Source organism: Actinokineospora auranticolor, assembly GCF_002934265.1.
Lineage (GTDB): Bacteria > Actinomycetota > Actinomycetes > Mycobacteriales > Pseudonocardiaceae > Actinokineospora > Actinokineospora auranticolor.
The window spans coordinates 1-115,343 of sequence record NZ_PTIX01000007.1 but is presented as its reverse complement, the minus strand read 5'-3'; the positions used below and the strand labels follow the sequence as shown (position 1 = coordinate 115,343).

Genomic DNA, 115,343 nt, shown 5'->3' with positions numbered 1-115,343 from the left:
CACCCTCACCGCCGCCGCGCTGTTCATGGGCCTGGGCCAGCTGCTGTTCGCCGTGGCGTCGAACTACCCGCTCGCCCTGGTCGCGCGCGGGGTGCTGGGGGTCGGCGACGCGATGACGTTCGTCAGCGTGCTCCGGCTCGTCGCCGCGTACTACCCGCCGCGCCGCTACGTCACCCTGACCTCGGCCACGGCCGCCCTCGGCGCCGTCGGCAACCTCGCCGCGACCGTCCCCCTGACGCTCCTGCTCGACCACGCGGGCTGGACCGCCACCTTCGCCATCGCGGGCGCGGCCACCGTCGCGTACGCCCTGGTCGTGACGCTGCGCGTGCGGGACACCCCGGACGAGCAGGCGCGCCCCGCCCGGCCGCGCACGTCCCCGCGCGAGGTCCTCGACCAGGTGCGGCAGGCCTGGCGCGTGCCCGGCACCCGGCTCGGCTTCTGGGCGCACTTCTCGACCGTGTTCGCCCCCGGCGTGCTGGGCCTGCTGTGGGGCTACCCGTACCTGGTGCAGGCCCAGGGCTTCTCCCCCGCCGAGGCCGGATCGGTGCTGAGCCTGCTGGTGCTGGTCGCGATGGTGGCCAACCCGGTGATCGGCGAGGTGACCGGGCGGTGGCCCGCGACCCGCGTGCCGATCGTGGCCGGGTACCTGCTGGTGGAACTCGTGCTGCTGGGGCTGCTGCTGGGCTGGCCGGGTGGGGTCGTGCCGGGGCCGCTCGTGGTCGTGGCGTTCGGGCTGCTGGCGGTCGGCGGACCGGCGTCGGGCGTCGCGTTCGCGGTGGCCCGCGACTACAACCCGCTGCACCGCGTGGGCACGGCCACCGGGGTGGTCAACGTCGGCGGGTTCAGCGCGGTCACCATCAGCGCCCTGGGCATCGGCCTGCTGCTGGGCGGCGACACGGCGGCGGCCGACGCGGCGGCGTTCCGCACCGCGTTCCTCGCGCTCGTGGTGATCCTGCTGCTCGGCGGCTGGCGGACCCTCGTCTGGTGGCGCCGGGTGCGGGCCGGTCTGCTGGCCGCGCACGCCCGCGGCGACGAGGTCCCGGTGCGCGTCCGCCGCACCCGCTGGGACCTCCCCGAAAGAGCGGCGTCCTAACACCAACAGGTGATGTGGACTGCGAAGTGGACCGGGAGTGGCTAGCGTCTCCGCCACCCCAAGCGCTATACCCATTTCGCACGAAACGCGAGGATCCACGCTGTGGCACGGTGGTCGAAAGCGGTTCCCCTGACCGCTTTGCTGCTCACGACCGCCTGCGCCGCGAGCGGGTCCGATTCACCGTCGACCGAGGACGGCGCGGCCCAGGTGGCGGCCTGCCCGGTCGCGGCACCCGCCGCGCCCACCTCGCCCGTCGAGGCCGCCGCGGCGGTGCTCACGGCCACCCGCGCGTTCCTGGCCATGCTCGACGACCAGCAGGAAGCCGCCGTGCTGGCCGATCGGACGCGGGCCAACCTGGCGCACTGGTCCGGCCTGCCCGACGAGTCCTTCACCCGCGCGGGCCTCCGGCTGGACGAACTGGACGACGCGCGCCAATCGGCGGTTTTCGCCATCCTGAAATCGGCCCTCTCCCCCGAGGGATACGAGCAGGTCAAGGAAATCACGACCGCGGACGGGATATTGGCCGCCGAGGCGAAAACGAGCCTCGACTTCGGCGCCGACCACTATTGGATTCGCGTTCTCGGCACGCCGAGTTCGACCGAGAAGTGGACGGTGCAGTTCGGCGGTCACCATTTGGCGGTGAACCTCACTTTGTCGGGCACCGATATGACGCTGGCGCCGACGCTGTGGGGGGCGCAGCCCGCGTCGTACGCGTCGGAGGGCGCGGCGATCGAGCCGCTGTGCGGTGAGGTGGCCAAGGCCGCCGCGGTGGTGGACTCGCTCACCGAGGAGCAGCGGGTGGCGGCGACCCTGCCGGAGCCGGTCCGGGAGATCGTGCTAGGCGCCGGTCAGGACGGGAAGGCGCTGCCCGCGGGCGGGATCCGCGCGTCGACGTTGTCCGCCGCGCAGAAGAAGCTGCTGCTGTCGCTCGTGCGCGAGTGGATCACGCCGCTGAACAGCGCCGCGGCGGCGGCCAAGCTGGCCGAGGCCGAGCGCGCGATCGACGCGGCCACCTTCGCGTGGGCGGGCGACACGGCGGCCGGGCAGCCCGTCTACTACCGGGTGCAGGGCCCCACCTACACGATCGAGCTGGCGCACCGGCAGGACCAGGACGGGATCGCGCGCGTCGACTCGATCTACCGCGAGCCGGAGAACGACTACGGCGCGCAGCTCGGCCCGTGAGCGGCCCGCTGCTTTGATCTCGACGACGGCGGGGCGCCCGGCCCCGTCGAGGTCGACGCGCACGTCACGGCGGTGGTGGGAACCGTGGCGGCTCCGGTCGACGACGGGACTGTCGACCTGTCGCCTGCCGAGCAGCGCCGACCCCACCGCGCACTGTCCGGGATGGACCGCGGCCACCGGTGACCGGGGTCAGCGGTCTCCCCGGGCAGGCCGCGCTTAGGATTCTCGCTCGTGTCCAGCCCCGAGAAGCGCGCCCCGAAGCGCCCACCCGTCCCGCCCGGCCTCGTCGTGGTCGACAAGGCGCCCGGCATGACCTCGCACGACGTGGTCGCCCGGGCGCGGCGGATCATCGGCACCCGCAAGGTCGGCCACGCGGGCACGCTGGACCCGATGGCCACCGGCGTGCTGGTGCTGGGCATCGAGCGGGCCACGAAGCTGCTGGGGCACCTCGCGCTCGACCGCAAGACGTACCTGGCCAACATCCACCTCGGCGCGTCGACCACCACCGACGACGCGGAGGGCGAGGTGCTCTCGACCGCCGACGCGTCCGGGGTCGCCGACGAGGCCATCGCGGCCGGGATCGCGGCGCTGACCGGCGCCATCCAGCAGGTGCCCAGTTCGGTGAGCGCGGTCAAGGTCGACGGCAAGCGCGCGTACGCCCGGGTCCGCGCGGGCGAGGACGTCCAGCTGCCCGCCCGGCCGGTCTCGGTGTTCCGGTTCGACCTGCTCAACACCACGCGCGAGGGCGGTGTGGTGGCACTGGACGTGATGGTCGACTGCTCGTCCGGCACCTACGTCCGCGCGCTGGCCCGCGACCTGGGCGCGGCCCTGGGCGTCGGCGGGCACCTGGCGGCGCTGCGGCGCACCACGGTCGGCCCGTTCGACCTGCGGATGGCGCGCACGCTGGAGGCGCTGGAGCAGGAGCCGGGGCTGTCGCTGGACATGGAGGCCGCGGTGGGCGCCGCGTTCCCGCGCCGCGACCTGGACAAGGTGGAGGCGATCGCGCTCTCGCACGGCAAGCGCATCCCGGCGGCCGGGATCAACGGCACGTACGGCATCTTCGACCCGGCGGGCAAAGCGGTGGCGCTGGGCGTGGACGAGGGCGCGACGGCGCGGGCGCTGGTGGCGCTGAACGTGCCCTGACCGTCTACTGTGGAGCGCCGACCACCGCCCAGCGGCCCGAGCGCATCCGGGCCAGGACGGTGGCCAGGCGGATCAGCATGAAGAGGGTGAGGCCGGTCCACACACCGGCCAACCCCCAGCCCATGGCGAGCGAGAGCCAGATCAGCGGCAGGAAGCCGAGCAGCGCGGACGCGAGGGTGGCGGTGCGCAGGAACCGCGCGTCGCCCGCGCCGAGCAGCACACCGTCCAGGGCGAACACGACGCCCGCGACCGGTTGCAGCGCGACGAAGAACCACCAGGCGTGCGGGATCTCGGCCAGCACGGCGGCGTCACCGGTGAAGGCGCGCGGGATGACCGCGACGAGGCAGGCGAAGACGACCCCGAGGGCGATGCCGAACACGAGGCCGTAGCGGGTGAGTTTGGTCCCCAGTTCGCGGGCCTCGCGGTCGTCCCCGCGCCCGAGCGCCGCGCCGACGAGCGACTGCGCCGCGATGGCCAGGGAATCCAGTACCAGTGCGAGGAACGTCCACAGTTGCAGGACGACCTGGTGCGCCCCAACGGCTCCGACGGACGTGCGCGCGGCGACCGTTGTCGCGGAGACGAAGCAGGCCTGGAAGGCGAGGCTGCGCAGGACGAGGTCGCGGCCGAGGACCAGTTGCGCGCGCATGACGTCCGGGCGCGGCCGGAGCGGCACCTTGCGCAGGGCGCCGAGGAAGAGGGCGGCGCCGACGGTTTGGCCGATGATGTTGGCGTAGGCGGAGCCTTGGAGCCCGAAGCCCGCGGTGTGGACGAGGAGCGGGCAGAGGACCGCGGAGACGCCGTTGCCCGTCAGGACGTAGTAGAGGGGCCGTCTCGTGTCCTGGACACCGCGCAGCCAGCCGTTGCCCGCGAGGGTGATGAGGATCATCGGGACACCGCAGAGCGCGACGCGCAGCCAGGTCGTGGCGGCGTCGGCCAGTGCCCCGTCGCCCGCCAGCACCCGCGCGACGGGGGCGGCGAAGAGCTGGCCCAGTCCCATGAGGAGGAAGCCCGCCGCGATGGCCAGCCAGGTGGCCTGGACGCCCTCGGTGACGGCCTGGTCCCGGTGCCCGGCGCCGTGCAGGCGGGCGGCGCGGGCGGTGGTGCCGTAGGAGAGGAAGGTGAGCTGGGTGGAGAGCTGGGCGAGGACGATCGCCCCGACCCCCAGCGCCCCCAACTCGGTACCCCCGAGATGCCCGACGACGGCGGTGTCCACCAACAGGTACAACGGCTCGGCGGCGAGCACGGGAAGGGCCGGAACGGCCAACCGCAAGATCCGCCGCAACGGCGAGCCGTCCACGTTGCCTCCCCAGGTTCGGTACCCGTCCCATCATCCTCCCGGATGTGGACTCGGCCACCGGGGCCAGGTGCGGACGTCCCCGGGAACGACCAGGAGAGGACCGGACCTCGTCGTCGCCGAGCGCGGATACCGACCACCACAAGCCTTTGCCGACGCGGTACTCGAGACTGTCGGCCGGATGTCCGCCTTTCTCCGCCCGTTTGGCACCTGTCGTTCGGCTTCCGCGCGTGTCAGGATCGGCGGATGTCGACAGGGGGCAATCGTTGGCTGCGGCTCGGCGGGGTGGCCGTGGGGGTGGTCGCGGCGCTGGTCATCGCGGTGACGGTGTGGTACCAAGCGGTGCCCACACTGGACGACCTCAAGGCGGAGGCGGGGCTCAAGGGCAAGGCCGAGCTGGTCATCGGGGTGAAGGTGGACATGCCCGGCATCGGCCTCTACGACCCGGAAACCAAGACCTACTCCGGCTTCGACGTCGACATCGCCTACCTCATCGCCGCCGACCTGGGCTTCCAGAGCGACGAGGTGCGGTTCCTGGAGATCCAGAACGAGGACCGCAGCCGGATGCGCGGCGTCACCGGCGAACGCGTCGACCTGGTCATCGCCACCTACAGCGCGACGCCGGAGCGGGAGGCGGGGCGGCAGGTCAGCTTCTCCGACCCGTACCTGGAGACCGAGCAGTCCGTCGTGACCCGCAAGGACCACGGACCGGTGCTGGCGCTGTCCGGGCTCGCGGGCGAACGGGTGTGCACGCTGAGCACGTCGACCTCCGAGGGCCCGCTGCCCAAGGCGGGCGCGAAGGTCGTCTACGAGGACACCATCGCCGCGTGCATCGCGAAGCTGCGCTCGGGTGAACTCGACGCCGTCACCACCGACGCGGTCATCCTCGGCGGGTTCGTCGAGAAGTACCCCGACGAGTTGCGGCACCACGACATCGGCCTCGAAACCCCCGAGCTGTGGGCGGTCAACACCGGCGGCAACGAGGCGCTGCGCAAGCTGGTCAACATCTCGCTTTACAACTCGCGCAACGACCCGGCCGACAAGCGGTGGGAGAACGCGTTCGACAAGCACCTGCGGCCGATGCAGAAGGCCAGCCCCAACCAGCCGAACCCGATCGACGAGCAACCCGAGGTGGCCGAGGTCGAGGTCCGGCGGTGGCCGTGGGAGCGGCTGAGCGGGCTCGTCCTGCCGGTCCGGTGAGCCGGGTGAGCGGCCCCGACGAGCCCCGCAACCGGCAGTGGGCGTTCACCTTGCTGCCCGCGTTCCCGATCCTGCTGCTGGTGCTGCGGCTGTGGGAACTCAGCGGCCAGGACCTGAACACGATGTTGCTGCTCGTGCAGCACGTGAACGCGTTGGAACTGGCCAGTTCGCTGGTCATCAGCCTCCTGGAGACACCACCCGCGCTGCTGCTCACGGGCTACGTGCTCGGCTCCCTGTCGCTGGTCAGCACCGAGGGGTCACCGCCGACCCGGCTGGAGACGGCGGTGGAGCGCACACCGGACTGGGCCATCACGCTGATGGTGATGTGGTCGGCGGTGGTGTGGCAGCTGCGGTTCCTGCCCGCCCTGGTGATGCTGGTGTGCGCCGCCGTCGGCCTGGGCGTCCGCCGCCGGGGGCGCCAAGACCTGGTGACGCCGGTGTGCGTGGTCCTGCCGATCGCGGTCGGCGTGGGGGAACTGTTGTGGTTCGGCCCGGCGATCGTGGAGGCGCTGGGCTTGGGTGACGTCCCCTTGGCGCTGTTGCTGGGCCTGCCCCCTCTGTTGGGCCCTTTGCTGACGGGCCCACTCCCCCACCTGGTGGCCCGCCCGGTGACCCACGGCCTGGTGACCATCGGCGCCTTGGTGACGCCTTTCCTGCTGATGGCGATGTTCCTGCGCGTCCCGGTACTCCCGTCGGTCGCGGTGGAACTCAAACCGGCGAGCGGCCAACCGGGAACCATCGTGCTGGGCAACGTGGTCACCGTCGACGACACCATGACAACCATGCTCGACGACGACCGCACCGTGCGGTTCGTGGCCAACGACCTGATCGTGGCGAAGTCCCTGTGCCAGGGCGAGCAGCGGATCCCGTACAGCCCGGTCCGCGCCCGCGGCTGGCTGGTGGAAACCGCCGCCCTGGAGTGGCTCCTCACCCGGAAGCTCCCCCAGGGCGACACCGACCCCCGCTGCGAGGGCCGCCTCCCCTGACGCCCGCGCCCTGCCCCGGCCGTGGCACACCATTCGACCTAGAGAACAGGCGGAGTCGACGGGCCAGCCGGACAATAGCCCCATTTCCCGACACGCAACAATAACTCTTTGTCACGCGATTCACCGCACAACAAGCATTTACTGGTCAGAATCGATTAGACCGATCGGCGCAACCCGGCGGAATTACGCCATTCGGCGCTCACCAGCGCACTTCACCCCTGGCTAAGGTCCCCGTTGGCTACACCGGATGGGTTGCGCGCACTGGGGGCGAGAATGATTCATCGGCCGTCGCTTTTTGCCGTCCTGTTATCCGCACACCGAAAATTGGCCTCTCGACGCGCGTTGGTCGCGTCGATCATTGTCGTACTGACCACGACGCTGATGTCCGTTCCGGTCACGCGCGCGGTCGCCGCGGGACCCCGGCCGCCGAAGGTGAACGCGGCCAGGGTGGTGCCCACCACCGAGCTGAAGACCACTCCCCTCAAGCCGCCTGCGGCCCCGCCGCCCGCGCGCTCGGCGGCCACGGCCTGGCCTGCCGCCGCCGAGGCCGTCGTGGTGCCCAGCGACCCGAGGTCGCGCGTGGCCGCGCGCGCCGACCGGACGCCGGTCACCATCACGACCGCGGGCTCGGCGAAGAGCCTGTCCACCAAGGGTTCGGTCCGGGTCAAGGTCGCCGACCGGGCGTCGACCGAACGCGCGGGCGTGGTGGGGGTGCTGCTGTCGGTCTCCCCGGCGAGCGCCGCCGACCCCGGGCCGGTTTCGGTCGGATTGGACTACTCGGGCTTCCGTGACGCGATCGGCGGTGATTTCGCCGGGCGGCTCCGCATGGTCCAACTCCCCGCCTGCGCGCTGACCACCCCCGAAGCGCCCGCGTGCCGCACGCACTCCCCCATCCCCTCCCGCAACGACAGCAACGCGAAGACGCTGTCCGCGGACGTCGCGCTCCCCACCGCGGGCGCGGCGGCCAAGGCACCCGAACCCGTCGTGCTGGCCGCGGTGGCCGGTGCCGAGGGGCCGAGCGGGTCGTTCGCCGCGACTCCCCTGTCCCCGGCGGGCAGCTGGTCGGTCGACGGCAACTCCGGCGCCTTCACCTGGAGCTACCCGGTGCCGGTGCAGACACCCGCGGCGGGCGGCGCGCCCGCTGTCGCGCTGTCGTACAACTCGTCCTCAGTGGACGGCCGGACGTCGACCACCAACGGCCAGTCATCGTGGGTCGGCCAGGGCTGGGACTACGACCCGGGCTTCGTCGAGCGCACCTACCGCACCTGCGCGGACGACAAGACCCTGCCCGCCGCGCAGCAGACCGGGGACCTGTGCTGGTCGGGCCACCTGATGACCATGAGCCTCAACGGCCGCACGGTGTCGCTGGTGCGCGACGACACCACGGGCGCCTGGCACCCGCAGAGCGACGACGGCTCGCGCGTCGAACTCGTCGAGGACACCGCGCCGGGCAACAACGGCACCTACCGCGGTCAGTTCTGGAAGATCACCACGACCGACGGCACGCAGTACTTCTTCGGCCGCACGCGGGGTCCGGGACACACCAACCAGGAGAGGACCAACTCGGCCTACCCGGTGCGGGTGTACAGCCCGCGCAACGGCGACCCCTGCTACAACAGCGCCGGTTTCGCCCAGTCCTGGTGTGACATGGGGTGGCGGTGGAACCTCGACTACGTCGTGGATCCGCGCGGCAACGCCATGGCGTACTACTACGACCCCGAGACCAACTACTACGGCGCGAACAACCAGAACACCGGCGTGGTCTACACCCGCGGCGGCACGCTCAAGCGCATCGACTACGGCCTGCGGCTCATCGGCGGTTCGATCTACACGCAGACCACCCCGAACCAGGTCGTGTTCACCACCGCTGAGCGTTGCGTCCCGGCGGGCGGGTTCACCTGCGACCCGGCGCAGTTCACCGTGGCCAACGCGCTGAAGTGGCCGGACACGCCGGTCGACCAGAACTGCGGCGCGAGCGGCTCCTGCGCCAACCACGCGCCGACCTTCTGGTCCCGCAAGCGTTTGACGACCATCACGACGTACTACAACACCGGCCAGGGCCCGGTCCCGGTCGACAGCGTCCAACTGGGACAGGACCTGCCCGCGGTCGCCGACTCGGAGCTGCGGCTGGACTCGTTGACCCACACCGGGCACGTCGGCGGCACGATCACCCAGCCCGCGGTGCGGTTCACCAGCCAGGTGTACGACAACCGCGTGCAGGGCTACGGCAACATGTCCGGGTTGGCGCACTGGCGGTTGACCAACATCCAGGGCGACACCGGCCTGATCATCACGGTCAAGTACAGCGACAAGGACTGCACCGCCACCACGGTTCCCACGAACCTGTCCGCCAACACCAGCCGGTGCTTCCCGGTCTACCGGACGCTGCCCGGCAACCAGAACCCGACCCTGGACTTCTTCCACAAGTACGTGGTGACCCAGGTCCTGGCGCAGGACCGCAACCAGTACTCGCCGGACCAACAGACCGACTACACCTACCTCGGCGGCGCGGCCTGGCACTACGACGACAACGAGCTGGTCAAGCCGGAATACCGCACATACGGCCAGTTCCGCGGCTACCGCACGGTCGAGGTGCGCAGCGGCGACAACACGCACGTCGTCGAGGCCAACGCCCCACCGGACAAGCGAACGCTGACCCGCACCACCTACTACACCGGCATGGACCAGGACATCCTGCCGAACAACGCCCGGCGGTCGACGAGCTTCACCAACTCCCTCAACGAGTCGGTCGTCGACACGGACCAGCTCGCGGGCAGCGCGCACGAGATCCAGACCTTCGACGGCGACGGCGGCAGCCGCGTCAGCACGGCGCTGAGCAACGGCGTCGTCATCGGCACCACCGCGACCCGCGGCCGCGCGGGTCTCGACCCCGCCAAGGCGACCCTGGTCGGCACCCAGCGCAGCCGCTCGATCACCGACCTCGCCGCGGGTGGCACCCGGAGCAGCGGCACCCTCAACCGCTACGACACCCTGGGCCGCGTGGTCTCCACCACCGAGACCGCCGACGGGCTGCCGTCGATGTGCACCACGAACACCTACGCCGACAACACGACCTCCTGGATCCGGTCGCTGGTCAGCGAGGTCCTGGTGTCGCAGCAGGAGTGCCCGACCAACGGCGCGGCTCCCGCTCCCGTGGTCAGCGGCGCCCGAACCCTCTTCGACGGCAGCGCCGCGCTCGGCCAGGTCCCGGGCGCGGGCAACCCCACCACGACGATCACCGCCACAGCCAACAACAGCGGCACGCTGACCTGGACCAGCACCGGCTCCGCGACGTTCGACGGGTCCGGTCGCACGCTCACCAAGACCGACCAGCGCGGCAAGGTCACGAGCATCGCGTACACCCCGGCCGAAGGCGGGGTGCTGTCCAAAACGGTCACCACCAACCCGAAGTCCCAGACCTCGACGATCGAGGTGGAACCCGCGCGCGGCAAGGCGGTCCTGACCACCGACGTCGGCGGCAGGCGCACCGAGATGGCCTACGACGCGCTGGGCCGCCTGGTGTCGGGGTGGCTGCCGGGCAGGCCGAGGTCGGGTCTGCCGTCGATGGAGTACACCTACCTGCAACGCACCGACGGCCCGTCCGCGATCACCAGCCGCAAACTCGTCGACTCCGGCGCGGCGCTGAACCAGATCGTCGCCGTCGAACTCTACGACGCCTTCGGCAAGGTGCGGCAGACGCAGACCGAGACCGCGTCGAACAAGCGCCAGGTCATCGACGCCTTCTACGACTCGCACGGCTGGGAGGTGCGGGCGAACAAGCGGTACCTGACCGCCGGAGCGCCGAGCACCACGTTCGTGGCCGTCGACGCGTCCACAGTGGACGACCGGACGGCGACCGCGTACGACGGGTTCGGCCGGGAAACGCTGAAGACCTCGTACCAGGGCACGACGAAGGTCGCCGAGACCCGCACGGTCTACGGCGGCGACCGCACGACGGTGGTGCCCCCGCCCGGTGGCACCACCGAGACGGCGGTGACCGACACCCGCGGCCGCAAGGTCCAGCAACTGCGCTACAGCGCGCCGCCGACGATCAACGGCAACGTCGTCAGCGGCGGGACCGCGCAGTCCACGACCTACCGGTACACCGCCACCGGCCTCATGGACCGGATCACCGACAACGCGGGCAACACCTGGTCCTACGACTTCGACTTCCTCGGCCGCAAGACGAGCCAGACCGACCCCGACAGCGGCACGTCGACCGTGGCCTACGACCTCGCGGGCCTGGTCACCACGACCACCGACGCGCGCGGCCGCAGCCTGGCGCACGAGTACGACGACCTGGGCCGCAAGACCGCCACGTACTCGGGCACCGTGCCCAACCCCAACAACAAGCTCGCCACCTTCACCTACGACGGCGCCACGAACGGCGCGGGCAAGCCGTACACCGCGACCCGCTACACCGCGGACGGCACCTTCATCACCGCCGTCACCATGTACGACACGGCGGGCAACCCGAACCGGCAGGTCACGCAGGTACCGGCGGCCGTCACGGGGCTCAACGGGACCTATACGACCAACTACGCCTACACCACCACCGGTCAGGTCAGCTCGATCACGCCCGCCAACGGCGGTGGCCTGCCCGGGGAGACGATCTCCATCGGGTACGACCGGTTCGGCAAGCCGACCAGCGCGGCCGGGTACAACACCTACGTCCTGGACTCGACGTACACCGACTACGGCGAGGCGCTGCAGTACACACTCGGCCCGTCGAACAACAAGGCCTGGCTCAGCTACGACTACGACGCGCACACCCGCCGTCCGATCGGGATCAACCTGTCGGTGCAAGCGGCGGCGGCGCAGTCGGTCGACGACACCCGCTACACCTACGACGCGGTCGGCAACATCACCAAGTCGATCAACACGCGCGGCGACGGGGTGGGGGCGACGACCCGCACCCAGTGCTACGGCTACGACGCCCTGAACCGGCTGGAGAAGGCGTGGACCGCGACCGACGCGTGCGCCGCGGCCCCGTCGTCGAGCACGGTCGGCGGGCCGGACGCGTACTGGCTGTCGTGGTCGTTCGACTCGATCGGTCTGCGCGCGCAGCAGGTCAAGCACGGTGTGGGTGGCAACGGTGACACCACCACGAACTACGCCTACCAGGCGGGCAAGGTCCACGCGCTGTCCGGCACGACCACCACGGGTCCGTCGGGCACGACGACCCAGTCGTTCGGCTACGACACCGCGGGCAACACCACCACCCGCGGCGACCAGACCCTGACCTGGGACGACGAGGCGCGGCTCAGCAAGGTCACCACCCCGACGGGGTCGACCTCGTACACCTACGACGCGGACGGCTCACAACTCCTGCGCCGCACGGCGACGGAGACGACGCTGTTCCTGCCGGGCCAGGAGTTGGCCCGCGACAACACGACCGGCGTGGTCACGGGCACGAGGTACTACACCCACAACGGCACGCGGGTCGCGCAACGGGTGGGTGGGGGCAACCCGGTCTACCTGGTGGGCGACCTCCAGGGCACCAGCTCGGTGGCGGTCAACTCGGTCGGCTTCGCCGTCACCCGCCGCACCATGGACCCGTACGGCAACCCCATCGGCGGTGTGACGAACGGCCCCTGGCCCAACCAACGCGGGTTCCTGGACCAACCGGTGGACCAGACCACCGGCCTGACCGACATGGGCGCCCGCAAGTACGACCCGGTGACGGGCCGCTTCCTCAGCGTGGACCCGGTGCTGGACGAGAACGACCCGGACCAGTTGTGCGGGTACTCGTACGCGAGCAACAACCCGGTCTCCAAGTCCGACGCCACCGGCCTGATGGCCATCGTCATCGGAATCGGCGCGAAGGGCGTCGACGAGGCCCAGCGCATCGTGGGCGACCTGCAGGCGCACGGGTTCCAGAACTACCGCACGGCCCAGATCTCCAAGCTCAGCGGCGTCTTCCTCAACCGCTGGTCGGCACAGGGTCCGTACAACGCCTCGTCCCTGGTCCCGTTCGTCATCTACTTCGTCACCTTCGTCCGCTGGGCGGACTGCAGCCCGGCGAAGCCCGCGAGCAAGCCCGCGTTCCGCCCCAACCCGTTGGACCGCAAGCAGCAGGCCGCGTGGAACGCGAAGCACCCCGAGCCGCCACCCACGCCCGCCGACCGCAGTGTCCGCGAACAGCTCCGCGACATGCTGGTCGCCTTCACCGGCGTGGACGACCTGGTCAGCTGCTTCAAGGACGGGGACTGGGCGAGCTGCGCGGGCTTCTTCGGCCCCATGGCGGTAGGCGGCGCCGCGGGCTGGGCGGGCAAGAAGATCATGCAGGGCGCCTCGAAGGGCGTCCGCGGCGTGCGCAGCTCCGCCGGACACTCACAAGCCGACAACGTCATCCCAGGAGGGCGTTCCGACGGCGAGACGGTGTTCTCCGGACACGGCTACTTCGACGAAGAGAACGGCGAAGCCGTGGTACCGGAGGGGACCACGCTGCACATGTACACCAAGCACGGGGGCTTCGTCGATGACGACGACATCATCCCGGTGGAGATGGGCGCACGCGTCAAGCCCACCGAGACCTTCCGTCCAGGCGACCGTCTCCCGAACTACACCTTGGACAGCCCTGACGAACTCTGGGTCGTGTCCGGCTCGTACACCGTCGACGGCCCGACGCTGCTCAGTGAACTCCTACGACCCAATATGGGAATATGCCACTGGGCAGCGTGCCGTGAGATCTGAACAGGAGACCATGTCGCCGTGACGAGGTATGAGGATCTCACCCCCTACGAGTACTCCAAGCTGAGGCCACCCTGGCGGGCGGCGGTCAACATCGGTTGGCTCGAACCAGACGCGCCGTACGCCGTGGGTCCCGTCGAGGACGGTGTGGTCGACATGCTCGTCAGGCTGTCACACACCCACATCGCCAACGTGACCCGAGGGATCTACCGATGCCGGTTCTGCGGCGCGTTCAAGCTCTCCCTGAACGTGCCCGAGATTTCCGGGGCCTCAACCCTGTTGGGACACGCGGAGATTCACTTCAAGGGGCATGACGGCACCGTGTACGCCGCGCCGTCGCTCATAGCGCACTACGTGGCCGAGCACGACTACTCGCCGCCGAGGCAGTTCATCGAGGCAGCGTGGGAGGTCGACCGCTCGACGCCACGGGTTCGACACAGCCGGGGCGTACCGGTGAACGGTTGACCCGAGGCCGAAGGGCGGGTTGCCCGGTCCTGGACCGGGCAACCCGCCCTTCGGCGTTGTCAGGGGTTGCCGCGCCAGAAGTCGGCCTGTTTGGCCGCCATGGCTTCCGTGAACTGGGCCGCGGTCATGTTGCCCTTGAGCAGGCTCGCGTGCAGCGGGTTCAGGACCTCAGAAATCCAGCGGCCGCCCGCGATGGCGTTGGTGCCGTCCAGCACGAGGGCGTGTTCGGCGTTCGTGTCGTACAGGGCGGTGCGGATGGGGCTCAGCACGGCCGGGACCGGCAGGTCCGCGCGGACCGCCAGGCTGTCGGCGACCGAGGGGAAGCCGGTCAGGTTGTCGCGGTTGAGGGTGTAGGCGATGAACGCCTTGGCCGCCGCCACGCGCTTGGCCTTGGCGGGGATGGCGAAGCCCACGGGGAGGTACTCGACCACGTCGTGGCTCGCGCCGCTGGGCTGGGGGAAGCGGAACGGGGCGAAGTCCGCGGTCTGGTCGCCGCCGCGCTGGGACAGCAGCTGGCGGGCCTCGGCGGGGATCTCGCTGGTGCCGAACAGGTACGCGGCCTCGCCCGCGGCCCAGCGCTCGCGCATCTTCGGGTACGGGGCGTTTTCCCAGCCCTCCAGCAGGTAATTGCCCTTGGCGAACCGTTCCACCAGGTCCGCAGCGCGCTGCAGGCCCGCGTTGTTGCGCCAGGCGTCGCCGGTTTTGTCCTGGGCCGCCTCGGACAGCTTGCCCGCGCCGACATAGCGCAGCGCGACCTGCGCGAAGACCGCGGCATTCACCGAATCGAGGCCGTTGTCCTGCGCCACGGCGGGCAGGCCGTCGCCTTTCGCCTTGTCGAACAGCGCGAACAGCTCGTCATCGGAGGTGGGCGCCGAGAAGTCGGTGATCCGATTCTTGTCGTACCACCAGGAATTTCCCAGCAGCATATAGGGAATCTCGAAGATCTTGCCGTCCGACGCCTTGTTCTGTGGAATGTCGAAGTACGCGGCGGGCAACACATCGCGCACCTTCTGCTCGTTCTCGCCGATGGCCAGGTCGAGCACGTCGTCGACCGGGCGGGTGCCGCCCGCGTCGGCCACCAGGCCCTTGACCTGGCTGACGTCCTGGTCGAACAGGTCCGGTCCGGCACCGGTGGCCAGCGCCGGGACCACGTTCTGGCGCAGCAGGTCACGGCCCAACCACTGCACGTTCACCTTCACACCGGTCTTGTCCGTGAAACACCGGATCACCTTGCTGAGCACGCGGCCCTGCGGTTCGTCGGCGTTCCACATCGACCAGTAGGTGAACTCCTTGTCGCCGTCCGGTCGCACTCCGATGTCGGCGCACGGCGCGCCGAGGAAATCCTCCGCTTTCAGCGGCGACACCTGGTCGTTGTCGCCCGACGGCGCGCCGGTACCGCACCCCGCGAGAACCAGGGCGACGGCCGCCGCCAGCGACGAGAGCCGGATAAGTCGCATGTCACCACCTGATCGCGCGCGGCGACGGCGAACTCGCTCGCCGTTACCGCAAACTGTGCGCGCGGCCGCCCGATAACGAGCACCCATCACCACTCCCGGGCACCGCGGCCGCGCTCGGTCTGCTAACGAATGGTTTATACCATCAGTCCATAAGATGACAGACCGATTCGCCGACACACGTGCCGAATCCGAGACATTGCCCGGCCGTCATGAAATCGCCCGACCGCGCGCCATGTGGTTATCCACCGACCGCGCGGGCCATTCGTGGCCACAGTGGACGACGGGTCAGGCGAACGCGTTCTTGATGGTGACCAGCACGTCCTCCGCCGACCCGGCGGCCGGGAAGCCCGCGGCGAGGCGGTGCCCGCCCCCGCCGAGCGAGGCCGCGACCGCGCGCACGTCGACGGCGCCGACCGACCGCAGGGACACCGACCACCGGTTCGGCGCCAGCTCCTTGGCCACGGCCGCCACCCCGGCCTCGGTGACGGTGCGCAGCAGGTCCACCACGCTGTCGGCGTCCTCGGCGTCGAGCCCGGTCAGGTCGGTCAACGACACCACGGTGACCACCAGGCCGTGGCCGTCGGCCGCGTCCGGCACCAGCTGCGCGCGGGACAGCGACCCCGACACGAGCCCCAACCAGGCGAACGGGTGCGAGTCCATCAGCTCGCGGGCCACCGCGCTCGGGTCGACGCCCGCCGCGATGAGCCGCGCGGCGGTGGTGTGCGTGGCCGGGGTGGCGCGGCGGAACGAGCCGGTGTCGGACACCAGGCCCGCGTACAGGCACTCCGCGATGTGCGGGGTCAGCTCGGCGCCGAGCTCGTCGAGCAGGTCGAGCACCAGCACGGCGGTCGCCACGGCGGTGTCGTCGATGACGTGGTCGGTGCCGAAGCGGGTGTTGGACACGTGGTGGTCGACCACCAGCACCCGCCCACCGGCGGCGACGGTGGCGGGCACCCGGTCGGCCAGCGCGCCGAGGCGCTCGATGCTCGCGCAGTCCAGCGCCACCACCAGCGGCGGCGCGGCGGGCACCTCCGCGACCGGGACGACCAGCCCCTCCCGGTCGAGGCCGCGCAGCGACCGCGGCACGTCCGCCGGGAACCCGAAGGCCACCCGGACCGCCGCCCCGCGCGCCGTCAGCACCGAGGCCAAGGCCAAGGCGCTGCCCAGCGCGTCGGCGTCCGGGCTCACGTGCGCGAAGAGCGTCACATCGGGTGCGTCCCGCAGCAGGTCCGCGGCGTTGGAAAGATCGGTTGTGCCCACGTCCCCAGAATCACCGGGCGCGGGGGCGCTGTCCAGTCGGGCAGGTCAGCGCTTGCCCAGGGACTCGCCGATGAACCGCAGCACCTCGGGCATGATCCGCTTCCAGTAGTCCGCGTTGTGCCCGCCACCGGAGAACGCGGCCGGGTTGGCGCGGGCCCGGTCGGCGAACTCGCGGGCCGCGGCGTACTGCGGGTCCTCGGTGCCGCACCAGACCGACACCGGCAGCGACGAGATCGCGGTCAGGTTGCGGGTGGGCTCCGCGCGCTCCCATTCCTGCTGGTTGGCGTAGATGCCGGAGGAGCGGGCGTCGTCCCACGAGCCGTAGACCGCGGGGCTGACGGCGGCCAGCAGCGACAGGCCCGGGGTGCGGGCGTACTCGAACGCGCCGACCGCGCCACCGCCGACGCCGAGCGCGGCGAACGGGGTCGCGGCCAGCTCGGTGCGGGCCAGCCAGTCCGGCAGCTCCTCGGCCAGCATCTTCTGCGCCGGGCCCAACCAGGTCTTGGCACCGCCGTCGACCGCGACGATGGCGAACGGCTTGGTGCCCGCGCGGACCGTGGCGGTGAGCAGCGGCGGCAGGTCGAGACCGACGAACTGGGTGGCGTCGGCGCCCTCGGCGTGCAGCGCCAGGCAGACCGGCAGCGCGCCCGCGACGTCCCGGGGGCGCATCACGACCATCTTCACGTCACCGATGGACGAGCGCCACACCAGGTTGCTGACCGACGTCGCGTCGACGGCGGCCTGCGTGGTCGCCTTGGTGGTGGTCGTCGTCGGCGCCGAGGCCGCCTGCTGCTTCTGCGCGCCGCAGCCCGCGAGCGCCACCGCGGCGCCCGCCATGAGGAAGCCGCGTCGGCTCCATCGTCCGTCCACTGTAGAACTCCCGGGGTGGGGCCAGTCGACCGGTGTCGGGCGCACCGGGGACATAAGGTCTACACCACGAACCTCAGATGTGCGAGCCTATGAACGACATCGCCTCCGGCAGCGCGCGCCGCCAGTAGTCGGCGTCGTGCCCACCGTCACCGGTCCTGGCCACGGCGGGTTTCGCCGTGTCGATCAGCTGGTTCGCCGACGGCAACAGCGGATCCGCTGTGCCGCACCACACACCGAGCGCGGTCTTGCCGAGCTCGGCGACGTGCAGCAGGGGCTCAGTCTGCTCCCACAGGGCCCGGCCGGGGAAGACGTCGCGCGCTTTCGCCTGGGCCCAGGTGGGGAACAACGCCGGGCTGAGCACGGCGGCGGCCCGGACCTGGCCGGTGTGCGCGCGGACGTAGTTGAGCGCGCCGTAGCCGCCCATGGACACCCCGAGCACGGCGAACGGCTTGGTCGAGACGCCGAGTTCGGCCAGCCAGGCCGGGAGTTCGTCGGTGAGCATGGCCTGGGGGTCGTCGCCGGGGTCGGTGCGCACCCAGTAGGTGGCGTCGCCGCCGTCCACGGCGACCACGGCGTACGCGGCGGCCGCGGAGAGGTTGTCGCCGACGCCGAGGTCGGTGAACTGGTTCGCGTTGGCACCCCGGCCGTGCAGCGCGAGGCAGGTGGGGAGCGTGCCGCCGTCGTCGGCGAGGCCGTCGGGGCGGTAGACGAGCAGGCTCACCTCGCGGCCGCGCGCCTTGGAGAAGACTTTCCGGGACTCGAAGAGCGGCGCCGGGGGCTTGGTGGTGGGCGGGTCCGTGGGGCCCGGGATGGGGGTGCGGACGTCGCTGAGCGGGGTTTTGTCCTGACGCAGCGCCCAGGCGCCGAAGATGCCGAGGCCGACGGTCGTGGCCGTCCCGCCGACGGCGAGGCCGATCACCTGGCGTCGCGACATTCGACCGGACATGGGCTCCTCGGGGTGTTGCGCGGTCGCGTTCACTCTACCGGCCGAACGGGTGAGCTTCCCGTAGTCGCGCGGCGCGCGGGACCGGTTAGCTCGATTGTGGAGTCTCCGGGCGGGCGGAATACCGGCGCGGCGGGAAAGGCGAGGTCGGCGGCGGGCGGAATGCGGCGGCGCCGGGTTCGGGGTGACCTCGGGAATGCGCCCGAAACAAGATCAAGTCATGCCTCCGGCCCCCGGTGTCCATTCTACCGGCGGGGGCGGACAAAACGGGAAGATCAACAGCGGGGCTGTGGACAACTCGGGGCGAGCGCGACCGGCAAGCGCGACCGCCGGATCGAGCCGGGCCGAGCGGCGTGGAGCCAGGCCGAACCGGGACCAGACCGGACCTGGCCGGACCGGGCCTGCCTGCCAGGTCCGGCAGTCGGGCAATCGGGCAGTCGGGCAGTCGGGCAGTCCACATCGGCGTTGACTGTCCTCTGTGCACAGAATGCCGGAAAGACTTGTGGGGAAAGGAAAATCCCGCCCCCACGCGAAGGCGGGAGCGGGATCTCCAGGTCGGGCGAGGAACTAGTCCTCGTCGTCTTCGTCTTCCGGCTTCGGGGCGCGGTACGGGTCGGCCTCGCCCGCGTACACGGCACCCGACGCCTGGGCGGCGACCTCGGCGTCGGCCGCGCGGGCGCGGGCCAACAGGTCGTCGATCTTGCGGGCGTCGTCGGGGACGGTGTCCGCGACGAAGGTCAGGGTGGGGGTGAACCGGACACCCGTCCCCTGGCCGACCAGCGTGCGCAGCACGCCCTTGGCCCGTTCCAGGGCCGCCGCCGCGCCCGCGTGGTCGGGCTCGGCGTCGAGCTTGTCCCCGAGGACGGTGTAGTAGACCGTGGCGTCGTGGAGGTCGGCGGTGACCTTCGCGTCGGTGATGGTGACCCGGGCGAGCCGGGGGTCCTTGACCTCGTGCTCGAGGGCGGAGGCCACGATCTGGGAGATGCGCTTCGCGAGCTTGCGCGCGCGGGCTGCGTCAGCCACGACGCTCCTTCTTTCCTTGTTCGGTTCGGCTGAACCCGGGCTCAGTCGTCTGGTCCGAGCCACCGGCGGCGGGCCGAGAGCAGTTGCAGCTCCGGGCGACCGCTCACCAGGCGCTCGCAGGCGTCGAGCACGTCGTTGACGTGGGCGGCGTCCGCCGCGACCGCGCAGACGCCGATCAGGGCCCTGCGGTGCAGGTCCAGGTGACCGGCTTCCGCGACCGCGACTTCGAATCGCTTGCGCAGTTCGGCCACCACCGGCCGGACCGCGGAGCGCTTCTGCTTCAAAGAGTGGACGTCCCCGAGCAGGACGTCGAGTTCGAGGGCACCGACATACACCAGGCATCAGCCGAACGGGTGAGTGGGAAACCCCGGGGGCGCGGGTTCGGCGACCGCGCCCCCAGGGCTGGCCCCCGGGGAGTGCGCCCCGGGGGTTACCAACGGACTAGCTGCGCGGCTTCTCGCGCATCTCGTAGGTCTCGATCACGTCGTCGACCTGGAGATCGCTGTAGGAGCCGAGCGTCAGACCGCACTCGAAGCCCTCCCGGACCTCGACCGCGTCGTCCTTGAACCGGCGCAGCGAGCTGATCGGCAGGCCCTCCTGGATGACGACGCCGTTGCGGATGAGGCGCGCCTTGGAGTTCCGCCGGATCTCGCCGGAGAGCACCATGCAACCGGCGATCGTGCCGACCTTGGAGGACTTGAAGACGTCGCGGATCTCGGCGCGGCCGAGCTCGACCTCCTCGTAGATCGGCTTGAGCATGCCCTTGAGGGCCGACTCGATCTCCTCGATGGCCTGGTAGATCACCGAGTAGTAGCGGACATCGATGCCCTCGCGGTTGGCCAGCTCGGTGGCCTTGCCCTCCGCCCGGACGTTGAAGCCGATCACGATGATGTTGTCCGCGATGGCCAGGTTGATGTCGCCCTCGGTGATCGAGCCGACGCCGCGGTGGATGACCCGCAGCTCGACCTCGTCGCCGACGTCGATCTTCGTGAGCGCGTCCTCGAGTGCCTCGACGGTACCCGAGTTGTCGCCCTTGATGATCAGGTTGAGCTGGCTGGTCTCCTTCAGCGCGGCGTCCAGGTCTTCCAGGCTGATGCGCTTGCGCTTCTGCGCGTTCTGCGCGGCCCGGGTCCGGGCGGAGCGCCGCTCGGCGATCTGGCGCGCCGTGCGGTCCTCCTCCACGACCAGGAACGTGTCGCCCGCGCCGGGCACCGACGTGAAGCCGATGACCTGGACCGGGCGCGACGGGGTCGCCTCGGTGATGTCCTCGTTGAACTCGTCGACCATGCGGCGGACGCGGCCGTAGGCGTCGCCCGCCACGATCGAGTCGCCGACCCGCAGGGTGCCGCGCTGCACGAGGACCGTGGCCACCGGACCTCGACCGCGGTCGAGGTGCGCCTCGATCGCCACGCCCTGGGCCTCCATGTCGGGGTTGGCCCGCAGGTCCAGCGCCGCGTCCGCGGTCAGCAGGATGGCCTCGAGCAGCCCGTCGATGTTGGTGCCCTGGCGCGCGGAGATGTCGACGAACATGGTGTCGCCGCCGTACTCCTCGGCCACCAGCCCGTACTCGGTGAGCTGCTGGCGGACCTTCTGCGGGTTCGCGCCTTCCTTGTCGATCTTGTTCACCGCGACCACGACCGGCACGTTCGCGGCCTGCGCGTGGTTGATCGCCTCCACCGTCTGCGGCATGACGCCGTCGTCGGCGGCCACGACGATCACCGCGATGTCGGTGGCCTGCGCACCGCGGGCACGCATGGCGGTGAACGCCTCGTGACCCGGGGTGTCGATGAAGGTGATCAGCCGCTCGTTGCCGTCCAGCGACGTGGCGACCTGGTAGGCGCCGATGTGCTGGGTGATGCCACCGGCCTCGCCCTCGTGCACCGTCGTCTTGCGGATGGTGTCGAGCAGGCGGGTCTTACCGTGGTCGACGTGACCCATGACGGTGACCACCGGCGGGCGGGCCCGCAGGTCGTCCTCGTCACCGGCGTCCTCGCCGTAGCTGATCTTGAACGAGTCGAGCAGCTCGCGGTCCTCCTCCTCGGGGGACACGACCTGCACGGTGTAGTTCATCTCGGAGCCGAGCAGCTCCAGCACCTCGTCGGAGACCGACTGGGTGGCCGTGACCATCTCGCCGAGGTGGAACAGCACCTGCACCAGCGAGGCCGGGTTGGCGTTGATCTTGTCGGCGAAGTCGGTCAGCGAGGCGCCGCGGGCGAGCCGGATGACCTCGCCGCTGCCCTTGGGCAGGCGGACGCCACCGACGCTGGGCGCCTGCATGTTGTCCATGTACTCCTGGCGCTTCTGCCGCTTCGACTTGCGACCGCGCCGGGAAGGACCGCCGGGGCGCCCGAAGGCACCGGCCGCGCCACCGCGACCACCGGCACCGGGACGGCCACCGCCGCCACCGCCACCACCGGGGCGGAAACCACCGCCACCGCCGGCGGGAGCACCGCCACCGCCACCGGGGCGGAAGCCGCCACCGCCACCGCCACCACCGGGACCGCCGCGGAAGCCACCGCCACCGCCGCCGCCACCGGGACCGCCGCGGAAGCCACCGCCACCGCCACCGGGACCGCCGCGCGCGCCGCCGCCGGGGCCGCCACGGGCACCGCCGGGACCGCCACCGGGGCCACCACGACCGCCACCGGCGGGACGGGCGGGCCGGGGCGGCATCATGCCGGGGTTCGGCCGGGGGGGCATGTTGCCCGGGTTCGGGCCGGACGGACGAGGTCCGCCGGGCGCGCGGTCGCCGCGCGGGGCACCGGAGGGCCGGTCGCCACCGGGCCGCGGCGGGCGGTCGCCCGAGGGCGCGCCGCCACCGGACGGGCCGCCCTGGCCACCGGGGCGGGGACCGCCACCGGGACGCGGGGACGGCGCGCCGCCACCGACGCCGAACGGGTTGTTGCCGGGCCGCGGGGCACGCGGGCCGGGCTTGGGCGACTGGGTCCGCGGGGGAACCGTGCCGCCCTGGTTGCCGCCGCCCTTGCGCTCGCCACCGGGCTCCTGCTGCGCGGGCCGCTCCGGACGGGGCGGGCGCGGCGCGGACTGGGCCGGGCTCGGCGCGCTGCTCGCGGCCGCGGGGGCCTGCTGCTCACGCGCGGGCACGGGCTTCTCGACCGGCGCGGACGCGGGCTTGGGCCGCGGCGGGCCGGGCAGGAAGCCGGGCTTGGGGGGTGCGGTCTGCGCGGGCGCCGACGTCTGCGCGGGCGGGGTCACCGGCGGGGCCGCCGGGGCGCTCGCGGCGGCCGCCGGGGCCTGCTGCAGGGGCTTGGGCTGCTCGCGGACCGGCTCCGGGCGCTGGGCCGGGGGCCGGGGGCCGGGCGTCGGCTTGGGGCCGGGCCGGGGTCCGGGCTTGGACTCGCCCTTGCCGGGGTACGCATCCCGCAACCTGCGGGCTACCGGCGCCTCCACGGTGGAAGACGCGGACTTGACGAACTCACCCATGTCCTTCAACTTGGCGAGAACGTCCTTGCTGGTGACTCCGAGCTCCTTAGCCAGCTCGTGCACGCGGGCCTTGCCTGCCACTGCTCTCCTCGTCTGAATGAGGCCGGCGGGCAAGTTCCCGTCGACCTCGTCCTATCGTCGCGCGTTCATGTCTTCAGCTTCACGGCTGACTCATGACGGGTCGACCTGCTTCCTGTCCTTCTCCACGGCACGGGAAGATCCCGTTCCGACATCGCCTGCGGCGCGCTCTACCAGCGACCGCAGACCCTCCACGCAGACCGGTCCCTGGACCTTGAAGGCCCTGGGGAACGCCCGGCGCTTCTCGGCTTTCGCCAGACAACCCGGATCGGGGTGCAACCACGCGCCCCGACCCGGCATCCGACGCCGCGGATCGGGGATCGCGTCCCCGTCCACGAGCACCACACGCAGCAATTCCGCGTCCGCCGCCCGGGTCCGGCAACCGACGCACGTCCGCACGGGGCCGGACCCTGTCGGGCCGCCACCGGGGCGAGCGGAAACCGGTTCCAGATGACGAACCATGGGAAGTCTATCTTGTCCGGCTCACTCGGCCGAACCGGATACCGGAGCGGCCTGCGCGCCGGCCGCCGCGTCCGACCGGATATCGATCCGCCAGCCGGTCAACCGGGCCGCCAACCGGGCGTTTTGCCCCTCTTTTCCGATCGCCAGCGAGAGCTGGAAGTCGGGGACGACCACCCGGGCGGTCTTGGCGCGCTCGTCCACGACCGTGACCGAAACCACCTTCGCGGGCGACAGGGCGTTGCCGACGAAGGTCGCGGGGTCCTCGGAGTGGTCGATGATGTCGATCTTCTCCCCGGCCAGCTCGCTCATCACGTTGCGCACCCGGGCACCCATCGGGCCGATGCACGCGCCCTTGGCGTTGACCCCCTGGACGGTCGACCGGACGGCGATCTTGGAGCGGTGCCCCGCCTCGCGCGCCACGGCCGGGATCTCCACGGTGCCGTCGTTGATCTCGGGCACCTCCAGGGCGAACAGCCTGCGCACCAGGTTGGGGTGGGTGCGCGACAGCGTGATCTGCGGGCCGCGGGTGCCCCGGGTGACGCCGACGACGTAGCACTTGATGCGGGTGCCGTGCTCGTAGGACTCCCCCGGCACCTGCTCGACCGCGGGCAGCACGCCCTCCGTGTCGCCGACCTGCACGACCACCATGCCGCGCGAGTTGGCGCGGGTGTCGCGCTGGACGACGCCCGCGACGATCTCACCCTCCTTGGCGGCGAACTCGCCGAAGGTGCGCTCGTGCTCGGCGTCGCGCAGGCGCTGCAGGATGACCTGGCGGGCGGTGGTGGCGGCGATGCGCCCGAAGCCCTCCGGGGTGTCGTCCCACTCCTCGTCGACCTCGCCGTCCTGGCCGGTGGTGATGGCCAGCACGCGGACCACGCCGGTGCGCCGGTCGATGTCGATGCGCGCGTGCGGCTGGTGCCCCTCGGTGTGCTTGTAGGCGGTGAGCAGGGCGGTCTCGATCGCCTCGATCACCGTTTCGAACGGGATGTCCTTGTCGCGCTCGATCGCCCGCAGCGCGGCGATGTCCACGTTCATCGAGCGTCCTCCTCCGTGCCGGACGCCCGACCTTCGAGCATCGCCATCTCCGCCACCGGCGGTTGCTTGAACTCCACTTCGACCACGGCGTGCGCGACCGTGCCGTACTCGACGCGGCGCAGCGCGCCGTCGACGAGCATCTCGACGCCACCATCGGGGGTCTCGTCCGCCGCGCCGACACGGCCGGTGAACTCCGCACCCCCGACCGGGCGAACCTTGACCAGGCGCAGCCGGTTGCGGCGCCAGTGCCGGGGGCGGGTCAGCGGGCGGTCGACCCCGGGGGAGGTGACCTCCAGGGTGTACGGGCCGCCGAGGACGGCGTCGTGCTCGTCGAGCACCGCCGAGACGGCCCGGCTGACCACGGCGACCTCGTCGAGGCCGACCCCGTCGTCGCCGTCGACGACCACGCGCACGAGGCGCCTGCGCCCGGCCTGGGCGATGTCGAGCTGCTCGAGTTCGAAGCCGGTGTCGGCGATCGCCCCCGCCACCACCGGCTCCAGCGCGGCCGTGACGCGGTCACCTGCCGCCGGGTTGTCCGGCTCTCCCTGGTTGGCCACCCTGGCCGCTCCCTGTTCTGCTCGACGCCGCGGTTGTCTGCCGGTCGGGCGGTGCGCACCGCCTGCCGTGGTCACCTAGCGTATCTCGCCCGCCGAAGGGCAGCCGCCGCAGGCGATCATCCGAAGCTCCGGTGGGCCGAACGCGGGGCCTGGCAGGATGACGGACTGTGAGCACAACTCCCCCGACCCCGGTTTCGGTGAGCAGGCGAGTGCTGTTGCTGTCCACTCTGGCCACCGGTCTCGTGGCGTGCACCCCGACACCGGCGTCCCCTCCTCCTCCGGACCCGCTGGCGGCGTTGGCGGCCCGTGCGCGGGCGGACGCCGCGCTGGCGTCCGCGATCGCTTCCGCCACCCCGGCGTTGGCGGGGGTGGCGGAGGAGGTCGCGAAGGTGCGCGGGGAACACGCGGCGGTGTTGCAGAAGGAGGTGGACCGGGAGCGACCACCGAAGCCGTCGTCCTCGGCCGCCCCTACTACTACGGCCGCGCCCACGGTCCCCTCGAACCCCAAGGCCGCCTTGGCAGAGGGCTTGAAGGGCGCGTCGGACGAGGCGTCGGAGGTGGCGGTGGCGGTGCCGCGCCACCGGGCCGGGATGGTGGGGTCGGTGGCTGCGGGGTGCGTGAGTCTGTTGGAGGTCTTGGCATGACACAGCCGTCGTCCGCGGTACCACCGTCCCGCGCGCCCTTGCCGGAGGACACCCTCGCGGCGGTGCAGGCGGCCTTGGGCGCCGAGCACGCGGCGGTGTGGGTGTACGGCCTGGTGAGCGCCTTTCTGCCCGCCACGTTCGACAAGGCGATCGCCGAAGGCGCCACCGCCCACCGCGCGTGCCGGGACACCACCGGGCGCCTGCTGGGGGCGGCGGGCGCGACCCCGGAACCGGCCGAGCCCGCCTACCTGCCCCCCAAACCGGTCACCGACCAGGCATCGGCCTTGGAGCTGGTGGTCAACGCCGAGACCGACACCACGACCGCCTGGCGGGCCGCCATGGAACGCACCGACGCCCCCGACGTCCGCCGCATCGCCCTGGACGCCCTCAAGTCCTCGGCCGCCCGCTCCACCCGCTGGCGCAAGACGGCAGGCCTGACCCCTTTGACCCCACCCCTACCAGGCCAGCCCTAGCGGCATTTCTTTTCAATCCCCACCGAGCCCCAGCACGGAGCCGCCTGGGTCGCTCGGCTCACCCGACCTCAGCGACGGGCCGCGGTCCGGCCACCGACTCGCTCAGGCGGACGACGGTGAGTTCGACCTGGGACTGGCCTTCCTCCCAGTGGGCGATCGGCGCGCAGCCCTCGTCCACCAGGAACTTGCCGCCCGCCCACTCGTCCCCCAGGAAGATCATCCCCTCGTCCCCCTCCGTGCAGAAGAACCCCAGGTGAGCCCGCAGACCCTCGTGCTCCACCGCCTCGAGTTGCTCAGCCATCTCCTCCTCCGGCTCCGCGTCCACGTCGAGCAGGCTCTCCGGCCCGTCGCCGATTGCCAGTGCCACGCGCATCGCGTCGAAGAGGGTGCCGTCGGTGGTGAGGCGGGTGTAGGTGACGTACCAGTGGTCCGCCCAGGCCGGGTCCGTGAGGTCGATGCCGTGCCGGTCGACCAGGACCGCCAGGTCCGCGCCCCGCAGCAGGCTGTCCTGGAACGCGACCTCGGCCAGGTCGGCGAGGAACGCCGGGTGCGCGGCGGGGTCGACGCCGTGGATCTCGTAGATCGACCGCGCCGCGTCGAAGGTGGACGGGGTGTCGCTGTCGTCGAACAGGGGGACGTCCCAGACGACCGGTTCCGCGCCGCTGAGCGCGGATGGCCGGATCCAGGCCGGGTCGCGGTCGAAGCCGACCTCGTGGATGAGGTTGCCCTCCAGGTACACCGCGTAGTCGGCGTCGGGTGCGTGGTCCGACAGGGGGCCGCCGAGGAACACCTCGAACGCCTCGGTCAACTGCCGCCGCCAGTCCTGCGGCGTGGGGTTCGCGCTGGTCACGCGCGAACCCTACGCCAGTTGATCAGCCGGCCGGACACAGGCAGAACGGCTGCCCCTCGGGGTCCAGCAGCACCGTCCACCGGTCCCCGCCCGGCTGGAACTCGGGCCGCGAGGCCCCCAGCGCCACGTACTCGTCGGCCGCCGCGGCCACGTCCGGCACCGACAGGTCGAAGTGGTACCGCTTGCTCGACGACGCATCCGGCCACGCGGCAGGCACATAGCCCTCCACCTGCCCGAACCCGACGGAAACCGACCCGTTCCCGATCATCGAGTAGGCCGGTTCACTGTGGCTCACCGCCCAGCCGAGCACCCGCGCGTAGAAGGCCGCCTGCGCCTGGGGGTCGCGGCAGTCGAGGTTGAACATGATCAGGTCGGCGGTCATCGGAAACTCCCTCTCAAGTAGACCGAGGACCACTGTGCCCGGCATACCCGACACCTTCTGTCTGGTATGACTCCCGTCGTGCGCGCGGCCCGGATGATCAGCCTCCTGCTGCGCCTGCAGGTGCGCGGCCAGCTCACCGCGGGCGAGCTGGCGCGGTGGCTCGAGGTCGACGAGCGCACCGTCCAGCGCGACGTCCGGGCGCTGGTCGCCGCCGGGGTCCCCGTCCGGTCCGTGCGCGGCCCGGCGGGCGGCTACCGGCTCGACGGCGGCTACCGCACCCGGCTCAACGGCGTCGGCCCGGACGAGGCCGCCGCGCTGATGTTCCTCGGCCTCCAAGGCCCCGCCGCCCAGCTCGGGCTCGACCTCGACGGCGCGCAGACCAAGGTCCTCGCCTCGCTCACGGGCGAAGCGCGCGAGCAGGCCCGGCGCAGCGCCGACCGGTTCCACCTCGACCCCGTGCGGTGGTACGGCCGCGCCGAACCGACCCCGTGCCTGGCCGCGCTGGCGGAGGCCGTCTGGCGGGACCGGCGCGTGCGGCTGGGGTACGTCAGGTCGGGCGTACTCGGTCACCGGGTCGTGGATCCGCTGGGCCTCGCCCTGGCCGCGGGCGACTGGTACCTGGTGGCGCTAAGAGAAGGCGAGCGGCGCACTTACCGCGTCTCCCGGGTCAAAACCGTCGAGCAGCTCGATGAGCCGGTGCGGCGCCCCAAGGGTTTCGTGCTGGCCGACGCGTGGGCGCGCGCCCGCGACGAGATGGAGAACCTGCACGAGTGCGTCGAGGTGACCGTTCGGGTGTCCGTGGCGACGCTGCCCCGGCTGCGCAGGCTCGTCGCCGTGCACGGGCAGGATCGCGTAGATCTCACCACCACCGGTGACGAGGTCGTAGTGACCGTGCCGTTCGAGGGTGAGAGCTGGGCGTGTTCGGCGTTGCTGGGCCTCGGCGCGGCGGTCGAGGTGCTAGCGCCGCCGACGCTGCGCGCGCGGATGGCCGCCGAGAGCGGCGGCGCGGCCGCGCGCTACCTCACGTCCCCGAGGTGATCGTCTTGCCCAACCGGGTGGCGTCGAGGCTGATCTTGGCCAGGCGCTTGCCCTCGGCCTCGGTGCGCTTGCCCCCCGGCGCCCAGTCCGATTCGACGATCACGACGTCCCGGCCGTCCTGGATGGAGTCGTAGCCGCCGTTGGCGAGGGTGTTGAGGCCCTCGACCTTGACGAGCTTGGCCTTGACCACGTCGTCGACGTTGCCGGTGTTGTTGCCGTCGGTGAGGTCGCGCAGCTTCTGCGCGTCGGTCTCGTTGGCCATCCGGACGACCGCGACCGAGGTGTAGATCTTGTGCCCGCCGTCCTCGGTGGTGAACAGGGCCCTGGTCATGCTCTCGCAGCGGGTGTCGGTCAGGAGCGTGCGCACCTTGCTGTTGTTGTACGAGTTCTTGACGCAGTCGGTGTCGCGGACCGGGTTGGGCAGGTCCGGGTGCTTGGTGAAGGCGAATTGGCCGTCCGGCACCTGGGTGTCGCTGACGGGTGGTGGGTTCTGCGCCGTCGTGGTGTCGTCGGAGGAGGAGACGTACCAGAAGACGAGCCCGGACACGACGGCGATCGCGACCAAGCCCGCGATGCGCAGCGCCCAGGTCAGGGCCGGGTTGCCCGCGGGCCGCGGGGTCTCCTCCTGGAACTGGAACGGCTCGTCGGGGCGCCTGCCGCCCTGGACACGGGGGATCCACTCGGTCTCACCCGCGCGGTTGTACTGCTCGGGTGGCCAAGGCGGTCCGGGGCGCTGAGGATCCGACACGAACGCCGAGAGTAGTTGGTGTCGCCCGTCGGTGTCATTCGACCCGGTGCGTAGCGAGCGCGGCGGTCACCGCGTCGACGTCCTCGGCGGTGTTGTACAGGTGAAAGGCGAGCCTGATCCGCCCCGCGCGGACCGCGCACCGGATACCCGCGGCCTTCAGGTGCTCTCCTGCGCCGGGGGCGTTGAGGGAGACGATGGCGGTATCGCGCGGCGGTAGGCCGAGTCTGGCCAAGAGGTCGTTGGCCAGGCCCACGTTGTGCTCTTGGACGGCTCGGCGGTCCAGCTTCACCAGCCACGGGAGCGTCGCTGCGGCGCCTGTGACGGAGAACCAGACCGGTGAGGTGTCGAAGGCGCGTGCGTTGTCCGCGAGTCGGAGGGGGAGACCGTAGATGGAGGTCCAAGGGTCCTGTCCGGCGAACCAGTTGGCGTTGTGCGGCCGGATCCAGTCGGGAGCGTCGGGGCTGATCGCCAGCCACGCGACGCCTCGGGGGCTCATCAGCCACTTGTAGGAGCCGCCGACCACCCATTCGGCCCAGGAGACGTCGACCGCGAGCCAGCCGAGGGCCTGGGTGACGTCGAGGAGCACCGGGGTGCCTGCGGCCCGTAGTCCGTCGAGGTCGGCGATAGCGCCGTCCGCGGATTGGACGGCGCTGACCGTGACGAGGTCGAACTCGGGGGCGCGGTCGGTCAGGTCGTCGGCGTCGACCTCGGTGACGGTCACACCGCGGTAAGCCTGGGCGGCGAAAGGGAACGTGGCGCTGGTGAACTCGCCGCGCACGGTGACGACTCGTGTGCCGTCCGGTACGCCCGCCGCGATAAGGGCGATCATCTCCGCCACGGTCGCGCCCATGGCCACCCGCTCGGGGTTGACGCCTACCAACGCCGCCCACGACTCACGCGCGGTGGCGACCATGGGGTCGAAGTCGGGCGCGTTGTCCTGTCCGCGCCGCCACCGCCCGATCACGTCTGTCATGGCTTCGGCGGCGAAGACCGGCGGTACGCCGATGCTGGCGGTGTTGAGGTACCCGGCGGGGACGTCGAACTGCTCTCCGAAGGCGGTGCGCACACCACCGACCCTACGGTAAGCGCGTGCACAGCGAAGAGATCCAGATCCGCACCGGCGACCGCGAGACCGTCCACGACCTGACCGACCGCTGCGCGGCCTTCCTCGCGGCGGCGGGCGCGGAGGACGGTCTGCTGCACGTGTGGGTACCGCACGCCACCGCGGGCGTCGCCGTCATCGAGACCGGGGCGGGCAGCGACGACGACCTGCTGGCGGCGCTGAAGGACCTGCTCCCCGCCGACGGGCGGTGGCGCCACCGCCACGGCACCCCGGGCCACGGCCGCGACCACGTGCTGCCCGCGATCGTGCCGCCGCACGCCACCATCCCGGTCCTGAGTGGACGGATGGCGCTGGGGACCTGGCAGTCCGTGTGCCTGGTCGACACCAACGTCGACAACCCGGTCCGCCAGGTCCGCCTCAGCTACCTGCGCGGCTGAGCCGCGCTTTCAGTGCGCGGCGACGAGGTCCGCCGCGGGCGTCGTGGCCGGGTCCCCGGCACGGCTCGGGAACAGCGCGACAGCGAGACCGACGACCGCGAGGCAGGCCAGGACCGTGACGCCGAGCAGCACGTCGGGAGCCGACGAGGCGCCCTGGAGCAGGCTGCGCAGGCCTTCGGCGGCGAAGCGGAAGGGCGTCCAGGACCACAGCAGCGCGCGGTAGACCGGGTTCAGCATCTCGGGGACCTGCCCGGCCACCGCGGGCGCGATCAGGTACAGCGGTCCCAGGATGGCCATCGCGCGGATGCCGAGCAGGCGGAGCAGGGCGGCTTGGAGGGAGCTGAAGGCGACGGCGGTCAAGAGGAGGTAGCCGAGCACCTTGCCGTCCACCGGCAATCCCCCGTCCCACAACAACAACAGGCCGGTCACGGCACCCGCGCCCACAACGCTTACACCGGCCACCAAGCCCAACCGGTGAGTCCACTGGGGTCGCAGACCAAGACGACCGCCGACGACGACAAGACCCGCGCCGGCCACGAGTCCGCCTACCCACAACAACGCTGTCGCGGCCAAAGGCGCCGTCCGGCCTGCCGTAGTGGCCGGGTTGAGCATCTCCGTACGCACGGGACTCCCGAGCGCGGAGGCCGCACCCGTCAGGACCTGTTGCGCCATCTGCGTCCCATGGGGGTTGACCGCGCCGGACAGGACGACGGTGGTCCCGTTGGGGGTCAGTTCCAGGACGCCGTAGACGTCCTTGTCCGCCAAAGCCCGACGACCTTCCTCCGGCGAGGTCAGCCGCCAACTGATCGCGTCACCGCCGTGGGCGGCGAGGCGGTCCGCGGCCTGCCGCATCGGCGGTGGCGCGGACACGGCGAGGGGCACGCCGTCGGGCTGAGCGCTCGCCTGAGCGCCGAAAGTGAGGAATCCGAGCACGGTGGCGACTACCGCGCCCGCGACCGCCAGGAGGGCGATCAGGGCGGCGGGACGGCGGGGGGACATCACCGACCTCCTTGTTCATCAGGTGTTGAATTACTGTCGGAAGGGTACGGGTGCGCCCGAACTCAAGTCAACGCACGTTGAATTAGAGCTGGATCACGCGCGCGGAGCGGATCGGACTAGGTTCGACGCGTGGGTATCCAGCGCGTCACCGTCGCCGCGATCTCGCTCGCGGCCGTCGGGGGTCTGCTGGCCACCGTGTCCCTGCTCGGCGGGGACGACGATCACGGCAGGCCGAACGCGGTGGAGGTCGCGCCGACCCAGACCCGCGCCGCCTCGCCCCGGTCCGCGGCGGTGCCCGGCTGGCAGGTCGTCGAGGACGGCGGGTCCGGTGTGCGCTACGAGGTGCCGCCGGACTGGGCGCTGGCCCCCGAGGCCGAGACGCTGGAGTCCTCCAGCGGGACCGTGCTGGGGCACCTGACCGACTTCGGCACGTACCTGTGCCAGGGCGCGGAGTACGGCCGCGCGTTCAGCGGCTCCGGTCGGGTGGATGGCGACCCGGCCGACGCGGCCGCCGAGCTGGCCGCGGCGATCGCGGCCGACCAGTACAGCGACGGCAGCCAGACCGCCAAGGTCACGTTGTCCCATCCGACCCCGCTGGTGCGCGACGGCGCGCGCGGAACACTCGTGCACGCGGAGGCCGAGGTGGTTGCCGACGATGTGGCCGACCGCTGCGCGAGCACGCGCGGTGTGGTGTCCGTAATCGCACTCGCCACGGCTGAGGGAACGTCGGTGGTGGTGTTCGGCGCGGATACCGACGACCGGGGCGAAGACGTGCCATTGGCGTCATCGGACGATCTAAGGGCGATAGCCGACAGCGTACGGTCCAACGACTGACGGACTCGTGGGATCGGCGGTACTGTCCGGGCTCGTGACCTATCCCGGCAGCGACTACCAGGGTTTCGGCTTCTACGAGCCCCCGCAACCCAAGCGCGACCGCCGCCGGTTGATTGTCGTCATCGCGGCTGTGGCGCTCGTAGTGGCGTTGGGTGCCGTGGTCACCGTCGTGCTGCTCAACCAGGAAACCTCGGGTACGCCGGTCGTCCAATCCGACCCGGTGGCCCCGAGCAGTACCACTACGACCTCCCGGCCGAAGGTCGAGGACGGGCAGACCATGGCGAACCCCGACGCGAAGCTGACCTACGACGTCCCGAAGTCCTGGGCGCTGTCGAACAGCACCGCCTCCTTCGCGCTGACCAGCCTGCCCGAGGTGAAAATCGACCACCTGGCCATCCGCGCGCCCTACCAGTGCGGCGGCAAGGACTACACGCGCGGTGTGGTCGGTAGTGGCACCGTGAGCGGCGGTGAGATCAACCAGCGCGTGACGGACCTGGCGAAGGCGTTCGGCAAGGAGCTGTACGACGGTGGTACCGGCACGGACGTGGTCGTAGGCACCCCGCAGGCGATTACCCGCAAGGGCGACAAGGGCGAAGAGGCGAAAGGTGTGGCTGTCCGCGCCACGGTGACCACCAAGGGCGAACAGTGCCTCGCGACCAAGGGTGACCTCTGGATCGTGCTGTTGGACTACGCGGGCGGTATGCGCATGCTGGTCGTCAACGGCGACCTCGTGGGCGGCCCGGACACACCCGCGCCGGTGCCGGCCGACGAGCTGGCGGCCATCGCCGAGAGCGCGCGGCCGACCGGCTGATCCGCTCGTGCCACCATGGCCTGGTGACTCGCGACCCGAGACCCAGCACCCTCGTCCTCTGGGACGTCGACCAGACGCTCGTCGACTACAGCGGAACCGGACACCAGTGGTACGGCCAGGCGTTGACCGCGGTCTGCGGTGTGGAGATCGCGCACGTGCCGTCCTTCCCCGGACGCACCGAGCGGTCCATCACGCTGGAGCTGCTGGAGGCGCACGGCGTCGACTGGACCGAGGACCACGTCCGGCGGATGTACGCCGAGCTGGTCGCCATCGCCAACGCCGCCCGCGCCGACCTGGCCGCGCTCGGCAGCGCTCTCCCCGGCTCGATCGAGGTACTGCGGGGGCTGGCCGAGCGATCGGACGTGGTGCAGTCGCTGGTCACGGGCAACCTGCTGGAGCTGGCGGAGTGCAAGCTGGCGCCGTTCGGGCTCGGCCGGTACGTCGACTTCGCGATCGGCGGGTACGGCTCGGTGTCGGCCGACCGCCACGAACTGGTCTCGGCGGCCGTCGAGGCCGCGGAGACCAAGCACGACACGCGTTTCACGCGCGTAGTGGTCATCGGCGACACACCGCACGACGTGGCCGCCGCGCACCACTACGGCGCGGTGGCGGCGGGGGTCGCAACCGGCCGGTACACGGTCGAGGACCTGACGGCGTGCGGGGCGGACCTGGTGTTCACGGATCTGTCAGACACCGACGCGGTGCTGACCGCGCTTACCGGGCGGGTGGAGGACCAACTACCGTCTGGCGCATGAGTGGCGCGTATCAGGGGTTCGGCACGTTCTCGGCACCACCACCGCGCCGCAAGACTCCGTTGGTGGTGGGGCTGGTCCTGCTGCTCGTAGTGGTGGCGGGTGCCGTCATCACCGGGTCGTTGCTCGAACACACGGAGCCGGGTACTCCGGTCGCGCAGGACGGCATCTGGATGACGTCGACCACCGGTACCACGACGTCGCGCCGTAGGACGACCACCACTACTACGACCGCCGGAGGGTCCTCCGCGCCCGTGGCGCCAGACTGGCAGACCGTGCGGTCAAGCCGGGAGAAGGCGGCCTACGACGTCCCGAAGGACTGGGAGGTCGGCGCACCGGACCTGGTCGTCGGCTTCGAGGACAACGAGAAGAACCCGGTCGTCCTCATGCACGACGTGACGACGTACCTGCCGGAAGCCTGCCCCAACGCCGCCGGTTCCTACCGCGGCCACACAGGTTTCGTCTCCGCCGGAGACCTCGACCTGAGCGAGGCCAGCCGGATCGGCACCCGCGCCTTCGCCGACGCCGCGGCCCTGAACGCGGACAACACCCGGTCGCCGGTCTCGTACACGGACCCGAAGCCCGCCAAGGTCGACTCGGGCCGGGTGGACGCCTACGTGGCCACCGCGACCCTGACGGTCGACCACCCCGGCCCGTGCCCCTCCCCCACGGTGCTGTTCACCGGGGTGGCCTTCAAGAGCGGCACCAAGACCGTGCTGTTCATGATGTACCAGGACCAAGGCGTCTCGGATTCGCTACCGGCCGACATCGCCGACAAGGTCATCTCCAGCCTCCGCCCGGCGTAACGGGTCGGCCCGCCGACGAGGCGGGCCGACCCGGGTGCCTCAGCCGCGGACGACGGTCACCAGGTGGTCCACGACCTGGTCGACCGCGATCTCCGCGCGGTCGCCGGTGGCCCGGTCCTTGACCTCCACGACCCCGTTCGCCAGCCCGCGGCCGACCACGAGGATCGTGGGCACGCCCACCAGCTCCGCGTCCTTGAACTTGACCCCCGGCGACGCCGCCGCGCGGTCGTCGAGCAGGACGTCGAGGCCGCGGCCGTGCAGCTCCTGAGCCAGCCGCTCACCCGCCTCGCGGAGGGTGTCGTCCTTGCCCGCGATGACCAGGTGCACGTCCGCGGGCGCCACCTGGCGCGGCCACACCAGGCCCGACGCGTCGTGGGTCTGCTCGGCGACGACGGCCACCAGGCGGGAGACGCCGATGCCGTACGAACCCATGGTGATGGTGATCGGCTTCGAGTCGGCGCCCAGGGCGGTCAGGCCCAGCGCCTCCGAGTACTTGCGGCCCAGCTGGAACACGTGGCCGATCTCGATGCCGCGCGCGGCCACCAGGGTGCCCTCGCCGTCCGGCGCGGCGTCGCCCTCGCGGACCTCGGCGGCCTCGATGGTGCCGTCCGGGGTGAAGTCGCGGCCCGCGACCAGATCGATGACGTGGTGGTCGGCCTTGTCCGCGCCGGTGACCCACGCCGTGCCGGTGACCACGCGCGGGTCGACCAGGTAGCGGACGCCGTTGTCGAGCAGGGCGCGCGGACCGATGTAGCCCTTGACCAGGAACGCGTTGCGGGCGAAGTCGGCCTCGTCGAGCACCGCGACCTCGGCGGGCTCCAGCGACGCCTCCAGCCGCTTCATGTCGACCTCGCGGTCGCCGGGGACGCCGACGGCCAGCAGCTCCCACTCCTTGGCGCCCGGCTGCCGGGTCTTGAGCAGGACGTTCTTGAGCGTGTCCGCGGCGGTGAACTCACGCCCCAGACCGGCCTCGTTGAGGTACGCGACCAGCGTGTCGATGGTCGGCGTGCCGGGCGTGTGGTGGACCTGCGCCTCGGCCAGCCCGTCCAGCGGGCGCGCGGGCGGCGCGGGGGTGACCACGGCCTCGACGTTCGCCGCGTAGTCGGACGCGGTGCTGCGCACGAACGTGTCCTCGCCGATGGGCACCTCGGCCAGGAACTCCTCCGACGCCGAACCGCCCATCGCGCCGGAGGTGGCCTTGACGATGACGTACTTGAGGCCCAACCGGTCGAAGATGCGCACGTAGGTGGCGCGGTGGGCCTGGTAGGACGCGACCAGGCCCTCGTCGGTGAGGTCGAAGGAGTACGAGTCCTTCATCAGGAACTCGCGGCCCCGGAGGATGCCCGCGCGGGGACGCGCCTCGTCGCGGTACTTGGTCTGGATCTGGTAGAGCGAGAGCGGGTAGTCCTTGTACGAGCTGTACTCACCCTTGACGGTGAGCGCGAACAGCTCCTCGTGCGTCGGTCCGAGGAGGTAGTCGCCGCCCTTGCGGTCCTTGAGGCGGAACAGGTTGGGCCCGTACTCCGTCCAGCGGTTCGTGGCCTCGTAGGGCTCGCGGGGCAGCAGGGCCGGGAACTGGATCTCCTGCGCGCCCATCGAGTCCATCTCGTCGCGGACGATGCCCTCGATCCGGCGCAGCACCCGCAGACCCAGCGGCAGCCAGGAGTAGATGCCCGGGGCGACGCGGCGGACGTATCCGGCGCGCACCAGCAGCTTGTGGCTGGGCACCTCGGCGTCCGCCGGGTCCTCGCGCAGGGTGCGCAGGAACAACGACGACATCCTGGTGATCACGGTCAGGCTCCTCGGGTAAGCACGAGTGGTGCCCACGAAGCGTAGTGACCCGCCGCAGGTCAGCGCATCGGGGTTACCACCCGCGCCTCGGTGACGATCGCCGTGACCAGGTCGGCCGGTGTGACGTCGAAGGCCAGGTTGAGCGCGTCGGTGCCCGCGGGCGCGGCGCCGCCGGTGACCTCGGCCGGGTCGCGGACCTCGATCTCGACCGCGGCGCCGTCCGGGGTGTCCGGGTCCACGGTGGACTCGGGGGCGGCGACGACGAACGGGATGCCCGCGCGGGCGGCGGCCAGCGCCAGCGGGTAGGTGCCGATCTTGTTGACGACGTCGCCGTTGGCCGCGATCCGGTCGGCGCCGACGACGACGGCCTGCACGAGGCCGCGGGCGATGACGGAGGGGCCCGCGGAGTCGACGACGAGGGTGTGGGGGATGCCGAGGCCGCGCAGCTCCCAGGCGGTCAGGCGGGCGCCCTGGAGCAGGGGGCGGGTCTCGTCGGCGTAGACGTGGCCGAGGGCGCCGCGTTCGTGGACGGCGCGCAGGACGCCGAGCGCGGTGCCCCACTCGACGCAGGCGAGGGCGCCCGCGTTGCAGTGGGTGATGGCGTTGAACGGGGCGGGGAGGCGGTCGAGGAGCCAGTCGGCCGCGCGGGCGGCGAGGGCGCGGTTGAGGCGGACGTCCGCTTCCAGGGTGTCGATGGCCACGGCCTCGACGGCGCCCGGGCCTTCTTCCACTCGGGACAGCGCGCGGTCGACGCCCCAGGCCAGGTTGACGGCGGTGGGGCGCGCGGCGCGCAGGTCGGCGGCCAGGGCGCGGACCTCGTCGGGGTCCGCTGTGGACCGTGCGGCGAGCATCACCCCAAGGGCGCCCGCTACCCCCAGTGCGGGGGCGCCGCGCACGGCGAGTGACCGGATCGCGTCGATCAACCCGGGGACGGTGTGGAGATTCCGGGTGACGACCTCGGCGGGTAGTCGCGTCTGGTCGATGATGACGATGTGGTCGGACTGCCAGTCGATGGTGCGCACGTCGATCATTCTGGCTTGGCTGGGCGGTTTTGTCGGTGGCCGTGGGTACCTTTTCCGGCATGAGCGAAGACATCGACACCAACACCGCGTCCGGCAACCCGACGGCGACCGGTCAGCACTCCGGCGACCGCATCGGCATCGTGACCGTCACCATCGACTGCGCCGACCCGCGCGGCCTCGCGACCTTCTGGACCGAGGCCCTCGGCTACAAGATCACCGCGGACTACGGCGGCGAGTTCGTCCTGCTCGGCCCGGCGAGCGGCGAGCAGGCCGTGGGCGTCGGGTTGCAGCGGGTGGCGGAGGAGAAGGTGACCAAGAACCGGGTGCACCTGGACTTCCACACCCCGGACCGCGCGGCCGAGGTGGCCAGGCTCGTGGGGCTGGGGGCCACGCCGTTAGGGGAACACGCGGTCCCGGGGCTGAGCTGGACCACCCTGACCGACCCCGCGGGCAACGAGTTCTGCGTGGGGTCCACCAACGGCTGAGTGCTGGAGGTCGAGGAGAGAGGAGGAGTCTCCACAACCGAATGGGCCAGGTCCGCTGATATAGGCGAGGTCCGCGGCCGAACGGGCGGGGCCTGCCGCGACCGGCACGCCCCGGCGATCACGCACCGGCGTGGCGGGGGTGAAGGCAGAAGGCCGCCGCGAGGACACCGGCTCAGGCAGGCGCTCCCCCGGAACCGCCGTGCTCAGACCACAGGCGCGTGCTGTGGTCATGCCCGTGGACACCTACTGGGTCTCCGGGGACGTGCCGAGTCTCCGGGGCACCTGCCAGGCCCCCGGGGACGTGCCGGGCCTCCAGGGACGTGCCGGGTCTCCGTGGAGACGTACCGCTCTCGACGGGCAGGTTCGTAGGCGGGTACCGGTGAGCGTGGGCACGCTCGTTGTCGACGTGTCACGGGGTGCCTGCGTCGCCGCCACCCCGGTATCGGCAGGCTGCCGACTTCGAGCAGGTTCCGGGGCGGACCGTGGGAATCGCTAGCCCGCGGGGGTCAGCGGGAGGGTGTGGCGGGTCCAGCGGTCGGTGGTGGTGAAGCCGTGGCGTTCGTAGACGGTGACGGCGCCGGTGGGGTTCAGGGCGTCTACGACGAGGGTGGCGGTTTCGTAGCCTTCCGCTCGTGCTTCGTGCATGACCTGGGTCAGCAGGAAGCCCGCCAAGCCCTTGCCGCGCCACGAGCGGAGGGTGCCGACGTCGACCACGGCGAGGTTTCGGGAGTCCGGGCGGGCGCAGCAGAGGACGAAGGCGGCGAGGTCCCCCGACCCGGGGTCGCGGAGGTGGACGCTGAAGCGCGGGGCGAAATCCACGTCACCGGTGAAGTGGTCGCGCCAGGCCTGCTCGGTGACCGGGTAGCTGCCCCAGTGGTCGGCGAAGGTGGCGTTGCGGAGCAGGCGCCACGCTTGGCCGAACTCGGGTCGGTAGTGCTCCAGCACCAAGCCGTCCGGTGGCTGCCAGGGCGCGGCGGTCTCGGCGAGGGTCGCGCCCATCACCAAGAAGGGGCGGGTCGGGTCGTAGCCCGCCGTGGCCAGCAGGCGCGGGAGGTCGGTGGTCGACTCGTGGACCGGGACCACGGCGGTCACCGGCACGCCGGGGAACAGGCGGGCGCCGACGGCGATGGCGGACTCGTGCAGTCGTTCGAGTAGTTGGCGGCCGACGCCTCGGCGGCGGTACGCCGGGGCCACGCCGCCGGAGAGTCGCACCTGCGCGTCGTCGACCGGGGTGCCCGCGCGCGCCCACGCGACGCCGTAAGCGACCAGGGTGTCGCCGTCGAGCACGGCGACGGTGTCGGTGGGTTCGGTGTCCAGCAGGAGGCGTTCGAAGTCGTTGAGGTCTCGGCGTTGGCTGGTCGAGTCCGCCGCGCCGATGTCGGTGGTGAGGCGTATCCAGGCGGGTGCGTCGGATCGGGTCAAGGGGCGCCAGGTCAGGTCGCTGCTGGGTGTCACGTGAGCGGAAGCTAGGTCACCCGGGGCGGGTCACTCGACCGGATTATCTCTAGGCTCGGCTGGTGCTCGTGCTGCTTCCGCCGTCGGAGACCAAGAGCGAGGGTGGCGACGGCGCCCCGCTCGACCTGGGCGCGCTGTCGTTCCCGGAGCTGAACCCGGTTCGCGCGCGGGTCGCCGACGCCGTGGTGGCGCTGGCGGGCGACCTGGCCGCGAGCCTGACCGCGCTGGGTCTGTCCGACCGCCAGGTGGACGAGGTCGAGCGCAACGCCGAGCTGTTCGGCTCCCCGACGCGGCCCGCGCTGGAGCGGTACACCGGTGTCCTCTACGACGCCATGGAAGTCGGGCGGTTCACCAAGGCCGAGCGCCGCCGGGCCGATCGGCGGCTGGCCGTGGCGTCGGCGCTGTTCGGTGTCGTGCGGGCGGGCGACCGCATCCCGGCCTACCGCCTCTCGGGTGGCACGGTCCTGCCCGGGTTGGGCGGCCTGCGCGGTGTGTGGCGGGCCGACCTGGAGAAGACTCTGTCCACTGTGGATGACCTGGTGGTCGACCTGCGGTCCGGCGCCTACGCGAACCTGGCGGCGATCCCCGACGCCGTGACGGTGCGGGTGGTCACCGAGGACACGAGCGGCAGGCGCAAGACCGTCAGCCACTTCAACAAGGCGTACAAGGGGAAGCTCGCCGCCGCGCTCGCCACGACCCCGCGCGAGCCCGGCTCGACCCGGGGCCTGGTGTCGGTGGCCAAGGCCGCGGGCATGCGGCTGGAGCCGACCGACCGGCGGGCCTTCGACCTGGTCGTCGAGCCCTGACGGGCCGAACGCCCGGACCTTGCCCCGAGGCACCCGTCGGAGCAGCCGGACCGGACGGTGTTTTCGCTGGTCACAGCGGTGCGATAAATGGGTTGCGGGGCTTGGGCGGGTAGTGGAGGCTATGCCGCACGGACCGGTGGAGATGCCGGTGGATAGCAGGGAGGTGCGCTGTGCAGATGACTGTCGTTGTGGGCGCGGCACTGTCCCGTCCACCCGCCCCACTGGCGTGACGCTGGGTGGGGCGTCCTTCCACCCAAGGAGTCCCACCCGTGCGAGAGCACGATCTCACCCACGCTTCCTCCCGCGCCCGTCGTGACACCGACTGGGACGACTGGGACGACGACGCGCCGTCCGCCACCCGCATGCGGCGGGGCAGGTCCACCGAGGACCCGCAGCCGCAGCGCTCCGGACGGCTCACCGAGGCGGAACGCCTGCGGCTCAGCCGGGTTCGCGACGACGCCTACACCGCCGCCGAGGAGCTGCCGCCCGGGACCGACCGCTGGTCCACCTGGGGCGACAGCGAACAGGGGCCGCACCCGCGACCGTCCTGGCTGGTCACCGACCTGGCCGCGGCCGACACCGAGCTCGGCGTGCTGAAGACCGGCAAGGAAGCCGACGTCTTCCTCGTCGAGCGGGCCGTGCCGGACGGGCCCCGGTGCCTGCTGGCGGCCAAGCGGTACCGCAGCGGGGAACACCGGCTGTTCCACCGCGACGCCGGTTACCTGGAGGGCAGGCGGATGCGCCGGTCCCGGGAGACCCGGGCCATCGCGAACCGCACGTCGTTCGGGCGCAACCTGATCGCCGAGCAGTGGGCGGTGGCCGAGTTCGCGGCGCTGTCGCGGCTGTGGTCGGTCGGCGCGCCGGTGCCGTACCCGGCCCAGCGCGACGGCATCGAGGTGCTGCTGGAGTTCCTCGGCACCGAGGACGGCACGGCCGCGCCCCGGCTGGCCCAGGCCCGACCGGCCGGTGACGAGCTGCGCGAGCTGTGGGAGCAGCTGGTCGCGGCCCTGGAGCTGCTCGCGGGCCAGGGCGTCGCCCACGGCGACCTGTCCGCGTACAACCTCCTGGTCCACGACGGCCACCTGATGCTGATCGACCTCCCCCAGGTCGTCGACCTCATCGCCAACCCGGCGGGCCCGGAGTTCCTGGCGCGCGACGTCGCCAACGTCGCGCGCTGGTTCGCCGCGCAGGGCCTCGCCGAGACCGTCTGCGACCCGGGGACCGTGACGGCGCACCTGCTGGAGGTCGCGGGCCTCGGATGACCCTCGCCGGAGCGGGGTGGGTGTGATCGCGCCCACCCCGCTCCGGCGTGCCCGCGGTTCGCAGGCGGAAGGCGGGTTCCGGCTGGTCGAGGGTGATCTCGGTCCCGCGCGGCGCTGGTCGGTCACCGGGTCGGGTAGAGTTGGGGGGCATCGTGAGCGGCGTACCGCGTTCGCGTTCCGTTCGGCGTCGGTTGGATGACTCCGGAAGGGCCATCGGTGCCACCTGACCCAACCGTCGGCACGCAGGCAGCGTGCCGGGCTCGTCCGTGTGAAAGCCTGCCGACCTCGTGAGCGTGTGAGGGCGGAGCCTCCCGAGACGTGCCAACGTCCGGAGAGGACCCCGTGCAGAACTCTGCCCTGCCCACGAACGACCCCACCACCGAGGCCGACGAGCGCAAGCCGCGGCACCGGCAGAGCGGGAAGGGCCGTTTCGACGGCGACGACGTCACCTTCGCCGACCTGGGCCTGCCCAAGCCGCTGCTGCGCGCGCTGGCCGAGGCGGGCATCGACCAGCCGTTCCCGATCCAGGCGGCGACCCTGCCGGACGCGCTCGCGGGCCGTGACGTGCTCGGCCGCGCGCAGACCGGTTCCGGCAAGACGCTGGCCTTCGGGCTGGCGCTGCTGTCGCGTCTCGACGGTGGCACCGCGCAGCCGCTCAAGCCGCGCGGCCTGATCCTGGTGCCGACCCGCGAGCTGGCCCTGCAGGTGAGCGACGCGCTGACGCCGCTGGCCAAGTCGCTGGGCCTGTGGTGCCGCACCGCGGTCGGCGGCATGTCGTTCCCGCGCCAGGCCGAGGCCCTGCGCCGCGGCGTCGACCTGCTGATCGCCACCCCCGGTCGGCTCTCCGACCACGTCCGCCAGGGCACGTGCATCCTCGACGGCGTGCAGTTCAGCGCCATCGACGAGGCCGACCAGATGGCGGACATGGGCTTCCTGCCGCAGGTGCGGGAGATCCTCGACCGCACCGACCCCGACGGCCAGGTGCTGCTGTTCTCCGCGACCCTGGACGGCGACGTCGACCAGCTGGTGAAGCGCTACCTCAACAACCCGGTGACGCACTCGGTCGACGTGGCCACCGCCAGCGTGTCCACGATGGAGCACCACATGCTGCTGGTGTCCAAGCAGGACAAGGCCGACGTCATCACCGAGGTGGCCGCGCGCGAGGGCCGCACCATCATGTTCGTGCGCACCAAGCACCACGTCGACCGCCTCGCGGACAAGCTGCGGTCGGTCGGCGTGCGGGCCGGGGCGCTGCACGGCGGCAAGACCCAGGGCGCGCGCAACCGGGTGCTCAGCCAGTTCCGCGAGGGCGACATGCCCGTGCTGGTGGCCACCGACGTCGCCGCCCGCGGCATCCACGTCGACGGCGTCAGCCTGGTCGTGCACGTGGACCCGCCCGCGGACCCGAAGGACTACCTGCACCGCGCGGGCCGCACGGCGCGCGCCGGTGAGGCGGGCACCGTCGTCACCGTGGTCACCCACGACCAGCGGCGCGGCGTGATGCGGTTGACCGACAAGGCGGGCGTGAAGCCGGAGCACACCCGGGTGAAGCCCGGCGACGCCGACCTGATCCGGATCACCGGGGCCCGCGTGCCCAGCGGTGAGCCGGTGGTGGAGAAGGCGCCGCCCGCGCGCGCCCCGCGCGGCAGCGGCCACACCGCCCGCCGCACCGGTGGCGAGTTCCGGCGTCGCACCGGTGGTTTCGAGGGCCGTGGCGCCCGCTCGGGCCACCCGCGCGACGACCGCCGCGAGCCGAGCCGCGACCACCGCGACCACGGCAACCGCTCCCGGGAGTACGCGGGCCGCGACGACCGCGCCCCCCGCGGCGAGTCCGCCACCCGCGAGTTCCGGTCGGACGACTCCCGGGGCCGCGACGACCGCGGCTACCGCCCGCGCGAGGACTCCCGCCGCGACGGCTTCGCGGGTCGGGAGGAGCGGAGCTACGGCAACCGCGACGACCGCGGCCACAGCCGGGACAACCGCGACTCGGGCAGCCGCCCGTACCGCGAGCGCGAGTCCGCGGGTTCCCGTGGGCGTGAGTCGGACAACCGGGCGTCCCGCCCGCGCGAGTTCGGCGGCCACGACTTCCGCGGCCGTGGGACCACGGAGTCCCGCGGTGCGGACCGACCGGCCCGCACCCGCGAGTCCGAGCCGCGCGACAACGGCAACCGCGCCACCCGCCGCGCCCACCTGACCCAGGGCTGGCGCGACCGCGACTGAGCACGAACCGCGAAGGCGGTCTCCCTCACCCGAGGGAGACCGCCTTCGCGCATTCCGGGGACGGAACGACGTACCGGTGGACCACGTCGACGTAGCGGTCGTAGAGCGTCCCGAACGCGGCCGTGTCGCCTGCTCGCGCGGCTCGGACCAACCCCCACGGCTCACCGCGTGGGTCATCGTTCCGGAACGGGTGGTCCGGCGCCCGTTCGGGCGATCCCGGTGGCCCGAGGTCGGGTTCCGCCACGCACACGGGAGCCGGATCCGCCTGGACCGGCGTGGTGAAACTCGGGGAAAAATCCTCGGCGGGTGATGTCGAGAGTTGCGGTGTGGCTCCGACTGGTGGGTGCAAGCAGGGCCACGAGAGAGAGGCAACGAGATGAAGTACCTGATGATGGTCTACGGGAACCAGGAAAAGTGGAACTCCTTCCCCGCCGAGGCGTGGCCGGAGGCGCTGGCCAAGCAGGAGGCGTTCAACACCAAGTACCGGGAGTCCGGGGAGTTGTTCGGGGCGTACGGGTTGGCGGACGCGGTGAACGCGCGGTTGGTGCGGCGGGAGGGTGGGGTGCCTGCGATCACCGATGGGCCTTACCTGGAGACCAAGGAGTACATGGCCAGCTTCTACCTGCTCGACGTCGAGAGCGAGGAGCGGGCGCAGGCCATCGCGGCGGATATGCCGTGGGCGGATGAGACTCCGGTGGAGTTGTGGCCGATCCTGCACGAGTCGCGGTGACCGGGGGCGTCGAGGACCTGTGGCGTGAACTCGCGCCGCGGGTTCTCGGGGCGTTGGTGCGGCGGCACGGGCAGTTCGACGCGTGTGAGGACGCGGTACAGGAGGCATTGGTGGCGGCGGCCACGCAGTGGCCCGTCGACGGTGTTCCCGACAACCCGCGCGGGTGGCTGTTGACGGTCGCGACGCGGCGGTTGCTCGACCACGTGCGCAGCGAGTCCGCGCGCCGCCGCCGGGAGGACGCGCTGGCCACGCCGCAGGCCGCGCTGCTCGGCGGTCCCGTCCCGGACCGGGACGACTCGCTGGAACTGCTGTTCCTGTGCTGCCACCCCGAGCTGTCCGACCCGAGCCGGGTGGCGCTGACGCTGCGCGCGGTCGGCGGGTTGACCACGGGCCAGATCGCGGCCGCGTTCCTGGTACCCGAGGCGACCATGGCGCAGCGGATCAGCCGGGCCAAGCAGACGATCAAGGGCAGCGGCTTCGGCGTCCCCTCCCCCGACCGGCTCGACGCGGTCACCCACGTGCTGTACCTGATCTTCAACGAGGGCTACACCGCCACCGACGGCCCCGACCTCACCGCCCCCGCCCTCTCCGACGAGGCCATCCGCCTCACCCGGCTGCTGCACCGGCTGGTCCCGGACGACACCGAGGTCGCCGGTCTGCTGGCCCTCATGCTCCTCACCGACGCCCGCCGCCCGGCGCGCACCACGGCGGACGGCCGCCTGGTCCCGCTGGCCGACCAGGACCGGTCACGGTGGGACGGGGAGCTGCTCGCGGAGGGCGTCGCGTTGATCAGCTCGGTGCTGCCGCGCGGCCGGGTGGGCACCTACCAGCTCCAGGCGGCCATCGCGGCCGTCCACTCGGAGCCCGGTGCGACGGACTGGCCGCAGGTCCTCGGGTTGTACGACCTGCTGGCCACCGTGAACCCGGGCCCGATGGTCACCCTGAACCGCGCCGTGGCGCTGGCGATGGTGCGCGGCGCGGAAGCCGGGCTGGCGGAGTTGGAGCCCTTGACCGAGGACAAGCGGATGCGGCGGCACCACCGCCTCTACGCGACGAGGGCCCACCTCCGCGAACTGGCCGGGGACGTCGAGGCCGCGCACGCCGACTACCTGGAAGCCGCCCGCCGCGCGTCGAGCCTCGCCGAACGGATCCACCTCACTGACCGGGCCCAGCGACTGGCCTGACCAAGGCGCCCAACGACTCCCCGGACAACGCCCGCACTTCACGGGCCAGGTGCGGCTGGTCGGCGAACCCGGCGCGCACGGCGACCTCCGCCTGCCCGATCCCGTCCCGTGCCAGCGCCAGGGCGCGTTGGAAGCGCAGGACGCGGTGCAGCACCTTCGGCCCGTACCCGAACGCGGCCACCGCGCGCCGGTGCAGCCGCCGCTCGCCCAACCCCAGCCGCTCGGCCATCTCCCGGACGCTGCCCGTCCGGCGGGCCAGTGCCCCGATCGCCGCCGCCGCCGGGTCCAGCTCGCTCGGCAACGCCGACAACAGCAGGCGTTGGGCTGCAAGCAGGGTCGAGGTGTGCGCGAGGCGGTCGGCCAAGTCGGCTCCCCGGCCGCCCCACAGGTCCGCCAGGTCCACCCGCGCGTCGCGCAGCTCGTTCACCGGGACGCCCAAAGCCGTGTGGCCGGGCTCGAACCGCAGGCCGACCAGGGTCCCCGGACCCACGGCGGAGCGGTGGGGGCCGGTGTCCGGGCCCGCGACCCACAGCCGCCCGGTCTCGCGGTGCCAGATGACGTCGACGCACGCGTCGGGCACGATCAGCGCCGCGCCGCCCGTGGCCGAGTCCCGCGACCACAGGCAGGCGATGCCCGGTCGCGTCGACGGCTGCTCGCGGTAGCCCACGGCTCAGCCGGAGTAGGTGATCTTCTGGATCGTCACCGCGGGCGTCGGCTTGCCGTCCTCCGGGCCCAGCTCCGGGGTCAGCTCGCCCCCGGCGACCTTGTCCACCACCGCCAGGCCCTCGGCGTCGGTCTCGCCGAACACCGTGTAGTCCGGCGGCAGGACCGAGTCGCCGTAGACGACGAAGAACTGGCTGCCCGCGCTGTTCGGCTCGTCCGTCGCCGCCATCGCGACGGTGCCGCGCGGGTAGACGACGTCGTCCGGGTTGGTGGCGTTCCCGGCCTTCTTGAGGTCCTTGGGCAGCTCGTCCGGGATCGTGTAGCCGGGGCCGCCGGTGCCCGTGCCGGTCGGGTCGCCGCACTGCAGGACCTTGAGCTGGGCGTACTTGGTGACCCGGTGGCACGGGGTGTTGTTGTAGAACCGGTTGTCGATCAGGAACGCGAAGTTGCGGGCCGCGCACGGCGCGTGCTCCACGTCCAGCTCGACGGTGATCTCACCGGCACTGGTCGCCACCAGCGCGGTGTACGGCCGGTCCTCGGCCACCGACTGGGGGCCGCGCCCGACCCGGTCCTCGTCGGCCTCGCTGGGCGACGGCCTGCCGTCCGGCACGAAGACGCAGGTGGTGGCCTTGGCGGGGGTCGGCTTCGGCGCGGGGCTGGCCCCCGGCGCGGGCAGCGCCAGACCCGACACGGTCGTCGCGCACCCGACGGTGGCCATCGCCAGCGCGGCCAACCCGACCAGGTGCGCCCCACTCCGCAGCTTCATGTCCACAGTGTCGCAGCCGCCCCCGACCGTCCTGAATGGAAGGTCGCGGAAAAGCCGGACGGGGTGCCCGCCGCGATCGGCGCGCACCCCGTCCGGGGAAGTCACGGGGCCCTAGGCCACGGTGACGGACTTGACCGTGACCGGTTGCTTGGGCTTGCCGTCGCCCGGGCTGCCCGAGGAGACCGTGCCCGCCTTGGCGATGTCGTCGACGACCTTGAGGCTGTCGGCGTCGATGCTGCCGAACACCGTGTAGTTCGGGGGCAGCTCGGCGGTGCCGTAGACGATGAAGAACTGGCTGCCGTTGGTGCCCTTGCCCTCGGGGCTCTTGCCCGCGTTGGCCATGGCCAGGATGCCGCGGCCGTACTTGATCTCCGGGAAGACCTCGTCGTCGAAGGAGTAGCCGGGGCCGCCGCCGCCGGTGGCCGACGGGTCGCCGCACTGCAGCACCTGCAGGCCGTCGCCGGTGGTCAGGCGGTGGCAGGTGGTGTCGTTGAAGTAGCCCTGCTTGGCCAGGCTCTCGAAGCTGTTGACGGTGCACGGCGCGAGCGCGCGGTCCAGCGTCGCCTTCACGTCCTTGCCGTTGAGGTTGATCGTGGCCGTGGCGGTGCCGGTGCCGGGGACGTCCTTGGTCTGCGGCGGCTGCACCGGCTTCGCGGCGGGCTCGTCCTTGGTGGCCGGGTAGGCGCACTCGTTCTTCGCGGGCAGCGCCGTGGACCGCTTGGGCACCGGGGCCAGCTCGGTCGGGATGTTCTTCGGGGTGTCGGCGGGCGTGTCGGCCTGCGTGGTCTCCGCCGTGTCCGGCGACGCCGAGTCCGCGGGCTTCGAGTCGCCGCCGATGTTGGCCAGCCAGTAGATCAGGCCGACCACCGCGACCACACCGACCACTGTCGCCACCACGCCGACGACCCGACGCTTCCGGGCGCGTTCGGCCCTGTTCGCGAGTTGCCGCTCAAGCTTGCGCTTGGCTGCCTCCCGGCGCTGCTGGTTGGTCGGCACCTGGCACCCTCCTGACCTGACCTGTTGCTGGCTGGCGCGCAGTCTATGGGGACCCCCGGTAAGAACCGCGTGGAGGTGGGGGCCACTAGGCTGAGAAGAACCCAAGAATCCGCGACCGGAGGAGTCCCCCCGTGCTCGTCGTCGGCTTCCCGACCGGCGCCTTCCAGGCGAACTGCTTCATCGTGGCGCCGGGTGCCGGGGCGCAGTGCGTCATCGTCGACCCCGGTCAGGACGCCGCGGAGCCGATCGCGGAGGCGTTGCGCGAGCACCGGTTGTCCCCGGTCGCGGTGGTGCTGACCCACGGCCACCTCGACCACACCTTCTCGGTGACCCCGGTGTGCGACGGCGACGACGTGCCCGCGTGGATCCACCCGGACGACCGGCACCTGCTCAGCGACCCCCTGCGCGGCCTGAGCCCGGAGGCGGGCCGGTACTTCGGCGATCTGACCATGCGGGAACCGAGGGAAGTCCGCGAGCTGAGCGACGGCGCCGAGCTGGACCTGGCCGGGTTGACGCTCACCGTCGACCACACGCCCGGGCACACCGAGGGGTCGGTCAGCTTCCGGCACACCACCGAGGAGGGCGGGCAGCTGCTGTTCTCGGGCGACACGCTGTTCGCCGGGTCGATCGGCCGCACGGACCTGCCGGGCGGGTCCATGGCGCGCATGACGCAGTCGCTGCGGCGCCTGCTGACCCTCGACGACGAGACGGTCGTGCTGCCCGGCCACGGTCCCACCACGACGATCGGGCGGGAGCGGGCGAGCAACCCGTTCCTCACCGGCGTGGCCGAGCCGGGTGCCGGGCACCTGGGCCGCGGACGGGGGATCTAGCCGTGACCGAGCCGGAGCGGCTGCCGCTCAACCTGACCGAGTCCGGTGGCCGCAAACGCGCGGTCGCGTCGGTGCTGACCGCGTTGGTGCTGGGCGCGGCCGTCGGCGGGGTGGTCGGGCTGATCGGCGGGCAGTGGCCGGGGCTGGTCACCGCGGGTGTCGTGTTCCTCCTGCTCCTGCTGCTGACCTGGGCTTCCGGGCGGCGTCGGCTGTGGCTGGAGGACGGGACCGTGCTGGTCGCCCGGACGATCGGGCGCAAGTCGGTCGACCTGCGGCACGCGGACAGCCTGGAGCTGATGGTCACCGACATCCGGGGCGTGCGGACGGTGGGCCTGCTGGTCGGCGCCGGGCGCAGGTCGATCAACCTGGGGCTGGCGGTGTACTCCGGTGCGGGCGGGCGCGAGCTGGGCATCCTGGTGCTGCGCAAGATCGCCGACGCGCTGGCGGCCAACGAGAACCCGGCCGGGCTGGTGTTCTCCCAGCTCGTCGTGGCGCAGCTGCGCGCGGAGGCGAAGGGCGAGGCGGCGGCGGACCGGCCGCTGTACCGGCTCGCGTCGGTCGCGCCGTCGGGCAGGTTGGCGCAGCGGCTCAAGCCGGAGGCCGTGACCCGCTTCGTGGCGTCACTCGACTGACGGTTCCTCGCGCACGGCGACCAGCGCGGCCACCGCGGTGGTGACGGGCACGGCGGCGACCAGGCCGATGCTGCCGACCAGGGTCCGCACGATCTCCTGGGCGATGCTCTGGGACTGCAGGATCGTGCCGATGCCGACGCCGGAGAGCGACGAGTAGAGCAGCACCGGCAGCGCGGCGCCCGCGTACGCCATCACGAGGGTGTTGACCGCGGACGACACGTGGTCCCGACCGATGCGCTGGCCCGCGGCGTAGAGCGCGCGCCAGTCGAGGCCGGGGTTGGCGGCGCGCAGCTCCCAGACGGCGCTGGTCTGGGTGACGGTGACGTCGTCGAGCACGCCGAGGGAGCCGATGACGATGCCCGCGAGCAGCAGGCCGCGGGTGTCGATGCCGTGGCCGAGGCTGCCGACGAGGGTGGCGGTCTCGTCGTCGAGCCCGGTCAGCTTGGCGACGGCGCTGAAGAGCGCGCTGAGCACGCCGATGAGGGCGAGGCTGACCATGGTGCCGAGCACGGCGGTCGAGGTGCGGGCGGAGAGGCCGTGGGTCAGGTAGAGGACCGCGAACATGATCACCCCCGCCCCCGCGACCGCGACCAGCAGCGGGTTCTCGCCGGTGAGGATGGCCGGGAGGACGAATAGCAGCAGCACGGCGAAACTGAGCCCCAGGGCCAGGAGCGCCTTCAGACCCTGCCAACGCCCGAGCACGATCACGGCGACGGCGAAGAGGGCGGCCAGCAGCGCGAGCGGGACCCCGCGTTGGAAGTCGACGAGTTGGTAAGAGGCGCCGCTGAGCGGGTCTGCGCCGTTGTAGGCCAGCACGACGTCATCGCCGACGGCGAAGCGGGGGGTGCTGGGTTCGAGGGGGATGGCGGTGCGGATCTCGCTGCCGGTGGCGGCGCCGTCGGACATCCGGACGGAGACGACGAGGCAGTCGCCGCCCGCGTCGCCCACGCCGCAGGGGCCGGCCTGGGCGGCGGTGATGGTGCCCTTGACGGCCTGCTGGCCGACGTGCTCGGGGGTGGCGGCGGTCGGGAACAGGATGATCATGCCCGCGAGCGCGGCGACGGCGAAGGGGACCAGGAGGGCGGCGAGGAGCTTGCGGACCTTGGGGGACGCGGGAGTCGCGGGGGTGTGCCCGTGGCCGTGACCGTGGCCGGTGGGCGGCAGCACGGGCTTCGCTACGGGCTCGTCGGCGTCCCGCGACTCGACCTCGACGCGATGGGACGAACCGGTGTCGTGGGCGCGCGCGGCACGGCGCGCCGAACCACCCTCGGCAGCGCGGTGGGGTGAGTCGGCTTCGGCGGGGTGGCCGGGCGCGCGCGGGTCGAGGACGGGCAAGCGGTCCGCGGTGTGGCGCGGCGAATCGCCGCCCTGAGGATCGGCGGCACGGCGCGGCGAGTCGGTGCCGGGGAAGTCGGCGGCGCGGTTCGCTTGGCGGGGCTCGCGGGCCCGCTCGGCGCGGTGCGGCGAGTCGCCCTCAATGGAGTGGCCGAGTGCACGCGGGCCGGAGGCGGACAAGCGGTCCGCCGCGCGGCGCGGCGACTCCTGGCCGTGCGGGTTGGCGGCTCGGTGTGCCGGGTGGGGTTCGCCTGCCCACGCCGCGGGGTGAGCTGGGTCGGCCTCGACGGAGTGGCCGGGTACGAGCGAGTCGGCGGCGGGCGGGCGATCCGCGGTGCCGTGCGGTGAATCGCTCTCCCCGCGATCGGCGGCGTGGCTCGGCGGATGGGACTCGTGGGCCTGCGCGGCGCGGCGAGGTGGGTCCGCCTCGACAGGGTGGCCGGGTGCGCGCGGGTCGGGATTGGGCGAGCGATCCGCGGGGCGGCGCGGTGGGCGGGGTTCGCCTGCTCGCGTAGCGCGGTGGGGTGGGGCCTGCTCGGTGGGGTGGCCGGATGTGTGCGGGGTGGGGGCCGGTGGACCGGGGTGCCCGGGGCCCGCGGGACGACCGGGTTCGGCGTCTCGGGGGATCCGGGGGATCGGCTGGGTTTCCCAGTCCTGCATCGCGCCATCCTCGCTGATCGGACCGCCCGCCGGGTCGGCGGGCGCCGGTCGGCGAGAACCGGTTGCGCCGCGTTCGAACGTGTGTTCGACTATCCCCGTGCGATGGAACAGCCTGTCGGCAGACCGCGCCGGGGCGGAGCAGCCCGCCATCCCGGGGTTGCCCGGGTTGGTGCGCAGTGTGCGGACCCCGGAGTTCGCGGGGGTCGTCTTCCACGAGGTGCTCGCCAAGTCCGTGCTCAACAAGGTGCCGGGAGGCTCGCCTATGCCGTTCCGCTGGACCGTGAACCCGTACCGCGGCTGCACCCACGCGTGCAGCTACTGCCTGCACGGCGACACCCCCGTCCTGATGGCCGACGGCACCACCAAGCCGATGGCCGACCTGCGCGTCGGCGACCGCGTCTACGGCACCGAGCGGCGCGGCAGCTACCGGCACTACGTGCCGACCGAGGTGCTGGACCACTGGTCCACCGTCAAACCCGGCTACCGGGTCACCCTGGCCGACGGCACGCAGCTCATCGCCAGCGGCGACCACCGGTTCCTCACCGAGCGCGGGTGGAAGCACGTCACCGGGGACACCTCGGGGGCCGCGCGCCGCCCGCACCTGACGGCGGGCAACAAGCTCATGGGCACCGGTCGGTTCGCGCAGCCGCCCAAGGACACCGCCGACTACCGCCGGGGCTACCTGTGCGGCATCGCCCGCGGCGACGGCGCGGCCGGGATCCCGGTGGAGGCGGCGGGGCGGGTCGCCGAGTACCTGACCGGCGACCTGCCGCTGACGCTGCCCGTCGAGTGGCCGCGCACGCCGACCGACGAGTGGCGCAAGGGGCTGCTGGCCGGGGTCTTCGACGCGGACGGCACCTTCGCCCACCGCATCCTGCGGTTGCCGAACCTGAGCGCGCGCACCCTCGCGGCGGTCACGGAGGCGTTGGGCGCCTTCGGTTTCCGGCACGCCGTCGAGTCCCGCCGCGCCCCGGACGACCGGGCCTGCGTGCGGGTGGACGGCGGCCTGGCCGAGCACCTGCGCCTGTTCCACACCACCGACCCGGCGGCGACCGGCAAGCGCGCCATCGACGACGCCGCGATCAAGTCCGGGGCCCGGCTCGGGGTCGTGTCGGTCGAGCCGCTGGGGTTGGACCTGCCGCTGTTCGACATCACGACCGGCACGGGCGACTTCATCGCCAACGGCGTGGTGAGCCACAACTGCTTCGCCCGCGGCTCGCACACCTACCTCGACCTGGACGCGGGCCGCGACTTCGACAGCCAGATCGTGGTCAAGGTCAACGCCGCCCAGGTGCTCGCCCGGCAGCTGGCCGCGCCGAGCTGGCGGCGCGAGCACGTGGCGATGGGCAGCAACACCGACCCGTACCAGCGGGCCGAGGGCCGCTACAAGATCATGCCGGGGATCATCCGGGCGCTGGGCCGCGCGGGCACCCCGTTCTCCATCCTGACCAAGGGCACGCTGCTCACCCGCGACCTGCCGGACCTGCTCGCCGCGCGCCAGGACGTCGGCGTGGGCGTCGGCGTCTCGATCGCCCTGCTGGACCGCGAACTCCAGCGCAGCCTCGAACCCGGCACGGCCACCCCGCAGGCCCGCCTGGAACTCGTGCGGCGGATCACGGACGCGGGGCTGCCGTGCGGGGTGATGGTGGCGCCGGTGCTGCCCGGGTTGACGGATTCGGTGGAGCAGCTGGATTCCCTGCTGGCCGCCATCGCGGCGGCGGGGGCGACCTCGGCGTCGGTCATGGCGCTGCACGTGCGCCCCGGGGCCCGCGAGTGGTTCGCGGCGTGGCTGGCGCGGGAGCACCCGGCGCTGGTGCCGCTGTACCGGCGGGTCTACGGCACGTCGAGCTACGCCGACCCGAGGTACCGGCAGTCGCTGTCGGCCCGGGTCGCTCCCCTGTTACGCCGCCACGGCCTGGCGGTCAGCGCCGCGGTGCGCCCGCCCGAACCGCGGGTGCCGGTGGACGACCAGTTGACGCTGCTCTGATCACCCCAGGCGACCGAACGCGCGCAGGGTCTTCAGCGACTCCACGGTGTTCCAGCCCGCCCACTCGAACTCGACGGCGGGCGTCCAGATGGTCCACCGCACCCGCCAGCCGCCGTCCGCGTGCTGGGCGTCCACCAACTCGTCCACACTGGACTCGAGTTCAGCCTCGGTGAACCACGACGCCGCGAGGCTGTCCGGGGTGGACGCGTACTCGTGGGGCCGCTGGAGCTCGGCGGAGTTGTAGCCCTCCGGCACCACCCCGCCGTCGCCGATGCTGACGAAACCGCTGTCCCGCACCAGCTTGCCCAACCGCTCCGCCTCAGCCGCGGCCCGCGCGCGGTCCGGGGCGTGCTCCAGGAACGCCAGGCAGCCCAGCACCTCGTAGGGGTGGGTGGACTCGATACCGGTGATCCGCGCCCAGCAGAACTCGGCGGCCCGGTCGACCCACGGGTGCGCGACCCCCGCCCGCCACAGGGAACCGACCAGGTTGGCCGTGGTCAGCAAGGACCCCTCGGTGGTGTCCTCCACCGGCCACCAAGGCGCGCGCGGGTAGTCGCGGAGGTTGGGGTGGATGAACAGCACTCCCCCGTCCGCCATGGTGATGGACTCCAGGTACTCCACCACCCCGTCCGGCGCCGCGCCGACCTCGTGCAGCACGTGGAGCGCGAACATCGTCGTCACCGGCTGGCTCCCGGGGCCCCGCCCGTCGGGCTCCAGGGCGTTGCCGTAGCCGCCGTCGGGGTTGCGGTAGGCGGACAGCGCGGCCAGCACGGGCTCGGCGGGTTCATCGCGGAACAGGTAGCCGAACCGCCGCCGCTCCAACAACCGGGCGGTGCGCAGCACGAAGTCCTCGGCCCGCCCGAACGCCTCTTCGCTCAGAGTCTTCACCGGGACAACGTAAGCCGCGCCGACCACCCTGTCTTGTACGGATCGGACACCTACCCGGGGAGCCCGGCCAGGACTCGGTCGAGCGCCGCCCGTCCCGCCGGACCCCACGCGGGCTTGCCGCCGGGCAGGCCGCGGTCGCCGTTCTGGCCCATGAGCATCAGGAAGAGGCTCTTCAGCGCCGCCAGCCCCCGGGCACGCCGGACCATCCCGTCGTCGACCTCACCGTAGGCGGCGAAGAAGCGCGCCGCGGCGCCCGCGGGCAGCAGCACCCAGGCGGACGCGAGGTCTGACGCCGGGTCGCCGACGGACAGGTCGCCGAAGTCGACGACACCCGCCAGCGTCCCGTCCGCGACGACGACGTTCGCGGGGTGCAGGTCGCCGTGCACCCACACCGGCGGCCCCTCCCACGCGGGGGCCGCGACGGCGTCATCCCAGATGGCCCGGATGCTGGCGGCCTCGTCGGAGCCGATCCCGTCGACGGAGTCGAAGAAGTGGTGGAAGCCGCCCGCCCAGTCCTTGGGGTGCGCGCCGCGACCCGAACCCGCAGGCGCGTCGGCGGGGACGGCCACGTGCAGCGCGCGGAGGAACGCCGCCAGGGTGTCGGCCGCGTGCTCGCCGCGGGTGATCGACCCGCGGTCCAGCGGCACGCCCGGCACCCACGTCATGACCGTCCACAGCTTGGGGAACCGGTCGGAGGCCGCGCCGTCGCGCACCGGGACGGGGACCGGCAGCGGCAGGCGCGGGGCCAGCAGCGGCAGCCACCGGCGCTCCTTGAGCTGGTGCTCGGGCTCGGTGTCCACGCGCTGGATCCGCACGGCCAACTCGTCCCCGAGGCGCCACATCTGGTTGCCCCAGCCGCCGTCCACCTCGCGGAGGGGTAACTCGGCCAGGTCCGGGTGCTGGTCCCGCAGCAGGTCGCGGACAAGACCCGCGGTGATCTCGATGTCCGCCACTACGACGCCGAGGTCACCCGGTAGACGTCGTAGACGCCTTCCACGCTGCGGACCGCCTTGAGGACGTGACCGAGGTGCTTCGGGTCGCCCATCTCGAACGAGAAGCGGCTCACCGCCACCCGGTCCCGGGACGTGGTCACCGAGGCCGACAGGATGTTGACCTTCTCATCGGCCAGCACCTTCGTCACGTCCGAGAGCAGCCGGTGCCGGTCGAGCGCCTCCACCTGGATCGCGACGAGGAACACCGACGACTCCGACGGCGCCCACTCGACCTCCAGCAGCCGCTCCGGGGTCTGCAGCAGCTCGTCGGCGTTGGTGCAGTCCGTGCGGTGGACGCTGACGCCACCGCCGCGCGTCACGAAGCCCAGGATGTCGTCGCCCGGGACCGGCGTGCAGCACCGCGCCAGCTTCACCCACACGTCGGAGGCGCCCTTGACGATCACGCCCGCGTCCCCCGACGCGCGGCGCCGGGTGATCGTCGACGGGGTCGCGCGCTCCGCCAGCTCCTCCTCGGCGTGGTCCACCCCGCCCAGCAGCGCCACCAGCCGCTGGACGACGTGGCGGGCAGAGACGTGCCCCTCGCCGATCGCGGCGTAGAGCGAGCTGACCTCCGGGTACCGCAGCTCGCGGGCCAGCGCCGTCACCGAGTCCGCCGACACGAGCCGCTGCATCGGCAGGCCGACCCGGCGGACCTCCTTGGTGATCGAGTCCTTGCCCGCCTCGATCGCCTCTTCCTTGCGCTCCTTGGCGAACCACTGCTTGATCTTCGCCCGGGCCCGCGGCGAGGCGACGAAGGCCAGCCAGTCCCGGCTCGGCCCGGCGCCCTCGGCCTTGGAGGTGAAGATCTCCACGACCTCGCCGTTCTCCAGCTTGCGCTCGAGCGCGACCAGGCGGCCGTTGACCCGCGCGCCGATGCAGCGGTGGCCGACCTCGGTGTGCACGGCGTAGGCGAAGTCGACCGGGGTCGACCCGGCGGGCAGCGTCTCCACGTCGCCCTTCGGGGTGAAGACGAAGATCTCCCGGGTGGCCAGGTCGTAGCGCAGCGACTCCAGGAACTCCCCCGGGTCCGCCGCCTCCCGCTGCCAGTCCAGCAGCTGCCGCATCCACGCCATCTCGTCGACGTCGACGCCCGCGTGGGTGCCCTTGGTCTCCTTGTACCGCCAGTGCGCCGCGATGCCGTACTCGGCGGTGCGGTGCATCTCGTGGGTGCGGATCTGCACCTCCAGCGGCTTGCCGTCCGGCCCGATGACCGTGGTGTGCAGCGACTGGTAGACCCCGAACCGGGGCTGGGCGATGTAGTCCTTGAACCGGCCCGGCATCGGCTGCCACAGCGCGTGCACGACGCCCATGGCCGCGTAGCAGTCGCGCACGTCGTCGACCAGGATCCGGACCCCGACCAGGTCGTGGATGTCGTCGAAGTCGCGGCCCCGGACGATCATCTTCTGGTGGATCGAGTAGTAGTGCTTGGGCCTGCCCTCGACCCGCGCGGTGATCCGGGACGACTCCAGGTTGGTGCCCAGGGTGCCGATGACGGTCTGCAGGTACGTGTCGCGCGAGGGGGCCCGGTTCGCCACCAGCCGCACGATCTCGTCGTACTTCTTCGGCTGGAGGATGGCGAAGGCCAGGTCCTCCAGCTCCCACTTGACCGTGGCCATGCCGAGCCGGTGCGCCAGCGGGGCCAGCACCTCCAGCGTCTCGCGGGCCTTCTTCGCCTGCTTCTCCGGCGGCAGGAACCGCATGGTGCGCATGTTGTGCAGCCGGTCGGCCAGCTTGATGACCAGCACCCGGGGGTCGCGGGCCATGGCGATGACCATCTTGCGGATGGTCTCGGCCTCGGCGGCGCTGCCCAGCTGCACCTTGTCCAGCTTGGTGACCCCGTCGACCAGGTGCGCGACCTCGTCGCCGAAGTCCTCGCGCAGGCCGTCCAGGGAGTACTCGGTGTCCTCGACGGTGTCGTGCAGCAGCGCCGCGACCAGCGTCGTGGTGTCCATGCCCAGCTCGGCCAGGATGGTGGCCACGGCCAGCGGGTGGGTGATGTACGGGTCGCCGGACTTGCGCCGCTGGCTGCGGTGCATCTCCTCGGCGACGTCGTAGGCGTGCTGCAGCAGCGCCAGGTCGGCCTTCGGGTGCAGCTCGCGGTGCACGGCGGCCAGCGGTTCGAGCACCTGCTTGACCGGGGCCGCGCGCTGGGCGGTGATCCGCCGGGCCAACCGGGCCCGCACCCGTCGGGTGGCCGACGGCTGCCTGCCCGCCTGCGCGGGTTGGTCCACCCCGGGGGTCGTCGGGGTGGTGCCAGTGTCCACGTCGTGGGTCAAACGTGCTCCCCGGGCAGCTCGGCGCCGTGGCGGGCGCGGCGGTGCGTCCGGGTCACGTGCGCGGCCCGGGTACCGAGGATAACTCCGTTAGAGCAGCTGACCGGGCATTCGGGCGATGAAGCGCACCCCAGGTACGCCGAATCGACACCCGGGATACGCGCGGCGGAAGTCCGCTACCGGCAATCGGACGGCTCAGACACCGTGAACGGCGTGCACGGGCAGCGGCACGCGCGCCCGGCCGCCCAGGGCCGTGATCTCCACCACGACCAGGGCGGCGGTCACCTCGGCGCCTGCCCGCGCGGCCAGCCCGGCGGCGGCCGCGAGGGTGCCGCCGGTGGCCAGCACGTCGTCCACGACCACGACCCGGTTGCCCGCGCCGAGCGCGCCCACCGGCAGCTCGAACGTGGCGGACCCGTACTCGAGGTCGTAGGTGACCCGGTCCGCGACGGCGGGCAGTTTGCCCGGTTTGCGGATCGGCACCACGCCGAACCCGCGGGTGGCGGCCAGCGCGGCGCCGAACAGGAAGCCGCGGGCCTCCAGCGCCAGCACGGTGTCCACCCCGGCCGGTACCGCACCGGCCAGGGCGTCGACCACCGCGCGGAAGCCCCGCGCGTCGGCCAGCAGCGGGCTCAGGTCCTGGAACAGGACGCCCGGCTCGGGGAAGTCGGTGACCTCCCGGACGAGGCCGAGCGCCCTGGTCAGCTCCGGGTCCGCCACGGCGTCAGTGCCGCTTCTTGCCGGTCGGCTTGCCCGTGGGCTTCGGGACCGGCTTGCCCGCCTTGCGGCGCGCGTCGGACGCCTTCGGGGTGCGGGCGGGCACGCTGGACGCGGTCGCGTACGCCTTCTCGCGGCGCAGCTCGGCCTCCAGGGCACCCTCCTCGCCCAGCTCGGCGTCGGTGGCCTCGGCCCGGCGCGCGGCCTGGTTCGCCCGGCGCAGCCGGACCCGGTCGGCCTGCTGCCGGAACTTGGGCTCGGTCATCTTCAGGTCGACCAGGATCGGGGTCGCCAGGTAGATCGAGGACAGCGCGCCCGCGAGCATGCCGGTCAGCTGGACCAGCGCGAGGTCCTGCAGGGTGCCGACGCCGAGCAGGCCGACGCCGACGATGAGCAGGCCGAGCACCGGCAGCAGCGCGAACAGCGAGGTGTTGATCGAGCGCATCAGGGTCTGGTTCAGCGCCAGGTTCGCCGCCTCGCCGTAGGTGCGCCTGGTCAGGCCCAGCAGGCCCCGGGTGTTCTCCTTGACCTTGTCGAACACCACGACGGTGTCGTAGAGGGAGAACCCGAGGATGGTGAGCAGACCGATCACCGTGGCCGGGGTGACCTCGAAGCCGACGATCGAGTAGACGCCCATGGTGATCACGACGTCGTGGATGAGCGCGGCCAGCGCGGCCACGGCCATCCACTTCTCGAAGTAGAAGGCCAGGAAGATGGTCACCAGCACCAGGAAGGCGAGCAGTGCCCACAGCGCCTGGCGGGAGATCTCCCCGCCCCAGGTACCGGAGACGGCGCTGTCGCTGATCTGCGCGGGCCCGGCCGTGCCGTCCTGCGACACCGGCTTGAACTCGTCGAACAGCGCCTGCTTGAGCTGGGCGACCTCGGGGACCTTCAGCGCCTCGGACTTGATCTGGATCGAGGCGCCCGCGCCGGTGCCGACCCGCTGCACGGTGGGCTGCTCTTTGTTCAGCGTCTCGACGAAGACCCGCTTGACCTCTTCGGTCGAGATCTCGCCGGAGGCGCTGACCGACGGCATGGAGACCTTGGTGCCGCCCTCGAAGTCGATGCCGAGGTTGAAGCCGCGGAAGACCATCGAGGCGATGCAGACGAGCATCAGCGCGCCGAAGATGAGGTACCAGCGCTTGCGCTTGCCGACGATGTCGAACGCGCCCGTGCCGGTGTAGAGCCGGTCGAAGACGCTGTGCTTGCCGCCGACCGCGACGTCGCCGGTGGCGCTGAGCGTGGCCGGGACCGGGGCCGGGTTCTCGTTGCTGGTCACGTCACACTTCCTTCGCGGCGGTGCCCGCGGGGACCCGCGCGGCGCGCTGGGTGGCCGCCAGGCGCTGCACGGAGCCGAGGCCGGAGTACTTCGGGTGGGACAGGAACTTCGACTTCGCCGACAGCGCCACCAGCGGGTGGGTCACCAGGAACACCACGACGAGGTCGAGGACCGTGGACATGCCCAGGGTGAACGCGAAGCCGCGGACCTGGCCGACGGCGAGCACGTAGAGCACGGCGGCGGCGAGGAAGCTGACCGCGTCGGCGGACAGGATCGTGCGCCGCGACCGCACCCACGCCCGCGGCACCGCGGAGCGGAACGTGCGGCCCTCGCGGACCTCGTCCTTGAGCCGTTCGAAGAAGATCACGAACGAGTCCGCGGTGATGCCGATGGCGACGATGAACCCGGCGATGCCCGCGAGGTCGAGGGTGAAGCCGATCCAGCGGCCGAGCAGCACCAGGAACGCGTAGACCACGACCGCCGAGAGCACCAGCGACAGGATCATCTGCAAGCCGAGCAGCCGGTAGTAGACCAGGCAGTAGAGGAACACCAGCAGCAGGCCGATGCCACCGGCGATCAGACCGGCCTCCAGCGAGGCCAGGCCCAGCGTCGCGGACACGGTCTCGGCCTCGGACGCCTCGAACGACAGCGGCAGCGAGCCGAACTTGAGCACCTGGGCCAGCTTCTGCGCCTCGGCCTGCTTGAAGCCGCCCTGGCCGCCGGTGATCTGGGTGGCGCCGGTGATCACGCCCTGGATGGTGGGCGCGGAGACGACCTGGGTGTCGAGGACGAACGCGGCGCGCTCGTTGACGTGCGAGGCGGTGTACTCGGACCAGGTCTTGGAGCCGCCCGACTTGAAGTCCAGCGTCACCACGTAGCCGACGCCGGTCGGGTCCGGGCTGGCGGCCGCGTTGCTGATCTCGGTGCCCTCGAGGAAGGACGGGCCGAGGATGAACTTCTCCCCGGCGTCCTGGTCGCAGGCGGCCAGCGGCAGCTTCGGGTCGTCGTTGCCGACCAGCGGGTCCTTCTTGGTCGGGTCGCAGTCCAGGGTGGCCAGCGCGGCCTGCTGCAGCGCCTGGTCGGCCGGGACGTCCGCGCCGTCGGGGCCCTTGCTGCCCGCGAGCTTCGGGTCCTGGCGGCACTTCTGCGCGGCGGCGATGACGTCGCTCTGCTTGGCCTTCTGGTCGGCGAGCAGCGCGCCGTACTTGCCGCACGCGGTGTCCGCGGTGGCCGGTGCCGGAGCGGGGGCCGACGCGGCGGGGGCCGAGGTGGCCGGGGCGCCCGAGGTGGCGGGCGGGGCCGACGGCGTGGTGGTCTGCTGCTGGGCCAGCGCGGGCGCCGGACGGCCCTGCGGGGCGCCGGAGGTGGGCGCGCCGGACCCGGCGGGCGCCGAGGTGGCGGGCGGGGCGGGGGCACCGGAGGTGGGCTGCGTGCCGGACGGCTGCACGGACCCGTCGGCGGGCGGCGTCTGCTGCTGCGCCTGCGCGCCGACGGGGATCGCGCCGATCACCGGGCGGAAGCGCAGCTGCGCGGTCTGACCGAGGTCCTTGGCGCGCTCGCCGTTCTCGCCGGGAACGGTGATCACGATGTTGTTGCCGTCGAGGACGACCTCGGCACCCGCGACACCGGTGTGGTTGACCCGGGTCTCGATGATCTCCCGGGACAGGGCGAGCGATTCCTTGGACGGTGCCTCACCGGTCGCGGTCCGCGCGGTCAGCGCGACCCTGGTCCCGCCCTGCAGGTCGATGCCCAGCTTGGGCGTCGCCTTGTGGTCGCCGGTGGCGAACACGAGGGCGTAGAGGACAGCGACGATTGCTACGAAGAACGCCAGATAGCGTCCTGGGCGGATCTGCCCAACCGGTGGTGCCACGGTCGGTCCGTCTCCTCGGCTCGCGCGGCTCGCGCACGGATCACTTCGTGCGTGCCGCGATAGGTGGTCATGACACTGCGCCCACACCCGGAGCGAACTCGCGGGTGGGGGCGCAGCGTACCTCCTGCGAAGTCAGCTCGGTGTTGCACGGCTCACGCTGCGCCCACCGGCGTGGGCTCAGCGTGAAGGCGGGGCACCTGGAGCCGATCTTCGTAGACCTTGTTCGAATCGTGCTCAGTTCTTCGGCTTGCTGTCGCTGTCGGCCGGGATGGCCTCGTGCTCACCGGTCAGGACGGAGCCGTCCTCATCGGTGTCGTCGTCCTCGTCGTCGATCACGTCCGGGCCGACCTTCTCGCGGATCGCCTGGCGCAGCCAGGTGGTCTCGTAGCCCGGGGCGATCTCGATGCCGATGGTGGCGTCGTCGGAGATGTCGGAGACCGTGCCGTAGAGGCCGGAGGTCGTCATCACGCGGTCGCCGACGGTCAGCGAGTTCTGGAGTTCCTGCTGCTGCGCCACCATCTTCTTCTGGCGGCGCGAGCCGAGGACCAGCGGGATCGCCAGCACGGCGACGAGCAGCAGGGGGAGCAGCGCCTGGTTCATTTCTCTCCATCCACGGGGGAATCGGGGACGGCACGGGTTCTGCCCAGGTCGCGCCGTTCCGCCCGGTGCGAAACGTCCGATTCTTCTTCTTTGTCAGTACCGAGTCTGCCAGGTCGCGCCGGGCCCGTGGGGCCCGACCCGTCCGCGGGCGGTACCGGGGATCACTCTTCGAACAGCGTAGGTGCCGCCCGGCCCGGTGCGTCCGTCGGGGCGGTGAGCCCCAGGTGGGACCACGCGAGCGCGGTGGCGACCCGGCCCCTCGGCGTGCGGGCCAGCATGCCCGCGCGGACGAGGTAGGGCTCGCACACCTCTTCCACGGTAGTCGTTTCCTCCCCGACGGCCACCGCCAACGTCGCCACGCCGACCGGGCCGCCGCCGAAGGAGCGCACGAGCGCGTCGAGAACGGCCCGGTCGAGGCGGTCGAGGCCGAGTTCGTCGACGTCGTAGACCTTCAGCGCGGCCCGCGCGGTTTCCCGGTCGACGGAGCCGTCGCCGCGGACCTCGGCGTAGTCGCGGACCCGGCGCAGCAGCCGGTTGGCGATGCGCGGGGTGCCCCGGGAGCGGCCCGCGATCTCGGCGGCGCCGTCGGGGCGCAGGTCGATGCCGAGGATGGTGGCCGAGCGGCGCAGCACGAGTTCGAGGTCCTCGGCGGCGTAGAACTCCATGTGCGCGGTGAAGCCGAAGCGGTCGCGCAGCGGGCCGGTGAGCGAGCCGGCGCGCGTGGTGGCGCCGACCAGCGTGAACGGGGCGATCTCCAGCGGGATGGAGGTGGCGCCGGGGCCCTTGCCGACGACCACGTCGACCCGGAAGTCCTCCATCGCGAGGTACAGCATCTCCTCGGCGGGGCGGGCGATGCGGTGGATCTCGTCGATGAACATGACCTCGCCGTCGACCAGGTTCGACAGCATCGCGGCCAGGTCGCCCGCGCGCTCCAGCGCCGGGCCGGAGGTGATCCGGATGGGCCTGCCCAACTCGGCGGCGATGATCATGGCGAGGCTGGTCTTGCCGAGCCCGGGCGGGCCGGAGAGCAGCACGTGGTCCGGCGGCGCGCCGCGCCGGGTGGCGCCTTCGAGGACCAGTTGCAGCTGCTCGCGGACCCGGGGTTGGCCGACGAACTCGGCCAGCCTGCGCGGTCGCAGCGAGGACTCGTCGTCGCGCTCGCCGGGGTTGGCGACCGGGGACAGGTCGCGCCAGTCGTCCTCGGGCTCGTCCATCAGCGCTTGCGGCCGAGCGTGGCCAGGGCCTGGCGCAGCACGCCGGCGGTGTCGGCGCCCGCGTCGGCGGCGAGCACGCCGTCGACGGTCTGCTCGGCCTGCTTGACCGGGAACCCGAGCCCGACCAGGGCCTCGACGACCGAGCCGCGGACCGCGCCCGCGGCGGGCGCGACCGGGGACTCGGCACCGGCGGGCAGCGCGCCGACCTTGTCGCGCAGCTCGATGCACAGCCGCTCGGCGCCCTTGCGGCCGATGCCGGGGACCTGGGTGAGCACGGTCAGGTTGCCGTCGGCGAGCGCGGCGCGCAGCTGCGCGGGTTCGAGCACGGCGAGGGTGGCCAGGGCCAGCCGGGGGCCGATGCCGGACACGGTCTGCAGCAGCCAGAACAGGTCGCGGGCCTCGGTGTCGGCGAAGCCGAAGAGGGTGAGCGAGTCCTCGCGGACCACGAGCGCGGTGGCCAGCGCGGCCTGCTCGCCGCGCCGCAGGGTGGCCAGGGTGTGCGGCGTGGCCTGCACGGCGAAACCGACACCGCCGACCTCGACCACGGCGTGGTCGAGTCCGATCGAGGCCACCTGGCCCCGCACCGAGGAGATCACCTGTTCACCGTTCCGCTCTTGGTCTCGCGCGCCGCGGCGGCCAGCCTCGCACGGTGCTTGCGGGCCAGTTCCGCCGCCCTCGCCTCGGCCTCGGCCATCCGGTTGCGCACCGGCGCCCGCCACAGGTGGCAGATGGCGATGGCCAGGGCGTCGGCGGCGTCGGCGGGTTTGGGCGCCTCGGCGAGCCCGAGCAGCCTGGTCACCATGGCCGCGACCTGCGCCTTGTCGGCCCGGCCGGAGCCGGTGACGGCGGCCTTGACCTCGCTGGGGGTGTGGAACATGACCGGCAGGTCGCGGCGGGCGGCGGCGAGGGCGACCACGCCCGCGGCCTGCGCGGTGGCCATCGCGGTGCGCACGTTGTGCTGGCTGAACACCCGCTCGATGGCGACGACCTCGGGTCGGTGGCGGTCGAGCCAGCCCTCCACCGCGTCCGCGACGCGCAGCAGCCGGGCGGGCAGCACGTCCTCGGCCGGGGTGCGCACCACGTCGACCGCGACCGCGCGCACCGCGCGGCCCGCGCCACCGTCGACCACGGCGATGCCGAGCCGGGTCAGCCCGGGGTCGACGCCCAGCACACGCACGGTGATCGCTCCAGGTCGGCTCGCTCGTGAACACTCGTTCGAGAGCCTAGGGGGTGGACCGGTCCGCGATCACCCCGACACGCGGGGCACGGTGATCGGCGGTTCGATCAAGTGGGGCGCCAGCGGGGTGCCGGGAGCGAACCAGGGCGCGGTCGCGTCGGCGGCGGGTTGGGCCCGCCAGTCGCGGCAGACGCGGTCGAGGCGCACGGGGTGGATGGTGAGGTCGCCGTTGGCCGCGATGCGCAGGCGCAGGAAGCCCTTGTAGTCCTCGATGCTCTGCCCGGCCATGACCTCGTTGAGGTTGATGTTCGCGCGGCTGGCCAGGAGGAGGTAGATCGCGACGATCTCGGCGTCGACGAACCCGATCACGACCGGTGTGCCCAGGCCGACGACGGCGAGCGTGGCCCAGTCCTGGCCGGCGCCGTCGGGCAGGGCGTGCTTGTACAGCGCTACTACGAGGAACGACCAGCCGACGCTGAGCCCGATGTGCGCGAACGCGTGCAGCACGCCCGCGAACCGGGCGGCGGCGGGCTTGGTTTTGCCGCCCATGCGGGCGAACGTGGTGCCCGCGACGACGAGGACCACGCCGATGATCGCGGCGGGCGCCCAGCTGCCGAGGAGCCCGAAGAAGCCCCGGGCGCCGATGTCGGTCTGCACGATGCCGTAGAGGACCGCGAGGGTCATGACGGTCTGGAAGGCGCCGGTGAGCGCCCAGAAGGTGCGGTTGCGCCAAGGGAGGGCGGTGATCCCGGCGGCCAGGCGCCGGGAGGTGTCCCGGTCCGGGTAGCGGGTTTCGAGGTCGTAGAAGGCGGGTGGGGACGGCTCGCGGACGCGGGACTCGGCGGGCGGCAGGCAGAGGGTCTCGGGGAGCCGGTGGGTGGCGGCGAGGTAGGCGCCGCCGAGGCCGCAGGTGACGCGTTGGCGGCCGGTGCCGTCGCGTTCGGCGAAGCGGGCGTAGTGGTGCTTGTCGCCGGAGAGCATCACGCGGGTCTCGGCGCCTTTGGCGCGGACGATCTCGCGGTCGAAGAACTCGATCGTGTCGTAGCCCTTGGTCTCGCCGCCGGATCCGGCGGCGACCCAGGCGGGCTTGGACGTGCACAGGATGACGGCGTCGCCCGCGGCCATTTCCGCTGTCGCGCGGCGGAAGTACTCCAGCTGCGGGGCGTCGACGTAGTCGTCGAATTGGGTGTCGATTGCCAGCAGCCACCAGCGGTTGGGGAGCCGAATGGCGAAATACGACCGGGCTTGCGCGGTCTGCCAACCACCGAAAGAGCGCTGCTGGGCGAAGACGCGCAGGAAGGCGGTGAGGCCGTCGTACCAGTCGTGGTTGCCGGGGAGGGCGTAGAGGGCGGGCGGCTCCCCCTCGACGGCGGGGAACGCGGCCCGGTAGACGCCTTTGGAGCGGTCCTCGTACGCGCTGGTGGAGGCCGAGGGGTAGACCTCGTCGCCGCCCATCACCAGCAGACCGCCCCGGGGTAAGCGGTGGCCGTCGACGTCGAGGTGGTCGGCGGCGAGCAGGGACGCGACGGAGTAGGTGGCGTCGAAGCCGTCGCCGAGGTCGGCGACGAAGTCGAACCACAGCTCGGTGCCGTCGCCGTGGTCGTGCAGGTCGGCGTCGAGGCTGCCCTGGAGTTCGCGCTTGTCGGCGTAGGAGCCGAAGATGGCGGCGATCACCGACTGGAGGCCGGTGGTGACGAGCACGCCGGGTGCCAGCCACCGGACCGCTTCCCGGCGCTGGAAACCGACTTCGCGCGCGGAGAGATCGGCTGGGCGGGGTCGGGGCACTGTCATCCCCTCCTCTGGTCGCGGTATCCATGATCGTATCCGCCCGTGCGCGTTCGGTGGCGGAGATTGACCTTGATGGGGGTTGGGATGACCGAGGCGAGTGACATCATCGAGCGGTTGGGGCTGCGCCCGTTGCCGGTCGAGGGCGGCTATTTCACCGAAACGTGGGGCGGTGATCACTTTTCGTCGATCTACTACCTGCTTGCGGCGCCGGGATACTCGGCGTGGCACCGACTGGACCGGGACGAGGTGTACGCCTTCCACGCCGGGTCGGCGTTGACCGTGCACCTCCTGGGGCCAGGTGGGTACCGGTCGGCGCGGCTGGGGACGGATCTGCGCGCGGGTGAGCGGCCGCAGCTGGTGGTACCCGCGGGGACCTGGCAGGCGTCGGAGACCGCGGCGTGGTCGCTGGTGGGGACGGTCGTGGTGCCGCCGTACACCGACGAGTGCGTGGAGTTCGGGACGCCGTCGCTGGTCGCGGACCGGCCGGAGCTGGCCAGGCTGCTGCCCGCCGCGCCCTGACCTCAGCCCGGCTTTGGCGGCGTCCCGTATCCCTTGCGCGGTGACCGAAGCGCGCGAAGTGGTCGAGCTGTTGGGGTTGAGCCCGCTGCCGTTGGCGGGCCAGTACTTCACCGACTCGTGGGTCGGGGAGAGCTTCTCCGCCATCTACTACCTGCTGGCGGCGCCCGCGTACTCGAGCTGGCACCGCGTGGACCGCGACGAGCTGTACGTCCACCACGCGGGGGCGGCACTGACGGTGCACCTGCTGGACCCCGTTGGCTATCGGGCGGTGCGGCTCGGACCGGACCTGCGGGCGGGTGAACGACCGCAGCTGGTGATCCCCTCGGGGGCGTGGCGGGCGTCGGAGACCGGGTCGTGGTCGTTGATCGGGACGGTGGTGGTGCCGCCGTTCGCGGGCGCCGTCGTGGAACCCGGGACGGCCGAGCTGGTCCGCGACCAGCCTGACCTGGCGCGACTGCTGCGCACGCCATGACGACGCGTCGACCCGTGCCCGCCACGGGTCGACGCGTGCCCGGCGCGGGTCAGCCGATGTCGAGCGCCTCGAGCATCGCCATCGCCACGTGGTCGGCGGCGTTGCGGTGGCCGCGGGCGTTGGGGTGCACGAGGGCGGGCTGGTCGAGGGCCCTGGTGAAGATGCCGTCGACCCACTTGGCGGCGTCGCAGACGCTGTGGTCGCGCGAGGAGTCGTAGAGGTCGACGAACCGGGCGGAATCGTGCTTGCCCGCCGTGTCCTCGATGACCTTGTTGAGGGGTTCCAGGACGCCCGTGCGCAGCCACTCCAGGTCGCCCGGCGCGATCGAACCGAACTGCTCCTGGTTGTTGTACTCGCACTTGGTGGTGTCCTCGGGGACGACCGTGGGATAGCCGACGGCGAGGATCTTCGCGTCCGGGGCGCGTTCGTGCAGCACGGTGAGCATCTCGTCGTAGTCCCCGCTCACCTTGTTCAGCCGGTCCGGGATGCCCTCGGCCAACTCGTCCTTGCACGGGGTGCCCTCGCCACCCGACTCCCCGCCCAGCGGCAGGCACCGGGCGAGGATCTCGGCGAACCCGGCGGTGTTGCCGCTCACGCCGACGGTGACCACGTCGGTGCCGGGGCCCATCGCGGCGGACTGCGGCGGCACCGCGGGGAACGGGTAATCCGGGTCTTCGAAGGCGGGCGGGAAGTGGTACCCCCGCGGCTCCTGCGCCCGGAAGGTGACCTCCTCGACGGTCGCGGCACCGCAACTGACGTTGATCAGGTCGAACAGCGAGCCGAGGTCGCGGTCGATGAGCTGGGGGTACGACTGGTCGGTGCGCTCACAGCCGTCCCGGGGGACCTCGTAGACGTCGCCCGCGGCCTTGATCACCCCGGCCGTGTACGAGTCGCCCAGCGCGACCCACTGGTGGGACGCGGCGGGTTCGGCCTCGGCGGCTGGTGCGAGGGTGCTCGCGGCGATGGCGGCTGTCGAGACCAGAACGACCACGCTGGCGCGTGCTATGGATCCTCCATTGGACGGGAATCGGTCGACCCACCCGGCCACTCCACTGTGGACAGCTCGCGGTGGACGCCTCCGAGGTATCTCCGCGCACCGCGCGGAAAACGGCGACCAACCCGTTAGAGGACCGTGTCCACCCCACCGCGTGCGGACCGATTCACCCGATGCCGCATCGACCACCCCGGGGGTGGACGAGTTCACGCCCGGCGGGGCTTCGCCATGACGACGAGGCGGATGCCGACCTTGTCGACGTGGTCGCCGGAGGGCTCGTAGCCCGCCTTGCGGTAGAGGCGCTGGTTGTCGTGGCTGTCGGCGCCGGTGATCAACCAGAACGTGTCGACCTCGGGCGGGGCGGCGGCCTCGACGGCGGCCAGCAGGGCGCGGCCGACGCCGGTTCCCTGCTGGTCCGGGGCGACGGAGAAGCGGGCGATCTCCATGCGGGTGCCGTCGACCCGGCCGCGGACGCTGCCGACGAGCCGGGTGCCCGACCAGGCGCCGACGGCGACGGCCAGGTCGGCGCGGAACTGCTCGACCGTCTCCACCAGCGGCGGGATGAACGGCTGGGTGTAGCGCTGGGCCTCGGTGACGTAGGCGGCGCGCTGGACGGTGAGCGCCTCGCCGACGTCTGCGGCGGTGAGGGGCGCGACGCGGATGGTCACGGGCCGTCGATGCCGGGGCGCCAGCTCTCGGGCAGGCCGCTGGCGGTGAGCACCGGCTGCCACTCGGCGAAGCCCTCTGGGGCGCGGCGGCTCCACGGGAAGTCGCCGTCGGGGGTGGCGACGATCAGTTGCAGCGCGGGGAACTGGCCCGACGGGTACAGCAGGAACGCGCTGCCCAGGAACTCGGCGTAGTGGTCGCGGTGCACGCGCTCGACGACTACCGGGGTGCCCTCGAAGAAGTCGAGGTAGGGCAGGCCGGGGAAGAACCGCTCCCCCGCCGCCGCGCGGGCCACGTAGGCGTCGATGAGCGGTTTGAGCATGTTCACGGGCAGGCCGATGACCACGGCCTCCGGTGCGCCGAAGCGGCGCCAGGCGCCGACGGAGAACGCGTACGGGGCGCCGTGCTCGTCGCCGGGGACCTCGACGACCGCGTGGCCGTCCTCGTCGGCGGTGCGCAGCAGCCACTGGCGCAGCGCCGCCTGCTCCTCGGTGATCTCGTCCAGGGACATGGGCGGCTCCTGGTTCGGTGGGGACCGAAAGGGAACGGCCCGGGCGCGTGTGGACGCGCCCGGGCCGGGAAATCATCTGGCAGACGCGTAGTGGAACACCGTGCGTCCCGAGAACATCAGCCGACCTCGGCCATGACGTCGTCGGACACATCGAAGTTCGCGTAGACATTCTGCACGTCGTCGCAGTCTTCGAGCGCGTCGATCAGCTTGAAGATCTTGCGGGCGCCGTCGGCGTCGAGGGCGACGGTGACCGACGGGAGGAAGCTGGCGTCGGCGGACTCGTAGTCGTAGCCCGCGCCCTGCAGGGCCGTGCGGACCGCGACCAGGTCGGTGGCCTCGGAGACGATCTCGTAGCTGTCGCCGAGGTCGTTGACCTCTTCGGCGCCCGCGTCGAGCACCGCGCCGAGCACGTCGTCCTCGGTGAGGCCGTTCTTGGGCAGGATCACGACGCCCTTGCGGTTGAACATGTACGCGACCGAGCCCGGGTCGGCCATGTTGCCGCCGTTGCGGGTCATGGCGGTGCGGACCTCGCCCGCGGCCCGGTTGCGGTTGTCGGTGAGGCACTCGATGAGCACCGCGACGCCGTTGGCCCCGTAGCCCTCGTACATGATCGTCTGCCAGTCGGCGCCGCCCGCCTCCTCGCCGCCGCCGCGCTTGCGGGCGCGCTCGATGTTGTCGAGCGGGACGGAGTTCTTCTTCGCCTTCTGGATGGCGTCGTAGAGCGTGGGGTTGCCGTCCGGGTCACCGCCGCCGGTGCGCGCGGCGACCTCGACGTTCTTGATCAGCTTCGCGAAGAGCTTGCCACGCTTGGCGTCGAGGGCGGCCTTCTTGTGCTTGGTCGTCGCCCACTTGGAATGGCCGCTCATCTGGTCCTCCGTCAGCCTTGCGAGTCGGTTGTCTTGCGCTCGCCGTCACCGTTGCGGTTCACGATGTCGACGAACAGGCGGTGCACGCGCGCGTCGCCGGTGAGTTCCGGGTGGAACGCGGTGGCCAGCACGGTGCCCTGCCGGACGGCCACGATCCTACCGGCGGCGGCCCCGGCGGCCGGTGTCTCGGGCACCCTGGCCAGCACGGTGACCCGCGGCGAGGACGACTCGACCCACGGCGCGCGGATGAACACCGCGTGCAGCGGGCCGCCGTCGACGCCGTCGAAGTCGACGTCCTCCTCGAAGGAGTCCACCTGCCTGCCGAAGGCGTTGCGCCGGACGATGACGTCGAGGCCGCCGAGCTGGTGCTGGTCGGGCCTGCCGTCGAGGACCTTCTCGGCGAGCAGGATCATGCCCGCGCACGAGCCGTAGGTGGGCATGCCGTCGGCGATCCGGGCGCGCAGCGGGGCCAGCAGCTCGAAGGTCTCGAGCAGCCGGGACATGGTGGTGGACTCCCCGCCGGGCAGCACCAGCCCGTCCACAGCGGACAGCTCCGACTCCCGGCGCACGGTCAGCGCGCGGGCGCCACCGGCCTCCAGGGCGGCGACGTGCTCGCGCACGTCCCCCTGCAGGGCCAGCACTCCGATGAGCGGTCGAGCGTCCGACACGGGCACGTCCTCCTGTTCACGACCCGATCAACCAGCCTAGTCGGCCTGGTCGGGGCTCGGGTCAGGCCACCCCGGCCAGGCGTAGCAGTGCGGTGGCCGCCGCCGCGGCGATGACCACGACCACGCACGGTGCCTTGCGCCAGGCGAGCAGTCCGCCGACCAGCACGCCCGCGGGCAGCGCCCAGCCCGCGAAGGCGGGTCCCCTGGTCAGCGCGCTGGTGGCGATGAGCGCCACGAGCAGCACGATGGCGCCGGTACCGAGCAGGTCGCGGACCCGCTCGGGCATCCGGACGCGGTCGCGCAGCAGGGTGCCGCCGAAGCGGAAGGCGAAGGTGCCCGCGGCGAGCACCAGGATCGGCACGAGCGTCAGGTTCCCGGTCACGCGGTCAACGCCTGCGTGCGGGGCACGGCCACCAGGCCGACCAGGGCGAGCAGCACCGGCACGCCCGCGGGCAGGAACGGGGTGGCGGCCAGGGCGACGGCGGCGCCGAGCAGGGCCGGGAGGAGCTTGGCCCGGTCCTTGAGCGCGGGGAGCACCAAGGCCAGCATGACCGCGGGGAAGACCGCGTCGAGGCCGAGGGTGCTCGGGTCGTCGACCAGGGTGCCCGCCAGCGAGCCACCGAGCACGCCCAGGTTCCAGGCCGCGAACAGCGCGGCGCCGCAGGCCCAGTACGCGGCCCTGGCCCGGGTCGCGTCGCGCTGGGCCATGGCGTAGGCCACCGACTCGTCGATCATGAGGTGGCTGCCCAGCAGCCGGGCCGCCCAGCCCCGGCCGACGACGTCGCCGACCGCGAGGCCGAACGGCAGGTGCCGGGCGTTGAGGACGAGCCCGCCCAGCACCGCCGCGATCGGGCTGCCGCCGGCGGCGACCACACCGACCACCAGGTACTGCGACCCGCCCGCGAAGACCAGCAGGGACATCACCACCGGCACCCACAGCGGGAACCCCGCCGAGACCGCGATGGCACCGAAGGACGCGCCGTTGACCGCCGCCGCGACGGCGATGGCCAGCACGCCCCGCCAGAGCTCGGCATCCAGGGTTCGCCATATCGAACGCATAGTCCAGTATGATGAACGCCCCGGGAGCGTTCGTCAACGCGAACGTTGTGTTCGACATAGCGAACGGAGTGTGTGGGTGGAACACCGTGGAGCGCCCCTTGACGTCATCGCGCGGTCGTTGCGGCGGGAGCGCGAGCGGGTGGGTCTGTCGCTGAGCGAGTTGGCGAAGAGGGCCGGGGTGGCCAAGTCGACGCTGTCGCAGTTGGAGTCGGCGTCGGGGAACCCGAGCGTGGAGACGCTGTGGGCGCTGAGCGTGGCGTTGGACGTGCCGTTCAGCAGGTTGGTCGAGCCGCCGCGGCCGCGGGTTCAGGTGATCCGGGCGGGTGAGGGGCCCGCGGTGTATTCGGAGCACGCCGAGTACGTGGCGACGCTGCTGGCGTCGTGCCCGCCGCACGCGCGGCGGGACATCTACCTGATCACCGCCGAGCCGGGCGGGAAGCGGGAGTCGCTGCCGCACTCGCCGGGGGTCGTGGAGCACGTGGTGCTGTGCTCGGGGGAGGCGTTGATCGGGCCCACCGAGGACCCGGTGCGGCTGACCCCCGGGGACTACATCTCCTACCCCGGGGACCTGCCGCACATCTTCGAGGCGCTGGTGCCGGGTACCTCGGCGTGCCTGATCTCCGAGCACGTGTAGGTCGACGGGCGGCGCTCGATCGGGTGTCGGCGGGGGCCGGACAGCCCGATCGAGCGCACCCCCGGCGCGTCCCGACTACCAGCCGCGCTCGGCGAGGCGGTGGGGTTCGGGGACGTCCTCGACGTTGATGCCGACCATGGCCTCACCCAGACCGCGGCTCACCTTGGCGATGACGTCCGGGTCGTCGTGGAAGGTGGTGGCCTTGACGATGGCCTCGGCGCGCTGCGCGGGGTTGCCCGACTTGAAGATGCCGGAGCCGACGAACACGCCCTCGGCGCCCAGCTGCATCATCATCGCCGCGTCCGCCGGGGTGGCGATGCCGCCCGCGGTGAACAGCACGACCGGCAGCTTGCCGGTCCGCGCGACCTCCGCGACCAGCTCGTACGGGGCCTGCAGCTCCTTGGCCGCCACGTACAGCTCGTCCTCCGGCAGCGACGACAGCCTGCGGAGTTCGCCGCGGATCTTGCGCATGTGGGTGGTGGCGTTGGAGACGTCGCCGGTGCCCGCCTCGCCCTTGGAGCGGATCATGGCCGCGCCCTCGGTGATCCGGCGCAGGGCCTCGCCCAGGTTGGTGGCGCCGCAGACGAAGGGGACGGTGAACGCCCACTTGTCGATGTGGTTGGTGTAGTCGGCCGGGGTCAGGACCTCGGACTCGTCGATGTAGTCCACGCCGAGCGACTGCAGCACCTGGGCCTCGACGAAGTGGCCGATGCGCGCCTTCGCCATGACCGGGATGGACACCGCGGCGATGATCCCGTCGATCAGGTCGGGGTCGCTCATCCGGGCGACGCCGCCCTGCGCGCGGATGTCGGCGGGCACGCGCTCCAGCGCCATGACCGCGACCGCGCCCGCGTCCTCGGCGATCTTGGCCTGCTCGGCGTCGACCACGTCCATGATCACGCCGCCCTTGAGCATCTCTGCCATGCCGCGCTTGACCCGGTTGGTGCCGGTCTCGGGGACGGCGGGAGTGGACTGCGCATCAGTCACGGCATGCGACCTTTCGGGTGTCGGGCTCGGCGGCCGGAAAACCGCTGACCTCAGGTTACGACTCAACTGGCCCGGTGAAGGTGGCCAATCGGGGCCTATCTCGCAAGGCCACTTCGGCGCTGGGGTTGTCCCCGCCCGGATATCGGTGTGAGATCGGACACAACGCCGATGGGGAGCCCCGGCGGCTTCCCGACCGAGTGGAGGTGGGGCGCCATGGGGTCCAAGAACTCCGAGAACGGTCAAACCGAGTCCGGTGTCGCGGCCAGCGACCCGGGCAAAGTCCGCAACATCGTGCTGGTCGGGCCGTCCGGGTCCGGCAAGACGACCCTCACCGAGGCGCTGCTGACCGCCTCGGGGGTGCTGAGCCGGGCGGGCTCGGTCACCGAGGGCACCACGGTGTGCGACCACGACCCGGCGGCGGTGCGCCAGCAGCGCTCCGTGGGCCTGTCGGTCGCGCCGCTGGTGCACGACGGGGTGAAGGTGAACCTGATCGACACCCCCGGGTACGCCGATTTCGTCGGCGAGCTGCGCGCGGGCCTGCGCGCCGCCGACGCCGCGCTGTTCGTGGTCTGCGCCGCCGAGGGCGTGGACGCGGCCACGACCGCGCTGTGGGCCGAGTGCGCCGCCGTCGGGATGCCGCGGGCGCTGGTGATCGCCCGGCTCGACCACGCGCGCGCCGACTTCGCCGCCGAGCTGGCCGCCTGCCAGGACGCCTTCGGCGCGGGAGTGCTGCCCGTCTACCTGCCGACCGCCGACGGCGCGGGGCTGATCGGGCTCATCACGCAGCGCCGGTTCGACCACTCGCCCGAGGGTCAGCCGGTCGTGTCCGAGGCGAGCGCGGCCGACCTGGCGGCGACCGCTGACGCCCGCGACGCGCTGCTGGAGGGGATCATCGCCGAGAGCGAGGACGAGTCCCTGATGGACCGCTACCTCGCGGGTGAGTCCATCGACCCGGCGACGATCATCGCCGACCTGGAGACGGCCGTCGCCCGCGGCTCCTTCCACCCGGTCTTCCCGGTGTGCGCGACGACCGGGCTGGGCCTGGCCGAGCTGCTGGACGCGCTGCCGCGGGCGTTCCCGTCGCCGCTGGAGCACGCGCTGCCCGCGATCACCGACCCGCAGGGCAGGCCCCGGGTGGCCATCACCACCGACCCGGACGGCCCGCTGGCCGCCGAGGTGGTGCGCACGGCGGTGGACTCGTACGTCGGTCGGGTGTCACTTGTCCGGGTGTTCTCCGGGACGCTGCGCCCCGAGCGCGCGGTGCACGTCTCCGGCCACGGCCTCGCCGACCGCGGCCACGAGGACCACGACGCCGACGAGCGCGTCGCGCACATCTACTCCCCGCTCGGCGCGACGCTGCGCGAGGTGCCGTACTGCGTGGCGGGCGACCTGTGCGCGCTGACCAAGGTCGGCTCGGCGGAGACCGGCGACACCGTGTCCGCGCCGGAGGACCCGATCCTCATGGTGCCGTGGAGCATGCCCGAGCCGCTGCTGCCGGTCGCGGTCACCGCCAAGACCCGCAGCGACGAGGACGCCCTGGGCCGCAACCTGTCCCGGCTCGTGGCGGGCGACCCGACGCTGCGGCTGGAGCGCAACGCCGAGACCCACCAGCTGGTGCTGTGGTGCATGGGCGAGGCGCACGCCGACGTCGTGCTCGACCGGCTGCGCGCGGGCGGCGCCGAGGTGGAGACCGAGGAGGTCCGGGTGTCGCTGCGGGAGACGTTCGCCGAACCGGCGCGCGGGCACGGGCGGCACGTCAAGCAGTCCGGCGGGCACGGCCAGTACGCGGTGTGCGACATCGAGGTGGAGCCGCTGCCGACCGGCGCGGGCTTCGAGTTCGTCGACCGGGTGGTCGGCGGCGCGGTGCCGCACCAGTTCATCGGCAGCGTCGAGAAGGGCGTGCGGGCGCAGCTGGAGCGGGGCCTGCGCAACGGCCGCCCGGTGGTCGACATCCGCGTGACCCTGGTCGACGGAAAGGCGCACAGCGTCGACTCCTCGGACGCGGCCTTCCAGACGGCGGGCTCGCTGGCGCTGCGGGACGCGGCGGAGAAGGGGCGGATCGCGCTGCTGGAGCCGGTGGACGACATCCGGGTGCGGCTGCGCGACGAACACCTGGGCTCCGTCCTCGGCGACCTCTCCGCCCGGCGCGGCCGGGTCCTGGGGACGTCGGCGGCCGACGACGGGTACACGGTGGTGCAGGCGGAGGTCCCGTCGGTGGCGCTGCTGCGGTACGCCATCGACCTGCGGTCGCTGACGTCGGGCTCGGGCACCTTCAGCCGCGAGTTCTCGAGGTTCGACCCGATGCCCGCGGCCATGGCGGGCCAGTACGCGTGAGCGTGGAGCCACCCCGGCCGGTGGCTCCTACCCAGGAGGTTCGCCTATCGTGCCCGGCTCGGAGAAGTCGCCCTTGCGGCGGTCCGGTGCCGGCCAGCCCTCGGGGCGGGCGGCCTGCTCCAGTCCTGGAACGGCGGAGCGGGCGGTAGGTCGGGTTGGGTCTGCCCGGGTGTGCCGGGCAGGTCAGGCAGGTCGGGTGATCCCGGTTGCCGAGTCATGCGCGAATCCCTCCCCCAGGATGGACAGTGCACGCGAACGGTAGCAGCCGAAGCGGCGCGTCGGCGACGAGTCGATCAGCGGACCGCGCGGGGTTGGCCGTCCCAGGCGGGGAGGGTGGGGAGCAGGTCGGCGAGTTGTACCGGGTAGACGGTTTCCGAGGTTTCGCGGAGTTCGGCGGTGGTCCACCAGCGGTGGGCCGTGATGGTCTCCGATTCCAACGCGGTGAATCCCGAAGTGTCCACTGTGTACCCCTCGGGCAGCCGCGCGTGGAAGAACCACTCCTCGCCGTCGTAGGTGCGGCCCGCGAAGCTGAACAGGACGCGGCGGCGCCAGATCGGGCCGGTGAGGGAGTCCGGGTCGAGGGTGATGCCGGTTTCCTCGCGCAGTTCCCGGGCGGCGGCCGTGCGCAGGTCCTCCCCCGGCTCCACGCCCCCGCCCGCGGTGAACCAGTACGTCTCGCCCGTGCGGGCCGGGTCGTGGCCGTGGAAGAGCAGGACGCGGTCGTCGGCGTCGAGGAGCACGACCCGCGCCGAGGGGCGGGGGCGCGGGGTGTCGTCGGTGAGCTCGGGTTCGGCGATCTCCAGGTACTCCGGGCTGGGCGCGGTGCCCGCGAGCTTCAACCACCGCACCGGCCTGCGCCGCCGCAGCGCCAGCGTGTCGCGGACGGCGTCGCCGTGCACGCGGCGGGCGATGACGACGCGCTGCTCGGCGTCGACCAGTTCGGCGACGAGGGTCAGCGCCAACCCCTGTCGGTCCACTGTGGACAGTTCACGGGTCAGCGCGTTCTCCGCGGCCTCCCGCTCCGCCCGCGCGGACCGCTCGGCCCGTTCCGCCAACACCCGTAGCCGATCCCCGCCGACCGGCTCCAGCACCCCGGACACCGCCCGCGCCACCACGGCCCGCCGGGCCAGCGCCGCGTCCAGCGCCGCCCACGCCGCGTCGGTGCGCACGTGCAGCCGGTCGAGCCGGTTCGCGGTCGCCACCAGCCAGACACCGATCAGCACCAGCACCGCCACAGCGGTGAGGATCACCGCCAACTCGCTCACGACACCTCACCCACCGCGCGTGGGTTCGCGGCGACGGCCTGGTCGTAGACCCGCAGGACCTGGGCGGCGACGACCGACCAGTCGAAGGCGGCCACCCGGCGGTCGCCCTCGGCCACCAGGGTGGCCCGGCGGTCCGGGTCGGCCAGGACCTCGCGCAGGCCCGCCGCCAGGGACGTGGGGTTGCCGACCTGGGTCAGGACGCCCGCGCGGCCGTCGTCGAGCACCCGGCGGAAGGCGTCGAGGTCGCTGGACACCACGGCGGTGCCCGCGGCCATGGCCTCGGTCAGGATGATGCCGAAGCTCTCCCCGCCCAGGTTGGGGGCGCAGTAGACGTCCAGGGAGGCCAGCATGCGGGCCTTGGCCTCGTCGTCGACGGGGCCGAGGAGGTCGATGCGCTCGGCCAGGCGGCTGCCCGCGGCGCGGCGCAGGTCGGCCTCGTCGCCCTTGCCGACGACCACGAGCCGCAGGTCGGGGAGGTCGTCGACGAGGGTGCGCAGAGCACCGAGGAGGACCGGCATGCCCTTGCGCGGCTCGTCGTAGCGGCCGACGAACCCGACCGTGCCGCCCTGGCGGGGGTAGCCGTCGAGGGGTTTCGCGGCGCGGAAGAAGCCCACGTCGACGCCGTTGGGGATCTCCACCGCGTCGCCGCCGAGGTGCTCCACCTGCACGCGCCGGGCCAGGGCGGACACGGCGATGCGAGCGGTGATCTTCTCCAGGAACGGGCGCAGCACGGCCTGGAACGCGACCAGCGTGCGCGAGCGCGGGGTCGAGGTGTGGAAGGTGGCCACGATCGGCCCGTCGGCGACCATCAGGGCCAGCATGGACAGGCTCGGCGCGGTCGGTTCGTGCAGGTGCAGCACGTCGAAGTCGTGGTCGCGCAGCCAGCGGCGCACGCGCGTGTACGAGACCGGGCCGAAGGACAGCCGCGCGACCGAGCCGTTGTACGGGATGCCCAGCGCGCGCCCGGCGGGTTGGACGAAGTCCGGTACCGGGGTGTCGTCGTCGGCCGGGGCCAGCACGTCGACCTCGTGGCCCTGCGCGCGCAGCGCCCTGGCCAGGTCGAGCACGTGCGCCTGCACCCCGCCCGGCACGTCGAGGGAGTAGGGGCAGACGATGCCGACGCGCATGCTCAGCGCCTGCCGCGCGGGGCGCCGTCGGTGAGCGCGGCGCGGCGGTCGGCGGGCAGGTCGGCCAGCCACAGCTTCTGCAGCATGTGCCAGTCGGCCGGGTGCGCGGCGATGTCGGCGGCGAGGGTGTCGGCCAGCGCCTGGGTGGCGGCGGGGATGCCGCGCACGCCGTCGACCTTGACCGGCGGGTGGATGCGCAGGCCCCAGCCGTCGTCGGTGTACCAGGTGCCGACGGGCAGCAGCGCGGCGCCGGTGCGGGCGGCCAGGTAGGCCGGGCCCGCGGGCATGCGGGTCTGCTCGCCGAAGAAGTTCACGGGGAGACCGGCGGGGGTGAGGTCCCGGTCGGCGAGCAGGCAGACGAGCCCGTTCTGCCGCAGCCGCTCGGCGAGCACGACCGCCGGGTTCTTGTCGCCGCCGGTCGCGGGGACGATCTCGAAGCCGAGGGACTCGCGGTAGGCGACGAACTTCTCGTACAGCGCCTCCGGCCTGAGGCGTTCGGCGACGGTGGTGAACCGGCCGTGCTCGCCGACCAGCCACACGCCCGCCGCGTCCCAGTTGCCCGAGTGCCCGAGGGCCAGCACCACGCCGTTGCCCTCGGCGAGCGCGGCGGTGACGTACTCGTTGCCGGTCATGGTGGCGCCGATCCGCCGGTGGATGTCGGCGTGGTCCATCGACGGCAGGCGGAACGCCTCCATCCAGTAGCGCGCGTACGAGCGCAGCGCCTGGCGGACGAGGTCGTCGAGTTCGGCGGGTCCAGCCTGGGGTACGACCCGGGCGAGGTTGGCGCGCAACTGGCGGGAGCCGGCCCCCTCGCGGCGGGCGGCGAGGTCGGCGCCCGCGCGGAAGAGCCCGGCGGCGGTGCCGTGCGGGAGCGCGCGGACCAGCTTCCAGCCCAGCCCGTAGCCCCCGGTCTGGAGGCGTTCACCCCAGTTCATGGGTCTTCTCCTCCAGCGCGGAGCGGCGCACCGCGAGCAGCCGCTGCAGCACGGTCACCACCGAGGCGGCGGCCAGCAGCCACAGCGCGATCTTCATGGCGGGGGGGACGCCGAGGCCGGTGAGGCCGGTGCCGACCAGGGTGATGATCAGCCGCTCGGCCCGCTCCACCAGCCCGCCGTCCGCGTCGAGCCCGGTGGCCTCGGCGCGGGCCTTGACGTAGGAGATCACCTGGGCCAGCACCAGGCAGACCAACGCGGCCACCGCGGTGGTCCGGTCGTGCGCGACGTCGAACAGGTACCAGGTGATGCCGCAGAACAGCGCCCCGTCGGCGAGCCGGTCGCAGGTGGCGTCGAGCACCGCGCCGTAGCGGGTACCGCCCCCCTTGGCCCGCGCCATGGCCCCGTCGAGCAGGTCGAACATCGCGAACCCCCACACCACGAGGGTCCCCGCGAACAGGTGACCGGCGGGGAAGAGCCACAACGCCCCGGCGATGGCACACGCGGTCCCGAACACGGTGACCGCGTTCGGCGTGAGCCCGAGGCGGACCAACCACGCCCCGATCGGATCGGTGACGCGCGAGACGGAGGCACGGGCGAAGATGTTCAGCATGGGGCTGTGCGGTGCACCTAACGGCGGGGTTGACCTGGCCTGGGCAGCCTAACCGGCCCGGAGCACGGCCGTGCAGCCCGGTTCACACCCCGATTGGGCCGGTGTGGACAGCCGGGTGCGGGGCGGCGGTGCGGAGAGGGGCCTGGGCTCGGCGGGAGGTCCGGAAGTGGACGAGCTCGGGAGAATGGGCAGGGCGAGGAGAAGCGCCGCAGGTCAGAAAGTGTCGTCCCCGCACAGGCGGGGCTTCTCGGACAGGCCCCCAGGCTCCGCATCTGGCCGCGTCCCGCGCGCGAGGCTGGTCCCTGGTCAGCCGGATCCCGGCCAGACCATTGACGTCGTCCCCCGCGCGAGCGGGGACCGGACCGCCGCCGGGACGGCCTGAGGTCAGGTCACACCGTCGTTCCCGCATGAGCGGGCCCCCGCTGTTGCCTTCTCGGGCGGCGTGCGCGAAGTCGTCCCCGCGCGAGTGGGGTTGCCCGCCTCGCCCGGCGGGTCAGGGCTCGTCGGGGTGTTCGCGGCAGCCGGGGAGGGTGCGGTCGGGGTCGAGGCCCTCCAGGACCGCGACGCTGATCTGGCCCAAGACGGCCACCTGCTCCGGTGTCAGCCGGTCGAACAGGGCTTCGCGGACCGTGGTCACGTGGCCCGGGGCGGCGGCGGCGAGGGCGGCGAAGCCCTTGTCCGTCAGCGCCGCGACCGAGCCCCGCTTGTCCGTGGGGCACTCCCGGCGCTCGACCCAGCCCGCTTCCTCCAGGCGGGCCACGGCGTGGGAGAGCCTGCTGCGGCTGGCGCCCCTGAGGCCTGCCAGCTCGCTCATGCGCAGCGAGCGGCCCGGGGCCTGGGAGAGGACCACCAGGATCTCGTAGTAGGTGTAGGGCATCCCCGAGTCGCGCTGCAACTGCTTGTCCATGTGGTCGCCGAGCGCGCCCAGCATGGTGACGAAGGCACGCCAGACGTCCTGCTCGGCGGGGGTGAGCCAGCGGGTGTCGTCCATGCCACGAAGTCTACTGGTTGAACTCTCAACTTGCTCGGCGTAGGGTATCGGTTGAAGGTTCAATCAAAACGGTTTGGAGTCCACCATGACGCTCAGCCAGCTCCCCGGGTTCGTCGCCGGTACCTGGGACATCGACGCCGCGCACTCCGACGTCGGCTTCGCCGTGCGGCACATGGTCGTCAGCAAGGTCAAGGGGCGCTTCGACGGCGTCTCCGGCCACCTGGTGACCACCGACGACCCGGCCGCGGCGAGCGTGGACGTCGTGATCGACCTGAACACGATCAACACCTACAACGAGCAGCGCGACGGCCACCTGCGCTCGGCCGACTTCTTCGAGGTCGAGACCTACCCGAACCTCACCTACAAGGCCACCGGCGTGCGCGCTGACGGCGACGCCTACGTCCTCGACGGCGAGCTGACCCTCAAGGGCGTCACCAAGGTCGTCCCGCTGCGCTTCGAGCTCAACGGCTTCGGCCCGGACCCGTACGGCGGCACCCGGGTCGGCTTCTCCGGCCACACCGAGATCAACCGCCGGGAGTTCGGGGTGAACTTCGAGGGCGTGCAGAACGGCATCGCGGTGGTCGGCGACAAGATCACCGTGCAGATCGAGCTCGAAGCGGTCCTGCGCCAAGGCTGACCGCACCGAACTCGAAGCGGTCCGGTGGCACGAGGGCCGAGCGCCGCCGGGGCCGCCCTAGAGCGGGCGGTCCCAGGCGTCGGCGAGCAGCTCGCGGGTGTCGCCGAGCAGCTGCGGCAGCACCTTCGTGTGGCCGATGACCGGCATGAAGTTCGCGTCGCCGCCCCACCGCGGCACCAGGTGCTGGTGCAGGTGGGCGGCGATCCCGGCGCCCGCGACCACGCCCTGGTTCATGCCGATGTTGAACCCGTGCGGCGCCGCCACGGCCCGCGCGACCCGCATGGCGCGCTGGGTGAACCGGGCCAGCTCGTCGGTCTCGGCGGTGGTGAGGTCGGTGTAGTCGGCGACGTGCCGGTACGGCACGACCATGAGGTGGCCGGGGTTGTACGGGTACAGGTTGAGCACCGCGTAGACCGACTCGCCCCGCGCGATGATGAGCGCGTCGGCGTCGTCGAGGTCGACCAGGCCGCAGAACGGGCACCCGGCGCGGCCGTCGCCCTCCGGTTTGCCCTCGCCCCGGATGTAGGCCATCCGGTGCGGCGTCCACAGTCGCTGGAGGGCGTCCGGGATGCCCACGCCCTCCTGGGGGACGTACTCGGGCTCCTCGGAGCGCAGGAATGCGGCCATGCCCCGATCCTAGTTGTCCGCGCGCGGCGCCCGGCCACCGTGACCCGGCGCGGGGCCAGGAGGTGGGCGGCCCAAACAGGCCCGAGTGGACACATCGCGCGGCCTGGCCGAAGAGAACGCCGTGACCAGCCCGATCATCGGACTGGTGGACGGCGCCGCGGCCACTTGGCGAAAGCTCTGAAAGAAACCCGCCCCCGTCGAGGCGACGAGGGCGGGTTGTCCGGTCAGTCGACGGTGACGGTCTCGGCCGTGGGGGACGTGTTGTCCCGGCGGGTGATCCAGGCGTGGACCGCCTCGACGGCGCGGGCCGTGGGGACGCCGTTGATCTGGGTGCCGTCGCGGAAGCGGAAGCTGATGGCGTCGGCCTCCACGTCCTTGGCGCCCGCCAGGAGCATGAACGGGACCTTCTGCAGCGTGTGGTTGCGGATCTTCTTCTGCATCCGGTCGTCCGAGGCGTCGACCTCGACCCGCACGCCCTTGGCGCGCAGCGCCTTGGCCACCTGGAGCAGGTGGTCGGTGTGGTCCTCGGCGACCGGGATGCCCACCACCTGGACCGGGGCGAGCCAGGCCGGGAAGGCGCCCGCGTAGTGCTCGGTGAGCACGCCGAAGAAGCGCTCGATGGAGCCGAACAGCGCGCGGTGGATCATGACCGGCCGCTGCCGGGTGCCGTCCGAGCCGGTGTACTCCAGTTCGAAGCGCTCCGGCAGGTTGAAGTCGACCTGGATGGTGGACATCTGCCAGGTGCGGCCCAGCGCGTCGCGGGCCTGCACGGAGATCTTCGGGCCGTAGAAGGCCGCGCCGCCCGGGTCGGGCACCAGGTCGAGGCCGGAGTCGGTGGCCGCGACGCGCAGCGCCTCGGTGGCCCGCGCCCAGACCTCGTCCGAGCCGACGTACTTCTCCTCGTTGCGGGTGGACAGCTCCAGGTAGAAGTCGTCCAGACCGTAGTCGCGCAACAGGTTCAGCACGAACGACAACAGCGACTTCAGCTCGTCCTGCACCTGCTCCGGGGTGCAGAAGATGTGCGCGTCGTCCTGCGTCATGCCGCGGACCCGGGTGAGGCCGTGGATCACGCCGGACTTCTCGTAGCGGTACACCGAGCCGAACTCGAACATGCGCAGCGGCAGCTCGCGGTACGACCGGCCGCGCGAGCGGAAGATCAGGTCGTGGAACGGGCAGTTCATCGGCTTGAGGAAGTAGTCCTGGCCGGGCTTGCGGACCGTGCCGTCCTCGTTGTACTCGGCGTCGAGGTGCATCGCCGGGTACATGCCGTCGCGGTACCAGTCGAGGTGGCCGGAGGTCTCGAACAGCGTGCCCTTGGTGATGTGCGGGCTGTAGACGAACTCGTAGCCCTCCTCCTCGTGGCGGCGGCGCGAGTAGTCCTCCATCTCGCGCCGCACGATGCCGCCCTTGGGGTGGAACACCGCGAGGCCGGAGCCGATCTCGTCGGGGAAGCTGAACAGGTCCAGCTCGGTGCCGAGCCTGCGGTGGTCGCGGCGCTCGGCCTCGGCCAGCAGTTCGAGGTAGCTGTCGAGCGCCTCCTGCGACTCCCACGCGGTGCCGTAGACCCGCTGGAGCTGCTGGTTGTTCTGGTCGCCCCGCCAGTACGCGGCGGCCACCCGGGTGAGCTTGAAGGCCGGGATGTGCTTGGTGGTGGGCAGGTGCGGGCCGCGGCAGAGGTCGCCCCAGATCTGCTCGCCGCTGCGCGGGTCGAGGTTGTCGTAGATGGTCAGCTCGCCGCCGCCGACCTCCATCACCTCGGGATCGTCCACATCGCTCTTGATGTCGACCAGCTCCAGCTTGAACGGCTCCGCCGCCAACTCGACCTTGGCCGCCTCCACCGACTCCACGACCCGGCGGGAGAACCGCTGCGCGCCCTTGACGATCTGCTTCATGCGCTTCTCCAGCGCCTGCAGGTCCTCCGGGGTGAACGGCCGGTCGACGGCGAAGTCGTAGTAGAAGCCGTCGCGCACCGGCGGGCCGATGCCGAGCTTGGCCTCCGGGAACTGCTGCTGCACCGCCTGGGCGAGCACGTGCGCGCACGAGTGCCGGATGACCGCGCGGCCGTCGTCGGTGTTCGCCGCGACCGCCTCCACCTCGACGTCGACCTCGGGCGCCCAGGACAGGTCGCGCAGCCTGCCCTCCGGGTCGCGCACGACGACCACGGCGTCCGGCCCCTTGCCGGGCAGCCCCGCCTCGCGGACGGCGGCGCCCGCGGTAGTGCCCGCGGCCACCACCACGCGCTCGGCGGGTAGGACAGCGGCGGACAGTGGCTGGACCACGGTGACTCCTGAGGTTTCGGGTGGGCCACACGGGTGGTGACCTCGACACCTGAGGATGCTAGCGAGCGGCCGTCAACCCCCGCTCCCCGGTTTGCACAGGCCTGTGGACAACTCGGCGAACCCGCAGGTCAGGGCTACACACCGAGCATGGTGCGCATCCGGCGGATCTCGTCGGACTGCTCGGCGACGATGTTGTCCGCCATCTCCTGCACCCGCACGTCGATGCCGTCCTGCTGCACCCCGTTGGCCATCGCGATGGCGCCCTCGTGGTGGCGGATCATGAGTTGCAAGAAGAGCTTGTCGAAGTCGGCGCCGGTGGCCGCGCGCAGCTGGTCCATCTGCTCCGGCGTGGCCATCCCGGGCATGGCGGCGTGGTGGCCCGCGTGCGCGGAGTGGTGCGGGTCGACGCGCGGCTTGCCGTTGCGCTCGAGCCAGGCGTTCATGGCGCCGATCTCGGGTTCCTGGGTGTCGCCGATGCGCGCGGCCAAGCCCTTCACCGACGCGTCCTGCGCGCGGGTCTCGGCCAGCGCGGTCATGTCCACGGCCTGCTGGTGGTGGTTGATCATGTTCTCGGCGTAGCCGAAGTCGGCGGCGTTGGGCGGCACCGCGGGCACACCGGAGGAGATCTCGTCCGGGGAGAGGGTTCTATTGGCCTCACCGGGTTTCCCGGGTTGGACCACCGGGTTCGGCGGCGGTCCCGGGTCCTCGGTACACGCGGCGAGACCGCAGGTGAGCGCCGCCGCGAGCAAGCCGAGCACAATCCGCCGCACCGCCATCGGTCGCCTCCCCGTCGCCGCCGTCCGATCCCCGAACCTACCTGTCCACAGGGGGTGGCAACAGATCCACTCCAAATGGTGAAAACACCCAACAGGCGGATCTGGTAGAGGTCCGACCAACCGGCCATACTGCGAATTCCCGACTCCACGAGAGGGGTGCGCAGCGTGCCTTCATCCCGACGCGGCAGGCGTGCCACGGCTTGGCTCGCGGTCCTGGGCACCACAGCCCTGACCGCCACCGGACTCCTGGGTGTGCCCTCGGCGGCGGCGCAGTCCCAGTTCCCGGCCCCGGACCAGATCGTCACCAGCCCGAACGTCAAACACGTAGCCAACATCCCCGCGACCGCGCCCTTGAAGGGCACCGGTTCGACCGGCACCGACATCGCCTTCACCGGCGACTACGCCATCGCGGGCAACTACCTCGGTTTCACCATCTACGACATCAAGAACCCGCGGCAGCCCAAGATCGCCAGCCAGGTGCTCTGCCCCGGTTCGCAGAACGACGTGTCGGTGAGCGGCAACCTGCTGTTCCTGTCCACCGACTCGCGGCGCAGCGACAACTCCTGCTCCTCGGTCGCCCAGAACGACGGCACCAAGGCGTACTGGGAGGGCATGAAGATCTTCGACATCAGCGACAAGCGCAACCCGCGCTACCTCAAGGCGATCGAGACCGATTGCGGCTCGCACACGCACACGCTGGTGCCGGACAAGCGCGGCAAGGACGTCTACATCTACGTCTCGTCGTACGCGCCCGCGCCGACGATCAGCAAGTGCCTGCCGCCGCACGACAAGATCTCCATCATCAAGGTGCCGCTGAAGAACCCGGCCGCGGCCGAGCTCATCGCGACGCCGAACCTGTTCCCGGACGGCGGGAACCCCGGTAGCGGCACCCCCGGCAACCTGGAACTGGGCTACACCAGCGCCACCAGCGGCTGCCACGACATCACGGTGTTCCCGTCGAAGGACCTGGCTGCGGGCGCCTGCATGGGCGACGGCGTGCTGATGGACATCTCCGACCGGGAGAAGCCGCGGGTGATCAACCGCGTGCAGGACGACGCGCACTTCGCGTTCTGGCACTCGGCCACGTTCAACAACGCGGGCACCAAGGTGATCTTCACCGACGAGCTCGGCGGTGGCGGCGGCGCGACCTGCAACGCCAAGATCGGCCAGACCCGCGGCGCCGACGGCGTGTACGACATCACCGGCCGCGGCGATGCGCGGAAGCTGGAGTTCCGCAGCTTCTTCAAGATCAGCCGCTACCAGACCGACGGCGAGAACTGCGTGGCGCACAACGGTTCCCTGCTGCCGATCCCGGGCCGCGACGTGATGGTCCAGGCCTGGTACATGGGCGGCGTGCAGGTCGTCGACTTCACCAACTCGATGATCCCGCGCGAGGTCGGCTACTTCGAGCGCGGCCCGGCCGCCGACGCGGCCGAGAGCGGCGGCGTGTGGTCGGCGTACTACTACAACGGGTTCATCTACTCGTCGGACCTGGGCAAGGGCTTCGACGTGCTGGAGATCAACGACCCGTTGACCGACCAGGCGAAGAACTACCGCTGGACCGAGCTGAACGTCCAGACGCAGCAGACGTACAAGTAAGGCACAGCAAGGGGCCCTGCCGGTTTCCGACAGGGCCCCTTGTCGCGTTTAGACAGTGGTGATGACCTGGTCGTAGTCCAGGCGCGGGTTGCGGCCGAACCAGGCGTCCGCACCGGGGTTGCCGATGTTGACCACGATCAGCGTGCGCAGCCTGCCGTCACCGAAGAACTCCGCGTCGATGCCCGCGGCGTCGAACCCGCTCATCGGACCGGCGGCCAAGCCGATCGCGCGGACCCCGAGGATGAAGTACCCGGCCTGCAACGTGGCGTTGAGGCGGGCCGCGCCCTCGCGACCGGGGTCGGCGGCGTAGTAGTCCTTGGCGCCGGGGAAGTTCGGGAAGACCGTCGGCAGGTGCTCGTGGAACTCGGTGTCGGCGGCCAGGATCGCGGTCAGCGGCGCGGTCCTGGTCTTGGCCTTGTTGCCCTCGCCGAGGTGCGAGACCAGGCGCTCCCGCGCCTCGGGGGTGCGCACGAGCACAACCCGCAGCGGCTGCGAGTTCATCCCGGTCGGGCCCCACTTGACCAGCTCGTAGATGGCGCGCACCTGCTCGTCGGACACCGGGGCGTCGGAGAAGGTGTTGGCGGTGCGGGCCGCGCGGAACAGCAGGTCCTGCCCCTCCGACCCGAGGACGGAGAGCTGGGGTTCCTGAACTGCGGTCATGGGTGACGCTCCTGGCTGGGTGGGTGGTGCTTCCTCGGGATCCAACCTAGTTGAGAGCTTGACTATTCCCCCGGTCCGGTGAGCGTGCTCACAGCCGTCAGCCCGACCCCCGGGACCGTCAGACCAGGACGACGTACTTGCCCACCGTGTGCCCCCGGACGAAGTCGACGCAGGCCCGGTCGGCCTCCGCCAGCGGGTAGCGGCGGGTGATCAGCGCCGACAGGTCGCCGCGGACCGCCGCCGCGCCGACGTCGCGCATGGTGGCGAGGCGTGCCTCCATGTCCAGGACCGGCCGGGAGTCGATGGGCGGGTCGAACTCCGGCGGCGGGAACGTGATGGTCACCAACCGGCCGCCTGCGCGGAGCGCGTCGGGGGTCCAGGACAGTTCGGCGGCGGGTAGGGCCAGGTTGACGATGGCGTCCACGTCGACCGGGTATTCCCCGTACGGGACGGTTTCGGCGGCGCCGAGACCGCGCAGCAGCGCCACGTCCTCGGGGCGGGCCGTCGCGGTCACATGGGCTCCGGCGGCGGCCAGCAGGGGCAGGACGGCGGTACCGACCCCACCCGCGCCGCCGATGAGCAGGACTGTCTCGCCCGGCTGGATCGCCGCGGTCTTCATGATGCCCAGCGCCGTGAAGCCCACGGTCGCGACGGCCGCCGCCTGGTCCGGGGCCAACGCGGCCGGTCGGTGCGCGATCAGGGCCGTGTCGGCCTCGACCACCACGTACTCCGCCAGCGCCCCGGTGCTCAGCGACGGTCGGGCGCCGGTGAGCGACCGCAGCGCGCGGGGAATGGCCAGGCCGAACACCTCCTCCCCCAGCCGGTACTCGCGCACACCCGCGCCGACCTCGGTCACCGTGCCCGCGAAGTCGTTGCCGGGCACGAACGGGAACTCCAGGTCCACGTCGAACTCGCCGGAGGACACCCGCAGGTCCCCCGGGTTCAGCGACGCCGCGGCCACTCGGACCTGGATCTGCCCCGGTCCGGGCAGCGGGACCGGCACCTCGCCCACCGCGTAGTCCTCCGGTGGGCCGTACGCGCCCACCACCACAGCCTGCATCTCCACCCCTTAAACGGACCGCTCGGTCATCTTAAGCCTGAGGTTAGCGACAACCGGACCGCGCGGTCAACTTGCTAGTCTGGTCCGGTGACCGGGACCCGCCCGCTGCGCGCCGACGCCGCGCGCAACCGGGAGCTGCTGCTGACCGCCGCCGCCACCGAGTTCGCCGAGCGCGGGCTGGACGCGTCGGTGGCCGACATCGCGCGCCGGGCCGGGGTCGGGAAGGGGACGGTCTTCCGGCACTTCCCGACCAAGGAGGACCTGATCGCGGCGATCGTGCGCGACCGCATCGCCGCCCTCACCGGGGTCGGCGAGGAGCTGCTGCGCGCCGCCGACGCGGGGGCCGCGCTGCTGGCGTTCCTGACCGCCGCCGCGCACCAGCGCCAGCAGCTCGACCTGTCGTACCTGCAGACCGCCACCACCCTGCCCGCGGACGTGGAAGCGTTGCGGGAGCGCATGTTCCGGGTGATCCACGACCTCGTCGACCGGGCCCGCGCGCACGGCGCCATCCGCGACGACGTCACCGGGGCCGACGTGGCGCTGCTGATGTGCGCGCCGAACTACGTCACCGGCTACCTCAGCGACGCCCCGCCCGACCTGTGGCAGCGCTACCTGGCGCTGATCTTCGACGGGCTGCGGCCCGAGGGCGCGCACCCGCTGCCGCACCCGCCGCCCACGCTCGTCTGACCGCCCGCGCGGGGTGATCCGCCGACCTCCGTCCGCCGTCGAGGCTGGTGCGACGACGAGTGGAGGGCGGCGAGAGCGTGGTCGATGCGGAACGCGGGCGACAGGCGGAGGCCGACGACTGGCGGCGGTGGGGTCCGTACCTCAGCGAACGGCAGTGGGGCACCGTGCGCGAGGACTACGGCGGCGGGGACGCGTGGGAGTCGTTCCCCCACGACCAGGCCCGGTCGCGGGCCTACCGGTGGGGCGAGGACGGGCTGGCGGGGTTCAGCGACGACCGCCAACTGCTGTGCCTGGCTTTGGCGCTGTGGAACGGGAAGGACCCGATCCTCAAGGAGCGGCTGTTCGGGTTGACCAACGCGGAGGGCAACCACGGCGAAGACGTCAAGGAGTGCTACTTCTACCTCGACGCCACCCCGACCTCCTCCTACGCGAAGATGCTCTACAAGTACCCGCAAGGGGAATTCCCCTACGCGGACCTGGTGGACACCAACGCGGCGCGGGACCGGGCCGCGCCGGAGTACGAGCTGATCGATACCGGCGCCTTCGCGGACGACCGGTACTTCGACGTCGAGGTGGAGTACGCGAAGTCCACTCCGGACGATGTCCTCATGCGGGTCACAGCGCACAACCGGGGGCCTGAGGACGCCGTGCTGCACGTGTTGCCGACACTGTGGTTCCGGCACACCTGGTCGTGGGCGGGCGAGGACGAGAAGCCGTCGCTGCGCGCCACCTCGGACGTGCGGGGCGCGGCGGTCGTGCGGGCGGAGCACCGGGAGCTGGGGGTGCGGTGGCTCTACGCGGACCGGCCCGCGCCCGTGCTGGTGACCGGCAACGAGACGAACAACGAGCGGGTTTTCGGTTCCCCCAACGAAACCCCGTACGTCAAGGACGGCATCGGGCGGGCGGTCGTCGACGGCGAGCTGACGGCGGTCGACCCCAGCGGCGTCGGCACGAAAGCGGCCGTGCACCACGCTCTCGTCGTGCCCGCGGGCCGGAGCGCGACGATCCGGATGCGGTTGACCGACCGCGAGCACGTCCCGTCCCGGCACCCGTTCGACGACTTCGACGCGGTGTTCGAGCGCCGGAAGGCCGAGGCGGACGACTTCTACGCCGCCACGCTGGCGGGCGATCTCGGGGACGAGGAGCGCCGGGTCGCGCGGCAGGCGTTGGCGGGCATGCTGTGGTCGAAGCAGTACTACGCGCTCGACGTCGAGCGGTGGCTGGCCGAGCGCGGCGCGGACCCGCTCGACGCGGACCCCGGTCTGCGCAACCACGGCTGGCGCCACCTGGTGGCCAACGACCTCATCGCGATGCCGGACACCTGGGAGTACCCGTGGTTCGCCGCCTGGGACCTGGCCTTCCACGCGGTCGCGCTGGCGGTGGTGGACATGCCGTTCGCCAAGGCGCAGCTGGAGTTGTTGCTGGACCACCGGTACCTGCACCCGAACGGCCAGCTCCCCGCCTACGAGTGGGACTTCGGTGACGTCAACCCGCCGGTGCACGCGTGGGCGACGTGGTTCGTGTACGAGCTGGACAAAGCCGCGACCGGCGTGGGCGACCGCGAGTTCCTGGAGAACGCCTTCCTGCGCCTGACCCGCAACGTCGACTGGTGGTTCAACCGCAAGGACGCCGACGGCCGCAACGTCTTCCAGGGCGGGTTCCTCGGCCTGGACAACATCGGTGTCTTCGACCGCAGCGCGCCGCTGCCCACGGGCGGGCGGCTCGACCAGGCGGACGGCACGGCGTGGATGGCGCTGTTCTGCCAGAACATGGCCCAGATAGCGGTCGAGCTGGCCGTCGACAACGCCGTCTACCTCGAACACGCCCAGTCGCTGTTCGAGAACTTCGCGTGGATCGCCGCCGCGACCAACCACGTCGGCGCGGACGGGGTCTGCCTCTGGGACGAGCGGGACGGCTTCTTCTTCGACGTCCTGCGCCAACCGGACGGGAGCGCGGTGCCGCTACGGGTGCACTCGGCGGTCGGGTTGATCCCGCTGGCGGCGGCGACCGTGATCGACGGGTCGGTTCGGGACCGGTTCCCCGAGCTGGTGTCCGGTATCGCGGCGTTCCTCGAACGGCACCCGGCCGTGCGGTTGGCGTTGTGGGGGCACGGGAAGCAGGCGGACGCGACCGGGCCCGCGCTGTTCGCCCTGTTCGACGAGCACCGGCTGCGGCGGATCCTGTCCCGGATGCTGTCGGAGGGCGAGTTCCTGGGGCCGCACGGGATCCGGTCGCTGTCGCGGCTGCACGCCGAGCACCCGTACGTGTTCACCGTGGACGGTCGGGAGAACCGGGTCGAATACCAGCCCGCCGAGTCGTCCATCGCCATGTTCGGCGGCAACTCGAACTGGCGCGGACCGGTGTGGTTCCCGATCAACGTCATGGTCATCCGGGCGCTGCTGCACCTGCACGCGTACTTCGGCGACGGGTTCACCGTCGAGTGCCCGACGGGGTCCGGCAGGCACCTGACGCTCGTCGAGGTCGCGGGGGAGATCGGCGACCGGCTGATCGGCACCTTCCTGCCCGGCCCCGACGGCAGGCGCCCGGTGCACGGTGGTCTGGACCGCTACCGCGACGACCCGCACTGGCGCGACCTCGTGCTGTTCTACGAGTACTTCCACGGCGACAACGGCGCGGGCATCGGCGCCGCGCACCAGACCGGCTGGACCGGCACCGTCGCCCTGTTGTCCCTGCTGCTACGTGGAAAGGGCTTCTGATGGCGAGTTGGCCAGAGCACCCGGTCATCCACGAGGTGAACACCGCGGTCTGGCTCACCGACCTGTCCCGCGCGGCGGGCAGGCCAGTCGCGCTGGGCGACGTGACGGACGCCGAGTGGGACGCGATCACCCCGACCGGGGTGGACGCGGTGTGGCTGATGGGGGTGTGGGAGCGGAGTCCGCTGGGGTTGGCGCTGGCGGCGCAGGACCCGGGTTTGTGGGCGGGGTTGAAGGAAGCGTTACCGGACCTGGGCGCGGCGGACGTGATCGGTTCGCCGTATTGCGTGCGCCGGTACGTGGTGGACGCGCGGTTCGGAGGACCCGAGGGTTTGGCGTTGGCGCGGGCGGCGCTGGCCGTGCGGGGTGTGCGGTTGATCCTCGACTACGTGCCCAACCACGTGGCGCCGGACCACCCGTGGGTGGCCGAGGAGCCGTCGGCGCTGGTCGGGGGGACGGTGGAGAACCTGATCGCGGACCCGGCGTCCTGGCTCGACCTTGATGGCCGGGTGGTCGCTCGGGGTCGGGATCCGTACTTCCCGGCGTGGCCGGACGTAGTCCAGGTCGACGCGTTCTCCCCCGTGCTGCGTGGCTTGGCGGCCTCGACGCTCGTCGACATCGCTTCGCAGTGCGACGGGATTCGGTGCGATATGGCCATGTTGGTCACCAACGAGACATTCGCGCGCACGTGGGGTGGGGAGGCGCCGAGTGCGGAGTTCTGGCCGTCGGTGATCGCCGAGGTGCGGGCCGCGCACCCGGAGACGGTGCTGATCGCGGAGGCGTACTGGGACCAGGAATGGGCGCTGCAGCAGCAGGGTTTCGCGTTCTGCTACGACAAGCGCCTGTACGACCGGCTGCTGGGGGTGGACGCGGGCGCGGTCGCCGACCACCTGCTCGCCGACTTCAGCTACCAGTCGAAACTGGTCCGCTTCCTGGAGAACCACGACGAACCCCGGGTGGCGAGCAGGCTCGGGCGGGACGCGGAGAAGGCGGCGGCGGTCGTCGTGGCGACCCTGCCGGGCGCGACGCTGTGGTACGAGGGCCAGTTCGAGGGTCGGCGGGTGCGGCCGCCGGTGTTCGTGAACCGGCGAGCGCCGGAGCCGCCGGACCACGACCTGGCGCACTGGTACCGGAGGCTGCTGGCGGCCGTCGCGGACCACCGCGTGCGTCAGGGGACCTGGCGGTTGCTGGACCCGGGCGACCGGCAGGTGCTGGCCTGGTCGTGGACGGCGGAGGAGGCGACGCACCTGGTGATCGTCAACCTGTCGGCGTCCCGGGTCCAGGCCGACATCCCGCTGGACTGGCCGGGGTTGCCGAGCACCACGTGGCAGCTGTCGGACCTGCTGGAAGGGACCTCCCACGCGGCGCTCGGGGCGGGGTTGAGCAACCCGGGGCTCGCGGTGGACCTGTTCCCCTGGCAGTCCCACATCCTGGCGGTCACGCCGCGCACCTAGCCCGCAACCGCGCGCACGCCCGGGACACGGCGCCCGGGGCGTGCGCGCGGTCCGGGTCAGTCCCGGATGGTGAACGGGGTGTGCCCTCCGGCAACGGGGTCGACCACGAGGTCGGCGAAGACGAGCGTGATCACCTGTGTGTTGCTCTCGACCACGGCTTCGTGGAACGGGATGCCGATGCGGACCCTCCAGTACTCCGCCCGCGCCGAGTTCGCCACCAGCTTGAGCCCGGGGTGCATCTCCTGCCACCGCACGCCCCAGACGAACCCGTCGTCCGGGGCGTTGTCGAGGTCCTCGGTGGTGAAGGCGTCGTCCAGGGACCTGCTCCAGAGCTCCCCGGTGAGTTGGGTTCGCACCTCGGCGCTCACGCAGTGGACGAAGCGGTAGCGGAAGTACTCGCGCCCCATGGTGAAGACGTAGAGGTCGTAGTCCCGCAGGTAGTCGGCGAAGGCGTGGAAGACCAGCGCCCCGTCGAACGCCGCCTCGAAGGCTCGGGTGATCTCGGCGGCGTCCACAGTGTCATTGTGGACGCCGCCGCCCCGGGGGACTACCCCAACGTGGCGACCAGGACCGCCTTGATGGTGTGCAGGCGGTTCTCCGCCTGGTCGAAGACGATGCTGGCCGACGAGTCGAAGACCTCCCCCGTCACCTCCAGCCCCGTCCGCATCCCCGTGTGCTCCATGATCTCCCGCCCCACCTCCGTGCCGGCGTCGTGGTACGCGGGCAGGCAGTGCATGAACCGCACCGCCGGGTTGCCCGTGCCCTGCAACAACCCCCCGTTCACCTGGTACGGCTTCAGCAGCCGCACCCGCGCGTCCCACACCTCCTTGCTCTCCCCCATCGATACCCACACGTCCGTGTGCACGAAATCCACCCCCCGGACCGCCGCCACCGGGTCGTCCGTGATCGTCAGCCGCGCGCCCGTGCGCCCCGCGATCTCCGCCGCCAGCTCGACCACGTCCTGGGGCGGGTGCAGCTCGCCAGGACCCGCCAGTCGCACGTCGGCGCCCATCAGCGCGCCCATCACCAGCAGCGAGCGGCCCATGTTGAACCGGCAGTCCCCCAGGAACGCGTACGACAACCCGTGGTACGGCTTGCCCGACGCCTCGTGCATGGTCAGGAAGTCGGCGAGCATCTGGGTGGGGTGCCACTCGTCGGTAAGTCCGTTGTAGACGGGTACTCCCGCGTGCGCCGACAGCTCCTCCACATCGGACTGGCGGGTGCCCCGGTACTCGATCGCGTCGTACATCCGGCCCAGCACCGACGCCGTGTCCGCGGTGGATTCCTTGTGGCCCAGCTGCGATCCTGACGGGTCCAGGTACGTCACGTGCGCGCCCTGGTCGTAGGCCGCCACCTCGAACGCCGACCGGGTCCGCGTCGAGGTCTTCTCGAAGATCAGCGCGATCTCCCGGCCCACCAGCCGCGGTCGCTCGGTGCCCGCGTACCTGGCCGACTTGAGCGCCTCCGCCAGGCGCAGGAGGTGCCGTAGCTCGGCCGGGGTGAAGTCGATCTCCTTGACGAACGAGCGGTTGCGCAGGTTGTACGCCATGCTTCCTCCAGGCTCAGAACGCGGGCTCGCGCTCGATCGGACAGGTCATGCAGTGCGAGCCGCCGCGGCCGCGCCCCAGTTCGAAGCCCTCGATGGTGATCACCTCGACCCCGGCCTTGCGCAGCGCCGTGTTCGTGGCGACGTTGCGCTCGTAGGCGATGACGACCCCGGGTTCCAGCGCCACGACGTTGTTGCCGTCGTCCCACTGCTCGCGCTCCGCCGCGAACGCGTCCCCGCCGGTCTCCACAACCCGCATCCTGGCCACGCCCAAGGCCTTCGCCATCAACTCCGGCAGCGGCGCGTCCCGGCGCTCCACCACCAGGTCCTCGGCGGAGTCGCCCGGCCGGATGGACCACGTCCGCGCGCCGCCGACGACGTGCGGGAACAGCGTCACCACGTCCCGGTCGCACATCGTGATCACCGTGTCGAGGTGCATGTACGTCCGCGACTTCGGCAGGTGCACGGCCAGCACCTCACGCGCCGAGCCCGCGCGGAACAGCTCGCGCGCGATCCACTGCACCGCTTGCGGTGTGGTGCGCTCCCCCATGCCGATCATCACCGCGCCGTTGCCGATCGGTTGCACGTCGCCGCCCTCGACGTGCGCGCGGCCCCAGTGCTCGTCGGTCCCGCCGAGCCACACCTCCGCCGGTTCGGCGGCGAAGATCGGGTGGAACCGGTAGATGGCCTCCATGATCGCCGTCTCCGGCTCGCGGGCCGGTTTGGTCATCGGGTTCACCGTGTAGCCGTCGTAGATCCAGCAGGACGGATCGCGCTGGAACAAGAAGTTCGGCAGCGGTGGCAGCAGCAGGCCGGAGCGGTCCAGCGACTCCCACTCCAGGCCGATGTCCCTGGCCACGTCCGCCTTGGTGACACCGCCGATCAGGAACTCCGCCACCACCGTCGGGTCCGCGCCGCGCACCCACTCCGCCGCGGGTCCGGCGGCGGCGACGCCGACCTGCCGCTCCCCCAGGACGTGGTCGGCGACCCAGTCCCGGGCCTCGGGCTTGACCAGCGCCTCGGCGAAGAGCAGCTCCGCGTACAGCACGTCCACCCCGCGCTCGCGCAGCACCTCGCAGAACGCGTCGTGCTCCGCCTTGGCCCTGGTCACCCACAGCACGTCGTCGAAGAGCAGGTCCGCCGCGTTGGACGGGGTGAGCCGGGTCTGCTCCAGACCAGGCCGGTGGACCACCACCCGACGCAGCTTGCCGACTTCCGAGTGCACGCCCAGTGCCATCCCGTCTCCTCCGCTGAGCCATTCCCCGAGGTCGGTCCCCGGGTCGTCCCCCAGCCGCCATGCAACACGCGGCGCGCGCGGGGCGGGCCACCCCGAGCGGGCGATGTGCCCGGCGGCGGCGCGCCCCGAGACTTCGTGGCGAGCAACCGCCAACCCAGCAGCGAGCGAGGTGGGATGTCCACACAAGACAACCGGTTCGGCCTGACGACGGCGACCGCGTTGATCGTCGGCAGCATCATCGGCGTCGGGGTGTTCAACCTGCCCACGTCGCTCGCCGCGTACGGGCCGATCAGCCTGGTCTCGATGGCGCTCACCACGGTGGGCGCGCTCGCCCTGGCGCTGCTGTTCGCCGCCCTGTCGCGGCGGATGCCCGCGGGCGGCGGACCGTACGCCTACACCAGGGTGGCGTTCGGGAACCGGCTAGGCTTCGCGAACGCCTGGTCGTACTGGATCACGGCGTGGGCGGGCAACGCGGCGATCGCGGTCGGGTGGGTGCTCTACGTGGAGCACTTCGTGAACACCGGTCACAACAAGGTGTTCTCCGTCGTGTTGGTGCTCGTCGGGCTCTGGCTCCCGGCCGCGGTGAACCTGACCGGGGTGCGGAACATGGGCTGGGTCCAGGTGGTGACGACCGCGTTGAAGTTCGCGGCGCTGGCGTTCATGTCGGTGGTGGGCCTGTTCTTCGTCAAGGCGGCCAACTTCACGCCCGCGAACGTCAGCGGTGAGACCACCTGGACCGCGATCGGCGGCGGCATGGCCATCGCGCTGTTCAGCTACCTCGGCGTCGAGACGGCGGCCGTGGCGGCGGGCAAGGTGCGCGACCCGGATCGCAACATCCCGCGCGCCACCGTGATCGCGACCGTCGCCACGGCCGTGGTGTACCTGCTCTCGCTGGTCGCGGTGTTCGGGATCCTGCCCAACGAACGACTCCAGGGCGCGAACGCGCCGTTCTCGGACGCGGCCAACGAGATCTTCGGCGGTACGTGGGCCGGGCACGTGATGGCGGCGGCGGTGGTCGTGTCCGGGTTCGGCGCGCTCACCGGGTGGACCATGATCTGCGCGGAGATGCCGTTGGCGGCGGCGAAGGACGGCCTGTTCCCGGCTCGGTTCGCGCGGATGTCGCCGAAGGGCGTGCCCGCGTTCGGGATCGTGTCCTCGACCGTGCTCGCGTCGGTGGCGGTGGTGGTGAACTACCTCGGGTCCGCCGGTGAAACCGTGTTCACGACGCTGGTGCTGATGACCGGCATCACCGCCGCGATCCCGTACGCCTTCTCGGCGCTGGCGCAGATCAAGTGGCGCCTGCGCGATCGGCAGCGGCACCAGACGCGGCGGCTCGCGCTGGACCTCGCGGTCGCGGTGCCGGCACTCGTGTTCTCCTTCCTGTTCATCTGGTACTCGCGCAACACCGGCCAACCGCCGCTCGTGTACTGGGCGCCGTTCCTGCTGGCCGGGATCACCCTGGTGATCGGCATCCCCGTCTACACCGCGCAGCGCCACCGCCTGACCCGCCCCGACCCGGTGCCGGACCACCGGTGAAGAATCCACAGAGGAGAGACATGCGGATAGTGATCGCGTTGGGCGGCAACGCCCTGCTGCGCCGTGGTGAGCCGATGACCACCGCGGCGCAGCGCCGCAACACCCGGATCGCGGCGGCGGCCATCGCGCCGCTGGCCGCCCGGCACAGCGTCGTCGTGGTGCACGGCAACGGACCGCAGGTCGGGCTGTTGTCCCTGCAGTCCGAGGCGTACCAGGGCGCCGAGCCGTACCCGCTGGACGTGCTCGACGCGGGCACCCAGGGCATGATCGGGTACCTGGTGCAGCAGGAGCTGCGCGGGCTGCTGCCGGCCGACAAGCAGGTGGCCACGCTGCTGACGATGGTCACCGTCGACCCCGCCGACCCGGCGTTCGCCAAGCCGACCAAGTTCGTCGGCCCCGGTTACGACCGCGCCACCGCCGACTCCCTGACCACCGACAAGGGCTGGACCTTCGCCCGCGACGGCGAGTCGTGGCGGCGGGTCGTGCCGTCGCCCCGGCCGCAGCGGATCCTGGAGATCCAGCCGATCACCTGGCTGCTGGAGCACCACGCGGTGGTGATCTGCGCGGGCGGCGGCGGAATCCCGACCACGCACCCGGCCTCGGGGTCGCGGGCGCTGGAAGGGGTGGAGGCGGTCATCGACAAGGACCTCGCGGCGGACCTGCTGGCCGAGCAGGTGGGGGCCGACCTGCTCGTCATGGCGACCGATGTGGACGGTGTGTACCTGGACTGGGACAAGCCGACCCGCGAGCGGCTCGACCACGTCACACCGGGCGAGCTGGCGAAGCACTCGTTCGCGGCGGGCTCGATGGGGCCGAAGGTCGACGCGGCCGTCGGGTTCGTGGCCAGGACGGGCAAGCGCGCGGCGATCGGGTCGCTCGACGACCTGGCCGGGATCGTGGCGGGCACCGCGGGCACGACCGTCACCGCGTTGGAGGGCCGATGACCGACACCCTGACACCCCTCTGGCACACCCTCACCCCGGAGCAGGCGCTGCGGTCGCAGAACGTCAACGCCCGCTCCGGCCTGAGTTCCGCGGACGTGGCCGAGCGCACCCGACAACACGGCCCGAACACCCTCGGCGAGGGCAAGGCGGAGCCCCGGTGGCGCGCTTTCCTGCGCCAGTACGCCGATCCGATGCAGATCGTGCTGCTGGTCGCGGGCGCGGTGAGCGTGTACCCGTTGTCGCAGGGCGGAACCGGGCTCCTGCTGATCCTGCTGACGCTGCTCAACGCCGTGCTCGGCCTGCGCCAGGAGGGCAAGGCCGCGGCGGCCGTCGCGGCCTTGCAGAAGATGATGATCGTCAAGGCGGCCGTGCGGCGGGACGGGATCCTGTCGGAGGTGCCCGCGGCGGAGCTGGTGCCGGGTGACGTGGTGAGCGTCGAGGCCGGCGACGTTATCCCGGCCGACGGGCGGCTGCTGCGCGCGGCGACGCTGGAGGTGGCGGAGTCCGCGCTGACCGGGGAGTCGTTGCCGGTCGCCAAGGGCACCGACCCGGTCAGCGGGCCGGACACGCCGCTGGGCGACCGGGTCGACATGGTGTACATGAACACCAACGTCACCCGCGGGTCCGGGGAGTTCGTGGTCACCTCGACCGGGCAGTCGACCGAGGTGGGCCACATCTCGACCATGCTGCGCGCAGGCGCGGCGGCCAAGACGCCGCTGACCCGGCAGCTGGACCGGTTGACCGGGCAGATCCTGTGGATCGCGGCGGCGGCGCTGGTGGTGTCGATGGTGCTGAACCTGGCCCGGGGCAACACGTTCACCGCCGTGTTCAACGCCGCCGTCGCGTTCTCCATCTCCGCGATCCCGACCGGCCTCCCGGCCGTGGTGACCACGATCCTGGCGTGGGGCACCGAACGGCTGGCCAAGGCAGGCGCGATCATGAAGCAGCTGCGCTCGACCGAGACGCTCGGCTCGACGTCGGCGATCAACTCGGACAAGACGGGAACGCTGACGCTGAACCAGATGACCGCCGTACAGCTGGTCGTCCTGGGCCGGAAGTACACAGTGGAGGGTTCGGGCTACGAGGCGCACGGGCGGATCACCCGCGTGGCGGGCAAGCCCGAGGTGCCGCTGGACCAGTTCCTGATGCCGATGGTCCTGGCCTCCGACGCGGTGATCACCGACGGCGAGCTGGTCGGCGACCCGACCGAGGGCGCGCTGGTGGCGTTGGCGGCCAAGGGCGGGGTGGACGCCGCGCGGACGCGGGAGGAGTACCCGAGGGTCGCGGAGCTGCCGTTCGACGCCGCGTACAAGCTCATGGCCACCTTCCACCGCATGCGTGACGAGTGGGGCCGGGAGGTGATCCGGTGCTTCGTGAAGGGCGCCCCGGACAAGCTGCTGGCCCGCGCGGCCACCGTGCTCGACGCCGATTCCGGCCCGGTACCCGCCGATGACGAGTTCACCCAGCGCTACCTGGCGGAGAACCAGGCGTTGGGCGAGCAGGGTCTGCGGGTGCTGGCGACCGCGCGCAAGGACTTCGACCCGAACCGCTTCGACGCGGGTGGGGACCTGCTGGGCCTGCTCGACGGGCTGGAGATGCTGGCGCTCGTCGGCATCGTCGACCCGCCGCGCCCCACGGCCAAGGCGTCGATCGAGGCGGCGAAGGCGGCGGGCATCCGGGTCCGGATGATCACCGGCGACCACGCCGCCACCGCCACCGCCATCGCCTCCCGCCTCGGCATCGACGGCGACGTGACCACCGGCGCCGAGTTCGACGCGATGGACGACGACGAGGCCCTGAACCGCGTCGACGACATCGGCGTGCTGGCCCGCGTGACCCCGGAGAACAAGGTACGACTCGTAGAACTGTTGCGCCGCAAGGGCCACATCGTCGCGATGACCGGCGACGGCGTGAACGACGCCCCCGCGTTGAAGAAGGCGGACATCGGCGTGGCGATGGGCATCACCGGCACCGAGGTGACGAAGGAAGCCGCGGTCATGGTCCTGACCGACGACAACTTCTCGACCATCGTCCGAGCCGTCGAACTGGGCCGCGGCCTCTACGACAACCTGGTGCGCTACCTGCGCTACCAGATGGGCACGCTGTTCGGCTTCATCTTCTCGTTCCTCGGCGCCAGCGTGGTAGGCGTCCTCGGCGGCGTCCCCTTCCTGCCCCTGCAAACCCTCTGGGTCAACTTCACCACCGGCGTCTTCCAGTCCATCGGCCTCGGCTACGGCACCCCCGCCCCGGACCTGATGCGCCGCCGCCCCCGTCCACCCGACGAACCGATCCTCCCGCGCCCCTTGCTGACCCGACTCGTCGGAGTGGGCCTGATCATGGCCATCGGCACCCTCGCCGTCATCGCCTGGACCCCGGTCCCCGACGACGTGGCCCGCACGATGGGCCTGGTGACGTTCTCGCTGTTCAACCTGTTCTTCTCGATGACCACCAAGGACGAGACCCGCACGGTCTTCACCCTGGACACCTTCGCCGACAAACCCTTCGCCATCGCCACCGCCGCCTCGTTCGCCAGCCTGGTCCTGGCCACGGTGTTCAACCCCCTCCAAGCATTTCTGCGAACCGCCCAACTCACCCTCCCCCAATGGCTCCTCTGCACGGCGGTGGCGCTGTCGGTCGTGGTCCTGTCGGAGATCCGGAAGGCCTTCGCCCGCCGCTCAGCACCGGCGCGGTGAGCCGGTGGAAGACACGTCTGTCCACAGCGAGCGCGACGAGGACGGACACCACCTGCGCCCCGGCCCACCCCAACGCGACCGCGGTCAAGCCGTGGTGCGCGGTCAAGACGACGGCGACCACGACCAGCAGCGCGTTGACCCCGTTCACCGCCACGAAGGCGACCTTGCGGTTCTGGGCGATCAGAGCGGCGTCGATGACGTACGCGGTGGCGCTGACCAGCGCGCCAACCGCCAGCACGCGGGTCGCCGTGGTCGCGGCCACGTACTCCGGGCCGAAGACGGACAGCAGCACCGGCGCGATCGCGACCAGCACCACGACACCGGGCGTCAACAGGGCGAACACCGCCTTCATGGCCTTGCGGCGCCGAGCCGCGAGGCCGCCCGGGTCCCGCGCGGCGTGGGCGAACAGCGCCTGGCTGACCGCCGACGGGATGAAGTTGAGGAAGCCGACCAGCAGGAAGGCCATGGACAGCCACGCGGTCGTCTGGGCCCCGAGCACGCCCAGCACGAGGATGGGCACGACGGTCGAGGGGATGACGCCGAAGACGTTGCCCAGGTAGCTCGCGCTGGAGAACGACAGGTGTTCACGCCGCAGTCGCACGTCGCGCCAGCGCGTCCGCTCGCCCGGGAGGAGCCGCCACAACCGCACCAGGGCCAGCGCCGCCGCGACCGCCGCCCCCAGTGCGTAGGAGGCGGTCAACCCGACCACTCCGAGCCCCGCGACGGCGACCAGCGCGACGAGCTTGACCAGTCCCCCCGCGATGCTCTTGGTCAGGACCTTGGCGGCGGCTTTCCTGGCGAGCAGTCCGCTGTCCAGCACCGCACTGACCGCGGAGACGACCACCAGCCCCAGCACCGCCGCCGCGAGCGCCGGGGACTCGACCAGCCCGCCGAGGAACAGCACACCACCGCCCACCGCCCCGCCGACGACCAGCACGGCGAGCACCATGGCCAGCAGCAACTCCCGGCGGTGCCGCGCCGCGGGCAGGAACCGGGCGATCGCGTACGGCAGTCCCAGCGTGGCGAAGGCCGTCAGCAGGGTGGCCGAAGCGACCGCTGCCGAGAACCGGCCCACGTCGGCGCTCGGGTAGAGCCGCGCCGCCAACGTCCAGAACGCGAAGCCGAACAGCGACAGCGCGACCGTGTTGGCGAACAGGTGCGCCGAGTCGCGCAGCATGCCGTCGCGCGGCGGGAGTTCGCCCAGCGCCGCGATGGTGCGCGCGGCGATCTCGGGCCAGCCGGTGCCGTGCGCGGCCGCCGCGGCGGACATCCCGGCGACGGCCGACGGGTCGAGGCGGGCGAAGCGGGCGAGCGCGGCGGCGAGCCCGGGGCGCGACCCGGCCGGGTAGCGCAGCACGGCCCCGTCGGGCAGGTCCGCCAGCGCGGGAAGGTCCGGGACGATCAGCGGTTTGCCGTACCCGAGGGACAGCAACGCGCTCCCGCTGGTGGTGACCCGCCGGAACGGCAGCACCACCGCGTCGGCGGCGGCCATCAACTCGGCCACCTCGTCGTCGGGAACGCGGGCCAACCGCAGCCGCGTGCCCGGTCCGGCCGCGGCCTCGACGCGGGCCCGCAGCGCGGGGTCCACGCACTCCCCCGCCACCACCACGTCGACGTCGCGGAGCCCGGACGCCACTGCGAGCAGGTCCTCCACGCCCTTGTACTCGGAGACGGCACCGAAGAACAGCAGGGTCCGCCGGTCCCGGGTCGCGTCCGGCGCGGCGGCGGGCGCTCCCAGGTCGAACGGCCCGTGTGGGATGACGGTCGACCGGCGCGGCGTGATCCCGAGGTCGGCCAAGGCCGCGATCGTGGCTTCGTTGTGGGCGATCACGAGGTCGCACGAGCGCACGAGCGCGGCTCTCGCGGCGGCGTCGTCGAGGAACACCGGCTCGTGCGGCAGCACGTTGTGCGCCGTCCACACCAGACGCGTGCCGAGCAGTCGGGCCAGCCCCAAGCACAGCCGGAACCACGCCTCGCACAACCGCCGGGCCCACCCGCGGTCGCCGACGACCGGCAGCCGGAACGGGTACACCCAGTGCAGGTGCACCACCCGAACCCCACGCAGCCTGCCGACGAGGAGGTCAAGCGGCAGCAACAGGAGGTTCAGGGTGTGCGACGGAGTCCGTTGTCCCGCGTAGGAAACGGACACCCCGTGGTCGGCCATGGCGCCGTACAGCAGCGATTGGTAGGGGTTGCGGTCGCGGGGGAAGGCGAGGACCTTCACCGCTTCCTCCCCACCTCGGCGAGCACACCGAGGCCGTAGAGCACGTGTCCGGCGAGCAGCAGGTGCAGCGGGATCGGCGCGGACCGGTTGCGCCAGGCCGGGATCAGCAGCAGCGCCGGGTACCAGCGGAACCGCAGGGCCAGCGGGAGACCCAGCAGGAACAGCGGCCACAGCAGGGCGACCGGGTCGTTGCGCAGCAGGCCGCGGCGGCGGGCGCGGTGCTTGCGGTAGAGCCGGGCGCGCGCCTTGCCGTAGAGGTACGAGCGGCGCAGTTGGCGGCGGGTGGTGCCCCAGTCGTGCTCGACCACGGCGTCGGGGGCGTACCGGATGCGGCGGCCCGCGTCCCGCACCCGCCAGGAGAAGTCCACGTCCGAGCCGTACTCGAACGCCTCGTCGAACCCGCCGATCTCGTCGAACACCTCGCGGCGGAAGGCGAGGTTGATGGTCGGGCACTCGTCGAGGTAGCGGGGTTTCGCGTCCGCGTGCGGGTAGTAGTCGACGGTGTCGCTCGGCGCGGTGGCCACACCCGCGACTACGGCCTCGGCGCCGGACAGGATCGGGTCGACCAGGGTTGCCAACCAGCCCGCTCGCGGGCGGCAGCCGGAGTCGGTGAACACCACGGTGTCCCCCGTCGCCGCGCGCACCCCGGCGTTGCGCTGGTGCGGGATGGACACGCGGACGCCGTCGGGGCGGGTGAAGGGCACCCAGCGCACGCCCGTGTGGGCGTCGCGGATGTCGTCGAGCCGACCCGCGGAGGCGTCGACGACGACCACCTCGCAGGGCTGGTCGACGGTGTCGATCTCGGCGCGCAGGTCGCCGAGGGTGTCGTCGAGCGCCCGCTCGTCCTTGCTGATCACGACGATGGAGATCACCGGTGGAACACCTCCGAGGACCCGTTGGAATAAACGGTGTTGAAGTGGTCGTTGAGGAACGCCGCGGGGAAGCCGTAGCAGGCGTAGTAGCCCTCGGCGACGCCCCGCGCGCGTCCGGTGAGGGTGTTGGTGGCGCTCGCGTAGACCCAGGCGTCGCGGTCGACGGTGCGCGGCGTGACGTCGAGCATCAGTCCGCGCACACCGCCACCGTGCACGGCGAGCAGGCGCAGTTGGGCGTAGCGGTCGGCGTAGACGAGATCGTCCCGACCGCGGTTGGCGTTGACCCAGGCCGCGGCGGCCAGTTCCGGAGTGGTCATGGCGAACCGCTCGACGTCCTCACCGCGCGCGGTGGTGTTGGCCTGCCGCGGTCCACCCAGGACGATCGCGGACAAGCCGCTGTTGGTGAACGCCAGAAGCGCCACCGCCGCGAGGGTGAGGGCGGAGGGCGTCCGCCGCCAACGCCCGCTGAGGCGCTGTCCCACCCAGGCGAGCGGGACCGCGACCACGGCAAGCGCTTGCAGCAGGGCCCGTTCCTGGTTGTAGGCCTGCGCGGCGGTTCCGCTGAAGCGGACCGCGACGAGCACGACCAGCAGTGCCACCGCGAGCGCCGCCAGCGTCCGCGTCCCGTCCGCGTCCCGCCGCCACAACAGCAGGAGCGCGCCGATCCCCGCCACGATGTTGACCGCCTGCTGCACGAGCAACCGGCCCAGCGACGCCACGCCGGTGAGCGCGGAGGCCCCGGGAGCGGTGGGCGCGGAGTCGACGAGGGTGTAGGTCGGGTCGTCGGCCGCGGCCAGCGGTCGCACGTAGGGCCGGTCGTCGCGGTACCGCTCGGCCGCGAGGTCGCCGTACGTCCGGGCGTCGACCGCCTTGGGCCCGCTGCCGCGCAGGTAGGCGGAGACCAGGCTCTCGCCGTCAGTGCGGCCGGGGAGCACGTCGAGGCCCTCGCGCCCGATGGAGTCGCCGAAGCGCAGCAGGTTGTCCCCGGAGTGGGTGATCGGCCCGTACCAGAGGGCCGCCGCGACACCGGTCGCGACGAACGCCACGACCACGGCGGCGGTGTACCGGGGTCCGCCGCGCAGCCGGGAAACGAGCCACTGCACGGCGATCGCCAAGCCGGTCGCGGTGACGACCAGGTACGCGGTCGAGTAGTGGGACACCACCACCGCGGGCCCGCACAACGACACCACGGCGAGCCGCGGGCCGCGGGGCAAGTCGTGGTCCAAGACCGCCGCGACCAGCACGACGAAAACCAGCAGCGCGATCTCCTGGCGTCCCAGCGCGGGCATCTGCTGGGCGAAGTTCTGCTGCGCCACCACGAGCGCGGCGGCGCAGAACGCCCAGCGGCGGGTGAGGAAGCGCCGGGCGACGGCGAACACGGCGACCGGGAACAACGCGAACAGCGCCGGGTAGACGACGGAGAGCACCGCGGCAGGCGGCAGGCCGGTCAGGTTGTGCAGCAGGGCCGGGAGCACCGACGTGCTCAGCATCGCCCCGTAGGCGTCGCCCCGGTGGTCCAGGTGCCACACGCCGTTGCGCAGCACCGAGTCCGCGATGCCGTACTCGCCCGCGATGTCGAACCCGTAGACGAGGTCACCGCGCAGGGCGAAGGCCAGCATGCTCGCCAGGGCGACCGCGTAGAGCGCGGCAGCGAGCCGCGCTCCGGTCCACCGAGCGGACATGACCACACCGACGAGCACCAGTGCCACCACGGCGACGACGCCGAGGACCGCCACCGCGTCACCGCGGCCGTGGTCCAGGCGCAGCGCCCCGGCCACCGCGACCAGCACGACGGCGAGGAAGCCGAGTTCCGCCCAGCCTGGGAGCAGCGGTCGCCAGTCCCAGGAGTCCGCGGGGGCGCGGCGCAGGTCGACCCCCACCAGCGCCAGGCAGACGAGGGTGAGCGCGACCGCGACCGGTACCGGCCGCAGGGGCTGGTCCACACCGATCAGCGGACCGAGCAGGTTGACCGGCAGTCCGGCGCCGTACAGCACGACCAACGACGCGACCGGCACGTAGACCGGCAACCGGGACACCGCGGCGGACGGCAGCCGGATCGCGCGCAGCAGCAGAACCCCGGGCACCACCAGCACGAGCACGACGACCAGCAGCCGCGCGGGCCACAGCCCCCGCAGCGCGACCAGCACGTCCATCGCCGCGATCCAGGCCAGTGGTGTGCGGGCGGTCGGGCGGAGCGCGGCCACCGGTGTCGTAGCCGCGATGGGCGCGGTCCGGGTGCTCATATCGGCCGCCCGGTGACCCAGGCCCGCCACAGCCCGGAGAGCAGCCCGACGTTCTCGGCGGTCTCCTGCGCCACACGCACGTACGGATCCGCCAGCGACTCGAGCGCGCCGGTCTCGACCGCGTCACGCACACCCCTGGGGTGCAGCAGTTGCGGCACCAGCAGTGCACAGGCCGCGGCGGCCGGGATGCCGCGCCGGGCGGCCACCGCGACCGCGGCCAAGAGGAGCACCGGCCCGGGGAACACCGTCGGCAGACCGGAACGCCACTTGTCGAACATGCGCGCCGAGCCCCAGCCGTAGGCGCGGCTGCGGCGCAGCACGTCGTGCAGTTCGGTGACGAAGCGGTGGTCGACGACCGGGTGCTCGCTGACCGCGATGCGCCCGCCCGCGGCCCGCAGTCGCATGCACAGGTCGACTTCCTCACCGCCGAAGCGGAACGCCTCGTCGAAGCCGTGCACCGCGGCCACCGCGTCGGCGCGGAACGACATGTTGGCCCCGACCAGGGAGAACACCCGGCGCAGTTCGGTCGGTTCGGCGCGCCGCCACTGCCGCTGGGCGTAGAGGCGCAGGCGGTGCGCGAAACCGTCCCCGAGCGCCAGCGCCTCGTCGAGCGGTTCGAGGGGGTTGTGCCTGCGGTGGAAGCCGAGCAGGTAGCCCGGCTCGCCCGTGGGCCGGACCCGGCCGCCGACGCCGACGACGTCGTCGTCCACTTCGGACCAGACCTGGGCGATCCCGGCCAGCCAGGTGGGGTGCGGTTCGCAGTCGTCGTCGACGAACGCGATGATCGAGCCGGTGCTGGCCGCGATGCCGCTGTTGCGCGCCGCGGCCACACCGCGGTTGACCGGGTGCCGGACCAGTCCGACCCCGTGCGCGCGGGCGACGTCGCCCGTGCTATCGGTGGAGCCGTCGTCGACCACGGTGATCTGCGCGGGGCGCGCGGTCTGGGCGGCGAGGGCGGTCAGGCAGCGGTCCACGCCCTCGGCGCCGTTGAGCGAGCAGAGCACGACGGAGATGTCAGGCCGCACAGCCGCTCCCGGTGCGCGCGGGCGCCGAGGCGCGGTACACAGCGAGGGTCCGCGCGACGACGTCGGCCAGGCAGGGCCCTTCGCCCGCGCGGGTCCGACCGACGTGGGGGTCGGTGGTGCCCAGGAAGCGGACGAGCACGTCCGCCATGGCCCCGGGGTCGCGCGGCGGGAACAGCCACGGCGAGCCGGTGAACTGCTCGGCCAGCCCGCCGACGTCGGAGGCCAGTACCGGGGTGCCGAACGCGTCGGCCAGCCCGGCGACACCGCTCTGCTCGATGCGGCGGTAGGGCAGCAGAACCGCCGCGGCCACCCGGAACCAGCCCGCGACATCGGCGTCCGGCACGTAGTCGGTGAACACGACCCGGTCGTCCAAGCCCGCGCGGGTGATGGCCGCGCGGACGCGGAGCAGGTGCAGGTGGTCGCGGGCCTCCAGCACCCGGAAGGCGCCCCGGCGCGGGCGGACCCGGCCCGCGACGACGAGCCGGACACCGCGGAGGGCAGCCGGGTCGGCGCGGTGCGCGGCGGCTAGTGCCCGGACGGTGTCGTCGAGCCCCTTGTCCACGTGGATGAACCCGAAAGCCAGCAGGACGCGGTCCGCGCCGAGGCCGAACCGCGCCCGCAGGTCGGCCGGGGAGGTGACCTCGGCGGGCCGGTGCACGGGGTGGCGGACCAGCGTGCCGCCCAGGTGGTCGAGCGCGGACAGTCGGCGCAGCGCGGCCGCCGTGTGGACGATGACCTGGTCGGCGGCGCGCAGGACCCGCCGGTAGAGCGACCTCCCGAGCGGGCCGAGGGTCGCGGTGTCCCGGGTGACCTCGTGCAGCGTCACCACGAGCTTGGCGGGCAACGCGCGCAGCGCGGGCAGGACCCGCAGCAGCGCGGGGATCCGGGTGCCGAAGGCGGCGACCGCGAACTGGACGTGCACCACATCGGGGGCCCAGGCGCGGGCGGCGGACAGCGCGGCGCGGACCGAGTCCAGCGTGCCGAATACCTCGCCGGGCAGCACGGGTCCGTCACCCCGGACCGCGAGCACGCGGACCTCGTGCCCGGCCCGGACGAACTCCCCCGCGAGCGCCTGGGCGTAGTCACCGATGCCGTCCTTGGCGGGCGGGTACGGACCAACCAGCAGGATCTTCACGCCAGCACCGCCTTCGCCGCCACATCGGCCGTCGCGTCCCACCCGAACTGCTCGACCCAGTCCTCCACGACCCCGGTGCGCGGCTCGGCCAACGCCGCCGCGATGGCGTCGGCGAACGCGCCCGGGGTCGCCGCGCACACCCGACCGCGAGCCGAGCGGCGCACCAGGTGCCTGGCCAGGTTGTCCGGCGCGTCCGTGGTCACCACGGGCATGCCGCAGGCCAGCGCCTCCAGCACGGCCACCCCGAAGCCCTCGCGGGCCGACGGCGCGGCGAACACCTTGGCGCCCTTCATCAACCCGTACAGCTGTTCCTGCCCGGCGACGTCGTGGCGGAACCGGACCGCGGACCCCAGGCCCAGTTCCCGGGCCTTGGCGGCCAGGTTCTCCCGCTCCGGACCGTCACCGATCACCAGGCAGGTCACGGCCCGGCCGCGGTCGCGCAGCCGGGCGACGGCGTCGAGCAGCAGGTCGACCCGCTTGTGCTCCATCAACCGGCCGACGACGACGATGTCGGCGCGGGTCGCGGCGGGGGACGCGGCGCGGACCAGGTCCAGGTCGATCCCGTTCGGCGCCACCACCACGTCCGCCCCGGCCCCCAGGACCGCCCGCAGCCGGTCGGCGGTATGCGCGGAGGCGGCCAGGATCGTGTCGGGCAGCCGCATCGCCAACCGCTCGACGCACCAGGCGACGGTGCCCAGCCGCCCGAGGTAGGCCCGCCAGTAGTCGTCGCCCCACACCTCGTGCCACGTGACGACCAGCCGGGTGCGGCGCAGCGCGGCCACCACCTTGCAGGCGAACACCGGCAGGTACGGCATGTGGTCGGCCTCGATGACGTCGAACCGGTGCCGCAGCAGGCCAAGGCACGCGAAGGCGAACACCAGCGCTTGGCGGATCGAGCGCCGGGCGCCCTTGTACATCGGGATGGTGCGGCACAGCGCGTGGTAGGTGACGCCGTCGCGGCGGATGGTCGGGGGCCCGTCCCACCAGTGCATGGTGAACACGTGGACGTCGCCGCGGGCGGCCAGCCGCTTGGCCAGCTCGTGGTACCGGATCTCCTTGCCACCGCGGCTGTAGGGGTGGATCGCGTCGGTCACCAGCGCGATGACCTTCTTGCCGCTCATCGTTCCCCCTGCGGGCACGGGGCGAGGAAGTCGATGGACCGCGCCGGGACGGCGACGCGGACCTCGACGCGGGCGTGCGACGGGCAGGTGAGCGCGACCGAGACCGGCACGGTGACCCCGGTCCCGGCGGGCACCGTGCGCTCGCCGTCCGCGATGACCTCGACGCGCTCGCCGTCGCGCAGGACGACCGACCACGGGTAGGTGGTGTCGGTGCCCTCGTGGTTGTGGATGGCGAAGGTGGAGTCGACCAGGCCCCCGGTGGCCGCGAGCCGCGTGCCGAGCCGGTCCGGGTCGACGAAGGCGAGTTCGGTGTAGGCGGGCTCGTCCGCGACCAGTCCCGCGGCGCGCAGCAGCGGACCCGCGATCCCGCCCTGCGCGGCCGCGGCCAGCAGCACGACGACGGCGGCGCCGGAGACCAGCGGGACCACTCCGCGCCTGGGCCGGGTGGTGCTCGTGCGCGGGCCGCTCATCCGGTCACCCGCACGGCGCGAACGACGTCCTTGTCGTGCCGACCACCGCGGACAGGCAGGTCGACGACCGACTCCGGGTACCGGTGCGCGGTGACGACCGGGCGCGGGGCGACGCGCACGCGGGCGAGGATGCGCAGGCACGCGACGCCGTCCCGCCAGTCGATCTTCTTGCCCTGGGCGTGCGAGCGGCTGTGGTAGCTGATCGGCACCTCGAACGGGCGCAGGCCGAGGCGGAGCAGGCGGGCGGTCAGTTCGGTGTCGAGCCCGAAGCCCGTCTCCGAGAGGTCGAGTTGGCGCACCAGCGACAGCGGCACCAGCTTGAAGCAGGTGTGCAGGTCGCTGACCGACGAGTCGAACAGGACGTTGGCGGCCAGGGTGAGCAGCCGGTTGCCCAGCGCGTAGCGGTAGGACTGGTAGACGGTGTTGACGCCGAAAAGCCTTGTGCCGTAGACGATGTCGCACCGGTCCGCGAGCACGGGCTCGAGCAGCCGGGGGATGTCGGTCGGCGAGTACTCGTGGTCGGCGTCGAACGGCAGCACGTGGGTGCCGGTGGCCACCGCGACCGCGGACATCAGCGCCGCGCCCTTGCCGAGGTTGCGGGGGTGCCGGAGCACGGTCAGCCGCGGGTCGTCGATGTCGGCCAGCCGCCGCGCGGTCTCGTCGGTGCTGCCGTCGTCCACCGCGATCACCTCGACCGGGCAGGGGAAGTCGGCGGCCAGCAGCCCGGACACCACGTGCGCCGCGGTGCGTTCCTCGTTGTACGCGGGCACCAGGATCGAGAGGCGCACCGGCTCGTCCCCGGAGAACACCCGACCACCCGCGGAGAAGTCGCCTGCGGGCGGCCGCTCGGGGTTCACCGAGGTGGCGAACGGCTCCGACCGGGTCGACGGCACACCGACGACAGGGCGCATCACAACCATTGTTCCAGACCTTTCGGTGCACATTTCCGGCATGAGCCGAAACCCACCTCGGGGTCGCCACGCCTGTGCGGAGGCGGCCCGACCGGCCGCCCTGACGCGAGCTACATCGCCACCCCCGCACCGCCCGTTTCGCGGTCGTTTCTAACGAAGTGTCATGCGCGAGCACGAAGCGTGATCACTTGACCGCCCATTGCCGCGCCCGACTGGGCCGAACGAGCTAATCCACTTGCATCCATCCAGGGGAACGTTGGCGATTCACCATGCGAATTCGTGTTGATCACCGTCGGGCGGTTAACGAACACACCGCACGGCTCGATGGGTAATCCCCGCAGCCACAGATGATCCACAAAAGTGATTCGGACTACACCCCGAAGAATCGAACGAGGTTCACCTCCGTGCGAGGCGGAAGAGGTGAAGCGGTTTCGACAATTGCCCGATCGCCCCTTCAGAATCGTTCGAAGCGGAACGGCGCCAGGGTCGCGGTGTGGTCTTGGCCGAGGAGTTCGTCGGCCACCAGGGTGGCGGCGTGCAGGCTCAGGGTGGCGCCGCTGTGGGATACGGCGAAGTGGAAGTTCGGTAGGGCGCGGGCCCGGCCGAGGACGGGGAGGCCGTCGCCCGGGATGGGGCGCTCGCCGACCCTGGTGCTCTCCACGGTGGCCGACTTGAGCGCCGGGTAGAGGGCGCGGCCCGCCGCCAGGACGGCGGCGAGGGTGTCTTCGTCCAGGTCGCGGCGGGCGTGGGTGTGGCCGGGGCCGGTGTCGAGGTCGCGGGCGGCGGCGTCGAGGGACCGGGTGTGCAGCAGGAGCCGACCGGCGCCGTCGGGGCGGAGGTGGATGTCGGGCGCGTGGATGACCCGCGAGACGGCGACCGCGACGGGGGAGGTGTAGACGAGCGCGCCGAGCGTGTTGCGCATGGCCAGCTTCAGGCCCGCCAACTCCGCGACCCGCGCGGCGCTCGGGCCCGCGCAGTTGACCACGGCGTCCACGGGAACGCGGCGGCCGGAGGTGAGCAGCACGGTGGTGATGGCGTCGCCCTCGACGCCGAACCCGGCCGCCGCGTCGTCGCGGACGAGTTCGGCGCCGCGGGAGATGGCGGTGGACAGCAGGTACCCGACCAGGCGGGTGGGTTCGATCCAGCCCTCGCGGGGGAAGTAGGCGATCTCGTCGTCCGGGAGCCGGTCGGGGTTGAGGTCGGGTTCGAGGCGCAGGACCTCGACGCGGTCGAGCCAGCGGGCCTCGTAGCCGAAGTCGAGCACCTCGGCGACCTTGCGCCGCAGCGCCGCGCGGCCCGGCTCGTCGGCGGCCCACTCCAGGTTGCCCCCTTCGTGGTACCAGTCGCTGTGCGGGACGTCGGCGGCCAGGCGCCGGTGCGCGGCCATCCCGGCGACGCTGAGGTCGTGGTACGACCTCGGTTTCTTGCCGCAGGAGTTGGTCCACGAGAAGGTCGCGCCGGACGTGCCGCCCGCGGGGGCGCCCGCCTCGACGACCGTCGTGCCCACCCCGCGCACCGCCAGTTCGGCGGCCACGGCGGCACCGTAGACCCCCGCCCCGACGACGACCACTCGCCTCGCCATGTGCGTCCTCCCTACCGTTGTCCCGCAAGCACATCGCGCCCACCAGCCCGGCACCATCACCCGAACGTGGGACAGCGGAAGGAAAAACGGGCGACCACGCCCCACCCGTGTGCCTAAGGTGGCTGACGTGCCTACGGAGCAGACCTGGGACCACGCCGAGTTCGTCTACTCGATGCGACAGGAGGAGATCTGGAGCCACGAGACCGCGCACCGCTACGACACCCCGGGCACCGGGATGTTCGCCCCGGAAGTGCTGGGCCCGACGGTCGACCGGCTGGTGCGGCTGGCCGACGGCGGACCGGCCCTGGAGCTGGCCATCGGCACCGGCCGCGTCGCCATCCCGCTGGCCGAGCGGGGTGTGCCGGTCACCGGCATCGAGCTGTCCGCCGGGATGATCGCCCGGCTGCGGGAGAAGGTCGACGAGACGGTGATCCCGGTGGTGCGCGGCGACATGGCCACGACCACGGCGCCGGGCCGGTTCTCCCTGGTGTACCTGGTGTTCAACACGATCGGGAACCTGCTCACCCAGCCCGAGCAGGTGGCCTGCTTCCGCAACGCGGCCAGGCACCTGCTGCCGGGCGGGCGGTTCGTCATCGAACTGGGCGTGCCGGACCTGCGGCTGCTGCCGCCGGGGCAGCGGGCGGTGGTGTGGAAGTGCGAGCCGGACTACCTCGGCGTCGACACCTACGACGTGGTGCGCCAGCACCTGATCTCGCACCACCACACCGACGGGCGGATCGCCCGCAGCCCGCACCGCTACGTCTGGCCCGCGGAGCTGGACCTGATGGCCGAGCTGGCCGGGATGCGGCTGGAGTCGCGGTCGGCTGACTGGACCGGTGCGGAATTCACGGAGGACTCCGGCTCCCACGTCTCGGTCTACCGCCTGCCCGCCTGATGTCCGGCAGGTTGTGCACAGGCTTGATCGTCTTCGGCCGGAACTGTCGGTGCGCGCCGGTAGAATGGATAGTGGGGGCCCGAGGCATCGGTTTGATCATCGCCGGGTCACGGTGGTAGTTGAGGCGGCCTGATCGGGGTGCCGTGAACACGCCTTCCCCGTTGTCCACAGGCATGATCGTCTTCGGTCGGGACTGTCGGTGCTCGTCGCTAGGCTGGATAGTGGGGGCCGGAGGCGTGCGTTGATCATCTTGTGGCCCGCGGGGTGCCGGTTGGCGGCGTGGTTGGGTTGATCGGTCCGGCTGTTCGCGGAAAAGATGCGCGGCCTCGTTTGGGCGAACTTGCTTTGCGCGGGGCCCCTACGAGCCTGCGGTGGGGAAGAGCGGTGGGAATGGGCAAGCCCACCCCACCCGCAGGACAGCTTGGCAGGCCCGTCCCCCCACGCAAAGCAAGTCCACCCAATCAAGGCGTGTGGCAGGGGCGCGTTGCGTTCGGAGGGGGTTGGGATCCTGCGGCGGTTTCGAGGCGGGTCCGGTGCGGCCACGTTGCGGTGTGCGGGGCCTGGGATCCCGCGGCGGTTTCGGGGTGGGTCCGGTAGGGCCGTCTTGGGTTGGGTGGGGGCTGGGATCCTGCGGCGGTTTCGAGGTGGCTGGAGGCGTCCCCCGACACCTCTTCAGGAAGGCAGGGTGTCGGTCCACTCGCCGGTGATGGTGAAGTCGTGTTCCCGGTCCGTGCTCATGATCGCCCCGTTGGCGGTGACGAACACCGAGGTCCGGTTCACCCGTCCCGTGGTGGGCCGACCACCGGCCGCCGGTTGTCAGGGAGGGGGCCCTGCCTGCCGTTGACGGGGCCCAGCTACCGCACGTCCGTCAGCGCCTCGAAGGCGGCGGCGCGGACACCCGGCTTTGCGCGAAGGAAACCCACGACCCGCTCCAGCCGCGCCACCCGGTCGGGCCCCGCCGCCTCCGCGGTGCGCTTGGCGGTCAACACCTTGAGGTCGACCCCGAACTCGGCCTTGCGCTTGCCCCCGTAGCCCGGACTGGGGTGCCTCGAAGTCTCCGGACAGCGGCTAAACAACGGTCGGTATCGCTGACTTTCGAGCGTGGTATGCGTGGTGCACTTCTCGTGGCGTGCG

The 115,343-nt window shown here is 72.1% G+C and carries 102 protein-coding genes and 1 pseudogene (1 of these 103 running past the window's edge); 37 read left to right on the top strand and 66 right to left on the bottom strand.

The features are described 5' to 3' along the window. The 3 genes from CLV40_RS15225 to truB form a co-directional block, all read left to right on the top strand. Nucleotides 1–1,093, top strand: the 3' portion of a protein-coding gene (locus tag CLV40_RS15225) for an MFS transporter (protein WP_104479562.1). Its footprint begins 251 nt before the window's first position; the window shows 1,093 of its 1,344 coding nt (coding positions 252–1,344); its start codon lies beyond the left edge, outside the window; it ends in the stop codon at nucleotides 1,091–1,093. Nucleotides 1,094–1,195: 102 nt separating this feature from the next. Further along, nucleotides 1,196–2,275: a DUF3500 domain-containing protein gene (locus CLV40_RS15220; protein WP_104479561.1), complete on the top strand. Its 1,080-nt coding sequence runs from the start codon at nucleotides 1,196–1,198 to the stop codon at nucleotides 2,273–2,275. Between the two features lie 231 nt (nucleotides 2,276–2,506). Continuing rightward, entirely contained in the window at nucleotides 2,507–3,418 is a 912-nt protein-coding gene (gene truB, locus CLV40_RS15215; protein WP_104479560.1) for a tRNA pseudouridine(55) synthase TruB, read from the top strand. A gap of 4 nt (nucleotides 3,419–3,422) precedes the next feature. Here the strand turns inward: truB and CLV40_RS15210 are convergent, their stop codons facing one another. Then, a complete protein-coding gene (locus tag CLV40_RS15210; protein WP_104479559.1) occupies nucleotides 3,423–4,715 on the bottom strand; it encodes an MATE family efflux transporter in 1,293 nt (430 codons plus the stop codon). Between the two features lie 243 nt (nucleotides 4,716–4,958). On the opposite strand from CLV40_RS15210, the gene CLV40_RS15205 reads away from it, so the two are divergent. The 4 genes from CLV40_RS15205 (at nucleotide 4,959) to CLV40_RS15180 (ending at nucleotide 14,056) form a co-directional block, all read left to right on the top strand. Beyond that, nucleotides 4,959–5,912 carry a transporter substrate-binding domain-containing protein gene (locus CLV40_RS15205; RefSeq protein ID WP_181043518.1) on the top strand — a complete coding sequence of 318 codons (954 nt, stop codon included), beginning with the start codon at nucleotides 4,959–4,961 and terminating at the stop codon, nucleotides 5,910–5,912. A gap of 5 nt (nucleotides 5,913–5,917) precedes the next feature. Then, a complete protein-coding gene (locus CLV40_RS15200; RefSeq protein ID WP_104479557.1) occupies nucleotides 5,918–6,898 on the top strand; it encodes a hypothetical protein in 981 nt (326 codons plus the stop codon). A gap of 381 nt (nucleotides 6,899–7,279) precedes the next feature. After that, entirely contained in the window at nucleotides 7,280–13,594 is a 6,315-nt protein-coding gene (locus tag CLV40_RS15185) for a putative adhesin (protein ID WP_146108040.1), read from the top strand. Nucleotides 13,595–13,612: 18 nt separating this feature from the next. After that, the gene (locus CLV40_RS15180; RefSeq protein ID WP_104479553.1) at nucleotides 13,613–14,056 is read left to right on the top strand and encodes a DUF7919 family protein; all 444 of its coding nucleotides are present in this window, start codon (nucleotides 13,613–13,615) and stop codon (nucleotides 14,054–14,056) included. Nucleotides 14,057–14,115: 59 nt separating this feature from the next. On the opposite strand, the gene CLV40_RS15175 is transcribed toward CLV40_RS15180, so the two are convergent. The 10 genes from CLV40_RS15175 to rimP form a co-directional block, all read right to left on the bottom strand. Next, the gene (locus tag CLV40_RS15175; protein ID WP_104479552.1) at nucleotides 14,116–15,513 is read right to left on the bottom strand and encodes an ABC transporter substrate-binding protein; all 1,398 of its coding nucleotides are present in this window, start codon (nucleotides 15,511–15,513) and stop codon (nucleotides 14,116–14,118) included. Nucleotides 15,514–15,798: 285 nt separating this feature from the next. Continuing rightward, nucleotides 15,799–16,773 (bottom strand): DHH family phosphoesterase, encoded by a 975-nt coding sequence (locus CLV40_RS15170; RefSeq protein WP_104479551.1) that lies wholly within the window; start codon nucleotides 16,771–16,773, stop codon nucleotides 15,799–15,801. 45 nt (nucleotides 16,774–16,818) lie between these two features. Beyond that, on the bottom strand, nucleotides 16,819–17,643 hold the full coding sequence (locus tag CLV40_RS15165; RefSeq protein WP_146108039.1) for an alpha/beta hydrolase: 825 nt from the start codon (nucleotides 17,641–17,643) through the stop codon (nucleotides 16,819–16,821). Nucleotides 17,644–17,716: 73 nt separating this feature from the next. After that, nucleotides 17,717–18,589, bottom strand: coding sequence for an alpha/beta hydrolase (locus tag CLV40_RS15160; protein WP_104479549.1), 873 nt, complete (start codon nucleotides 18,587–18,589; stop codon nucleotides 17,717–17,719). A gap of 564 nt (nucleotides 18,590–19,153) precedes the next feature. Further along, nucleotides 19,154–19,609, bottom strand: coding sequence for a 30S ribosome-binding factor RbfA (gene rbfA, locus CLV40_RS15155; RefSeq protein WP_104479548.1), 456 nt, complete (start codon nucleotides 19,607–19,609; stop codon nucleotides 19,154–19,156). Between the two features lie 41 nt (nucleotides 19,610–19,650). Continuing rightward, entirely contained in the window at nucleotides 19,651–19,944 is a 294-nt protein-coding gene (locus tag CLV40_RS15150; RefSeq protein WP_104479547.1) for a DUF503 domain-containing protein, read from the bottom strand. A 106-nt stretch (nucleotides 19,945–20,050) separates the two neighbouring features. Further along, nucleotides 20,051–23,134, bottom strand: a complete 3,084-nt coding sequence (gene infB / locus CLV40_RS15145) for a translation initiation factor IF-2 (protein ID WP_104479546.1) — start codon at nucleotides 23,132–23,134, stop codon at nucleotides 20,051–20,053. A gap of 90 nt (nucleotides 23,135–23,224) precedes the next feature. Then, the gene (locus CLV40_RS15140; protein WP_104479545.1) at nucleotides 23,225–23,593 is read right to left on the bottom strand and encodes a YlxR family protein; all 369 of its coding nucleotides are present in this window, start codon (nucleotides 23,591–23,593) and stop codon (nucleotides 23,225–23,227) included. 21 nt (nucleotides 23,594–23,614) lie between these two features. Next, on the bottom strand, nucleotides 23,615–24,628 hold the full coding sequence (nusA, locus tag CLV40_RS15135) for a transcription termination factor NusA (protein ID WP_104479544.1): 1,014 nt from the start codon (nucleotides 24,626–24,628) through the stop codon (nucleotides 23,615–23,617). Continuing rightward, nucleotides 24,625–25,185, bottom strand: a complete 561-nt coding sequence (gene rimP / locus CLV40_RS15130) for a ribosome maturation factor RimP (protein ID WP_104479543.1) — start codon at nucleotides 25,183–25,185, stop codon at nucleotides 24,625–24,627. Before rimP ends, nusA begins: the two co-directional genes overlap by 4 nt. Before the next feature lie 167 nt (nucleotides 25,186–25,352). On the opposite strand from rimP, the gene CLV40_RS15125 reads away from it, so the two are divergent. Beyond that, complete coding sequence (locus CLV40_RS15125; protein WP_104479542.1) at nucleotides 25,353–25,829, top strand: hypothetical protein; 477 nt, start codon at nucleotides 25,353–25,355, stop codon at nucleotides 25,827–25,829. Next, a complete protein-coding gene (locus CLV40_RS15120) occupies nucleotides 25,826–26,302 on the top strand; it encodes a ferritin-like domain-containing protein (protein ID WP_104479541.1) in 477 nt (158 codons plus the stop codon). Before CLV40_RS15125 ends, CLV40_RS15120 begins: the two co-directional genes overlap by 4 nt. Before the next feature lie 58 nt (nucleotides 26,303–26,360). Here CLV40_RS15120 and CLV40_RS15115 read toward each other — a convergent pair whose 3' ends face one another. After that, nucleotides 26,361–27,152 carry a hypothetical protein gene (locus CLV40_RS15115; protein WP_104479540.1) on the bottom strand — a complete coding sequence of 264 codons (792 nt, stop codon included), beginning with the start codon at nucleotides 27,150–27,152 and terminating at the stop codon, nucleotides 26,361–26,363. Nucleotides 27,153–27,174: 22 nt separating this feature from the next. After that, the gene (locus tag CLV40_RS15110; protein ID WP_104479539.1) at nucleotides 27,175–27,534 is read right to left on the bottom strand and encodes a VOC family protein; all 360 of its coding nucleotides are present in this window, start codon (nucleotides 27,532–27,534) and stop codon (nucleotides 27,175–27,177) included. A 66-nt stretch (nucleotides 27,535–27,600) separates the two neighbouring features. Between CLV40_RS15110 and CLV40_RS15105 the strand changes: the two genes are divergently transcribed. Next, nucleotides 27,601–28,572 carry a helix-turn-helix transcriptional regulator gene (locus tag CLV40_RS15105; RefSeq protein ID WP_104479538.1) on the top strand — a complete coding sequence of 324 codons (972 nt, stop codon included), beginning with the start codon at nucleotides 27,601–27,603 and terminating at the stop codon, nucleotides 28,570–28,572. On the opposite strand, the gene CLV40_RS15100 is transcribed toward CLV40_RS15105, so the two are convergent. Both CLV40_RS15100 and CLV40_RS15095 read right to left on the bottom strand, forming a co-directional pair. Continuing rightward, nucleotides 28,556–29,320 (bottom strand): hypothetical protein, encoded by a 765-nt coding sequence (locus CLV40_RS15100; RefSeq protein ID WP_104479537.1) that lies wholly within the window; start codon nucleotides 29,318–29,320, stop codon nucleotides 28,556–28,558. The genes CLV40_RS15105 and CLV40_RS15100 overlap by 17 nt on opposite strands. A gap of 34 nt (nucleotides 29,321–29,354) precedes the next feature. Beyond that, the gene (locus CLV40_RS15095) at nucleotides 29,355–30,386 is read right to left on the bottom strand and encodes an aminotransferase class V-fold PLP-dependent enzyme (protein ID WP_104479536.1); all 1,032 of its coding nucleotides are present in this window, start codon (nucleotides 30,384–30,386) and stop codon (nucleotides 29,355–29,357) included. Between the two features lie 23 nt (nucleotides 30,387–30,409). Here CLV40_RS15095 and CLV40_RS15090 point away from each other — a divergent pair, with 23 nt between their 5' ends. Further along, nucleotides 30,410–30,820 carry a secondary thiamine-phosphate synthase enzyme YjbQ gene (locus CLV40_RS15090; protein WP_104479535.1) on the top strand — a complete coding sequence of 137 codons (411 nt, stop codon included), beginning with the start codon at nucleotides 30,410–30,412 and terminating at the stop codon, nucleotides 30,818–30,820. A 9-nt stretch (nucleotides 30,821–30,829) separates the two neighbouring features. On the opposite strand, the gene CLV40_RS15085 is transcribed toward CLV40_RS15090, so the two are convergent. Then, the gene (locus CLV40_RS15085; protein ID WP_104479534.1) at nucleotides 30,830–31,819 is read right to left on the bottom strand and encodes a YhgE/Pip domain-containing protein; all 990 of its coding nucleotides are present in this window, start codon (nucleotides 31,817–31,819) and stop codon (nucleotides 30,830–30,832) included. 129 nt (nucleotides 31,820–31,948) lie between these two features. Between CLV40_RS15085 and CLV40_RS15080 the strand changes: the two genes are divergently transcribed. From CLV40_RS15080 to CLV40_RS15065, 4 genes are read left to right on the top strand one after another with little or no spacing between them, the layout of a single operon-like run. After that, nucleotides 31,949–32,653: a DUF8017 domain-containing protein gene (locus CLV40_RS15080; RefSeq protein ID WP_104479533.1), complete on the top strand. Its 705-nt coding sequence runs from the start codon at nucleotides 31,949–31,951 to the stop codon at nucleotides 32,651–32,653. Nucleotides 32,654–32,687: 34 nt separating this feature from the next. Beyond that, nucleotides 32,688–33,464, top strand: a complete 777-nt coding sequence (locus CLV40_RS15075; RefSeq protein WP_146108038.1) for a DUF8017 domain-containing protein — start codon at nucleotides 32,688–32,690, stop codon at nucleotides 33,462–33,464. A gap of 23 nt (nucleotides 33,465–33,487) precedes the next feature. Beyond that, nucleotides 33,488–34,219 (top strand): HAD family hydrolase, encoded by a 732-nt coding sequence (locus CLV40_RS15070; RefSeq protein WP_104479531.1) that lies wholly within the window; start codon nucleotides 33,488–33,490, stop codon nucleotides 34,217–34,219. After that, nucleotides 34,216–35,022, top strand: coding sequence for a DUF8017 domain-containing protein (locus CLV40_RS15065; RefSeq protein ID WP_104479530.1), 807 nt, complete (start codon nucleotides 34,216–34,218; stop codon nucleotides 35,020–35,022). The genes CLV40_RS15070 and CLV40_RS15065 overlap by 4 nt, the downstream gene beginning before the upstream one ends. Before the next feature lie 39 nt (nucleotides 35,023–35,061). On the opposite strand, the gene CLV40_RS15060 is transcribed toward CLV40_RS15065, so the two are convergent. Together CLV40_RS15060 and mtnA are read right to left on the bottom strand one after the other, a co-directional pair. Then, nucleotides 35,062–36,813 (bottom strand): proline--tRNA ligase, encoded by a 1,752-nt coding sequence (locus tag CLV40_RS15060; RefSeq protein ID WP_104479529.1) that lies wholly within the window; start codon nucleotides 36,811–36,813, stop codon nucleotides 35,062–35,064. Nucleotides 36,814–36,872: 59 nt separating this feature from the next. Beyond that, complete coding sequence (mtnA, locus tag CLV40_RS15055; protein ID WP_104479528.1) at nucleotides 36,873–37,844, bottom strand: S-methyl-5-thioribose-1-phosphate isomerase; 972 nt, start codon at nucleotides 37,842–37,844, stop codon at nucleotides 36,873–36,875. A 50-nt stretch (nucleotides 37,845–37,894) separates the two neighbouring features. On the opposite strand from mtnA, the gene CLV40_RS15050 reads away from it, so the two are divergent. Further along, on the top strand, nucleotides 37,895–38,320 hold the full coding sequence (locus CLV40_RS15050) for a VOC family protein (RefSeq protein WP_181043517.1): 426 nt from the start codon (nucleotides 37,895–37,897) through the stop codon (nucleotides 38,318–38,320). Between the two features lie 492 nt (nucleotides 38,321–38,812). On the opposite strand, the gene CLV40_RS15045 is transcribed toward CLV40_RS15050, so the two are convergent. Beyond that, nucleotides 38,813–39,775: a GNAT family N-acetyltransferase gene (locus CLV40_RS15045; protein ID WP_104479527.1), complete on the bottom strand. Its 963-nt coding sequence runs from the start codon at nucleotides 39,773–39,775 to the stop codon at nucleotides 38,813–38,815. Between the two features lie 62 nt (nucleotides 39,776–39,837). Between CLV40_RS15045 and yaaA the strand changes: the two genes are divergently transcribed. From yaaA to CLV40_RS15030, 3 genes are all read left to right on the top strand, one after another. Then, a complete protein-coding gene (gene yaaA, locus CLV40_RS15040) occupies nucleotides 39,838–40,581 on the top strand; it encodes a peroxide stress protein YaaA (protein ID WP_104479526.1) in 744 nt (247 codons plus the stop codon). 269 nt (nucleotides 40,582–40,850) lie between these two features. Then, entirely contained in the window at nucleotides 40,851–41,843 is a 993-nt protein-coding gene (locus CLV40_RS15035; RefSeq protein ID WP_374065094.1) for a serine protein kinase RIO, read from the top strand. A 342-nt stretch (nucleotides 41,844–42,185) separates the two neighbouring features. Then, nucleotides 42,186–44,063: a DEAD/DEAH box helicase gene (locus CLV40_RS15030; protein ID WP_245931302.1), complete on the top strand. Its 1,878-nt coding sequence runs from the start codon at nucleotides 42,186–42,188 to the stop codon at nucleotides 44,061–44,063. A gap of 64 nt (nucleotides 44,064–44,127) precedes the next feature. Here the strand turns inward: CLV40_RS15030 and CLV40_RS39510 are convergent. Further along, nucleotides 44,128–44,226 (bottom strand): annotated as a pseudogene (locus CLV40_RS39510) (RNA polymerase subunit sigma-70); the annotation flags it as partial. 213 nt (nucleotides 44,227–44,439) lie between these two features. On the opposite strand from CLV40_RS39510, the gene CLV40_RS15020 reads away from it, so the two are divergent. After that, complete coding sequence (locus CLV40_RS15020) at nucleotides 44,440–44,793, top strand: YciI family protein (RefSeq protein WP_104479525.1); 354 nt, start codon at nucleotides 44,440–44,442, stop codon at nucleotides 44,791–44,793. Further along, nucleotides 44,790–45,977, top strand: a complete 1,188-nt coding sequence (locus CLV40_RS15015) for an RNA polymerase sigma factor (RefSeq protein ID WP_104479524.1) — start codon at nucleotides 44,790–44,792, stop codon at nucleotides 45,975–45,977. Before CLV40_RS15020 ends, CLV40_RS15015 begins: the two co-directional genes overlap by 4 nt. Here the strand turns inward: CLV40_RS15015 and CLV40_RS15010 are convergent. From CLV40_RS15010 to CLV40_RS15000, 3 genes are all read right to left on the bottom strand, one after another. After that, nucleotides 45,949–46,644 carry a helix-turn-helix domain-containing protein gene (locus tag CLV40_RS15010; RefSeq protein WP_104479523.1) on the bottom strand — a complete coding sequence of 232 codons (696 nt, stop codon included), beginning with the start codon at nucleotides 46,642–46,644 and terminating at the stop codon, nucleotides 45,949–45,951. The two genes, CLV40_RS15015 and CLV40_RS15010, sit on opposite strands and share 29 nt — an antisense overlap. 3 nt (nucleotides 46,645–46,647) lie before the next feature. Next, the gene (locus CLV40_RS15005; RefSeq protein ID WP_104479522.1) at nucleotides 46,648–47,406 is read right to left on the bottom strand and encodes a peptidylprolyl isomerase; all 759 of its coding nucleotides are present in this window, start codon (nucleotides 47,404–47,406) and stop codon (nucleotides 46,648–46,650) included. Between the two features lie 111 nt (nucleotides 47,407–47,517). Next, complete coding sequence (locus CLV40_RS15000; protein WP_104479521.1) at nucleotides 47,518–48,402, bottom strand: peptidylprolyl isomerase; 885 nt, start codon at nucleotides 48,400–48,402, stop codon at nucleotides 47,518–47,520. A gap of 131 nt (nucleotides 48,403–48,533) precedes the next feature. Here CLV40_RS15000 and CLV40_RS14995 point away from each other — a divergent pair, with 131 nt between their 5' ends. Then, entirely contained in the window at nucleotides 48,534–49,232 is a 699-nt protein-coding gene (locus CLV40_RS14995) for an MBL fold metallo-hydrolase (protein WP_104479520.1), read from the top strand. 2 nt (nucleotides 49,233–49,234) lie between these two features. Then, entirely contained in the window at nucleotides 49,235–49,864 is a 630-nt protein-coding gene (locus CLV40_RS14990) for a hypothetical protein (RefSeq protein ID WP_104479519.1), read from the top strand. On the opposite strand, the gene CLV40_RS39505 is transcribed toward CLV40_RS14990, so the two are convergent. After that, entirely contained in the window at nucleotides 49,853–51,379 is a 1,527-nt protein-coding gene (locus tag CLV40_RS39505) for a YibE/F family protein (protein WP_374065095.1), read from the bottom strand. The genes CLV40_RS14990 and CLV40_RS39505 overlap by 12 nt on opposite strands. Before the next feature lie 577 nt (nucleotides 51,380–51,956). Between CLV40_RS39505 and CLV40_RS14975 the strand changes: the two genes are divergently transcribed. Continuing rightward, entirely contained in the window at nucleotides 51,957–53,846 is a 1,890-nt protein-coding gene (locus CLV40_RS14975) for an intein-containing Rv2578c family radical SAM protein (protein ID WP_181043515.1), read from the top strand. On the opposite strand, the gene CLV40_RS14970 is transcribed toward CLV40_RS14975, so the two are convergent. From CLV40_RS14970 to CLV40_RS14920, 11 genes are all read right to left on the bottom strand, one after another. Beyond that, complete coding sequence (locus tag CLV40_RS14970; RefSeq protein WP_104479516.1) at nucleotides 53,847–54,734, bottom strand: hypothetical protein; 888 nt, start codon at nucleotides 54,732–54,734, stop codon at nucleotides 53,847–53,849. It lies immediately after the preceding gene. 50 nt (nucleotides 54,735–54,784) lie between these two features. Then, nucleotides 54,785–55,687, bottom strand: a complete 903-nt coding sequence (locus CLV40_RS14965) for a phosphotransferase (protein ID WP_104479515.1) — start codon at nucleotides 55,685–55,687, stop codon at nucleotides 54,785–54,787. Further along, nucleotides 55,687–57,990, bottom strand: a complete 2,304-nt coding sequence (locus CLV40_RS14960) for a RelA/SpoT family protein (protein ID WP_104479747.1) — start codon at nucleotides 57,988–57,990, stop codon at nucleotides 55,687–55,689. The genes CLV40_RS14965 and CLV40_RS14960 overlap by 1 nt, the downstream gene beginning before the upstream one ends. A gap of 204 nt (nucleotides 57,991–58,194) precedes the next feature. Then, on the bottom strand, nucleotides 58,195–58,719 hold the full coding sequence (locus tag CLV40_RS14955; protein WP_104479514.1) for an adenine phosphoribosyltransferase: 525 nt from the start codon (nucleotides 58,717–58,719) through the stop codon (nucleotides 58,195–58,197). A 4-nt stretch (nucleotides 58,720–58,723) separates the two neighbouring features. Beyond that, on the bottom strand, nucleotides 58,724–59,995 hold the full coding sequence (gene secF / locus CLV40_RS14950) for a protein translocase subunit SecF (RefSeq protein WP_104479513.1): 1,272 nt from the start codon (nucleotides 59,993–59,995) through the stop codon (nucleotides 58,724–58,726). Nucleotide 59,996: 1 nt separating this feature from the next. Next, entirely contained in the window at nucleotides 59,997–61,865 is a 1,869-nt protein-coding gene (gene secD, locus CLV40_RS14945; protein ID WP_104479512.1) for a protein translocase subunit SecD, read from the bottom strand. Between the two features lie 234 nt (nucleotides 61,866–62,099). Further along, nucleotides 62,100–62,465 (bottom strand): preprotein translocase subunit YajC, encoded by a 366-nt coding sequence (gene yajC / locus CLV40_RS14940; RefSeq protein ID WP_104479511.1) that lies wholly within the window; start codon nucleotides 62,463–62,465, stop codon nucleotides 62,100–62,102. Nucleotides 62,466–62,626: 161 nt separating this feature from the next. Beyond that, nucleotides 62,627–63,679 carry a Holliday junction branch migration DNA helicase RuvB gene (ruvB, locus tag CLV40_RS14935; RefSeq protein ID WP_104479510.1) on the bottom strand — a complete coding sequence of 351 codons (1,053 nt, stop codon included), beginning with the start codon at nucleotides 63,677–63,679 and terminating at the stop codon, nucleotides 62,627–62,629. Beyond that, nucleotides 63,679–64,275 (bottom strand): Holliday junction branch migration protein RuvA, encoded by a 597-nt coding sequence (ruvA, locus tag CLV40_RS14930; protein WP_104479509.1) that lies wholly within the window; start codon nucleotides 64,273–64,275, stop codon nucleotides 63,679–63,681. The genes ruvB and ruvA overlap by 1 nt, the downstream gene beginning before the upstream one ends. Continuing rightward, nucleotides 64,272–64,856 (bottom strand): crossover junction endodeoxyribonuclease RuvC, encoded by a 585-nt coding sequence (gene ruvC, locus CLV40_RS14925; RefSeq protein ID WP_104479508.1) that lies wholly within the window; start codon nucleotides 64,854–64,856, stop codon nucleotides 64,272–64,274. The genes ruvA and ruvC overlap by 4 nt, the downstream gene beginning before the upstream one ends. Nucleotides 64,857–64,925: 69 nt before the next feature. After that, nucleotides 64,926–66,647 (bottom strand): metallophosphoesterase, encoded by a 1,722-nt coding sequence (locus CLV40_RS14920; protein ID WP_104479507.1) that lies wholly within the window; start codon nucleotides 66,645–66,647, stop codon nucleotides 64,926–64,928. Nucleotides 66,648–66,728: 81 nt separating this feature from the next. Between CLV40_RS14920 and CLV40_RS14915 the strand changes: the two genes are divergently transcribed. Both CLV40_RS14915 and CLV40_RS14910 read left to right on the top strand, forming a co-directional pair. Beyond that, entirely contained in the window at nucleotides 66,729–67,163 is a 435-nt protein-coding gene (locus tag CLV40_RS14915) for a cupin domain-containing protein (protein ID WP_104479506.1), read from the top strand. A 40-nt stretch (nucleotides 67,164–67,203) separates the two neighbouring features. After that, nucleotides 67,204–67,635, top strand: a complete 432-nt coding sequence (locus CLV40_RS14910) for a cupin domain-containing protein (protein ID WP_104479505.1) — start codon at nucleotides 67,204–67,206, stop codon at nucleotides 67,633–67,635. Between the two features lie 49 nt (nucleotides 67,636–67,684). Here the strand turns inward: CLV40_RS14910 and CLV40_RS14905 are convergent, their stop codons facing one another. The 7 genes from CLV40_RS14905 to CLV40_RS14875 form a co-directional block, all read right to left on the bottom strand. Next, nucleotides 67,685–68,626, bottom strand: a complete 942-nt coding sequence (locus CLV40_RS14905) for an SGNH/GDSL hydrolase family protein (protein ID WP_219823985.1) — start codon at nucleotides 68,624–68,626, stop codon at nucleotides 67,685–67,687. Between the two features lie 209 nt (nucleotides 68,627–68,835). Continuing rightward, nucleotides 68,836–69,297 (bottom strand): GNAT family N-acetyltransferase, encoded by a 462-nt coding sequence (locus tag CLV40_RS14900; protein ID WP_104479504.1) that lies wholly within the window; start codon nucleotides 69,295–69,297, stop codon nucleotides 68,836–68,838. Next, nucleotides 69,294–69,806, bottom strand: a complete 513-nt coding sequence (locus CLV40_RS14895) for a DUF4262 domain-containing protein (RefSeq protein WP_104479503.1) — start codon at nucleotides 69,804–69,806, stop codon at nucleotides 69,294–69,296. The genes CLV40_RS14900 and CLV40_RS14895 overlap by 4 nt, the downstream gene beginning before the upstream one ends. A gap of 116 nt (nucleotides 69,807–69,922) precedes the next feature. After that, nucleotides 69,923–70,672, bottom strand: a complete 750-nt coding sequence (locus CLV40_RS14890) for a YebC/PmpR family DNA-binding transcriptional regulator (RefSeq protein ID WP_104479502.1) — start codon at nucleotides 70,670–70,672, stop codon at nucleotides 69,923–69,925. 11 nt (nucleotides 70,673–70,683) lie between these two features. Then, nucleotides 70,684–71,340 (bottom strand): pyridoxal 5'-phosphate synthase glutaminase subunit PdxT, encoded by a 657-nt coding sequence (pdxT, locus tag CLV40_RS14885; protein ID WP_104479501.1) that lies wholly within the window; start codon nucleotides 71,338–71,340, stop codon nucleotides 70,684–70,686. A gap of 61 nt (nucleotides 71,341–71,401) precedes the next feature. After that, the gene (locus CLV40_RS14880) at nucleotides 71,402–71,722 is read right to left on the bottom strand and encodes an AzlD domain-containing protein (RefSeq protein ID WP_245931301.1); all 321 of its coding nucleotides are present in this window, start codon (nucleotides 71,720–71,722) and stop codon (nucleotides 71,402–71,404) included. Then, entirely contained in the window at nucleotides 71,719–72,399 is a 681-nt protein-coding gene (locus CLV40_RS14875) for an AzlC family ABC transporter permease (protein WP_104479500.1), read from the bottom strand. The genes CLV40_RS14880 and CLV40_RS14875 overlap by 4 nt, the downstream gene beginning before the upstream one ends. Nucleotides 72,400–72,475: 76 nt before the next feature. Between CLV40_RS14875 and CLV40_RS14870 the strand changes: the two genes are divergently transcribed. Further along, entirely contained in the window at nucleotides 72,476–73,033 is a 558-nt protein-coding gene (locus CLV40_RS14870; RefSeq protein ID WP_245931300.1) for a helix-turn-helix domain-containing protein, read from the top strand. Nucleotides 73,034–73,108: 75 nt separating this feature from the next. On the opposite strand, the gene pdxS is transcribed toward CLV40_RS14870, so the two are convergent. Continuing rightward, nucleotides 73,109–74,020 carry a pyridoxal 5'-phosphate synthase lyase subunit PdxS gene (pdxS, locus tag CLV40_RS14865; RefSeq protein ID WP_104479498.1) on the bottom strand — a complete coding sequence of 304 codons (912 nt, stop codon included), beginning with the start codon at nucleotides 74,018–74,020 and terminating at the stop codon, nucleotides 73,109–73,111. Between the two features lie 213 nt (nucleotides 74,021–74,233). On the opposite strand from pdxS, the gene CLV40_RS14860 reads away from it, so the two are divergent. Continuing rightward, a complete protein-coding gene (locus CLV40_RS14860) occupies nucleotides 74,234–76,354 on the top strand; it encodes an elongation factor G-like protein EF-G2 (protein ID WP_104479497.1) in 2,121 nt (706 codons plus the stop codon). Between the two features lie 293 nt (nucleotides 76,355–76,647). On the opposite strand, the gene CLV40_RS14855 is transcribed toward CLV40_RS14860, so the two are convergent. The 5 genes from CLV40_RS14855 to CLV40_RS14835 form a co-directional block, all read right to left on the bottom strand. Then, the gene (locus tag CLV40_RS14855; RefSeq protein WP_104479496.1) at nucleotides 76,648–77,619 is read right to left on the bottom strand and encodes an NUDIX hydrolase; all 972 of its coding nucleotides are present in this window, start codon (nucleotides 77,617–77,619) and stop codon (nucleotides 76,648–76,650) included. Further along, nucleotides 77,616–78,746, bottom strand: a complete 1,131-nt coding sequence (locus CLV40_RS14850; protein ID WP_104479495.1) for a glycosyltransferase family 4 protein — start codon at nucleotides 78,744–78,746, stop codon at nucleotides 77,616–77,618. Before CLV40_RS14850 ends, CLV40_RS14855 begins: the two co-directional genes overlap by 4 nt. Before the next feature lie 2 nt (nucleotides 78,747–78,748). Further along, nucleotides 78,749–79,681 (bottom strand): phosphatidylinositol mannoside acyltransferase, encoded by a 933-nt coding sequence (locus tag CLV40_RS14845; protein ID WP_104479494.1) that lies wholly within the window; start codon nucleotides 79,679–79,681, stop codon nucleotides 78,749–78,751. Then, a complete protein-coding gene (gene pgsA / locus CLV40_RS14840) occupies nucleotides 79,668–80,291 on the bottom strand; it encodes a phosphatidylinositol phosphate synthase (RefSeq protein ID WP_104479493.1) in 624 nt (207 codons plus the stop codon). Before pgsA ends, CLV40_RS14845 begins: the two co-directional genes overlap by 14 nt. Nucleotides 80,292–80,784: 493 nt before the next feature. Next, nucleotides 80,785–81,282, bottom strand: a complete 498-nt coding sequence (locus CLV40_RS14835; protein ID WP_104479492.1) for a MarR family winged helix-turn-helix transcriptional regulator — start codon at nucleotides 81,280–81,282, stop codon at nucleotides 80,785–80,787. Nucleotides 81,283–81,367: 85 nt separating this feature from the next. Here CLV40_RS14835 and CLV40_RS14830 point away from each other — a divergent pair, with 85 nt between their 5' ends. Further along, a complete protein-coding gene (locus CLV40_RS14830; protein WP_104479491.1) occupies nucleotides 81,368–81,919 on the top strand; it encodes a YceI family protein in 552 nt (183 codons plus the stop codon). Between the two features lie 57 nt (nucleotides 81,920–81,976). On the opposite strand, the gene CLV40_RS14825 is transcribed toward CLV40_RS14830, so the two are convergent. The 3 genes from CLV40_RS14825 to CLV40_RS14815 form a co-directional block, all read right to left on the bottom strand. Further along, nucleotides 81,977–82,546: an HIT family protein gene (locus tag CLV40_RS14825; protein WP_104479490.1), complete on the bottom strand. Its 570-nt coding sequence runs from the start codon at nucleotides 82,544–82,546 to the stop codon at nucleotides 81,977–81,979. 224 nt (nucleotides 82,547–82,770) lie between these two features. After that, nucleotides 82,771–84,825 (bottom strand): threonine--tRNA ligase, encoded by a 2,055-nt coding sequence (gene thrS, locus CLV40_RS14820; RefSeq protein WP_374065096.1) that lies wholly within the window; start codon nucleotides 84,823–84,825, stop codon nucleotides 82,771–82,773. A gap of 134 nt (nucleotides 84,826–84,959) precedes the next feature. Beyond that, a complete protein-coding gene (locus CLV40_RS14815; RefSeq protein WP_104479489.1) occupies nucleotides 84,960–85,601 on the bottom strand; it encodes a DUF305 domain-containing protein in 642 nt (213 codons plus the stop codon). 165 nt (nucleotides 85,602–85,766) lie between these two features. Between CLV40_RS14815 and CLV40_RS14810 the strand changes: the two genes are divergently transcribed. Further along, nucleotides 85,767–87,200, top strand: coding sequence for an LVIVD repeat-containing protein (locus CLV40_RS14810; RefSeq protein WP_104479743.1), 1,434 nt, complete (start codon nucleotides 85,767–85,769; stop codon nucleotides 87,198–87,200). Between the two features lie 48 nt (nucleotides 87,201–87,248). Here CLV40_RS14810 and CLV40_RS14805 read toward each other — a convergent pair whose 3' ends face one another. Beyond that, a complete protein-coding gene (locus tag CLV40_RS14805) occupies nucleotides 87,249–87,860 on the bottom strand; it encodes a malonic semialdehyde reductase (protein ID WP_104479488.1) in 612 nt (203 codons plus the stop codon). A gap of 118 nt (nucleotides 87,861–87,978) precedes the next feature. Next, nucleotides 87,979–88,920 carry an NADP-dependent oxidoreductase gene (locus CLV40_RS14800; protein WP_104479742.1) on the bottom strand — a complete coding sequence of 314 codons (942 nt, stop codon included), beginning with the start codon at nucleotides 88,918–88,920 and terminating at the stop codon, nucleotides 87,979–87,981. Between the two features lie 87 nt (nucleotides 88,921–89,007). Here CLV40_RS14800 and CLV40_RS14795 point away from each other — a divergent pair, with 87 nt between their 5' ends. From CLV40_RS14795 to CLV40_RS14785, 3 genes are read left to right on the top strand one after another with little or no spacing between them, the layout of a single operon-like run. Next, the gene (locus tag CLV40_RS14795) at nucleotides 89,008–89,607 is read left to right on the top strand and encodes a TetR/AcrR family transcriptional regulator (protein ID WP_104479487.1); all 600 of its coding nucleotides are present in this window, start codon (nucleotides 89,008–89,010) and stop codon (nucleotides 89,605–89,607) included. A gap of 47 nt (nucleotides 89,608–89,654) precedes the next feature. Continuing rightward, nucleotides 89,655–92,324 (top strand): MGH1-like glycoside hydrolase domain-containing protein, encoded by a 2,670-nt coding sequence (locus CLV40_RS14790; RefSeq protein WP_245931299.1) that lies wholly within the window; start codon nucleotides 89,655–89,657, stop codon nucleotides 92,322–92,324. Beyond that, entirely contained in the window at nucleotides 92,324–93,775 is a 1,452-nt protein-coding gene (locus CLV40_RS14785) for an alpha-amylase family glycosyl hydrolase (protein WP_104479485.1), read from the top strand. Before CLV40_RS14790 ends, CLV40_RS14785 begins: the two co-directional genes overlap by 1 nt. 56 nt (nucleotides 93,776–93,831) lie before the next feature. On the opposite strand, the gene CLV40_RS14780 is transcribed toward CLV40_RS14785, so the two are convergent. Genes CLV40_RS14780 through CLV40_RS14770 form a run of 3 tightly spaced genes read right to left on the bottom strand, consistent with a single transcriptional unit; the run spans nucleotide 93,832 to nucleotide 96,558 of the window. Further along, nucleotides 93,832–94,290, bottom strand: coding sequence for a YxiG-like protein (locus CLV40_RS14780; protein ID WP_104479484.1), 459 nt, complete (start codon nucleotides 94,288–94,290; stop codon nucleotides 93,832–93,834). 32 nt (nucleotides 94,291–94,322) lie between these two features. Next, nucleotides 94,323–95,324, bottom strand: coding sequence for an ornithine carbamoyltransferase (gene argF, locus CLV40_RS14775; protein ID WP_104479483.1), 1,002 nt, complete (start codon nucleotides 95,322–95,324; stop codon nucleotides 94,323–94,325). 13 nt (nucleotides 95,325–95,337) lie between these two features. Then, complete coding sequence (locus CLV40_RS14770) at nucleotides 95,338–96,558, bottom strand: arginine deiminase (RefSeq protein WP_104479482.1); 1,221 nt, start codon at nucleotides 96,556–96,558, stop codon at nucleotides 95,338–95,340. Nucleotides 96,559–96,732: 174 nt separating this feature from the next. On the opposite strand from CLV40_RS14770, the gene CLV40_RS14765 reads away from it, so the two are divergent. The 3 genes from CLV40_RS14765 to CLV40_RS14755 are packed head-to-tail and all read left to right on the top strand — an operon-like array spanning nucleotide 96,733 to nucleotide 101,731. Then, entirely contained in the window at nucleotides 96,733–98,094 is a 1,362-nt protein-coding gene (locus tag CLV40_RS14765) for an APC family permease (RefSeq protein ID WP_104479481.1), read from the top strand. A 20-nt stretch (nucleotides 98,095–98,114) separates the two neighbouring features. Continuing rightward, on the top strand, nucleotides 98,115–99,038 hold the full coding sequence (arcC, locus tag CLV40_RS14760) for a carbamate kinase (protein ID WP_104479480.1): 924 nt from the start codon (nucleotides 98,115–98,117) through the stop codon (nucleotides 99,036–99,038). Next, nucleotides 99,035–101,731 (top strand): cation-translocating P-type ATPase, encoded by a 2,697-nt coding sequence (locus CLV40_RS14755; protein WP_219823984.1) that lies wholly within the window; start codon nucleotides 99,035–99,037, stop codon nucleotides 101,729–101,731. The genes arcC and CLV40_RS14755 overlap by 4 nt, the downstream gene beginning before the upstream one ends. On the opposite strand, the gene CLV40_RS14750 is transcribed toward CLV40_RS14755, so the two are convergent. From CLV40_RS14750 to CLV40_RS14710, 9 genes are all read right to left on the bottom strand, one after another. After that, the gene (locus tag CLV40_RS14750; protein ID WP_104479479.1) at nucleotides 101,628–103,955 is read right to left on the bottom strand and encodes a glycosyltransferase; all 2,328 of its coding nucleotides are present in this window, start codon (nucleotides 103,953–103,955) and stop codon (nucleotides 101,628–101,630) included. The genes CLV40_RS14755 and CLV40_RS14750 overlap by 104 nt on opposite strands. Continuing rightward, entirely contained in the window at nucleotides 103,952–104,827 is an 876-nt protein-coding gene (locus CLV40_RS14745; protein ID WP_104479478.1) for a glycosyltransferase family 2 protein, read from the bottom strand. Before CLV40_RS14745 ends, CLV40_RS14750 begins: the two co-directional genes overlap by 4 nt. Continuing rightward, the gene (locus tag CLV40_RS14740) at nucleotides 104,824–107,070 is read right to left on the bottom strand and encodes a hypothetical protein (protein WP_146108036.1); all 2,247 of its coding nucleotides are present in this window, start codon (nucleotides 107,068–107,070) and stop codon (nucleotides 104,824–104,826) included. Before CLV40_RS14740 ends, CLV40_RS14745 begins: the two co-directional genes overlap by 4 nt. Beyond that, nucleotides 107,067–108,095, bottom strand: a complete 1,029-nt coding sequence (locus tag CLV40_RS14735) for a glycosyltransferase family 2 protein (RefSeq protein WP_181043514.1) — start codon at nucleotides 108,093–108,095, stop codon at nucleotides 107,067–107,069. The genes CLV40_RS14740 and CLV40_RS14735 overlap by 4 nt, the downstream gene beginning before the upstream one ends. Next, nucleotides 108,085–109,230 carry a glycosyltransferase gene (locus CLV40_RS14730; protein WP_181043513.1) on the bottom strand — a complete coding sequence of 382 codons (1,146 nt, stop codon included), beginning with the start codon at nucleotides 109,228–109,230 and terminating at the stop codon, nucleotides 108,085–108,087. Before CLV40_RS14730 ends, CLV40_RS14735 begins: the two co-directional genes overlap by 11 nt. Beyond that, nucleotides 109,227–110,351, bottom strand: coding sequence for a glycosyltransferase (locus CLV40_RS14725; RefSeq protein ID WP_104479474.1), 1,125 nt, complete (start codon nucleotides 110,349–110,351; stop codon nucleotides 109,227–109,229). Before CLV40_RS14725 ends, CLV40_RS14730 begins: the two co-directional genes overlap by 4 nt. Then, a complete protein-coding gene (locus CLV40_RS14720; RefSeq protein WP_146108035.1) occupies nucleotides 110,348–110,821 on the bottom strand; it encodes a hypothetical protein in 474 nt (157 codons plus the stop codon). The genes CLV40_RS14725 and CLV40_RS14720 overlap by 4 nt, the downstream gene beginning before the upstream one ends. Then, nucleotides 110,818–111,732 carry a glycosyltransferase family 2 protein gene (locus CLV40_RS14715; RefSeq protein ID WP_181043512.1) on the bottom strand — a complete coding sequence of 305 codons (915 nt, stop codon included), beginning with the start codon at nucleotides 111,730–111,732 and terminating at the stop codon, nucleotides 110,818–110,820. The genes CLV40_RS14720 and CLV40_RS14715 overlap by 4 nt, the downstream gene beginning before the upstream one ends. A gap of 454 nt (nucleotides 111,733–112,186) precedes the next feature. Continuing rightward, a complete protein-coding gene (locus tag CLV40_RS14710) occupies nucleotides 112,187–113,314 on the bottom strand; it encodes an NAD(P)/FAD-dependent oxidoreductase (RefSeq protein ID WP_104479472.1) in 1,128 nt (375 codons plus the stop codon). A 235-nt stretch (nucleotides 113,315–113,549) separates the two neighbouring features. Between CLV40_RS14710 and CLV40_RS14705 the strand changes: the two genes are divergently transcribed. Further along, nucleotides 113,550–114,209 (top strand): class I SAM-dependent methyltransferase, encoded by a 660-nt coding sequence (locus tag CLV40_RS14705; protein ID WP_374066566.1) that lies wholly within the window; start codon nucleotides 113,550–113,552, stop codon nucleotides 114,207–114,209. Between the two features lie 854 nt (nucleotides 114,210–115,063). Here CLV40_RS14705 and CLV40_RS38920 read toward each other — a convergent pair. Next, on the bottom strand, nucleotides 115,064–115,343 hold a 280-nt coding region (locus CLV40_RS38920; protein ID WP_425428237.1), incomplete at its 5' end, for a DUF7019 family protein.

Coding starts and splice junctions, on each gene's coding strand:
- CLV40_RS15205 (WP_181043518.1), top strand. CDS start 4,959: ATGTCGACAGGGGGCAATCGTTGGCTGCGGCTCGGCGGGGTGGCCGTG.
- CLV40_RS15185 (WP_146108040.1), top strand. CDS start 7,280: ATGTCCGTTCCGGTCACGCGCGCGGTCGCCGCGGGACCCCGGCCGCCG.
- CLV40_RS15175 (WP_104479552.1), bottom strand. CDS start 15,513: ATGCGACTTATCCGGCTCTCGTCGCTGGCGGCGGCCGTCGCCCTGGTT.
- CLV40_RS15160 (WP_104479549.1), bottom strand. CDS start 18,589: ATGTCCGGTCGAATGTCGCGACGCCAGGTGATCGGCCTCGCCGTCGGC.
- CLV40_RS15140 (WP_104479545.1), bottom strand. CDS start 23,593: ATGGTTCGTCATCTGGAACCGGTTTCCGCTCGCCCCGGTGGCGGCCCG.
- nusA (WP_104479544.1), bottom strand. CDS start 24,628: ATGAACGTGGACATCGCCGCGCTGCGGGCGATCGAGCGCGACAAGGAC.
- CLV40_RS15120 (WP_104479541.1), top strand. CDS start 25,826: ATGACACAGCCGTCGTCCGCGGTACCACCGTCCCGCGCGCCCTTGCCG.
- CLV40_RS15110 (WP_104479539.1), bottom strand. CDS start 27,534: ATGACCGCCGACCTGATCATGTTCAACCTCGACTGCCGCGACCCCCAG.
- CLV40_RS15105 (WP_104479538.1), top strand. CDS start 27,601: ATGACTCCCGTCGTGCGCGCGGCCCGGATGATCAGCCTCCTGCTGCGC.
- CLV40_RS15085 (WP_104479534.1), bottom strand. CDS start 31,819: ATGTCCCCCCGCCGTCCCGCCGCCCTGATCGCCCTCCTGGCGGTCGCG.
- CLV40_RS15065 (WP_104479530.1), top strand. CDS start 34,216: ATGAGTGGCGCGTATCAGGGGTTCGGCACGTTCTCGGCACCACCACCG.
- mtnA (WP_104479528.1), bottom strand. CDS start 37,844: ATGATCGACGTGCGCACCATCGACTGGCAGTCCGACCACATCGTCATC.
- CLV40_RS15050 (WP_181043517.1), top strand. CDS start 37,895: ATGAGCGAAGACATCGACACCAACACCGCGTCCGGCAACCCGACGGCG.
- CLV40_RS15020 (WP_104479525.1), top strand. CDS start 44,440: ATGAAGTACCTGATGATGGTCTACGGGAACCAGGAAAAGTGGAACTCC.
- CLV40_RS15005 (WP_104479522.1), bottom strand. CDS start 47,406: ATGAAGCTGCGGAGTGGGGCGCACCTGGTCGGGTTGGCCGCGCTGGCG.
- yajC (WP_104479511.1), bottom strand. CDS start 62,465: ATGAACCAGGCGCTGCTCCCCCTGCTGCTCGTCGCCGTGCTGGCGATC.
- ruvB (WP_104479510.1), bottom strand. CDS start 63,679: ATGGACGAGCCCGAGGACGACTGGCGCGACCTGTCCCCGGTCGCCAAC.
- CLV40_RS14920 (WP_104479507.1), bottom strand. CDS start 66,647: ATGACAGTGCCCCGACCCCGCCCAGCCGATCTCTCCGCGCGCGAAGTC.
- CLV40_RS14915 (WP_104479506.1), top strand. CDS start 66,729: ATGACCGAGGCGAGTGACATCATCGAGCGGTTGGGGCTGCGCCCGTTG.
- CLV40_RS14895 (WP_104479503.1), bottom strand. CDS start 69,806: ATGTCCCTGGACGAGATCACCGAGGAGCAGGCGGCGCTGCGCCAGTGG.
- CLV40_RS14890 (WP_104479502.1), bottom strand. CDS start 70,672: ATGAGCGGCCATTCCAAGTGGGCGACGACCAAGCACAAGAAGGCCGCC.
- CLV40_RS14875 (WP_104479500.1), bottom strand. CDS start 72,399: ATGCGTTCGATATGGCGAACCCTGGATGCCGAGCTCTGGCGGGGCGTG.
- CLV40_RS14860 (WP_104479497.1), top strand. CDS start 74,234: ATGGGGTCCAAGAACTCCGAGAACGGTCAAACCGAGTCCGGTGTCGCG.
- CLV40_RS14850 (WP_104479495.1), bottom strand. CDS start 78,746: ATGCGCGTCGGCATCGTCTGCCCCTACTCCCTCGACGTGCCGGGCGGG.
- CLV40_RS14845 (WP_104479494.1), bottom strand. CDS start 79,681: ATGAACTGGGGTGAACGCCTCCAGACCGGGGGCTACGGGCTGGGCTGG.
- pgsA (WP_104479493.1), bottom strand. CDS start 80,291: ATGCTGAACATCTTCGCCCGTGCCTCCGTCTCGCGCGTCACCGATCCG.
- CLV40_RS14835 (WP_104479492.1), bottom strand. CDS start 81,282: ATGGACGACACCCGCTGGCTCACCCCCGCCGAGCAGGACGTCTGGCGT.
- CLV40_RS14830 (WP_104479491.1), top strand. CDS start 81,368: ATGACGCTCAGCCAGCTCCCCGGGTTCGTCGCCGGTACCTGGGACATC.
- CLV40_RS14825 (WP_104479490.1), bottom strand. CDS start 82,546: ATGGCCGCATTCCTGCGCTCCGAGGAGCCCGAGTACGTCCCCCAGGAG.
- CLV40_RS14815 (WP_104479489.1), bottom strand. CDS start 85,601: ATGGCGGTGCGGCGGATTGTGCTCGGCTTGCTCGCGGCGGCGCTCACC.
- CLV40_RS14805 (WP_104479488.1), bottom strand. CDS start 87,860: ATGACCGCAGTTCAGGAACCCCAGCTCTCCGTCCTCGGGTCGGAGGGG.
- CLV40_RS14800 (WP_104479742.1), bottom strand. CDS start 88,920: ATGCAGGCTGTGGTGGTGGGCGCGTACGGCCCACCGGAGGACTACGCG.
- CLV40_RS14785 (WP_104479485.1), top strand. CDS start 92,324: ATGGCGAGTTGGCCAGAGCACCCGGTCATCCACGAGGTGAACACCGCG.
- argF (WP_104479483.1), bottom strand. CDS start 95,324: ATGGCGTACAACCTGCGCAACCGCTCGTTCGTCAAGGAGATCGACTTC.
- CLV40_RS14770 (WP_104479482.1), bottom strand. CDS start 96,558: ATGGCACTGGGCGTGCACTCGGAAGTCGGCAAGCTGCGTCGGGTGGTG.
- CLV40_RS14765 (WP_104479481.1), top strand. CDS start 96,733: ATGTCCACACAAGACAACCGGTTCGGCCTGACGACGGCGACCGCGTTG.
- arcC (WP_104479480.1), top strand. CDS start 98,115: ATGCGGATAGTGATCGCGTTGGGCGGCAACGCCCTGCTGCGCCGTGGT.
- CLV40_RS14755 (WP_219823984.1), top strand. CDS start 99,035: ATGACCGACACCCTGACACCCCTCTGGCACACCCTCACCCCGGAGCAG.
- CLV40_RS14740 (WP_146108036.1), bottom strand. CDS start 107,070: ATGAGCACCCGGACCGCGCCCATCGCGGCTACGACACCGGTGGCCGCG.
- CLV40_RS14725 (WP_104479474.1), bottom strand. CDS start 110,351: ATGAGCGGCAAGAAGGTCATCGCGCTGGTGACCGACGCGATCCACCCC.
- CLV40_RS14720 (WP_146108035.1), bottom strand. CDS start 110,821: ATGAGCGGCCCGCGCACGAGCACCACCCGGCCCAGGCGCGGAGTGGTC.
- CLV40_RS14715 (WP_181043512.1), bottom strand. CDS start 111,732: ATGCGCCCTGTCGTCGGTGTGCCGTCGACCCGGTCGGAGCCGTTCGCC.
- CLV40_RS14710 (WP_104479472.1), bottom strand. CDS start 113,314: ATGGCGAGGCGAGTGGTCGTCGTCGGGGCGGGGGTCTACGGTGCCGCC.
- CLV40_RS14705 (WP_374066566.1), top strand. CDS start 113,550: ATGTTCGCCCCGGAAGTGCTGGGCCCGACGGTCGACCGGCTGGTGCGG.